Genomic DNA, 110,084 nt, shown 5'->3' with positions numbered 1-110,084 from the left:
CACTGTGCGGCGCGTTCGGGCGGCCACTTGTCGTCTTGCCGGTCCACCGCGTAATTTGCCTGCCGCATCGTCGCCACGTCCACCGCGCCCAGCAGCGGCCGGAGCGCTTCTGCCAGCGCCGCATCGTCGGCCATGCGCGGGGAGGCAAGGACGATGGCATCGTAGCTGGGCAGCGCCTCGCGCGGGTCTTCCAACACCACGAGGTTCTCCGCCGCGATGCGCCCGTCAGAGGTGTAGGCGCTGATGACGTCGGCCTCGCCGGAAATCAGCGCGTTGTACATGAAGGTGGGCGAATAGGTGCGCTGCTCGCCGAAGCGCAGGCCATAGGCATCGCGCACGGCCGCCCATTCCGGCCGTTCGAACCATTCGGGATCGCCGCCGATGGTCAGCTGCGGGGCGACGGCGGCAAGATCGGCGATGGTCTCAAGGCCATACCGCTCCGCCGTTTCCTGCGTCACCGCGAGGCCATAGGCGTTCTCGAACCCCAGCCGCCCCAGTACGGCGACGCCCGTATTCTCCCGCTCCCAATCGACGATTTCATCGTACATCGCATCGCGGCCCGGATTGTCGGACCGGCCAAGCTCGTTCGCCCAGAGGGTGCCGGTATAGTCCACCGACACGTCGATCGCGCTGCTGGCAACGGCGTTGTGCACCACGGCGGAGCCAAGCCCCTCGCGGTATTCGACGGCGAAGCCCGCATCTTCCAGCAGCGTGCCGATGGCGCGGCCAAGGATGTATTGCTCGGAAAAGCTCTTGGCCCCGATCACCACGGTCTCGCGCACCTCGCCGCGCCAGTCGACCAGCGACACCGCCGCGCCCGCGATGCCCGCCAGCGCCAGCAATGCGCCGATAATGACGAGCGCCGGGCGACGTTTCGCAAAGCCGCGCTCGACAAGGCCGAACAGCGCGTCCGCCACCAGCGCCAGCCCCGCGCTGGCGAAGCACCCGGCCAGCACCAGCACCCAGTTCTGCGTTTGCAGCCCGGCAAAGATCGGATCGCCCAGGCTGCGCTGGCCGATGGTGGTGGCAAGCGTCGCCGCGCCGATGGTCCACACGCTGGCGGTGCGAATGCCCGCCATCACGTAGGGTGCGGCAAGCGGCGCCTCGACCAGCCGCAGCTTCTGCCAGCCGGTCATGCCAAGGCCCTCGGCTGCCTCGATCAGCTCGTCGTCGAGATTGGCGAGCGCGGTGACGGCATTTCGCAGGATCGGCAGCAAGGCGTAAAGCGCCAGCGCCAGCCACGCGGGCAGGAAGCCCAGCGTCGGCAAGTCCTCGCCGAATATGCTGCGCGCGGCGAGCAGGATGGGGAAGAACAGCGCCAGCAAGGCGAGCGCGGGAATGGTCTGCACGAGGCTGGCGAATCCCAGCGCCACGCGCGCCACCGGCGGCGAGCGGCTGGCCCAGACGGCGAGCGGCAGCGCCACGGCAATTCCCAGCGCCACGGCGGCGGCGCACAGCAGGACGTGCTCCGCCAGTTGCGGGCCGAGGTCCAGGATCGCATCGAGGAGCGCGCTCACTCGCCGATGCCTTCAGAGGTTTTGGCCAGTTGCCGCGCCTGCGCCCGCGGCACGTCCACCAGCGCCTGCGCAATGTCGCCGCCAGCGCCTGCAAGCAGGGCTGCGGGCGTCTCGTCCGCCACGATCCGGCCTGAATCCATCACGAGCACGCGGGTAGCGAGCAGCAGGGCCTCGGCCATGTCGTGCGTTACCATGACGGTTGTGAGATCCAGCTCGTCGTGCAGACGGCGCACGCGTTCGCCAAGCTGGCCGCGCGTGATCGGGTCAAGCGCGCCGAACGGTTCGTCCATCAGCAACAGGTGCGATTCGCCTGCCAGCGCCCGCGCCACGCCTACGCGCTGGCGCTGGCCGCCCGAAAGTTTGGCAGGCAGGCGCGTGGCCATCGTGGGGTCCAGCTCGACGAGGTCCAGCAGTTCGGCAATGCGCGCCTCGGACAGGCGTTCGCCTTCCAGCCGCGGGGTGAGCGCAATGTTTTCGGCGACGCTCATGTGCGGGAACAGGCCGATTCCCTGGAACACGTATCCGATGCGGCGGCGAAGGGGCGCAGGCGGGCCTGCCAGTACGTCTTCCCCGTCCAGCAGCACGCGGCCGCTGGTCGGCTCCACCAGCCGGTTGATGCATTTCAGGAGCGTGGACTTGCCCGATCCGGATGCGCCCACCAGCGCCACGAATTCCCCGCGCGCGATATCGAGAGAGACGTCGCGCACCGCGTGAACATCATCGTATAGTTTGCCCACGGCGTCGAAACGCAGGAAAGCGGGCGGGGCGGGGTCCATTCAGGCGCCCATTCAGGCGGCCAGCGCGGTTTTCGCCATGGTGATGTCGGCCACCAGCCCGTCATCCCCGAAGCGGCGTTCCCACTTGCCCTGCAACTGGCCGGTGATACTCATTTCCACGAGGCGCGACCCGAAGCCGACTTCGCCGCTTTCCTTCGCGGGCGGTCCGCCGTGCTCGGTCCAGCACAGCTGGATGGCATCGCCCGCATCCTCCACCACCAGGTCGACATGGCCGGTATCGGTGGAGAGCGCGCCGTACTTGGCCGAATTGGTGGCGAGTTCGTGGAACACCAGCGCCAGCGGGGTGGCGGCGCGCTGGCCGATCGTCGCGTCGATCCCGGCCACGTGGACGCGCGGCTTGTCATCGGCGTCCGTATAGGGCGCGAACAGCGCCTCCAGCATTCCCTGCAAGCTGTCCTGCCGCACCCCGTCGCCAGGGCGCACGAATTCGTGTGCGCGGCCCAGTGCCCGAAGCACCTTGGTCAGTTCCTGCGCAAACGGCTCGTGCTCGGGCGACTTGCGCGCTTTCAGGGTGGCAAGGCCGGTGACGACGGCAAAGATGTTCTTGATCCGGTGCGAAAGCTCGTTCGCCAGCAAGTCGCGCTCTTCCAGCGCGGCGCGTACCTCGTCGATGTCGGTCAGGGTGCCGAACCAGCGCCGCAGCGCGCCCTCGTCCTCCGCCACGGGCACGGCGAGTGCGAGCACCCATTTCCACGAGCCATCGGCCCGCTTCAGGCGGAATTCGGCATCGAAGGCCTTGTTCTCTGCAAAGCTGGTCGCCCATTCGCCAAAGGCGTGATCGGCATCCTCGGGATGGATGAACGGGCGCCAGTCCTCTGCCGTCTTGGGCGGCGGGGCGCCTGTCACCTGCGTCCAGCGCTTGTTGAAATAGTCGAAATTGCCGACGTTATCGGCAGACCATGCGATCTGCGGCACACCTTCGATCATGCGCAGCAGGCGCCGCTCGCGCTCGGCGATGATCTGTTCTGCCTCTACCGCGGACCGGCGCGCTTCCAGCCGCCGCACGGCAGCCTGCGCCAGCACGGCCAGCCCTTCACGCTGGAAATCATTGAGCGGTTCGGGGTGGGGCCTCGTGTCGATCACGCACAGCGTGCCGAGCGACGCGCCTTCCTTCGACACCAGCGGATGCCCGGCGTAATAGCGGATCTCCGGGGCGCCGGTGACGAGCGGGTTTTCGGCAAAGCGCGGATCGGCTTCGGCATTGGCCACTTCGAGCAGTTCCGAACTGCCAAGGGTATAGTTGCAGAAGGCGGCTTCGCGCGGCGTACTGCTGTCCGCCAGCCCCTGTTTGGCGAGGAAACGCTGGCGCTCCTCTTCCAGCAGCGTGACGACCGAGACGGGCGCATTGCACAGCCTGGCCGCGAAATCGACGATCGCCTTCAGTTCGGGATCGCCTTCCAGCATATCCGCGTTGAAGCTCTCGACGACGCTGAGGCGACGAGCCTCGTCGATGAATTCGCTGGCCGGTTCGGGCATTGCCGATGGCTGCAAGATAGGATCGTCCAATGCCATACAAGGTCCATGTAGCTGGGCAACGGCCAGAATCCTAGCCGAGACAGCAAGTTTCCATTGCAACCTGTTTGCCAGACAGCCCCCGCTTGCTATTGGCGAAACCGACTAGAGGAGCAGACCACCCATGCGCGCCACCCCCGATTTCGATTTCGGCCTGACCGAAGAAGCCCTGATGATCCGCGAGACCGTCGCCCGCTTTGCCGACGAGCGTATCGCGCCGATGGCGGCTCAGATCGACGCGAAGGACGAATTCCCGATAGAGCTGTGGCCGGAAATGGGCGAACTGGGCCTGCACGGCATGACGGTGAGCGAGGAAGACGGCGGCACTGGCCTCGGCTACCTCGAACACACCATCGCGGTGGAGGAAGTGAGCCGCGCCAGCGCCTCTGTCGGCCTCAGCTACGGCGCGCATTCCAACCTGTGCGTCAACCAGATCGCGCGCTGGGGCAATGCGAAGCAGAAGGCGAAGTATTTGCCCGGCCTGATCTCGGGCGAGCATGTCGGCAGCCTCGCCATGAGCGAGACGGCCGCCGGGTCCGACGTCGTCTCGATGAAGCTCAAGGCCGACGCGGTTCAGGGCGGCTACCTGCTGAACGGCACCAAGTTCTGGATCACTAACGGCCACTATGCCGAGACGCTGGTGGTCTATGCCAAGACCGACCCCGAGGCCGGCAGCAAGGGCATCACGGCCTTCCTGATCGAGAAGGACATGGACGGTTTCTCCGTCGGTCAGAAGATCGAGAAGATGGGTATGAAGGGCAGCCCCACCAGCGAACTGGTGTTCGACAATTGCCACGTGCCGGAAGAGAACGTGCTGGGCGAAGTGGGCAAGGGCGCGGCCGTGCTGATGAGCGGTCTGGATTACGAGCGCGTCGTGCTGTCGGGCGTGCAGCTTGGCATCATGCAGGCCTGCCTCGACACCGTCATTCCTTACGTTCGCGAGCGCAACCAGTTCGGCAAGCGTATCGGCGATTTCCAGCTGATCCAGGCCAAGGTGGCCGACATGTACGTCGCGCTGCAATCGGCGCGCGCCTATACCTATGCCGTGGCGAAAGCCTGCGACAACGACAAGACGACCCGCTTCGACGCTGCGGGCACGATCCTGCTGGCATCGGAGAACGCCTTCCGCGTGGCGGGCGAGGCGGTGCAGGCGCTGGGCGGTGCGGGCTACACCACGGACTGGCCGGTGGAACGCTACCTGCGCGATGCGAAGCTGCTGGACATTGGCGCCGGCACGAACGAAATCAGGCGGATGCTGATCGGGAGGGAGCTGATCGGCGCGAAGTAAGGAAACAGGGGAGAGACAACTTGCTGACAACCACCGCCAAAGCCATCACCGCCGCTGCACTTCTTGTCGCCGCACCAGCCGCCGCGCAGGAAAGCGCGCGCGTTGCCGAGCTGACATTCGAAGCGCCTTCGCTTGCGGGCAACCTCGAGGGCAACCCGGTGGAACGCACGGCCTTCGTCGTCACCCCTCCCGGCTATGACGAGAACCCGGACAAGCGTTACCCGGTGGTCTACTTCCTGCACGGATACTGGATGCCCGCAGGCGCGCAGCAGGAAGGCTTCCGGCTTGACGAGGCGGTGCAGGCCGCCAGCGAGAACGGCCACGATTTCATCATGGTCATGCCCGATGGCTTCTCCAAGCTGCGCGGCGGCTTCTATTCCTCCGGCCCGACCGTGGGCGACTACGAGAATATGGTGGCCGAGGACCTGGTGAACTGGGTCGATGCCAATTACCGCACCATTGCAGAGCCCGCCGCGCGCGGCCTGGCGGGGCACTCCATGGGCGGATACGGCACCATCCGCATCGCCATGCACCAGCCCGGCATCTTCTCCAGCATCTACATGATGAGCGCCTGCTGCCTGCAACCGATGGTGCTGACGGAAGAACAGGCCCGCAACATCGAGAACATGGACGAGGACGACCTGCCGTTCGAAGAGTTCTTCGCGCTGGGTGCCATTTCCACCCTAGCCACGTGGTCGCCCGATCCCACGGACGAGGGCTTCCTGAAAGTCGATACCGGCGTGCGCGAGGACGGCACGATCGACCCGCTGGCGAACTACCGCATCGCCGCCAATTCGCCCGTCGTCCTGCTGCCACAGTTCCTGCCCGAACTGAACGGCCTTGAAGGCTTTGCAATGGACATCGGCGACGAGGACTTCCTGCTGGAACCCAACGCCCTGTTCCGCAGCGAGCTCGACCGCTTCGGCGTCGACTACGATTTCGAACTCTACGAAGGCGACCATGGCAACCGCATCCGTGAACGGCTGCGCACCGAAGTGCTGCCGTTCTTCGCCCAGCATCTCCAGTTGGAAACCGAATGACCGCACCCACCCTCACCTCCACCCTCGACACCGACAGCCCGGAGGCAAAGGCCCGCGCGGCGCACAACCGCGCGCTGGCCGAGGAGCTTCGCGCGCACGTGGCCGAGGCGGCGCTGGGTGGCTCCGAGAAGCACCGGGAGCGGCACGTCGCGCGTGGCAAGCTGCTGCCGCGCGAGCGGGTGGAGCGGCTGCTCGATCCCGGCTCGCCGTTCCTCGAGATCGGCCAGCTTGCGGCGAACGGGATGTACGGCGGCGACGTGAACGGTGCATCGATGATTGCAGGCATCGGCCGCGTGTCGGGCCGGCAGGTGATGATCGCCTGCAACGATCCCACGGTGAAGGGCGGCAGCTACTACCCGATGACTGTGAAGAAGCACCTTCGCGCGCAGGAGATTGCCGAGGCGAACCGCCTGCCGTGCATCTACCTGGTCGACAGCGGCGGGGCCAACCTGCCGTTCCAGGCGGAAGTCTTCCCCGATCGCGATCACTTCGGGCGTATCTTCTACAACCAGGCGAATATGAGCGCGAAGGGCATCCCGCAGATTGCCTGCGTGATGGGAAGCTGCACCGCGGGCGGCGCATACGTGCCCGCCATGAGCGACGAGAGCGTGATCGTGCGCGAGCAGGGGACGATCTTCCTTGCCGGGCCGCCGCTGGTGAAAGCCGCGACGGGCGAGGAAATCAGCGCCGAGGACCTTGGCGGCGGGGCGCTGCATGCCAAGAAATCCGGCGTGGTCGATCATCTCGCCGAGAACGACGAGCACGCGCTCACCATCGTGCGCGATATCGTGTCGCACCTCGGCCGCAGCGATCCGGCAAAGCTGGACGTGCAGGAACCGCGCGCGCCGAAGTTCGATGCGCAGGATCTCTACTCGATCATCCCCGAGGACGTGCGCGCGCCCTACGACGTGCACGAAGTCATCGCCCGCATCGTCGACGGCAGCGAGTTTCACGAGTTCAAGCGCGACTACGGCTCCACGCTGGTGTGCGGTTTCGCCCACGTGTGGGGGATGCCGGTGGCGATCCTTGCCAATAACGGCGTGCTGTTTTCGGAAAGCGCGCAGAAGGGCGCGCACTTCATCGAACTCGCCTGCCAGCGCGGCATTCCGCTGCTGTTCCTGCAGAACATCTCGGGCTTCATGGTCGGCGGCAAGTACGAGGCGGAAGGCATCGCCAAGCACGGCGCGAAACTGGTGACGGCGGTGGCCACGGCGCAGGTGCCCAAGATCACGGTGGTGATCGGCGGCAGCTTCGGCGCGGGCAACTACGGCATGTGCGGGCGGGCCTATTCCCCGCGCTTCCTGTTCACCTGGCCCAACGCGCGCATCTCGGTGATGGGCGGCGAACAGGCCGCGAGCGTGCTCGCCACGGTCCACCGCGATGCCGACACGTGGAGCGAGGAGGAAGCCGAGGAATTCAAGGCCCCGATCCGCCAGAAGTACGAGGACGAAGGCAATCCCTACTACGCCACCGCCCGCCTGTGGGACGACGGCGTGATCGACCCGGTGCAGACGCGCGACGTGCTGGGCCTCAGCCTCGCGGCCTGCCTAGAAGCGCCGATACCCGAGCGTCCGCAGTTCGGCGTGTTCAGGATGTGATAGAGATGGCGGAAGCAGACCAACTGATTGTCGAAATAGGGCAAAGTCCGTATGCAGTCGTAGTGGGCCTAATACTTGCGGCTATTCCAATCCTGTATTTCATATTACGGCTCTTTTTCGCGATAGCACGCGAGGTAGAAAGAACTGCCAGAATGAGCGTGCGCCGACGGCTCCAGGTGAGACGAATAAAGACTGCTTTAGGATCTAGGGTATTCTTGGATAAAAGAAGAGGTCAAGCGCAAAGTTTATTAAGGCTCATTGGCATACAGCTGTTTTTAGGAATGATATTCCTATATTGCATCTTGATCTGGTCGTTGTTTAATTTTCTAGCGGCGATGGACTTCAGGTTTGGTGAACTCAATGAAGCTCTAGTTTATGCCATAATCTTCACACTGACCTTGATTGGCATTTATTTTGTTATCTTTATTCTCAAGGTGACGGTCTCACAAATCCAACTTGCGAGAAAACTGAAGGCTCGACGAAGAATAAGTTCGATCGACGAGGAATGACCTCTTTTGATAAATTGCGGCTTTAAATGTTGAAGCATTCTCAGCCAACGCTTCTGTCGCGTATCGTCTGGCGGCTGCTGCTCTGGCTCTATCGCGGAAAGGGCTACAGGCTGGAGAACCATCCGCCCAGGCTCGACAAGTTCATCCTCGTCGGCGCGCCGCATACCTCGAACTGGGATTTCATCTACTTCGCGGGCGCGGTGCAGGAAGTGGGCATTTCCCCGCGCTTCATCGGCAAGCACACGCTGTTCAAATGGCCGATGACGCGGTTCATGTATGACATGGGCGGGATGCCGATTAACCGCTCCTCCCCGCGCGGTTACGTGGATGCGGTGGTGGACCAGGTGAATGCGGCGGACCGGATCGCGCTGGTGATCGCGCCCGAGGGATCGCGCACATCGGATGGCCGCTGGCGCAGCGGGTTCTACCATATCGCCAGCGGTGCGGGCGTGCCGATTGTGCCTGCCTGGGTGGACGAGGAAACCGGGCGCGCAGGCTTTGGCGAGGCGATCATGCCCTCGGGCGATTTTCATGCGGACCTTGCGAGGATTGCGGAGTTCTATCGCGTCAAATTGCCGGATTGCGAACGTTTCGAAGTGCTGGCCGAACAGGCGAAGGGCGAGGTGGCGACGCCCGCAAAGCCGGTGGAGCCGGACATGCTGGCCCCGCCTCCAGACCCGCCTTCCGATCAGCCGAAAGGTCCGCCCGATGCTTGATACCCTGCTGCAGAACGGCCTGGTGCTCCTCGTCTTCATGCTGGCGGCCTGGATTGCTTCGGCCATCATCGGAAAGGTCAGTTTCGTCGACGGCCTCTGGGGACTGACCATCGCAGCGCTCGCCCTGCTCAGCTTTCTCTCTGCCGAGAGCGGAGAGGCGCACCTGGTGCTGATGCTGATGGTGGTGATCTGGGGCGTCCGGCTTGGCGTGCACCTGCTGCGACGCTTCAACCGCAACGGCGAGGATGCGCGTTATCGCACGATGCTGCCATCGCCCGATGCCGGCATGGCCTATGCGGTGGCGGCTCTGAAGAAGGTGTTCCTGCTACAGGCCGCGCTCATCATGCTGGTGAGCAGCCCTGCCCAGGTGGGCATCCTTGCTGCCTGGGAGGGGCAGTACCTGCCGCTCTTGGGGTGGCCGGGCATTGCCCTTTACGCGGTGGGCCTGTTCTTCGAATGGGTGGGAGACTGGCAACTCGCCCGCTTCAAGGCGGACCCCTCGAACGAGGGCAAGGTGATGGACGAGGGGTTGTGGCGTTACACCCGCCACCCGAACTACTTCGGGGATGCCTGCGTTTGGTGGGGCATATTCATCGTCGCCCTGTCCATCGCCCCCGGCGCGGTGATCTGGACGCTGCCGGGTCCGCTGTTCCTTACCTTCACCCTGGTGAAGTGGTCGGGCGCGGGGATGACGGAGGATGCCATGCGCGACAAGTATGGTGAGGACTTCGCCCGTTACGCGGAACGGACATCGGCGTTCATTCCAGCGCCGCCGAAGCTAAAGGAACAGCATGGTGGTTAGAAGCGAGCAAGGCAGCGGCGTGAGGGGCTGGAGCGCCCGTATCGCCCGTTTTCTCGTCATCGTGCTGGCGCTTTTTACCGCGGTCAGCCTTGTGGCGGCGGATGCCTGGTGGATCAGGGTGTTCGACTTCCCCCGACTGCAGTTCGCCATGGTGCTGGCGATCGCTCTCGCCCTCCTGCTCTTCACCCGCTCGCGCCGCTTGTGGCTGTGGCTGCCGCTGGGCGTGGCCGCGCTGGCGGTGCAGTTGTGGCAGGTGGTGCCCTATTTCGGATTCATGCCGCAGCAGGCCGTGAGCGCGGATAGCTGCGAACCGGCCGACCGGCTGCATGTCGCCAGCCTCAACGTGCTCCAGTCGAACCGCGATTTCGACCGCGCCATCGCCTATGTGCGCGAAGAGAACCCGGACGTGTTCCTCGCCATGGAGAACGATGCGGCGTGGACCGATGCGCTATCCGCCGCGCTGGACGCGGACTATCCCCATTCGATGAAGATCCCGCAGCCCAACACCTATGGCATGGCGTTGTGGTCCCGCCTGCCGTTTGCCGAGGTGGAGCGGAACGAACTGGCGGGCGGGGGCACGCCCTCGATCAAGGCGCGCCTTACCCGTGCCGATGGCGGGGTGATGACGCTGTTTGCCGTCCACCCGCGCCCGCCGCGCCCCGGCCAGGACAGCGGGCAGCGCGACGCCGAACTGGTGTTGCTGGCCGATCTCGTGCGCGAATCCGGCAGGCCCACGCTGGTGGTGGGCGATTTCAACGATGTCGGCTGGTCCAGCGTCACGGAAACCTTCCAGCGGATCGGACAGCTGGTCGATCCCCGGCGCGGGCGCGGGTTCAATGCCACGTTCGATGCCACGAACCCGCTGATGCGCTGGCCTCTGGATCATGTCTTCCACACCGACGACTTCGGCGTGCTGCGGTTCGCGAAAGGACCGGACGTCGGTTCCGACCATTACCCGCTGGAAGTGGAGCTGTGCCTCTCGCCCGGCGAATTCGCCCCGCAGCAGGAGGCGCCGGACCTTACCCGTGAAGCCGTGGAGGATGCGCGCGAGGAACTGGAGGATGCATCGAAAGGCGGCGAGGGGTTCGAGGCCGACAACCTGACGGCCACGGTTCCGGACGACTGACCCGGTCTATCGATGGCCTTCATGGTTGAGGGCGTATTTCAGGCTCCAGCCGATCATCAGGCCCGAGAGCACGATGATGAGTGATGCCCAGATCCAGTGCGGCAGCAGCAGCTCCGCCTCGATCGCGCCGGTGTCCGACAGCATCACCTGCCCGCCGATCACCGCGCTTTCGGAGAACAGGTAGTCCATGTCGTTGAACATGGAGAGGGCGGCCAGCACGCCGAGGAACTGTAGCGCGAACAGTTGCAGCCCGCGCTTCCCTTTCCAGGCCAGCAGCCCGAGCGCGGCGCCGATCAGTGGCAGGACCACCACGCCCACGACGCTGCGGACCCAGATCACGGTGGAAAGCACGAGTGCGCCCGCCAGCAGGACGAGCGCGGGCTTCCAGTGCTTGCGCGCGGCGCTGGCCAGGATCAGCAAGGCGCCCATCACGCTTGGCCCCAGCGGGCCGCCCATGGCGATCAGTGCGCGCGACACCCCGCCGCCGTCCATCGCCGTGCGGGAAGAGGCATAGCCCGAGCCGTTGGCGTAGATCACCAGTTCGTCGAACGCGTTGCCCGTCAGAATGGCGGTGAGGCCGTGGCCCATTTCATGGAACCAGGTGGTGAGGATGACGAAGGGCCAGATGAGATAGTTGCCGAAAGGCAGCGCGGGCAGGAACATCACCAGCACGCCCGCCAGGATCAGGCGGCCCACCTGTTCTTCCTGGCTACCCGGCCGCACGCCTCCCCATGCCATCGCCTTACTGCGCCCCCGCCGTCGCAGGCCGGGCGACGCCGCGCTGCTGGGCCAGCACGCCCCACGCGGCAAGGAACAGGCCGGCCACCAGAGGGCCGACGACGATGCCGGACAGGCCCATGGCGGCTATCCCGCCCAGCGTGGTGACAAGGATGATCCAGTCGGGAATGCCGGTATCGCGGCCCACCAGGATCGGGCGCAGCACGTTGTCCGCCATGCCGATCACCGCGAAGCCCGATACCAGCACGACGACGCCCTGCCAGATCTCGCCCACGGCCAGCAGGTACAGCGCGACCGGGGCCCACACCACGGCAGGGCCGATGGCCGGAACCAGCGAAAACAACGCGGTCAGGAGGCCCAGCAGGACGATGTTGGGCACGCCCGCAATCCAGTAGGTGAGCGAGCCCAGCGCGCCCTGCACCAGGCCGACCACGACCGAGCCCTTGATCGTCGCGCGCACGATGGCGAGGAAACGCTCGGCAAGTTCGTATGCCACGTCGCTCGCCAGCGGCAGGTGGGCGATCACCTGTCGGCCAACGTCCCTGCCGTCACGCAACAGGAAATAGGCGACGTAAAGGCCGATGCCGAAAGCGAGCACGAAGCCCAGTGCGCTGCCGGTGATGGCCACCGCCTGCTGCGCGATCAGGCCGGAGCTTTCCAACGCCAGGTCCTGTGCACGTTGCTGCACCATTTCCGGCGTGCCGAAACCCGACGCGTCGAGGTTCTGGCGGATGGCCTCGGGCAGGGCGGCATGCACCGTTTCGAAAAGCGCTGCGAGGTCTATTCGTCCCTCGCGAAAGGCGATGACCACCGCCGTTGCCTGTTCCACTACCACGGCGCCTATGAAGAAGGCAGGGATGATGATGGCGACGGTAATCACCAGCAGGGTGGCTATGGCCGCGCGGTTGCTGCCGCCCAGCCGCGCGCGAAACCACTGGTACATCGGCTGGAACATGATCGCCGCCAGCGTCGCCCACAAAAGCGGGGCGACGAAGGGCCAGACGATGTAGAGCAGCACCAGCGAGACCAGCGCGAGGAAGACGAGGAAACCGCCGTTCTCCACCGCTCCCGACTTGTGCTGCCCGCTCATCGACGCGCCCTAGATGTCGAGGTTGGCGACGTTCAGGGCGTTGTCCTGGATGAACTCGCGGCGCGGTTCCACCACGTCGCCCATCAGGCGGGTGAAGATTTCGTCCGTCACGTCGGCGTCCTCCACCTTCACCTGCAACAGTTCGCGGTTTTCCGGGTCCAGCGTGGTCTCCCACAACTGCTCGGCGTTCATTTCGCCAAGACCCTTGTAGCGGCTGACCGAAAGGCCCTTGCGCCCGGCGGTCAGCACCGCATCGAGCAATTGCGAGGGACGGGTGATGGCCGTGTCGGGATCGAAGGCCGGGGTATCCGCATCGGTTTCCTCTGCGTTCTCGTCCACCGGTTGCGGCTCCGCGCTGCCGGCCTTCACGAGGCGGGCGGGCTTGGCATAGGTATCTGCCTGCGCCACGCCGCGCGTGTGCAGCTTGCGCGCCTCCGCGCTGTCGAGGAACTTCTCCTCGATCAGGTGAACGTCGGTCACGCCCCGCCACAGCCGGTCGAAGCGCACGTCGCCGGTCTCGGTGGTGCGCGCCGACCATTCTGCCTCGGGATCGCTCAGCTGGATCTGGCCCGCGGCATGGACAAGCCGTTCGTCTCGCTGGGCGGGGGTCAGGCCCGGCTCCAGCGCGCCGGCCATGGCCATCGCCTCGATCACGAAGCTTTCGTACTTGCGCGGGGCGAAGGCGAGCAGGTTTTTCAGTTGCAGCGCCTTGTCGACCAGATCGGCTAGGTCCGCGCCCGAACGGGCGCCTTCGTGCGTTTCCAGCACCCGGTCCTGCAGGCCCGCTTCGACCAGGTAGCGGTCCAGCGCGCCCTGGTCCTTCAGGTAGACCTCGCTCTTGCCCTTGGCGACCTTGAACAGCGGCGGCTGGGCGATGAACAGGTGCCCGGCCTTGATGATCTCGGGCATCTGGCGATGGAAGAAAGTCAGCAGCAGCGTGCGGATGTGCGCGCCGTCGACGTCGGCGTCGGTCATGATCACGATCTTGTGATAGCGCAGCTTCTCGAGATTGAACTCGTCACGCAGGCCCGTGCCCATCGCCTGGATCAGCGTGCCGACTTCCTTGGACGAGATGATCCGGTCGAACCGGGCGCGCTCCACGTTCAGGATCTTGCCCTTCAGCGGCAGGATCGCCTGGTACTTGGAATCGCGCCCGCTCTTGGCACTACCGCCTGCCGAATCACCCTCGACCAGGAAGATTTCGGACTTGGCCGGATCGCGCTCCCGGCAGTCGGACAGCTTGCCGGGCAGGCTGGCGACGCTCATGGCCCCCTTGCGGCTCATTTCGCGGGCCTTGCGCGCGGCTTCACGCGCGGCTGCGGCATCGATGATCTTCTGGACGATGGCCTTCGCCTCGTTCGGGTTCTCCTCCAGCCACTCGCCCATCTTCTCGCCCATCAGGGATTCGAGCGGCTGGCGCACTTCGGAGCTGACCAGCTTGTCCTTCGTCTGCGAACCGAACTTGGGATCGGGCAGCTTGACGGAAACGATGGCGGTAAGCCCTTCGCGCATGTCCTCGCCCGAAAGCGAGACCTTGGCGTTCTTCAAGAGGCCCGCGGCATTGGCGTAGTTGTTGAGCGTGCGGGTGAGGGCTGCACGGAAGGCGGCGAGGTGGGTGCCGCCGTCGCGCTGCGGGATGTTGTTGGTGAAGCACAGCACGTTCTCGTAGTAGGAATCGTTCCATTCCAGCGCCACGTCGATGCCGATGCCGTCCTTCTCCGCGGAAACCGAGATGGGCTCGGGCACCAGCGGGGCCTTGTTCCGGTCCAGCCACTTCACGAAAGCCGCGATGCCGCCTTCGTAGAACAGGTCGTGCTCCTCCACTTCCTCGTGACGGCGATCGCGCAGCAGGATGCGCACGCCGGAATTGAGGAAGGCGAGTTCGCGGTAGCGGTGCTCCAGCTTGTCGAAATCGAACTCGGTAACGTTCTTGAACGTCTCCTCGCTGGCCTTGAAAGTGACGCGGGTGCCCTTCTTCAGGCCGTCGTCGTCGCCATTGCTTTCCACCGGCGGCGCGTCGCCCACGACGCGCAGCGATTCGACGGCATCGCCGTGCTCGAACCGCATCCAGTGTTCCTTGCCATTGCGCCACACGCGCAACTCCAGCCATTCGGAAAGCGCGTTCACCACGGAAACGCCCACGCCGTGCAGGCCGCCCGAGACCTTGTAGGCGTTGTCGTCGCTGGTGTTCTCGAACTTCCCGCCCGCGTGCAGCTGCGTCATGATGACTTCTGCCGCCGACACGCCTTCTTCCTTGTGAATGTCCACCGGAATGCCGCGGCCGTTGTCTTCCACCGACACGCTGCCATCAGGGTTCAGCTCGATCAGCACGAGGTCGCAATGCCCGGCCAGTGCCTCGTCGATGGCGTTATCGGATACCTCGAAAACCATGTGGTGCAGGCCCGAACCGTCGTCGGTGTCGCCGATGTACATGCCGGGCCGCTTGCGCACGGCATCCAGCCCCTTCAGCACCTTGATGCTGTCGGAACTGTATTCGCCGTTCTGGCGCTTCTTTTCGGGAGTGGTTTCGGGTGTGTTTTCGGGCGTATTTTCCATGCCGATCATATAGGCACTGCGTACCCCGTTCGGAAGGCTGGAGGGCCTGTGCACGGCGCTTTTCCACGCCTTATCGGGTTAACGCCCGGAATCGGCTTTTCCGCCGGTCCTTCCCCCGGTCGCCAGATACAAGAATGGCCACCCCCGCGAAGGGGTGGCCATATGTCAGCCCGAAGACAGGGGGGAGGGGGAGAGGAAGCCTCCGGGCCTAAGGGAACTGTTGCGTATCGCTCTTAGAGAATGCCCATCAGCAGGGTCGTGCTGACGGTGATCGCTGCGAGCGATGCAAGGATATTCGGTGCGAACTGGCGCATTGTTACATCGTCCTGTTTTCGTGAGTGTCTGGCGGCGCGACTCCGCAAGGTCCCGCCGCCGGCGCAAGCGCAAATGGCGACTTGTCGAATATATTGCAAATGCGAAATATTCGACAAGTGTTGCATATTTTTCAAATCAGCACACGAAGGATCGGACGATCGGTTGGGGCCCCTCAGCGCGCGGCGAGGCGGGTGCTGTTTTCGCTGCCGGAAGCCAGTTCGGCACGCAGTTCGGCGATGCATTCGCGATACATCATCTGCATCTTCACGGCCTGGAGGGGCGGGCGGGCGCAGGCCTGCTCGATGGCGCGTTCGACAAGGGCTTCCTGCGTAGGGGCGCTCGTCTCGCGCTCCTGTTCGGCGCTCGGCGCGTCGCCAATGACGAACACGAAAGCGGACTGGGCATAGGCCGGGGTCGCGGCCATGATCGCGAGGCAGAAGGCAGAAGTGAGAAGTTTTTTCATCGGGTGAACTCCTTGGGCTAGGTGAGACTACGCTCAGGCTATCCTCGACTTCCGCCGGCATGTGTGCAGTTGCAGCATAAATTGTGCAAGTGCGAAAAGATCGACGCCTCGTGCGCTTTTCGCAACGTTGAAGGCTTCGCATACAAGAAGCCGGGGTTCCTCGACGGGAAACCCGCCCCCTCGTGCTGGACACGGCGACAGCCTTTGGGCAGAGCGCTGCCATGCAGGCAGATCTCATCCCCGATTCCATCCTCATCGTCGATTTCGGCAGCCAGGTAACGCAGTTGATCGCGCGCCGCGTGCGCGAAGCCGGCGTCTATTCCGAAATCGCTCCGTTCTCCTTGGCCGAAGAGGCGTTCAACCGGATGAACCCCAAGGGCATCATCCTGTCGGGCAGTCCCGCCAGCGTGTACGAGGAAGGATCCCCTCGCGCGCCGCAGGTGCTGTTCGATTCCGGCCTGCCGATCCTCGGCATCTGCTACGGCCAGCAGGTGATGACCACGCAACTGGGCGGCGAAGTGCGCCCCGGCCACGAAACCGGAGACGGCGGCGAATTCGGGCGCGCCTTCCTCACCGTGACCGAGGAATGCGCGCTGTTCGACGGCCTCTGGAAAGTGGGCGAGCGGCACCAGGTGTGGATGAGCCACGGCGACAAGGTGACGCGCTTTGCCGACGGGTTCGAGATCGTCGCCACTTCCGATGGCGCGCCCTTCGCCGTCATCGCGGACGAGAAGCGCAAGTATTACGGCACGCAGTTCCACCCCGAAGTCTATCACACACCCGACGGCGCGCGCCTGCTGGCGAACTTCGTGCGGCACGTGTGCGGGCTGGCGGGTGACTGGACCATGGCCGCCTACCGCGAGACGAAGATCGCCGAAATCCGTGAACAGGTGGGCGATGGCAAAGTGATCTGCGGCCTGTCCGGCGGCGTCGATAGTTCCGTCGCCGCGATCCTGATCCACGAGGCCATCGGCGACCAGTTGACCTGCGTCTTCGTCGACCACGGCCTGCTGCGCCTTAACGAGCGGCAGCAGGTGGAGACCATGTTCCGCGACCACTACAACATTCCGCTGGTGGTGGTGGATGCGGAAGAACGCTTCATGGCGGGCCTCGCAGGCGTCACCGACCCCGAAAAGAAGCGCAAGTTCATCGGCGCGGAATTCATCAACGTGTTCGAGGCCGAGGCACAGAAGATCGGCGGGGCCGATTTCCTGGCGCAGGGCACGCTCTATCCCGACGTGATCGAGAGCGTCAGTTTCACCGGCGGGCCGAGCGTGACGATCAAGAGCCACCACAACGTGGGCGGTCTGCCCGAACGCATGAACATGAAGTTGGTGGAACCCTTACGCGAACTGTTCAAGGACGAGGTGCGCGAACTGGGCCGCGAACTGGGCCTGCCAGACATGTTCGTGGGCCGCCATCCGTTCCCCGGACCCGGCCTTGCCATCCGCATACCCGGCGAAGTGACCAAGGAGCGCTGCGACATCCTGCGCAAGGCCGACGCCATCTACCTCGAGGAAATCCGCAACGCGGGCCTCTACGACGCAATCTGGCAGGCCTTTGCCGTGTTGCTGCCGGTGAAGACCGTGGGCGTGATGGGCGACGGGCGAACCTACGACAGTGTCTGCGGCCTTCGCGCCGTGACCAGCACCGACGGTATGACGGCGGACGTCTATCCCTTCGATGCAGGCTTCCTGACGGGCGTTGCCACGCGTATCGTGAACGAAGTGCAGGGCATCAACCGGGTGGTTTACGACTATACCTCGAAGCCGCCGGGGACCATTGAGTGGGAGTGACCTGACACTCCCACCAGTCAGGGAGGGACTGATGGGGCAGTACCGGAAGCGGATCGTTGTAGCCGGGATCGGCGTGGAATTGCTCTACGCGCTCTACGTCTATTTTCTCAGCACCACGGACCTTGTCGGCTACAAGCCGGAGGGACTGGCCGTCGCTTTCATCCTGTTCGCCCTCGGCGGCTTCTGGGCCGCGCGACCGGCGCAGGCGCAGCGCCTTGTCATCGGTGTTGCCGTGGGGATCGTCGGCACGCTGTTCTACTACGCGATCTCGATGCCCACCCTGCTCGCAGGCGAGATGGAGTTCCCGCTGATGGCATGGGTGAACCACGGCCTGAAACTGGCCGGCGGGGCGACGGGCGCGTTGCTGGCGGGGCGATTCGCCACCGCGCGCGCCTGACCGCGATACGGAATCTGGACCGGGCTAAAGAAACGCTACCTCGCAAGGCGGGAAACCGCTTCCGACCTTGGCGGTTCAATCGTCAAACCCCCATTGCGAAGGATCCCCCCGAATGTCCCTGCATGACCCCAAGCCCGATAATTCCGCGTTGCTCGACAGCATCGAAGTGGGCGACATCGTCGCCGCCAACCGCGTGTTCATGGCGCCGCTCACCCGCGCCCGGTCCGAGAAGGACGGACACCTGCAAACGCCGTTGCACGCGCTCTACTATGCGCAGCGCGCCGGCGCGGGGCTGATCGTTTCCGAAGCGACGCAGATCAGCCAGCAGGGGCAGGGCTATGCCTGGACGCCCGGCATCTACACCGAGGAGCAGGCCGATAGCTGGAAGCTGGTGACCGATGCCGTGCACAACGCCGGCGGACGCATCTTCGCGCAGTTGTGGCACGTGGGCGCGGTGAGCCACCCGGTTTTCCAGCCCGACGGCGGTGCGCCCGTTTCCTCCAGCGAATGGACGCCCGAAGGCGATGCCTTCGTGGGCGACTATCACCCCGATGGCCCGATGGTGCCGCACCAGCAGGCCCGCGCCTTGCGCGAGGGCGAGATCCCCGCGCTGCTCGATGACTATCGCAACGCCGCGCGCATGGCCGTGCGTGCCGGGTTCGACGGCGTGGAACTGCACGCCGCCAATGGCTACCTGATCGACCAGTTCCTGCGCAGCGGCGTGAACCAGCGCACGGACAGGTACGGCGGCAGCCTGGAAAACCGCGCGCGCCTGCTAGGCGAAGTGGTGGACGCGCTCACCGAAGTCCTGCCCGCAAACCGCGTGGGCGTGCGCCTGACGCCGATCGGCGGCGCGGGCGGCAGCGCCGATGCCCATCCCGAGGAAACCTACCCCGCCGCTGCCGCCGTGCTGGCCGGGCGCGGCCTCGCCTACCTGCACGTGGTGCGCGCGACCGACCACGGCGGCGCGGACGGTGAACGGTCCGAAGGTGACAAGATCGTGCAGGCCATGGGCGATGCCTTCGACAGCACCTTCGTGGTGAACGGCAACCTCTCGCCCGAGGATGCCGTGAAGTGGATCAACGAAGGCTGGGCCGATGCGGTGGCCTTCGGTCGCCTGTTCATCGCCAACCCGGACCTGCCCGCCCGCATCGCCGAAGGTGGACCCTACAACGAGGCCGATGGCGACACCTTCTACGGCGGCGGCGCTCATGGCTATGTCGACTACCCCAGCCTCATCCAGGTCGACGATCCGCTGAAACTGAAGTGATGGCGAAGGGGCCGCGCACGTGCGTGGCCCCTTCCCCTCAACGGCCGCGCGCGCGGCCGAAATTCGCCAGCAGCGCGAGCGCAGGCAGCACCAGCACGATAAGCCCGGTCAGGCTGTTGAGACCCGGCACGACCTGCCAGAAGAACCACGCCGCGCCGATCAGGGGCAGGGCCGCGATCAGGCAGGCCTTGCGGCTCGCGCGCGAGAGCGGGATCACGAACAGGCTTTCGTAATTCTCGCCCGGTTGCGCGCTTTCGCCATCGGCCAAAGCACGCAAGGCCAGCACGCCGCGATAGGCGGGCAGGTAGGCCAGCATCAGGACGACGTTCAGCGCCAGGACGGCAGGCGCGAGCAGCGACAGCAGCACGCCGCCATCGATGAGCGCGGCAACAAAGGCACCGCACACGTTCACCGCCACCATCGCCGCCAGCGCGAAGGGCACGGCACGGTTCAGGAGCAGCGCGATGCCGCCTGCAAGCTGGATGAACTTCGCCACCGCCAGCAGCCCGCTGGCATCGAGCTGGCCCATCAGCCGCGTCGCCATAGCGCCCTGCCACTGCGCCGTGCGCACCCACGGTAGCAGGTCCGGCAGGAAATAGGCGAGCGCGGTGGGCACCGTGATCGCGCCCAGCGCAATGCGCAGCATGTCGACAGGGCGGATCATCCGCGCGCCTCCCGCTGCTCGGAAAGAGCGGGCGGCCAGCGCGGCTCCGCATGGTCTGCCCACATGGGGGCGTAGCAGCGGCGATAGGCGTAGAGCAGGAACGTGTTGCACCCCAGGATCGCCCAGCCGAAGATCGCCGAGACGCTCCACCAGCCCTGCAGTTCGGTGTCCCAGTACCAGACCGTGAAGCTGACCGGCAGCACCATCACCAGCGCCAGCGGCACACGCCAGCCCAGCAGCAGCATCAGTCCCGCCACCAGTTCCACGGCCTTCACCAGCGTGAACAGGCCGGAATCGAGAAGGGCGGTGAACACCCCGTCGCTCAGCGGATTGGCGCCGCCCGGCTGCGGGTAGAGGGGGATGAAATGGTTGAGCCCCGCAGGCACCATCCACGCGGCATAGATCAGCCGCACCCACCAGACCGCGTATCGCATCGCCATTACGCGAACTCCCCTGCCATGACGCCGCGCCCGCGCAGCACCGCGGGGTTGGTCTCCTTCAGTCCCAGCGAAACCAGCGCCGATGCGCCGGCGAGGGCGATCATGATGACCATCGGCAGGGCGAGGCCGGAGGCATCGGCCAGCCACCCGGCCACCAGCGGGGCGAAGACGCCGCCCGTCAGTTCCCCGATGCAGACCACCAGCCCCATCGCCGTGGCGGCCAGCCCGCGGCCCAGCGATTCGCCGGGGATCACGCCCATGAACAGCGGGAACACGCCCATGCCGATCCAGCCGACGAACAGCGCGGCGGTGAACAGCGGCAGCGGTCCATCCAGCCACAGCATCACCATCGGGCTGCTCGCCATCAGCACGGAAAAACCGATCAGTGGCGGACGGCGGCCGATGCGATCCGAAATCCATGTCACCAGCACGCCGCCGATGGCTGGGCACAGGCCGAGTGCCGCCATGATCATCGCCATCGTTCCCGGCTCCAGCGCGCGCGGGCCGACGAGGTAGAGCGGGTAGAAGATCGAGCCGACCACCACCCAGCCCACCAGCAGGCAGGAAATCAGCGAGCACAGCCAGATGTTGCGTTCTTTCAGCAGGGCGAGGCCAAGGGTGGCGGGCCGGGCATCGCTCTCGGACGCAGGCTTCGGCTCGTCGATGAAGCGCCAGATCAGCACGGCGAGGATCAGTCCCGGCACGCCTGCCATCAGGAAGGCGAAGCGCCAGCTGTTTTCCTCCGCCATCCACACCAGCACGACGGGCGCGATGGCCGTGCCCAGTATCGCGCCGAACACGTTCTGCACGATGCCCGCGTTGAGGCCGCGCCGCCGCTCCGCGCTGGCGGCGATGATGATGGCAAGGCAGATCGGCAGGAACGGCCCCTCCGCCGCGCCCATCACCATGCGCGCGGCGAGAAGTTGCCAGAAGCCTTGCGACAGGCCCGAGAGGATCGAGCACAGCGAGAACACCACCATGGCCACCAGCAGGAAGGGTTTTCGCCGCCCCAGCCGGTCGCTCAACAGGCCGAACACCAGCGCGCCCAGTGCCCACGTTGCCGACAGGCCGGAGCCCAGCGCGCTTACTTGGAAATTGCTGAGGCCAAGCTCCTCGATCACGAAGGGCGAGACGAAGCTCAGCGCCATGCGGTCGAAGTATGCAAAGCCGTATGCAAGGCCGAGCAGCAGCACGACGCGCAGTTCGTAACCCCTGTTGGTGTTCATTGATTTCCCTCTCCCGGCGGCAAGGATTGACGCTGTCTCGCGCGCCCGTCAAGCAAGGGCGATGGAGCTTCCCCTCGGCCCCGATCCCCGCTGCGAAAGGCTGGCGCGCATCCACGCCGCGCTGATCGGCGCCTTCGGACACATCGAGCGGGTGGACGAGAGGCGCCGCGATCCTGTCTGGACGCTGGTGCAGGGCGTGATCGGGGCGCAGACGAAGACAGCTGTCTCCAACGCCTCCACCGATGCCCTGCTGGCGCGGTTCGGTTCGTGGGAAGCGGTTGCGCGCGCCGAAGCGGGCGATTTGCAAGCGCTGCTGAGAAACCAGACCTTCCCCTCGGTTGCGACAGAGCGGCTGAAGGCGTGCCTGCTCGCGATCATGGAGGAGCGCGGCGCGGTCGACATGCGCCACCTTTCCAACCTGCCGGACGAGGAAGCGATGGCGTGGCTGGAAGCGCTGCCCGGCGTCGGGCGCAAGATCGCGGCAGGGGTAATGAACACCAGCATGTTCGCGCGCCGCCAGCTGGTGATCGACGGCCACCATCGCCGGGTGATGCAGCGCGCGGGGCTGGTGCCGCCGAGGGCCGATACCGCTCGCACCTACGCCGCGCTGATGCCGATACTGCCCGAGGAATGGAACGCCGCCGACATCGACGAGCATCACCTACTGGTGAAGCGGCTGGGGCAGGTCCACTGTCGCCCTGCGCGCCCGCAGTGCGAGGCATGCCCGATCCGTGCCCGCTGCGATACCGGAACCGGCAAGGTGCCGGTGCGCTGACTCGCCATGCGAGCAATGATCCACACGATCGTCGCCGATTTCGGCTGGATTCACCGCGCCCTGGGCCTGATCGGGAACTTCGCCTTCCTTGCCGGCAGCGTGCTGTTCCTGCCGCAGTTCGAGCAATGGAAGACCATCGGCGTGTGGCTGTTCATCGTCGGGGCTGCGCTGATGCTGGTGGGCGCCCTGGGCGAATTCCTCGTGCGGCTGCCGGCGATCCAGAAGGAAGCGGGCGATGATTGACGAAAGCGGGGTGGAGGAAGTCTACCGCCGCCTATCCGAAGCCATGCCGGGGCGCACGAAGGGTGCCAAGGGCCCCAAGGGCCAGCCCGATGCCTTTCGCTCGTGCATCTCGTGCATGCTTTCCGCCCAGTCGCTGGACCGCAACACCGCCGCCGCGACCAGGGCGCTGTTCGCGCTGGCGACTACGCCGGAGGACATGCTGGCCCTGAGCGACGAGCAGGTGGCCCGCGCGATCAAGCCGTGCGGTCTCTACAACGTGAAGGCGCGTAACATCCGCAAGTTCTGCGAGACCCTGCTGGCCCTGCACGGCGGCGTGGTGCCCGACACCCGCGAGGGGCTGCTGTCGCTGCCGGGCATCGGGCGCAAGTGCGCGGATATCGTGCTGAGCTTCACCTTCGGGAAGGACGTGATCGCGGTGGATACCCACGTCCACCGCGTGTGCAACCGCATCGGTCTGACCGAGGCCAAAACGGCGGACAGGACCGCGCAGCAACTGGAAGAACGCTCGCCCGAGTGGGCCATGCGCGACGGGCATTTCTGGCTGATCCAGTTCGGCAAGCAGGTGTGCAAGGCGCGTACGCCCAGGTGCGCAACGTGCCCGGTTAACGACCTGTGCGAGTTCTACGGCGGGGTGGCTGGTCGCGAGGCGAGCTAGACCACTTCCTCCAGCCGTCCGCTCTTGCAATCGTAGATGAAGCCGCGCACCGGCAGATCGTCCGGCACCATGGGGCTGGTTTTCACTCGCAGCACATCGTCGCGCACGCTTTGCGCCAGATCGGTGAAGGTCAGCCACGCCACCTGGTCGCCCTCCGTCGTGCCCGGCCCCGCTCCGGTGTCGCGCCAGCCGTTTTCGTCGATGGTGGCCGTGTCCAGGCTCTGCCGCAGCAGCCCGCGCATGATGTCGTCGGTGAAGGTCTCCATGCCGCAATCGGTATGATGCACGATGAAGAATTCCTGCGTGCCCAACAGCTTGTGACTGATCACCAGCGAGCGGATGGCATCATCGCTGGCGCGGCCACCGGCGTTGCGGATCACATGGGCATCGCCTTCGGCAAGCCCGGCGAACTTGGCCGGGTCGAGCCGCGCGTCCATGCAGGTGAGCACGGCAAACCCGCGCGCGGGCGGCATGGCGAGATTGGCCTTGTCACCGAATTCGGCAGCATAGGCGGCGTTTGCTTGCAGGATCTTGTCGAGGTTTTCGCTCATCTGTGTCTCTCCCCATTCTGGCACGACGCACGATAGCGGCTTGGCGAGGAGCGGGCCAGAAGGGCTTTCTACCCTACCATGCGAACCCCGCCTCTATGGCGCGCCGTTCCGCAGGCGTGCTGGTGCGCCCCAGCACTTCGTTGCGATGCGGATAGCGTCCGAAGCGGGCGATCATGCGGTAATGCGAACGCGCGAAGGAAAGGTTCGCGCCGCCGTTGATCTGCGCGAACAGGCGCAGGCTGAGCAGGTGGTCGGCAATATCCTCGCTGTGCATAAGCGGCATGGCGAGGAACTGGCGTTGCTGTCTTGCCAGCAGCGGCAGGTATCCGCGCTGCAATGCACCGTAAGTGATCGCCCGCGCCAGCGGATCGGTGGCGAACGCTTCCGGCGTGCCACGATAGACGTTGCGCGGCACCTGGTCGAACAGCAGCACGGCGGCCAGCGCGGTCTGCGGGTGGTGCAGGAAGCTGGCAGGCGCACAAACGAAAAGCGCCTCCAGCCAGTGCCGGAAGCGCTTTTCTATTTCCGCGTCTGTCTTATCGGAGCCGCCCCACCAGTCAGCGGGGGTCAACTCGTGAAACCAGAAGTGCAGGAGGTCGGCGGCCCATTGCCGTGGGGCAAGGGCCACGCCGGGATCAGCCTTCGGCTTCGTCTTCGATGCGCGTGTAAGGCACGAAATCGTCGATGAACAGCACGCCGCTGAACATGCCGGAGGTGCGATCGATCGTGCGCATCACATCGGTGCGGCACAGGCGCGAGCCATAGCGTTCGATCACCGGCACGTCCCACCGATCGAGGTTCTGCGGGTTCTGCGCACGGGCAACCCACAGCGTGTCGCCGCGTTCGTAGACGAGGCCGACATTCTCTTCGACGCGCAGGCGGTTGCTGTTGAAGAGGTTGATGCAGCTCTGCGGTTCACCGGCGGTGCGGCCTTCGACGAGTTCTGCGAACGCCTGCTCTGCCCGTTCTTCACGGTCCTGCGCGGCGGCGGGAAGGGCTAGCGCCATCGCGGCGGCGGCAACGGAAATGGTAAAGGTTTTCAACATGGTATCTCTCCTGATGCCAAGCGTGATAGACCTTGTATCCTTAACCGGCGCTGACCGCCTTTTGTTCTGGTTTTGGTGCCGCTTAGATTCGCTTTGCGGATCAGGCGGCGGCCCCGGAAATGGAAGCATCGGGCACGTTGCCGTCGTCCATCGGGCCACCCTTCAGGATGAAGCGCCGGTCGCAGTAGCCGCAATCGACATAGCCCTTCTCGTCGATCTGCATGTAGACGCGCGGATGGCCGAGGCTGGCGGGCAGGTAGTTCTCGCCGCCGCGGATGTCTCCGGCGCCGTCACACCAGACGCGGGGCGTATCGACGATGGTGGTTTCAGGTACGTGATCCATGGCCCATGCTCCTATCGCTTTACGAGCCCCTCGAAAAGCCCCTAAGAGCGCGCCTTATGAGCGAAGCAGCAATCGAAATCCGCGACCTGGTGAAAGAATATGCCGGCAGCAAGGGCACCGGGCCCAAGCTGGCGCTCAAGGGCGTCAGCTTCGACGTTCCGCAGGGCAGCGTGTTCGGGCTGCTGGGGCCGAACGGGGCGGGCAAGTCTACCCTCATCAACATCATGGCGGGGCTGGTGAACAAGACCGGCGGCAGCGTGAAGATCTGGGGTCACGATATCGACCGCGACCACCGCAACGCGAAGCTGAACATCGGCATCGTGCCGCAGGAAATCGTGTTCGACCCGTTTTTCACCCCGTTCGAGGTGCTGGAAAATCAGGGCGGATTCTACGGCATATCCAAGGCGCTGCGCCGGTCCGAGGAACTGCTGAAGGCCGTGCGGCTGGAAGACAAGCGCGATGCCTATGCCCGCACCCTTTCGGGCGGGATGAAGCGGCGGCTGCTGATCGCCAAGGCCATGGTCCATTCGCCGCCGATCCTGGTGCTGGACGAACCGACCGCGGGCGTGGACGTGGAACTGCGCAAGCAGCTGTGGGAGCTGGTGGGCGAGCTCAATGCCGAGGGCGTGACGGTGGTGCTGACCACGCACTACCTCGAAGAGGCGGAGGAGCTGTGCGAGCAGATCGCCATCATCAACCACGGCGAACTGATCGCCAACAAGCCGACCCGCGAACTGGTGGGCATGATGGGCGAGAAGATCGTGGCCGTCACCGTGGACAAGGACATCGCCCAGCTTCCCGCCGATCCGCGCTTCCACAAGTGCGAGGCGGTGGGCGAGAGACTGATGGAAATCACCTTCGACAAGAGCGAGATGACCGCTGGCCAGGTGCTGGCCAAGGTGCAGGAGCAGGGCTTCGCGATCGAGGATGTCTCGACGCGGGAGGCTGATCTCGAAGACGTGTTCGTGCAGCTTACGGGCGAAGCCGACCGGGGCAAGGCCAACGAAGCCGAGGCTTGATCCCGGCGCGCCGATATCAGTCCGTTACATGGTCCGCGCGCCATGTTCCCTTTGCCATCCGGCGGATGGGCTTGCGGCAGTGGGCACAACGGCTGACGAAATTGAGGCCGTCCCAGTTCGCGCGGCGACCGGGGGGACGGTGACGATTGAATAGGCACGCGATGCGAAACAAAGGCTTGCCCCCTCTGAAATCGTGATGTTCGTACGACCGTCTATTGTGCGACGCAGCATTTCATGGGTATTTTCCCTTAGCAAGTGCAAAATAGCCCTGCCTCGCGGCGGACACGGTGCCTGCGGCCTTGCAGGCGCAAGGGCGAGCGGGCAAAGCTTGGCGCGATGACAACACCTTCGACCGATTACGACGTCCTCGTCATAGGTTCGGGCGCTGCCGGGCTGACGGCGGCGCTGACCTTGGCAACCCGGCTGCGCGTGCTGGTGCTGGCCAAGGGCAAGCTCACCAGCGGCTCCACCGCCTGGGCGCAAGGGGGGATCGCCGCCGTGCTGGATGCGGGCGACACCTTCGAGGATCATATCCGCGATACGATGGTGGCGGGCGCCGGCCTGAACGACCGGGAGACCGTGGAATTCGTGATCGAGGGCGCGCCCGCAGCGATCGATCGGCTGTGCGAGCTTGGCGTGCCGTTCAACCGCGAGAGCGGGGACCTGCACCTCACGCGCGAGGGTGGCCACTCGCATCGCCGGATCGTGCACGTGAACGATGCCACCGGCTGGGCGGTGCAGGCCGCGTTGCTGAAAGCGGCGGAGGAAAACCCGAACATAACCCTGCTGCCCGATCATTCCTGCGTGGACCTGATCACCGGGCGGCACGAAGCGAAGTATTCGGGCAGTGGCCGGGTGTGGGGCGCCTATGCGCTCGACACCACGACCGGCAAGGTGGAGGCTTTCACCGCCCGCGCCACGGTGCTGGCGGCCGGCGGGGCGGGGCGTGTCTACCAGTTCTCCACCGCACCGCGCGGGGCGACGGGAGACGGCATCGCCATGGCCTGGCGCGCAGGCGCGCGCGTCTCCAACATGGAGATGATGCAGTTCCACCCCACCTGCCTCTACAATCTCGAGGTCAAGAACTTCCTCGTGACAGAGGCCGTGCGGGGCGAGGGCGGGCACCTGCTGCATCCCGAAACCGGGCACCGCTTCATGGTCGATTACGATGCGGAGCGCATGGAACTGGCCCCGCGCGACGTGGTGGCCCGCGCCATCGACGACCAGATCAAGCGTTACGGCCTCGACTACGTGCATCTCGACATCAGCCACCAGCCCGCTGAATTCGTGCGCGAGCATTTCCCCACCATCCACGAAAAGCTGCTGGGGCTGGGAATCGACATGACGAAGGAGCCGATCCCCGTCGTGCCTGCACAGCATTACACCTGCGGCGGCGTGGTGATCGACCTTGCTGGACGCACCGACCTGCCGGGCCTGTGGGCTGCGGGCGAAGTGACGGAAAGCGGCCTGCACGGGGCCAACCGCCTCGCCTCGAATTCGCTGCTGGAATGCTTTGTCTTCGGCGATGCCGCCGCGCGCGATATCCTCGCCTGCTGGGACAAGCTGGATGCCGCCCCCGAAATCCGTGCCTGGGACGATACCCGCGTGACGGATTCTGACGAGGAAGTGGTCATCAAGCAGAACTGGACCGAAATCCGGCGCATGATGTGGAACTACGTCGGCATCGTGCGCACCACCAAGCGGCTGGAACGGGCCAAGCACCGCATCGACCTGCTGGCGAGCGAGATCGACGACTACTACGGCCATTTCCGCGTGACGACGGACCTGATCGAACTGAGGAACCTGCACCAGTGCGCCGACCTGATCGTGCAGAGCGCGCTGAGGCGGCACGAGAGCCGCGGCCTGCATTACACGCTCGATTATCCAGAGCTGGACGAGGTGCCTAGCGATACCGTGCTGGTGCCCTAAGGACGAGGAAAGCCATGCCCGAGATCACCGCCAACGGCATCACCATCCATTACGACGAGTACGGCCCCGCCGATGCGGAGCCGGTGCTGCTGATCATGGGGCTGGGCGCGCAGATGATCCTGTGGCCGATGGAACTGGTGGAGGCGCTGGCAGGACACGGCTTCCGGGTGATCCGGCACGACAACCGCGACATCGGCCTCAGCCACAAGTTCGACGGGGCGAAGGCGCCCGGCGTGGTGCGCCACGCCCTGATGCGCCGCATCGGCCTGCGGCCCCGCGTGCCCTACACGCTGGCCGATATGGCGGAGGACAGTGCCGGGGTGCTGGACGGACTGGGCATCGAAAGCGCGCACGTGGTGGGCGGCAGCATGGGCGGCATGATCGCCCAGCATCTCGCCGCGCGGCATCCGGAAAAGGTCCGCTCGCTCACCTCGATCTTCTCGACCACCGGCAATCCCAAACTGCCGAAGTCTCGGCGCGAGGCGATCAAGGCGCTGACGCAGCGGCCTGCCTCGCTCGACGAGGATGTGCTGGTGGAGCACGGCAAGTCCGTGGCCCGCACCATCGGCTCTCCCGGTTTCCCCGCTCCCGAAGAGCGGCTGGAGGCGCGCACCCGCGCACTGGTGCAGCGCAGCGTCTACCTGCAGGGGCCGGTGCGGCAGATGGCGGCGATCATCGCCGATGGCGATCGTTCGAACATGCTCGGCCGGATCGAGGCACCCACGCTGGTGCTGCACGGGGAGGATGATCCGCTCATCCCCGTGGCCCACGGCCACGCGACTGCCGCGGCGATCCCCAATGCGAGGATCAGGACCATTCCCGGCTGGGGACACGATGTTCCGCTGGAACTGGTGGAGCGGCTGGCCGAAGAAATCGCCCGGCACGCGCGGGCGGCGACTGCCGCAGCGTCATAGTACGCGCGCAAGCGCGGGGAAGTCTTGACGCATCAGGACACAATGTATCATTCTGTCTCGTGAACAGAGACAGGAGATTTGAGGCCATGACTGGATCCATCGTCGTTGCAACCGACTTTTCGGCCCGCGCCGATCGCGCGGTGGATCGTGCGCTGATGCTCGGCAAGGAGCTGGGCCGCGATGTCGAACTGGTTCACGCGATCGAATATGCGCCGGGCAACAAGCTGGACACCGCCGCGCTGGATGAACGCATGCGCGCTGTCCTGCCGGAAACCGATGTGCCAGTGACCTTCAGCTACCCCGAAGGGTCCGTGCCCGCTGCCATTGCAGGCCATGCGGAGGATGTGGACGCGGCGATGATCGTGCTCGGCGTGGCGCGCTTCAATTCGGTTGGCGACTACTTCCTGGGGACGGCCGTGGACCGCGTGATCAGGGGCACCGGCAAGCCCGTAGTGGTGGTCAAGAAACGCCCGCATCGCGGCTATGGCAAGATCCTGGTGGCCACGGACTTCTCCGACCCTTCACGCGAGGCGATAGACTGGGTCGCTTCGGTTTTCCCGGATGCGGAACTGCACCTGCTGCATGCCTTCTACGTACCGTTCGAGGCGTGGAACAAGGCCAAGTACGTGGCCGACGAGATCGAGAGCGAGGCGCGTGAGAAACTCGCCGCCATGTGCGATGACTTGCCGCAGGACGTGCAGTCTCGCATCAAGACCCACCTCGTGCGCGGCAACCTGTGTGCCGCCGTCAACCAGGTGACAGGCGAGGAGGGCATCGATCTCGTCGCCGTGGGATCGCAGGGCGAAAGCGGGTTTCGCCACGCGACGATCGGCAGCCAGGCAAGCGCCGTGCTGGAAAACGCCGATGCCGATACGCTCGTGATCGGGCCGCGCGTCGCCTGAGCGGTGGCCCTGTCGGTCTTCCCCTGTCAGTCCGGCCCTTCCACGCCTTCCACGATTACGAGCGAACCGTCGGTTGAGCTGTCGGTGCGCAGGTGGCGCACTGCCTGGTACTCGGGCGAATCGTAGAATGCCCTGGCCGCCGCGACGGTGGGGAATTTCACCACCACGCTCTGGTGCGGGGCATCGCCTTCCATGACCTGGCTGCCCGTATCCACCACCACGGCCTCGCCCCCGCGGGCCGCGAGGATGGGCATGACCGCTTCCACGTATTTCCCGATCCCTTCGTTGTCGGTGACCTTGTAATGGGCGATGACATATCCCGGCATTTTTTGTTCTCCCTTCACGGCTCACATGCCCCGCGAAAGCGCGGCGTGTCCACCGTTCCGGCCCGTTTCGTTCATCTGCCAGACTGCCTTTTTTCCGCCTTTTTTGAAACCAACCGGCCCCGCGCCCGTTGGTGGGGCAATCGAAAGAGGAAACGGCGTTCGTCGCCGGGAAGGAAATGTAATGAAAAAGCTTATTCTCATCGCCACCGCTCCCGCTCTCGCACTTGCCGCCTGCGGCGAGGACAGCGCCGTGGAAGAACGTGGCGACATGCTGGAAGAGCAGGCCGACGCCATTGAAAACGTGGGCGACGATCGTGCCGGCCAGCTGGAAGAAATGGCCGACGAAGCGCCGACCGACGCGCAGGAAGACATGCTCAACGAACGCGCCGAGGAAATCGACGACATCGGTGACAATGCTGCCGACGCGATCAACGAGCGCGCCGACGAAATGGAATAATCCTCGCTTCACGCGAATCCGACCGATGGTCGGTTGCAGGAAGGCCCTCGCAGCGATGCGGGGGCCTTTCGCGTTCGCAGGCTATTCCATCATCAGGATGATGAAGAACGACAGCCCCGTTCCGGCCAGGAACAGTGCCCAGCTCCAGTAGAGGCGGAAATCGAGGCCCATGTCCTCGTATTGCACGTCGAATGGGAAGACGTGCAGCACACCGCCGCTCGTCCCGCCCGATCCCATGAACAGGGCGACGATCAGGGTGAGGAAGATACCGAATGGAATCGCTTTGAAGAAGGCGATCATCGTGTGTGCTCCGCTTGCCTTTCCTGTGACCGTCTTTCCCGCTGACGGTGCCAATCAAGACCGGCCTTATCGGCACATGGTTATCATCGGGTTATCACGGAGGCTGCGGAGTGGCGAAGACTCGCGCGGCCGGACCGCCGGGGCATGTTGCCGGGACGCAAAATTGCGCGGCCTGATTCGATTGATTCACGCAGTCGCACCGCGGCACCTTTTTTTCCGCAGTTTGGTTTTTCCTCTTGCGCTGCGCGGGAGTCGAGGACCATCCACGCGTCGCGCCGTATTGCCTGTGCCAGACACCGGCTCGCAAACCCCGGCTGCGCGGTAAATCGCACTTAACCCTCTTGCGCCCGAGTCCCGTGTGATTCACAACTGGTGGTGGTCGACTTGCCGGGTGGACCTACTAGACCTAGATATGGGGCGGCGCGACAACGATCGCGCAAATAGTCCCGAATCGCTCTGGAAGGCTCGCGCGGCAGGCTCGAAACAGGCGGCGGGGGATAAATAAATTCCCGCCGATGCATGGGCGGAGAGTCACTGGCAGCCTGCCGGTCTCGATTCGCAGATCATGCGGATATCATGCGGAGGAACCGGGGGATCCGGATACCCTCCACGACAGACGGGGACTTGGGCGAAATGGAATTTCGGAACACTGACGAGACGGCAATGGGGCTCGACGAACAGACTGCGGGCGACACCGAAACCAAGCCGGCCACGAAACCCAAGTCTGGCAATACGAATACAACGGGAGCAAAAGGCTCCGACGAGAAAGCGGTAAGCATGGAAAAGACGGACCTGGGCAGCGAAGAGCTGGTGAGTGAAGCGGCTGCGGAAGCGCTGGCCGAAGCCGCCAAGGCTGCGCTCAAACCTCAGAGCGATTCGAAAACGGTCAACCCGCGCCGCTTCAAGATCAAGACCGATCCGGCGCGCGACGCGAACCTCACCGATTTCGGCAAGGAAACGCTGAACGACCGCTACCTGCTGCCGAACGAGACCTATCAGGACCTGTTCGCCCGCGTGGCCGATGCCTATGCAGACGATCAGGAACACGCGCAGCGTCTGTACGACTACATTTCCAACCTCTGGTTCATGCCCGCAACGCCCGTTCTCTCGAACGGCGGCACCGGGCGCGGCCTGCCGATCTCGTGCTACCTGAACTCGGTGTCCGACAGCCTCGACGGCATCGTCGGCACCTGGAACGAGAACGTGTGGCTCGCTTCCAAGGGCGGCGGCATCGGCACCTACTGGGGCAACGTGCGCGGCATTGGCGAGCCTGTCGGCCTCAACGGCAAGACCAGCGGCATCATTCCCTTCGTGCGCGTGATGGACAGCCTGACGCTGGCGATCTCGCAGGGCTCGCTGCGCCGCGGCTCGGCCGCCTGCTACATCGACGTGCACCACCCGGAAATCGAGGAGTTCCTCGAAATCCGCAAGCCCTCGGGCGACTTCAATCGCAAGGCGCTGAACCTGCACCACGGCGTGCTGCTGACCGACGAGTTCATGGAAGCCGTGCGCGCTGGCGAGAAGTTCCAGCTCAAGTCCCCCAAGGACGGCTCGGTGCGCGGCGAAGTGGATGCCCGCTCGCTGTTCCAGAAGCTGGTCGAGACCCGCCTTGCAACAGGTGAGCCCTACATCGTGTTCTCCGACACGGTGAACCGCATGATGCCAAAGCACCACCGCGACCTGGGCCTGAAGGTTTCCACCTCCAACCTGTGCTCCGAAATCACCCTGCCGACCGGCGTCGACCACCTCGGCAACGATCGCACGGCGGTGTGCTGCCTGTCCTCGCTCAACCTCGAAAAGTGGGACGAGTGGAACGGCGACAAGACTTTCATCGAGGACGTGATGCGTTTCCTCGACAACGTGCTGCAGGACTATATCGACCGCGCGCCCGAGGAAATGGCCCGCGCCAAATACTCGGCCATGCGCGAACGCAGCGTCGGCATGGGCGTGATGGGCTTCCACTCCTTCCTGCAAAGCAAGAACATCGGCTTCGAGTCCCCGATGGCGAAGGTGTGGAACCTCAAGATGTTCAAGCACATCAACGCCAAGGCGAACGAGGCGAGCATGATGCTGGCCAAGGAACGCGGGCCGTGCCCCGACGCCGAGGAAATGGGCGCGATGGAGCGTTTCAGCTGCAAGATGGCGATCGCGCCGACCGCGTCGATCTCCATCATCTGCGGCGGCACCAGTGCCTGCATCGAGCCGATCCCGGCGAACATCTACACTCACAAGACGCTTTCGGGCAGCTTCGTGGTGAAGAACCCGTACCTGGAAAAGCTGCTCGACAAGAAGAGCAAGAACTCCACCGCGATCTGGAACTCGATCCTGGAAAAGGGCGGCTCCGTCCAGCACCTCGACTTCCTGACGGCGGAAGAAAAGGCCGCGTTCAAGACCAGCTTCGAGATCGACCAGCGCTGGCTGCTCGAATTCGCTGCCGACCGCGCGCCCTTCATCGACCAGGCGCAGTCGCTGAACCTGTTCATCCCGGCCGATGTCGACAAGTGGGACCTTGCCATGCTGCACTTCCAGGCGTGGGAGAAAGGCATCAAGTCGCTCTACTACCTGCGTTCGAAGAGCGTGCAGCGCGCCGGTTTCGCCGGCGGCGTGGAAGCGGACAACACCGCCGAACCCTCGAAGTACGAACTGCCGACGACCGACTACGACGAGTGTCTGGCTTGTCAGTGATTTACGCGCCCAATTAGTTATCCACACCCCTGTGGAAACAATGGGGATAAGTGACGGCCGAATCCTCGACTCGAAAAGCAGTAGAAGGCAGATTGGTTTTTGACATGAAAAGGGGGCCGAGTCGTTACCTCGGCCCCCGGATCATACCACCACGATCTGCAATCGCCGGTGGGCATGAGCTTTTTCAGCACGAGGACAATCGTCCCATTTGCTCTGTAGGTCAAGGCGATTGCGTTAACCTGAGAAAGGCAACGCAATGAATGTTTTCGCTATAAGTTTTTCGATCAAATTCGATACTACCTACGACGAGCGATACGACAGCTTGATGTCCGCAATTCGTATGTGTGATCGCTTGTGGGATGAGACGACATCGTTCTGTCTCGTCGGCACAAATGAAACGCTCGGCATGCTAGAGCATCGGCTCTATATGACCCAATTCTCGCCACACCGAGACAAGCTGCTTATTATGGATGTCGGCTTCGACCGGGCTGTTGCCCGCGGCAACATTTCATATCCCGCCACGCTCAAAGGGCTAATGCCTAATTGTGACGTGAAGCAAGCGAACGCGTTGGCCGGATACTAAATCAGCGGCGAAGGGGCCGGCCGATCAGATCGTTCGGCCCCACCGCACTATCAGCTGGGGGAGAAGAACAAGGTTATGCATATTGCCAGATACGCGGCACTTGCCCTCCTCCTCACCCTCTCCGCCTGCGCCAGCCAGGTCGACGCGGGCGTGGTGCGCGATGGCGGGGCGCCCGGCTTCTGGTGGGGGCTGTGGCACGGCTTCGTCTTCCCCTTCGCTTGGGTCGGCTCGCTGTTCTCGGACGACATCGCCGTCTACGCCGTGCCCAATTCGGGCGGGTGGTACGATTTCGGCTTCTTCCTCGGCATCACGGTGCTGGGTGGTGGCAGTGTCTTCGGCTCGAAGAAACGCCGGTAATTCCTCTTCCTTTTTGCGGGCGGCGGGATAGTCTGCGTTCCCGAACAGGGGTTCTTCGGGGAATACATGACACACCATTTCGCGGCGGCGCGCGCCGGGCTGAAGCTGGCGGCGGCGATGCTGGCCACGTCTGTCATTGTTGGGCCGGTTCTGGCGCAGGACGTCGCGGAGGCCGCAGCGCCCCCTCCCGCTGACGCTTCGCTGTCAGAGCGTATCCAGCACTGGGCCGATGCCGACCGCGAGGGCGACCCGGCGGCGACGCTGGCCGCGCTGATGGCGCTTCAGGCAGAGGTGGAGACCGATACCGCTGCCGTTTCCGCCCGCCAGCGGGGCGAACTGCTCGCGATGATCGGCACCACGCACTACGCGCTGCAACAGCTGGACGAGGCCGCGACCTGGTTCGACCGTGCTGCCGAGGTCTATGCCGAGGACGGCAGTGCGCCCGAAACGGTGGCCGAGATGGCGATCAACCGCGCCGTGCTGATGCGCCGCGCGAACCGGCTGGCCGAGGCCGAGGAGGCCGCGCGCCTCGCGCTCTCCATCCGGCAGGGGCTTTACGACCAGCCGCACGAGGAAGTCGCCTCCGCGCTCGGCATGCTCGGCAACGTGCTCTATTCCTCGGGCCGCTACGAGGAATCGCTCGACCTGATGCGTCTTGCGCTGGACGAACAGCGGGCCGCCGGGCCGGACGACGCGCTGGAAATCATCAAGCGGCTCGACAGTCTCGCCTCGCTGCTGAACGAGACGGGCCGCGATACCGAGGCCGTGCGCGTGGCGCGCGAGGCGGAGGCGCTGGCCCGCGCGAACCTTGGCCGCGACCATGCGTGGTACGGCTATGTCCTCAACACGCTGGGCCAGGCGCTGCTGGACCTGACGCTGTACGGCGAGGCGATCCCGGTGATCCGCGAAACGCTGGATGTGCGCCGGGCGCAGCTGGGCGACGAGCATCCCTATACCGCGGCCTCGCAGATGGTCCTCGCCGTGGCGCTGGAGGAAACGGGGCGCCTGCAGGAAGCGAGCGTCCTGTCGGGCGCGGCGACGGCGATACTGGAGCGGCACCGCGACCTGATGGACCCGAACACGCTCGCCGGGTTCCTGCGCAGGCGCGCGCGGCTGGCGGCATCGCTTGGCGAATGGGACCTCTACGCACAGCGCATCGCCGATGCGCAGCCGGTGCTGGAGGACATGCTCGATCCGCGCAGCCCTGCCCTGGCGAACTTCCATATCGAGCATGCCTACCAGCTATACCGGCGCGGCGAGGCAGAGCAGGCGCGCGCGCTGGCGGAACGCTGGGTGCCGATCGTGGTGGAACGGCTGATCCCTGCCAACAACGACCGTATCTTCGGCGAGATGCTGCTCGCCCGCCTGCGCCAGCGCGATGGCGATGCGGCGGCAGGCGGCGACGCGCTGTGGCAGGCGCTGGACCCGGTTGCAGCAGAGCTGGTCGGCAAGCTTTCCGACGTGCGCGCGGCCGACCGCGACATTGCGCGGCAGGCGAGCGCCAATTCCCCCGCCATGCTGCTGTACCTCGAAACCGCGCTCGCCGCCGGGGACGAGGACCGCGCCTTCGGCGCCTTGCAGATCCTCACGCTATCGGAACTCGCGCTGACGCAGCGCCGCGCCACCGATGAGCGCAGCGGCGAAGCAAGCGATGCCTTCGCGCTGCACCGCCGGCTTGTCGACACCAACCGCCGCCTGCGACTAGTGGAGCGGCGCATTGCGCTGGGGCTGTCGGAAGACCAGGTCGAGGAAGCGGCAGAGGCGCTCGATGCCCAGCGCGACAGGCTGGACAGGGAAGCGGAGGAACTGCTGGCGCGGCTGGTTGCGCATCATCCCGATTTCATCGCCCGGATCCGCCCGCAGCCGGTATCGCTCGAACGGCTGCGCCTGTCGCTGGAGGAGGGCGAGGTGGTCATCATCCCGGTCGAGACGAAATCCGGTAGCTGGGTGACCCAGGTGGATAGCGGCGGCATGACCTGGAGCGCGGTGGACGGTGAAAGCCTGCGCGCCAACGTGGCAGCGCTTCGCGAGGCCGTCGCCCCGGCCAGCGAGCTCGATGCCTTCCCCGCCGATGCCGCCCACGCGCTTTTCGGGCAACTCTTCCCGCAAGGGGTCTCGGGTTACGATCGGGTTTATCTCTACGGCGGACAGTCGCTCGCCAGCCTGCCGCTGGCGATACTCCTGACGGGGCAGGCCGGGGATGACCTCGCTTCCGCGCCTTGGCTGGTGCGCGAGGCTGCCTCGCAGGTGATCGGCAATCTCGCCGTGTTCGCCGAGGGTCGGGGGCAATCTCGCCCGCTCGGCAGCGACGTGTCGACCTTCGCCGGGATCGGCGGTGCCGAGCTACCCGGAGTGAGCGGCGGCGAAGTCCGGCTTGCGGGCCTGTTCCGTTCGGGACGGCCTGCGGCAGACAGCATCGCCGACCTGCCGCCCCTTTTGACCGCCGATGCCGAGCTTCTGGCCTTGGCCGATGCCCTGCCCGGCGACGATGTGCTGCTGGTGGGCAGCGATGCGGCGGAGGAGAACTTCAAGCGCGCCGACCTGTCGAAAGCGCGCGTGATCGCCTTTGCCACCCACGGCCTCGTTGCCGGGGAACTGCGCAACCTGTGGGAGCCTGCCTTGCTGCTCGGCACGCGGGGCAAGGACAGCGGCGAGGACGGCCTGCTGGGGGCGAGCGAGATCGCGCAACTGAAGCTGGATGCGGACTGGGTAATCCTGTCCGCCTGCAACACCGCATCGGGTGCCGACGGCGGCGCGCCTGTCTATTCCGGCCTCGCCACCGCCTTTGCCCAGGCAGGCGCGCGCAGCCTGATGCTGAGCCACTGGCGCGTGCGCGACGATGCCGCCGCAGTGCTCAGCGTCGATACCGTGCGCGGCGCGGCGCAGGGCCTTTCGCGGGCAGAGGCGCTGCGTCAGGCGCAGCTTGCCCTGATGGCGCGCACAGACATCCCGGATGCCGCCCATCCGGCGATCTGGGCACCGTTCGTGATACTTGAAAACTAGAACAGCGGCAGACGCGCCACCTCTTCATCGGAGAGGTGGAGACCGAAGCGGTCTGCCAGGCAGCGGCCATAATCCCGCGGTGTCTCCAGCGTGATGCGCTGCGTTTCCTCGCGCTTACGCCACACCGTCAGTTGCCGGTCGACCAGGCTGGCGAAGCCATCGGGCAGGCACAGGCTGGCAACGCAGGCATTGGTGAAACGCGAAGTGGGATGGGTGGCCGACCAGTGGTTGCCCAACGCCATGTCGGCATCGGCCACCTGCGCGGTGTCGAAAGCGAACTGCGGTTCCCACGCATCGTCGCTCCCGGCCCGGCCATCGGTGGCGAGCCTTGGTCCCATGCGCTCCAGGAGCCAGCTTCCCGGCAGGTCCCCCTCGTTGCCGATGCGCGTCAGGCGGTGCTGTACGCCATCGCCCGTCGTGGTCTGCACGCCGCCCTCCAATGGCATCGGCGGTGCGTAGGAGCCGCCGAATCCCGCGTCCGCAATCCACTGCTCGTCGCCGAATTCCACCAGCACAAGGCAATGGGTGCGCGGCGTGAGCTCGGGTGGATTGCCTAGCAGCACGCGCGCGAGCAGCAGGCGTACGTCGAAGCTGAGGCTGGCCAGCACGTCTGTCAGCAGGCGATTGTGTTCGAAACAGTATCCGCCGCGCCGCCGCGTCACCAGCTTGGCGAAAGCGGAGTCGCTGTCGCAGGCGATGCCGCGGCCGAGGGGAATGTCGAGGTTCTCGAAGGGAATCGACCGGCGATGCGCGGCCTGCAAGGCCGCCAGCCCTGCGGGATCGCGAACAGGCGGCTCCTCGAGGCCGATGCGCGCCAGGTAGGCGTCGATCTGGTCGGGCTGCATCATGCCCTTTCCCATAAGCCAGGTTGCCGAAGGCGACAATTTGCGACTTGAGGCAAATCGGGGCTTGCGCGCATAACAAAGGCAGTTAGGAATTGTTGCAAATGAGTTGCAACAGCATCTGAGGGACTTTTCATGCGCAGGTGGCACCGCTGGCTTTCGGTATTCTTCGCGATCGTGATGATCTGGGTCGCGATCACCGGCCTGCTGCATTACGTGGTCGTGTGGTGGCCGACGGGAGAGCCGACCGCCGAGCAGATCGCTGCCGTCGCCCCTCCGCCCGGCTTCGTCTGCCCCGAGGGATGGCGTTGCATCGCCCCTTCGCCAGAAGCGACGAACAACCCGCTGCGCCCCTACCTCGGCCTATTCCACCACCTCCACGCGGGCAGCGAAGGCGGCATCTGGGGCGAGATCATCGTGATGCTCTCCGGCCTCGCGCTGGTGTTCTTCACGGTCTCGGGCATGTGGGTTTACTACCAGATGTGGCGCAACCGTAAGGCCAAGGGCCTGAAAAAAGGTCTTTTCTGGAAATAGTCTGCCGATAATCGGCACGCAATTGGTTGGCGCGCGGTAAGGCGATGCTAACCAATTGCAGCTTATAACCGCGCCTATGAAAGGGCACCGCCAGAACAACCGCTTCCCGACCCATCACGGGTATGGCGAAATCCGCGTGTCGCGGTACTTCGTGCTGTACCTTTCACAGATCGCGTGGGTTGCGCTAGGGTTTTACCTCTATTCGGGCGCCTACTGGCCCAGCACCTGCCAGCCGACCGACCTGTTCCAGGCCTACGCCTGCTCGATGCGCCTGCCTGAGGATGGCGGCGGCTGGCGCGAAGCGGCGCTGCTCACATGGCTGTGGGCAACGCCGATTCTCATCATGCTGGAAGTGTCGCGCCGCGTGGGCAAGTCCAAGGACTGAACCCTCAGTCCTTTTTGTCCAGCTTTTCCTCGCGTTCTTCCGAAGCACCGCCGTATCCGCGCTCGGTCACGTCGGGCGCGTCGGCCATTTCCTCGCCGTCCTGCGCGCCGTAACCAAGTCCCTTGTCGGACTGCTGTTCGGCCTGCTGGCGGCGCTGGTCGCGGTCGCCGCGGTGCGTCTGGTTTTCCATCTGCGCGCCGGTCTGCTTCTGCTGTGCCATTGCACCGGCCTCTGGCGTAGCTTGCGGGGGCTGGTTCTCGCGCGGGGGGCGGGTGCCTGCGTAGCGGTCGTTTCCTGTCTGCTGGTTCATCGTTGGTCCTTCGTCGTATCTGTCGGGGAGGGCGGGAGCGGCGGCCTAGCCGCTGGTGCGTTCGGCCGGATCGTATTGCGAGCGGCGGGAGGGATCGTCGCGATCGTCCTCGCGCGCTTTCTCCTTCTCGGCCTTTTCGCGGGCCAGCGCCTCGCGGCGGACCTCGTCCTCCTTGGGGCCGGTGCGTTCGATGTCTCCCGGCTCGTGGCCTTCCTTCAGCGTGACATTGCGGGAATCGCGGGGTTCGTATTCGCCCATCGGGGCCTCCTGATGAAAAATGCTTTCATCCAACCAACCCGCGCGCCGCCCCCGATGTTCCGCGCTTCATCGCCCCGTGGCACCCTCGGGGCGCATGCGAAGATGAACGGCCGTGCCGGATTTATCCACGACACAAAGTCCACTCTTGCTATCGAATCGGGTTAATGATTCCCTATGTAGGTAACTCGCACGCTAGCCCGGAGATACCAGATGTCGTTGCTCGAAGCCCGCAAGACCTACAAGCCCTTTGAATATCCCTGGGCCTACGAGTTCTGGAAGCGCCAGCAGCAGGTCCACTGGATGCCCGAGGAAGTTCCCCTGGGCGAGGACTGCCGCGACTGGGCGCAGAACCTGACGGAGCACGAGCGCAACCTGCTCACGCAGATCTTCCGCTTCTTCACCCAGGCCGACGTGGAAGTGCAGGATTGCTACCACGAGAAATACGGCCGCGTGTTCAAGCCCACGGAAGTGAAGATGATGCTGGCCGCGTTCAGCAACATGGAAACGGTGCACATCGCCGCCTATTCCCACCTGCTCGACACCATCGGCATGCCCGAAAGCGAATACGGCATGTTCCTCGAATACGAGGAGATGAAGGCCAAGCACGATTACCTGCAGGAATTCGGCGTCGACAATGACGAGGACATTGCCCGCACGCTGGCCATGTTCGGCGGCTTTACCGAAGGCCTCCAGCTGTTCGCCAGCTTCGCCATGCTGATGAACTTCCCGCGCTTCAACAAGATGAAGGGCATGGGGCAGATCGTCAGCTGGTCCGTGCGCGACGAAAGCTTGCACTGCGAAGGCATCACCCGCCTGTTCCACGCCTTCTGCGCGGAGCGGGACTGCCTGACCAAGTCCGTGAAGGAAGACATCATGGACATGTGCCAGAAGACGGTGCGCCTCGAGGATGCCTTCATCGACCTCGCGTTCGAGCAGGGTCCGGTCACGGGCATGACGGCGAAGGAAATCAAGAAGTACATCCGCTACATCGCCGACTGGCGCCTGTCGCAGCTGGGCCTGCCCGCCATCTACATGGTGGACGACCACCCGCTGCCCTGGCTCGCCCCGCTGCTGAACGGCGTGGAGCACGCCAACTTCTTCGAAACCCGCGCGACCGAATATTCCAAGGGCGCGACCAAGGGCAACTGGCAGGACGTGTGGTCCAGCTTCGACAAGCGCCAGAAAGCCAAGGCCGCGAACGAGGAAGAGGCCGAGGACCTGGGTCCCGACATGTTCGGTGAGACGAGCGGCGGTGCCGGGAGCGTTGCGGCGGAGTGAGCCGTGACTGACTTCAGAGAGAATTGGCCTGAGATGCGCATGAAGCATCTCGAGTTGGTCCAGAACGCGATTACTCGCATGGGCTCCAACAGCGCCAATCTCAAAGGCTACTGCATGGGTGTTGTCGCGGCCCTGATTGCGCTGGCAGGTGCGATTGATAAACCGAAAGTTCTGTTTCTAGGATTGCCTATCGTTCTGGCTTTCTCGATCTTGGATGCCGCGTACTTGTCATTAGAGAAAGGTTTCCGAAACCACTACGACACGCTGAGGGTTGAGCCCTTAGATCGGCCCCCTAATTTCGAAGTAACCGCTACGGGTGAGGGCAATTTCCTGAAGGCTTATAAGAGCTGGTCTGTTTGGGCCTTCTATCTAGGATCTGCTGCTATCTTGGTACTTGTTGGGCTAGTTCTATGACGTCTGGCGTACCTAGAGCCCCCAGCTTGCTGATTCAGCCGTATTCGCAAGTCGCCAAGCGGCGTAAAGTGTTTTTCAGCTTCCATTACGAACGTGATGCTTGGTCTGTTAGCCAAATCCGAAATTCTTGGGTGGTCAAGCCAAAGCATGAAGCACAGCCATTTCTTGATAAGGCCAAGTGGGAAGAGATTAAAAGGCGAGGCGATGCAGCAATTCGGGCGTGGATAAATGCACAACTGAGTGGAACTTCCGTAACAGTTGTCTTGATAGGATCCTAAACGTTGCAGAGACGCTGGGTGAAGTACGAAATTGATCGGACGCTTCAGCAAGGTAAAGGCTTGCTCGGGATAACTATGGAGGGCATGCGGCAATCGAACGGTATGCTAGATAATTGGAGCCGGTATGTACCCTACGGTCCATTCACATTCCCCAACAACAGTGCTCCCGTCTACAGCTGGCTTCACGATAATGGCCGAACAAATATATCAAGTTGGATAGAGGCAGCAGCGCGCCGCGTCGGACGTTGAGAAGCGCAGTGCAGTCTTCATATTCGCACCTCACAAACTTGACCCACCTCAAAGCCCGCTCCCTGCACTCGCGCTAGAATCCTTCTCACACCACAGGAAGGACCAACGCGAATGTCGCAGCATACCCCGAACGAACTCACCGCCATCTTCAAGCGTGACGCAGACCTGCTCACGCGGCTGAAGACGCAAAATGCGCACTACGCGCGGCTGGCCGAGGAGTATCACGAGGTGAACCGCGCCGTGCACCGGCACGAGAGCGAGGCGGAGGTCGTGAGTGACGATCATGCCGAGGAGCTGAAGAAGCGGCGGCTTGCCTTGCTCGATGAAATCACGACAATCGTGGAGCGTGCCCGCAGCGCCGATGCGCCGGGCGCGGCGGCCTGATCGAGGAGACACACGTCATGCGTAACACCACAACCCTTCGCTCCATCCTCCCCGCGACCCTCGCCCTGGGCGCGGCGCTGGCGCTGGCAGCCTGCGGCGGCGCGGAGGAAGAGGACGTCGAATACGAAGTCGGCGCCGAAGTCCTCTCCGGCGGCGAGATGATTACCCGCGATCCGGAAGACCCTGCAGTCCCTGTCGATATTCCCGATGTCGAAATGACCAACGCCTCCGAGGAAGAGATCGAGGCCGCGCAGGCGGAAGCCGCCACCGAATAACGCCGCAGGGCAACTCGGCCGAAAACTTTGCCGAACAACAGGGGGCGGCGGGCCGGAAACCGCACTTTCCGGCCCGCCTGCAACATCCTCCGGCCCGAAAATCGGCCAAAAAATTCCGATTCTGCTTGAAACCTTTCGCGATGATACACATTATCATCATTGCGGACCGGGCCCCTCTGGCGCGCGCTCTCATTTGGCGCACGTGATGTCGGACCGCATCGGACAGCCGGTGCGTGTTTGACGGGGCCTCTTCCCCAATCCTCACAAACCACCCGGCAAAGACGATACCGGCCGTCCGATCCTAGCAACTCTCTTTTCGAAGGAGACGAAGGATGACGGCCCGTTTCTACAAACTCACAGAGCTTCACGAGAAGCTGGACGAAGCCGTGCGGCGCGAGATCAACCGCCGCGCGCCGGACCAGTTCAAGGTCATGGCGCTGAAACGCCGCAAGCTGCGCGTGCGCGACCTGCTTGCCCGACTCACCCCCACAGGCCGCCAGGGCATCCCGAACACCTGAGCGACCTCGCGAGAGGCGGGCGGGCAGACCCCTTCCTCAACCCGGCCCCCGCACCCCGAAGCGGGGGAACCCTGCCCGCCTCTCGCACCTTATTTTACAAGTAGCGGAGAACGAGCCCGACATGATTGCCAGAGCCATAGCCAAGCCGGTCAAGGAAGTGATCGCCCCTGCCATGCGCGATTTCCTGCAGCAGGAAAGCGCGGGCGGCATCACCCTGATCGTCGCCGCTGCATTGGCGCTGGTGATCGCCAACTCGCCGTTTGCCGCGAGCTATTTCGGCCTGCTGGACGTGCCCGTGGTGGCGGGCATCGGCAGCGGCGTGATCGACAAGCCCCTGCTGCTGTGGATCAACGACGGCCTGATGGCGGTGTTCTTCTTCCTCGTCGGCCTGGAAGTGAAGCGGGAGGCGCTGGTGGGCCAGCTCAACAGCTGGAACAAGGCCTCGCTCCCGCTGATGGCGGCCATTGGCGGCATGGCGCTGCCAGCCGCGATCTACATCGGCATCAACATGGGCACGCCGGAGAACCTCGGCGGCTGGGCCATCCCTGCTGCCACCGACATTGCCTTTGCGCTGGGCATCCTCACCCTGCTCGGCCCGCGCGTGCCGGTGGCGCTGAAGGCGCTGCTGCTGGCGATCGCGGTGATCGACGATATCGGCGCCATCACCATCATCGCGCTGTTCTATACCGCAGAAACGAACGTGAACATGCTGATCGGTGCCGCCGTCACGCTGGCGGTACTGGCGATGTTCGGGCGCGGGCGCGTGGCCTCCTCCGTCCCCTACGTGCTGCTGGGCGTGGTGCTGTGGGTCTTCGTGCTGAAGTCAGGCGTCCATGCCACGCTGGCAGGTGTCGCCGCCGCCATGTGCGTGCCGATTACCGGCCGCGGCGGAGAGGCTCCGCTGGAGCGGATGGAGCACGCGCTGCACCCTTACGTCGCATTCCTGGTGATCCCGATTTTCGGCTTCGCCAATGCCGGTGTCTCGCTTTCGGGCGTGGGGCTGGACACGCTGTTCTCGCCGCTGCCGCTGGGCATTGCCGCAGGGCTGGTGATCGGCAAGCAACTGGGCATCGTCGGCTTTGCCTGGGCGGCGGTGAAAGCCGGGTTCGCCACCCTGCCCGCAGGGGTGAGCTGGCGCCAGATTCACGCGCTCTCGCTGCTCGCCGCCATCGGCTTCACCATGAGCCTGTTCATCGGCAACCTCGCCTTCGCCGACCCGGTGCAGGTGGACGCGGTGAAGATCGGCGTGCTCTCGGGTTCGCTGGTGGCCGCGGTGGCAGGCTACCTGATGCTGCGCGCGACCCTGCCGGAGCCGGTGGAGGCCGAGCCGCAGGCTGCCTCGTAGCCAGGTATGCGCCTTAGCTGCGGGGATGGGCGCGGCGGTCCTTGCCGCTGCGCCGTTCGCCCTTGCGGCGATCGAGAAAGTCAATTGGCACCTGCTGTTTGCGGCGATCCTCGCCCGAACGGCGACCCCAGACTTCCGGCGTGTTTTCCTCGGCGGACATGCCCGCTTCCCGACCTGCGACCGGGACGGCCCCCGGACAATTGCGTAGCAGAGTGGCAGCAAAGCCTTCGCAATTCGTTAAACGTTCACAGGCTGCCTCGGCGTGATTTCGGAACATTGCCCCCTCTGGCCTTGTTGAACCTGCGTAACACGCGGAGACAAACGACATGGAAGAACCCAAGAGCAACAAGAACCTGTGGTATCTCGTGATCGCCCTGCTGGCGGTGGTGATCATCATCTTCGTCCTCAACCCGACGCGCGGCGAGGACGAAGCGCAGATGGAAGCCGCGGTTGAGCAGGCCGAGATCGACCGTGACGACACGCTGCAGGACTACCCCGTCGAGGCAGAACCCTACGGCGAAGAAGGCGAAGTCGAACTGGAAATCCCCGAAGGCGAGGAAACCGGCGACCTCAACCCGCAGAGCGACGCCGTCAGCGTCGAGTAAGGTGACTTAGTCACACCAGTCGCGCGCGAACTCGCTGCGCCGTGCCAGCCCGCGCTCGGTCATGGTGTCGGCCAGCATTTCGCCGCCGCGCCTTATCGCGCGCAATTCGCGGCCGTACTGGTCGCGCGGTGGCTCTGCGCCGCCCTCCATATCGAAAGCGCCAAGATTGAGCCAAGCGGCCAGTTCGTCCCGCGCAACGCGGGCCAGCTGGCGCTCCGCCTCGCATGCGCCATCGAGTTCCGGGGCATCGTATCCGGTCAGGCGGATGCGCCTGTCGCCCAGACGCAGGGTGTCGCCATCCACCACGCAGGCGAATGACGAGCCTTGGCCGCAGACGGTGAACTGTCGCTCCATCGGCTGCCATTCTCCCGCGCCCACATCGACTTGCCGCTCCGCGGCCCACAGGCCCAGCAGCACGGCGGCGTAGACGGCCCAGCGTCAGCGTCGCCACGCCGCACGCCAGCGGCGGCGACGCTGCCAGGCAGCATCGAAGCGCGGAGCCTTGGCCAGTGGATCAATCCTCCAGCGGGTAGGGCGCAATCGGCTGGAGCAGCTTGAAATCTTCCTCCAGCGGCGCGTGCCCGAGTTCGGGCCAGTCGAGATCTTCCTCCGGCACGCGGGTATCGGGCAGGCGGTCCAGCAGGTCGCGGATCAGGGTCAGGCGACCGTGCTTCTGGTCGTTGTAATCCACGACGGTCCACGGCGCGTGCTCTGTATGCGTGGCGACGAACATTGCCTCGCGCGCGGCGGAGTATTCGGCGAATTTCGTGCGGCTCGCCACGTCGATGGGCGAGAGCTTCCAGCGTTTCAGCGGGTCTTCCAGCCGCTCCGCGAAGCGTTCCTCCTGCGATTGCTGGCTGGCGGAGAGCCAGTACTTGAACAGGCGGATACCGTCGTCCACCAGCAGCTTCTCGAACGTCGGCACTTCGCGCAGGAACTTCTCCACCTGTGCATCGCTCGCGAAACCCATCACCTTTTCCACGCCCGCGCGGTTGTACCAGCTCCGGTCGAACAGCACGATCTCGCCCGCAGCGGGCAGGTGCGGAACGTAGCGCTGGAAATACCACTGCGTGCGCTCGACATCGCTGGGCTTGGGCAGGGCGACCACGCGGCACTGGCGCGGGTTGATGCGCTGGCTGATCGCCTTGATCGTGCCGCCCTTGCCGGCTGTGTCGCGCCCCTCGAACAGCACGCAGATCCGCTCTCCCGTCGCCTTGGCCCAGCGCGCCATGGCGACGAGTTCGTGTTCCAGCGGCTCCAGCAGCTCTTCGTATTCCTTGCGTTTCATGGGTCCGGGTTGTTCCACCAAGCCGCCCTGCCCGCAAGTCGGTATCGGTCAGGCGGCTATTGGCGGGAGAGGCGCACGCGGCTAAGCGTTTCGCCGACATGACCGACACAACGAACGACAGGATGCTGGCGAAGGCCGAGACGCTGATAGAGGCGCTGCCCTATTTCCAGCGGTACGCGGGGCGCAGCTTCGTGGTGAAATACGGCGGCCACGCCATGGGCGATCCCGAGGCGGCGCAGGACTTTGCCGAGGATATCGTGCTGCTGAAGGCGGTGGGCATAAACCCCGTGGTGGTGCACGGCGGCGGCCCGCAGATCGGCGCCATGCTGAAGAAGCTGGGCGTGGAAAGCCAGTTCGTGGACGGTCTGCGCGTCACCGACAGGGAAACCGCGAAGGTCGCCGAAATGGTGCTGTCGGGCGCGATCAACAAAGAACTGGTCGGCTGGATCACGCAGGCCGGCGGCAAGGCCATCGGCATTTCCGGCAAGGACGGCAAGATGGTGGTGGCCGAGAAGGTGAAGCGCACCGTGAAGGACCCGGACAGCCAGATCGAGCAGGCGGTGGACCTTGGCTTCGTGGGCGAACCGAAAGAGGTCGATACCACCATCCTCGAAACCGCCAGCAAGGCGGGCATGATTCCGATCATCGCCCCCATCGCAACCGACGATGCGGGCCATACCTACAACATCAACGCCGATACCATGGCGGGCGCCATCGCTTCTGCCCTGGGCGCGGCGCGGCTGTTCCTGCTGACGGACGTTGCGGGCGTGCTGGACAAGGACGGCAAGCTGATGACCGACCTGAAGCCCGCCGACATTTCCCGGATGCGCGAGGATGGCACCATCAGCGGCGGCATGATCCCCAAGCTGGAAACCTGCGTCCACGCCGTGGAAGGCGGGTGCGAGGCGGCCGTGGTGCTGGACGGGCGGGTGCCCCATGCGATGCTGCTGGAGTTCTTCACCAGCCGCGGCGCGGGCACGCTGATCAGCGCCTGAGAGCGTTGTATCCTTGATCGCCGCTTGACGCGTATTACCTCGACGATACACTTTCCTGAAACGCTTATACTGCGGAGAATTTCGTGCTCGCCCTGATCCAGATTTTGTCGATGATTGCCCAGGCCATCGTGTTCCTGGTGATCATCCAGTTCATCATCGGGCTGCTGTTCTCCTTCAACGTGATCAGCCCCCGCAACGATTTCCTCGTGCAGGTCTATAACTCGATCAATTCGCTGCTTGATCCGCTGCTCAAGCCGATCCGGCGCTTCCTGCCCGATACCGGTGCGATCGATTTCTCGCCGCTGGTGCTGATCCTGGCGCTGAACGCGGTGATATATATCCTCGCCGACATTGCCATTTAAGCCGGGCGGCCAGACCCTTTGACAAACCGTCGGGGCAAGAGCAGGGCGCGAATATGATTTCACGCGCTACCATTGCGATGGCCCTCGTGGTTGCCCTGTCCGCGTGCACCAGCGCGCGCGAGCAGCAGATCAATCGGCAGCGGTCTGCCGCCACGCAGTTCCTCGAGCGGCAGGGCAGCGTGGGCGATCCCGGTCGCGTCGCCGCCGCCGACTTCGCCTTTGCCAAGATGGCGCGCGAGGAAGGCCAGTGGACCGCGTTCCGCGCCTATGCCGCAGACGACGCGGTGATCCACGGGCAGAACGGACTTGTCCCCGCGCAGCCGTGGCTCGCCGATCAAGACGATCCCGAAGAAGCGGTTGCCTGGGGGCCGAACGCGGTCTGGTCCAGCTGCGACGGCACGCTGGCGGCGACCTTTGGCCGCTTCATCGAGCCGGGCGGTATGGTCGGCAGCTATGTCTCGATCTGGGAACTGCAACGCGACAACGGCTACAAGTTTACATACGACCTCGGCGTGCCCGACGATCCGCAGCCTGTGCCGGAGCCCGAACAGGACATTCCCGAAGGCGCGATCGTGGTGCCCGGCCTCACGGCTGTGGAGGGCCGCATTGCCGATTGCGCCGAGGCCGTCCCGCTCTCGCCCGACGTACCGGTGCCCGCGGGCGCATCTGCAGACACCACGCGCGCGGACGATGGCACACTGGAATGGACCTGGCTGCACGGCGCGGACGGCACCCGCACCGTCGTGGTGAACTGGCTGCGCGATGGCGAGTGGCAGGAGGCTGTCAGGCTTGTGGCGCCGGCCAATTCACAGGCAGGCGCGTAAGCCGTGGAACAGCTTTTCCTCTCTGCCTTCATCACCCTGTTCGTGGTGATCGACCCGCCCGGCTGCGCGCCGATCTATGCCGGGCTCACCAAGGGCGCGACGCCGGCGGAACGCCGGATCATGGCGATTCGCGCCTCCGTCATTGCCTTCGTCATCCTGCTGGTTTTCGCCCTGTTCGGGCAGGACCTGCTCTCCGCGCTGCATATCGAACTCGACAGCTTCCGCATCGCGGGCGGGCTGATGCTGTTCTGGATCGCGTGGGAAATGGTGTTCGAGAAACGCACCCAGCGCCGCGAGGAACGCGCCGAACGCGCCGCGCGGGAGCACGTGGAGGATGTGTCCGTCTTCCCCATGGCCATGCCCATGCTGGCAGGGCCGGGCGCCATCGCCGCGATCATGCTGCTGATGAACGAGGCCGTGGGACTGGAGCAGTCGCTGGTGGTGATGGGCGCGCTGGTCTCGGTGCTGCTGATCACCATGATCGCCCTGATCGCGGCAGGTCCGCTGATAAAGCTGCTTGGCGAACGCGTGGAAGCGGTCATCACCCGCCTGCTGGGCGTGCTGCTGGCGGCACTGGCGGCGCAATACGTGATCGACGGGCTGCGAGGTAGTTTCGGCGTGTGAGTGAGGACAAATCCGGGCCTCCCCTCCCGCAAGCGGGAGGGGCCGGGGGTGGGCAGGAGCGCAAGTTCAAGCGGCGCAATACCGAGCGTGCGAAGAGACTTCGCCAAGAAGCAACACCTGCCGAAAGGCACCTATGGCGCTATCTGTCACGCGGCCAGATCGGCGCAAGGTTCTCCCGGCAAATGCCCGTCGGCCCTTACTTTGCAGATTTTCTCTGCCGGTCACATCGCCTGATTGTAGAGGTCGATGGCTTTTCTCACGATGTGCTACCGGAGCGCGACCTTATCCGGGATCGGCATTTGGCCGACCTAGGATATCGCGTTTTGCATTTTTCGAATGAACAGGTGATGCGGGAGATCGAGGGTGTCGTCCGGGCGATAGAACTCGCGCTTGCCAAGGCCCACCCCTAGCCCCTCCCGCCTGCGGGAGGGGAACCTGTCGCGCTTGAGACGGCGCGCGTCGTATACCGCGACGATAACGAGGATTGGTAACCGCCGGTCCGCGACTAGCGGACCGCAAGGTCGACTGGCCGCCCGCAGGCGCCGCGTAGCGAAGCGGAGCGAATAGCGTCGAGGATGACCGCGCGGAGGCGCGGTCGTAACTACTGAAGAGTCACATGCTCGTCATCGGGGTCGCCCCGGCCGAAGAATTCCATCAACTGCACCAAGAGGTCGCAGCGTTCGCGCAGGTTTCGCGCTTCGAGCAGGCCCTGCTTCGCTGCCGCGTCGAACGGGGCGATCTGGGATACGCCATTGATCAGCGCCACGTCATCCAGCCGGGCGACCGAATCCCAGTCGATGGCATAGCCCTGGCTGTCGGCGAACTTGCGCGCCTCGTGCTCGAAACTCGCGCGTTCGCCCAGCGTCAGATATTCCTCGGCCGGCTCCTCGATCAGTTCGGCCTCGACCTGCCGGAACGGCGTCGTCACCTCCAGTTCGCGCAGCACGCGGAAGCGGGCGATACCGGTCAGGACGATGTTGTAGCGCCCATCCTCGCTCGTCTCCACATCCTCGATCTTGCCCACGCAGCCGACTTCGTAAAGCGGCGCGCTTTCCATCGAATCCTGCGGCTGGATCATGCCGATCCGCCGGTCGCGCGCCAGGGCATCGCCCACCATGGCGCGGTATCGCGGCTCGAAAATGTGCAGCGGCAGTTGCAGCTGCGGGAACAGGATCGCGCCGGTCAGGGGAAAGATGGAGAGCTTGGTCGTCATCCGAACAGGATCAGCGACAGCTTGCGGCGCTGGGCGAAAACCCACGGGTCTTCCATTCCCACGGCCTCGAACATCTTGAGCAGCTTTTCCTTGGCCTCGGCGTTGCCTTCCTCGCCGCCCCCCTGGATGGCGCGCAGCAGCACTTCGGCGGCCTCGTCGCGCTCTCCGGCGGCGAAAGCGGCCTCGGCAAAGGCGATCTGCGCATCGGTATCGGCAGGGCGTTCAGCCGCCGCCTTGCGCAGGTCATCGAGCTCGCCGGTGTCCACCTGCGTGCCCGCCAGTTCGAGTGCCGAATAGGCCTGCTGCACCAGCGCATCGTCCTTCATCTCCTGCGGCAGCGCATCGTAGGCCTGCTGCGCCGCTTCGGTCTGCCCGGCGGCAACCAGCGCGCGAATCAGGCCCGATTGCACTTCCGGCTTGTCCGGCGCCATCTGCGCCAGTTGCATGAAGACGGACGCGGCGCGCTCTGCATCGCCATCGGCCAGCACCTGCTCGCCCATGCCGACAAGCTGGTCGATATCGGGCGTCTGCTGGCCCTGTTCGCCGCCTTGCCCGTCAGCGGCTCCTGCCTGCACCGGCACCTGCTGCAGGATCTGGTCGAGCGCCTGCTTTAGCTGCGATTCGGTGCGCGCAGAGGTCAGGTCCGCCACCGGCTGGCCCTGGAATATGGCATAGACCGTGGGGATCGACTGCACCTGGAACTGGCTGGCGATGAACTTCTGCTTGTCGACGTTGATCTTGGCGAGGATCACGCCCTTGTCGGCATATTCCGCGGCGACCTTTTCCAGCACCGGGGTCAGCGCCTTGCACGGCCCGCACCACTCGGCCCAGAAATCGAGGATGACCAGCTTGGTCTGGCTGGGATCGACCACTTCCTTGCGGAATCGTTCGACTGCCTTCTGCTCTTCGATGCTGAGGCCCATGCTTGCCAAGTGTCTGCTCCTGCTGTTCGTAAAAGTGTGATGCCACAATGTGGCGTTTGTGTGCCCAATGTGAAGGGCAAAGAGAGTGGCGTGCAAGGTTTCTGATTGCGCTGCAATTTTGCTCTTGCGGGGTGTGAGACTCGCTGCTAACTGCGCCGCTCCCCACCCGGACACGAGCCGGGTATGGCGCCAGTGAGCGGGCGTAGCTCAGGGGTAGAGCACAACCTTGCCAAGGTTGGGGTCGAGGGTTCGAATCCCTTCGCCCGCTCCAAATTTCCTCATATTTTCAATTAGATGCGAGGCCTTGACGGCTTCGCATCTTGGATACGAGCCTGTTTGAGGGCTTTTGGTATCCAATTCGTACCCACACGAAATCGAACTCGCGACGGTCATCGACGACGCTTTTCACGTTGAAGGCAATTGGTCGTTTGGAACGGCGCGGTTTGATCCACGCCCGTGACAGAGGTTTTCGCCATATCCGAGTCGTCGCGTCTCACGCCTTTGGAGAGTAAGAGGGCTGCGGCTGTCGCCGTGACGGTTCGAGCGTCGGGAGAGAGGCTCCCGGCCGGGCCGTCGCGGAGATATGTCATGACGCAAGTTCAAGTTCTCGACGCGAGCCCCGTCAGGAGCAGCGGCTACAAGGTGGATGTGAGCCGCGGCCAGCGGATCGGGCGGGTCTCGTCCGAGTGGTTCAGTCGTCCGGCAGACCAGCGCTATCTGTCGCTGACCGAGCTGATGGCGGCGGTGAAGGGCCGCGCCGAACGCAGCCGGACGCGGACGGTGGAGAGTGCGGCGATCCGGGTTGAAGCCCACCGCGACGATCCCGAACGGCTGGCGCTCGTCCTGCCTGATTCGGACAAGCCGCTGGCGCCGACCCATTGGAGCTTCGGCCAGCTTGCGAGTCTCGTCGGCGCGCCGGCGGCGTATATGCGCCAGCTTCCCGCACCGCTTGCAGCGATTAACCTGCAGTACGGCCTCACCAATCACCGCGCCGAGCAGGTGAAGACGTTGGAGACCGAGGATGGCCGTACCGAGCTGCGCGCTGTCACCGGACCCGACTATGGTCGCATCTACGATCATGAGCTGGTCGCCGCCGTGCAGCGCATCGCCGGCAACGGCACGGGCGATACGCGTTGGAAAGTGCCGGGCGTGCTCGACTGGTCGACCGGTGTCTACAATCCGATGGTGGACATCACGTCCGATACGACCACGCTCTATGCGTCCGACCGCGATGTCTTCCTCTTCCTCGTCGACGACAGAAACCCGATCGAGGCGGGGAAGTTGCCCGATGGATCGCCCGACCTGTTCTTCCGCGGCTTCTATTGCTGGAACAGCGAGGTGGGCGCCAAGACGCTCGGCATCGCCAGCTTCTACCTGCGCGCCGTTTGCCAGAACCGAAACCTGTGGGGCGTTGAGGACTTTCAGGAGATCAGCATCCGGCATTCTAAATACGCCGCTAACCGTTTCGCGCATGAGGCGGCGCCAGCGCTGACCCGGTTTGCCGACTCTTCGCCGCAGCCGTTCCTGAACGGCATTCGGCAGGCCCGCGAACGCATCGTTGCTCGCAATGACGACGATCGTACCGAGTTCCTGCGCAAGCGCGGCTTCGGCAAGGCGGAGACAGCGAAGATCGTCGAGACCGTCCTCGCTGAGGAAGGTCGGCCGCCCGAGTCCGTGTTCGACTTCGTACAGGGCATCACCGCTTACGCACGGAGCAAACCCCAGCAGGACGCGCGGCTCGATCTCGAGACGCGCGCCAAGAAGCTGCTCGACCGGGTCGCGGCGTAGCGCGCCCCCTCCCTTTCATTCCCGTACGCGGCGTCGCTCTCTTCAGAGGAAGAGGGCGGCGCTGCGCTTCGTGACGGGTTTGAAGGCAGGAGAGAGGCTCCCGGCCGACCCGTCATGGAGAAGACCCATGACCAAGTCAGTCAAGACCATCGCGCTCAGCCCCTCGCGGGACATTCCGTTCGACAAGTTGGTGTTGAGTCAGGCCAATGTCCGCCACGTCAAGGCGGGCGTCTCGATCGAGGAGCTCGCCGAGGATATCGCCCGGCGTACGCTGCTCGCGAGCATCACCGTGCGCGCCGTTACCGATGCCGACGGAAACGAGACCGGCATGTTCGAGGTGCCGGCGGGCGGGCGCCGCTACCGCGCGCTCGAACTGCTGGTGAAGCAGAAGCGACTGCCGAAGACCGCGCCGGTGCCCTGCGTCGTGCGCGAGGGCGGATATGCAGAGGAGGACAGCCTCGCCGAGAACATCCAGCGCGCGCCTCTTCATCCGCTCGACCAGTTCCGCGCCTTCCAGGCACTGCGCGAGGAGGGCATGAGCGAGGAGGAGATCGCCGCGGCGTTCTTCGTTTCGGCCAATATCGTCAAGCAGCGGCTGAAGCTCGCGAGCGTCGGCGAAGCCCTGCTCGACGCCTTTGCCGCCGATGAGATGACGCTCGACCAGTTGATGGCGTTCACCGTCAGTCCCGACCACGAGCGCCAGCAGCAGGTCTGGGAAGCGGTCCAGAACAGCTACAACGACCAGCCCTACCAGATCCGTCGCATGCTGACCGAGCATTCGGTTCGGGCGTCGGACAAGCGCGCGCTGTTCGTCGGCGTCGATGCCTATGTCGAAGCAGGCGGCGCCATCATGCGCGACCTGTTCGAGAGCGACGATGGCGGCTGGCTCGAGGATGTCGGGCTCGTCGAGATGCTCGTCACCGAGAAGCTCAACGAGGAATCCGAAGCCATCCGCGCCGAGGGCTGGAAGTGGATCGAGGTCGGCCTCGATTTTCCTTACGGCCATACCTACGGGCTGCGCCGTATTTCGGGCGAGCAGCCGGAGCTGACCGAGGAGGAGCAGGCGACGCGCGATGCGCTCCAGGCCGAGCTCGACCAGCTCGAAGCCGAATATGCCGATGCGCCCGAACTGCCCGACGAGGTCGACGAGCGCTTGGGCGAGATCGAGACCGCCATTGATGCGATCGACGACCGGCCCGTGCGTTACGACGAGGACGACATCGCTCGCGCGGGCGTGTTCGTCAGCGTCGATCATGGCGGGCGGTTGCGCGTGGATCGTGGCTATGTGCGTCCGGAGGACGAGGAGAAGGTCGAGCCGGATGACGGCGAGACCGACGGTACATCGCCTGCGACCGCATCCACATCCCGCACTCCGGACACCGGGTGCACCGTGGATAGCGACGACGATGATGACACGCTGCGCCCGATCCCCGACCGGCTCGTCACAGAGCTGACCGCGCATCGCACGGTCGCGCTCCGTCTGACGGTCGGCGGCAGCTACGGCACGGCCTTCTGCGCCTGCCTGCACGCTCTGGCGCTTAAGCTGTTCTACAGCTACGCGCCCGACAGCTGTCTCGAACTCGACGCCAAATGCGTGTTCTTCGGATCGCAAGCGCCGGGTCTTGGCGAAACGCCTTACGCCACGGCGCTCACCGAACGGCATGAGGCGTTTGCAGGCGCGCTGCCCGACGACAGCGAGCAGCTGTGGGATGCGATCCTGACCATGCCGGTCAAGCTCAGGAACGCGCTGTTCGCGCATTGCGTGGCGATGACAGTCAACGCCACGATCGAGACCTATAATCGCAGGCCGCGTGCGCTTGCCCATGCCGAACGGCTGGCGACCGATATCGGTCTCGATGTGGCCGATGCGGGCTGGACGACCACCGCCGAGAACTATCTCGGCAAGGTCACCAAGGCGCGGATCGTCGCGGCAGTGCGTGAGGCGAAGGGCGATGAAGCCGCCGATGGCCTCGAAGGCATGAAGAAGGACGCCCAGGCTGAACGCGCCGAGCAGCTGATCGCTGGCACCGGCTGGCTGCCGGAGCCGCTGCGCACCGCGCCGGTCGATGCCGAGTCGGAGGATACCCGCAAGGAGACGGCCACCGACGCAGAAAGCGAAGCGCAATCGGCGAAAGAAGACGGCGCAAGGTACATGGCGGACGACGAGACGATCGACGACAATGAGCAAGTCGACGGCGAGACCCCCATCGCTGTCACCGCCGAGTAGGTTCCCGCTCCCCGGACCTGCTCACTTCGAGGGTCCGCCGATCCCCGGCGGACCCTCTTTCTGTCTCAAGGAGGATGCGATGCACCAGGCATCCGACCTCGCGCGCCAGCTCGCCCGCAACGCCGAGAGCGTCTGCCGACACTACTTGCCGGAGGGTCACCGCCAAGGACGCTATTGGCTCGTCGGCGATGTCGAAGGCACGCCGGGCCGCAGCATGTTCGTGCGGTTGACTGGTCCGGAGAGCGGCAAGGGCGCGGCCGGCAAATGGACCGATGCGGCCACCGGCGAGCATGGCGACTTGCTCGACCTTATCGCCGCGAACAGGCGGCTCGGCTCGCTCGCCGAAACGCTCGAAGAGGCGCGGCACTTCCTGTCGCTGCCTGCTCCCGATCCTCGCGAAACCACGCACCGATCATCGGCACCCACCGGCTCGCCCGAGGCCGCACGGTGGCTGTGGGCGATCTCGCGGCCGATCCACGGCACGCTCGCCGAGACCTATCTAAGCGAGCGTGGTATTACCGATTTGCGCAATTGCGGTTGTCTACGCTTCCATCCCAACTGTTGGTATCGTGCCGATCGGGACGATTTGCCTAATACCCCTGACGCGTTCCCGGCCCTGATCGCATCGGTGCGCGATAACAATGGCACGCTCACAGGCTTGCACCGCACATGGCTTACTCCGCACGGCAACGGCAAAGCACCCCTCGCCACACCGCGACGCGCGATGGGCGAACTGCTCGGACATGGCGTGCGGTTCGGGCCATCGGGCACAACGATGATTGCTGGCGAAGGCATCGAGACGATGCTGTCGCTGCGCCAGATCATGCCTGCCATCCCGATGATCGCCGCTTTGTCTGCTGCACATCTTGCGGCGCTTCAATTCCCGCGCATGCTGCGCCGGCTCTATATTGCTCGCGACAATGATGCAGCCGGTCGAACGGCGCACGATGACCTTGCATCCCGGGCGCAAGACGCCGGGATCGAAGCGCTCCCGCTCGACGCAGAAATTGGCGATTTCAATGACGACCTTCGCCAGTTCGGGACGGACGCTATGCGGGCCGATGTCCGGGTGAAGCTCATCCTGGAAGATGCCGAACACGTCATCGGCTGATGACCGGAAAGCGGAATGGTGTGCCGCGTGCTGATCATGGTGAACTCCGTCTCCTGTTAGAGCCACGCCTTGGCCTTCCAGAGCGGGCGAGCGAACCGGAGCCGGCCCGGTCCGGCAACGGCTACGCGCGACTTTCTTCCCCGCCCGGCTACGCCGCGCTCCTCGCGAGACAAGAAAGCCGCGCACCGCCGTCCTCCGCTGACGCTGCGGCCCCAAGGGGTGCAGGCCCGTTCCGCCCCCGCTCCCTGTTCGCCCGTGAAGGCCGCGAGAGGCGCGGTCTTCGAAAACGGAGCAAGTGCCATGACCGATCGCGACAACCCGCACGACCAATCGCAAACCGCGCACATTCTCGACGAATTGCAGCTCTACGGCTTTCGGCGCTACGAGGATGAGCCGGATCCCAGGCCGCTGCCCGAGGGCGAGCGCGTCGCAGGCGCCATCGCCGACATCTTCGATGCGCTGATCGGTACGCTCGCCGAAACCCGGCTCGAGCCCGATCTCGACGACCTGCTCTGGTCCTCCGTCAACCTGTTCCACCGTTCCGCCGAACGCGTCGAGCGCGAGCTCGACGACAACGAACAGGCGCAGCGGCGCTCGCAGCGCGAACAGGATGGTTCCGAAGTCGCCTCGGTCGAACTGGAAAATCTGCTGGCGCAAGGATTGACGCTGATCGAACGGCGTGACGCACACGAACTGATGCGCGATATCGCATCCGATCTTTATCGCACTCACACCGGATCGGCGTGGCGACCGCGTCACGGTAGCTTGGCCAACCGCCGTGCGCTGACCGCAGCGGTCATTGACAGCCGCGACTTCATTGCCGCCCGCCGCCGTGCCGAAACCGCAGTGATGGTGCCTCCCGGCACCAAGATCGCATTCACCGGCGGCAAGGAGTGCAACGATACCGATGCGATCTTCTCCGCGCTGGACCGGGTGTACGCCAAGCATCCCGATATGGTGTTGCTCCACGGCGGGGCACCGTCCGGTGCCGAGCGCATTGCCGCGTGCTGGGCCGACAATCGCAAGGTCTGCCAGGTCGCGTTCAAGCCCGACTGGAACCGCCACGGCAAGGCGGCGCCGTTCCGGCGCAACGATACGATACTGGAAGTGCTGCCGGTCGGTGTCGTGGTGTTTCCCGGCACCGGCATTCAGGACAACCTCGCTGACAAGGCGAGGAAGCTCGGCATCCCGCTGTTCGACTTCAGAAAGCGCGGCGCATGAGCGTCGCCTACGTTGAATGCCGTTTGGTCAGTCGGCGCCGAGCACGACCGTAAATCCTTCGAACTCGGGATGGCCGAGATAAAGCGCGCTGTTATCGCCGGCCTGGGCATGCGCCTTGCGGAACGCGTCCGACCGCGTCCAGGCGCTGAACGCTTCTTCGGACTCCCACATGCTGTGCGAGGCATAAAGCGTGTGATCCTCATGCTCGGGACCGCGCGCCAGCTTGAAATCCTTGAACCCCGGTACGCCGTCGAGATGGCTGTCGCGGTCCGACCACACCTTTTCGAAGGCGGCTTCCTGACCCTTCACAATCTTGAACCTGTTCATGGCGATATACACGGTGTCATTCCTTTCTCGGGTGAACTGCTGATGTTGCCGCGATGGAAAGCTGGCCTGCTCTCCGTATCATGCCGCGGGCACAGCCCCGCTCTCCTTGGCTTACTCCTAGCCTCTGCATGGCCTTGTGACGATCAACCCGCAGGGGGTCCGCTAAGCGAAGCTTGCGGCCTCCAGCTGCGCTTCCGGTGATCGCGGCCCCGCGACGGCCGCCCGTGCACCTGTCGAGTGGGAAGGTTCTCGCTCCGAAGACAGGAGCAGATCATGTCGCTTCCCACCGCCCAGAAATTCGCGTGGAGCCTCGCCCAGACGCTGATGACCTGTGTTGTTCTGATCTACACCGGTGATGGCTATTCGGTGCTGACCGAAGCCGATTACGACGGCGATCCCGGTTTGATCGTGCATGTCTACGATCCGTTCTGAAATCTTCAGCAACGGGGCCACCTGCGGACTGTCTGACTCAGAGCGACCGAATTGGCGAAGCTAACATTCAGGCAAACCATGGGCTCTGACTGCAGTCGCTGACATTCCGGACATTCGCAGGCCAATCTCCGCTGCCAGATAGCCGTCGTTCGTTCAGCTATCCCAACGACGACCGCAATGTGAGGCGCTAGCAGCGCTCTACCGACCGAGAGCGGCGCATCGTTCAACGGCAGCCGATAACGCGGGAGTGACTTTCCTGGGAACTTTTGCGACGGTCAGTCCGGGCACGGACAACAGCATTCGGCACCGGCTGCAAGGGGGGATTGGCGTTGCTGACATTCGAGCAGGCAATCGCGGATTCAGAACAGTTCTCGAAGCGGCACCTGCTGCTGGGCAACGGCTTCAGTATCGCGTGCCGGGCCGACATCTTCCACTATGGCTCCCTCTACGATCAGGCCGATTTCTCCGATGCCCCCGAGGTGGAGGCGGTATTTGCGGCACTTGGTAGCAAGGACTTTGAAGCGGTCATCCGTACACTGGAGAGCGCCGCCACCATCCTGCCGGCCTATGTCGCCGACGGAAGCGCGGCACCGGCCAAGATGCTCGAGCACGCCGCGATGCTGAAAGAAATCCTGGTTCAGACGATCGCTGGCAATCACCCGCATGTCCCGTCCGACATTCCGGATACGAAGTTCCGTGCCTGTCGACAATTCCTGTCGCATTTCCTTTCTGGAGAGAAGGCGGGCTGCGTCTTCACGCTGAACTACGACCTTCTCCTATACTGGACCTTGATGCACGAGGATCTGCAGTTTGGTGATCCGATCGAACTTGCGAAGAATGACGGATTCGGGAACGACGAGGAAGAACCGGACGCGGAATATGTTGTGTGGCAAGGGGAGACAAACGCGCACGGTGCCAGCGTCATGTTCCTGCACGGCGGACTGCACCTGTTCGATTCCGGCAAGGACCTACTCAAATACACCTGGGTCAGGAAGGGCGTTCCGCTGATAGAGCAAGCCCGCGCGGCGCTCGCCGGAAACAAGTTTCCGCTGTTCGTGGCTGAAGGGACTAGCGCACAGAAAAAGGCCAAGATCAGGCATAACGCTTATCTCTACCAAGGCCTCAAGCAACTCACCAGCAACGTGGTCCAAGGCAAGCACTGCTGGTTCGTTTTCGGGCATTCACTCGCAGCGAACGACGACCATATTCTCACCCGCATCGGCCGAGGCAGGTTCAAAAAACTCTATGTCGGCCTCTACGGCGATCCCCTCGAGGCGTGGAACGAGGAAATCATAGGGCGCGCCAGGTGGCTATCGAACCTCCGCCACGAAAAGTGGCCGCTGGAGGTCGCATTCTACCAAGCCGAGACCGCGCAAGTTTGGGGCTAGCCGCCACACTGCTGTCAAGTAGTGCGGCCAAATTCCACTCAAACATAGAGTTATTCCGCGAGCTCAGATTAGCATTCGCAAGAGGGAAGGCTTGCGAAACAATGGCTGGAACATTGAGAGTACCGCTGAGCACGGTAGGCAGAAGCGGGGCGAGCAGGCAATCAACTGATACACAGCCCGCCACCTTGACATGTTAAGGTCTGCGCCCTCATATGAGGTCACGAATCTTAACAAGGTGGTGGCATGACGGTCCTCGCGGAAGAATTTCAAACAGCTCCTCGGCTCGCTGAGTTGGGGATGACTGCTGCCGACCTGCTAGACATCGTAAGGGTAGCCGTCGGCGCTCGCCGCAACGCCGTCATGTTTCACCCTGCAAGCGCTCCAGGCCTGTTTTCCTGGCTTGAGGGCACCGGACAAATGCGCCGCGTGTTTCTGGCCAAGGAAAGCTGGGAACTGAGCCGCCGTGACAACATCGAATCTGTCTACAACCCTCAGCTCGGCATCAAGATCATCTTCCAGAACGCCGAACGCGCCGGCGATCCGATTTTCGAACCGCTGGCGGCGAACCGCAAGGGCGCTGCGTCCGCGCGCGCCGTCGACCTCGGCCAGATCGAAATGTTTCCAGAGCACCGGATCGAGAAGGAGCGGACCGCTGCGGAGTTGAACGCAACCGTGTGGATCCTTTTCGTCGAAGCCGAAGGCCAAAGAGTGCGGGCAGAGTTCTCGTGCCCTAAGGCGATCAGCGACGAGCAGTACGCAGGCTTCCACGAACGCATTCTTCTGGTACAGGACGGCGAATGGGATAAGCCCGACCCGCAGTCGGTCGACGGTGAGCCGCCTGCTGACTATGAGGTTACCGTCACCCGCAAGGGCTGACCAATGATATGTTCAACGCCCAGCGACTGATCCTTGCCCGCAAGCGGCGCAAGTTTACCGCCCGCGCGCTTGCGAATGCTATAGGCGCTTCGCCGATTACGATTTCGCGCCTCGAGAATGCCGCAAACGAGCCTGAGGCGGATACTATCGACGCCCTCGCGCGAGCCCTCGGCTTTCCGAAGGAGTTTTTCTTCGATGGAGAGCTCGACGAACTGCCCAAGCACGCCGCGAGCTTCCGGAGTCTGTCGTCGATGACGGCTAAAGAGCGCGACGCCGCGCTCTCGGCGGGCGCCATTGCCTATCTGTTTCACGACTGGGTGGCCGAACGGTTCAACCTGCCGTCGGCAGATATTCCCCTCATGAGTGAGAACGGATCGCCCGAAGAAGCCGCGCAAATCGTGCGCGCTAGCTGGGGCCTGGGGCAGCAACCGATCTCGAACATGGTCAAGCTGCTCGAATCCAAGGGTCTGCGGGTGTTCTCGCTGAGCGAGGACACGAATTCGGTCGATGCTTTCTCCTGCTGGCGCGGGGAACAGCCCTTTGCATTCCTGAACACATTTAAGTCGACTGAGCGCAGTCGTTTTGACGCGGCACACGAGCTCGGTCACCTTGTCATGCACCGGCATGGTGCTCCCCAGGACAGCAAGCAGGCGGAGAGCGAGGCCGACAGATTCGCTTCGGAATTCCTCATGCCGGCCGATGATGTCCGCAGCCGAATTCGACATGTGACGAGCGTCGAGGACTTGATACGCCTGAAGGTGCGCTGGGGCGTGTCGGTTGCAGCGCTGAACTACCGTTTGAACAAACTCGGAATGGTCAGCGAATGGCAAAACCGGAGCCTCAATATCGAGATTTCGCGCCGGGGGTACCGCAAGGACGAGCCCGAGGGTTTGCCGCGGGAACGATCCTCGCTTTGGCCACAAGTTTTCACATCGCTTTGGCAGGAGCGCCTGACGAGGGAGAGCATCGCAGCACAGCTGCATGTCCCCTCCTCAGAACTCGACCAGCTCCTGGTGCATTTGAACGATGGCCTCTCGCCTACGGGCACAGACAAGCTAAGCCTTCGCGCCGTCACATAGAAGGCAACCCGGTTTAACCGGAATTACGATCAGCGGGCCTGACCGCTGTCCACCCCTTTTTCTCCGTAAATGGGAGGCCTCGCCGCCCGCGCCGCGCAACCTCATCCGACTGCCCCTTTTCCAGCGCTCGGAGCGATAATTTCGACACAATCATCGCTAGTAAACCTCGCAGGGTCTTTCGCGACAGGAGGTAAACCGGGGCCGGTGACCTGCTTGCCAGCATCTTCCGTCTTCGCAACCGACTGGTTTAGGTCGAATAGGAAGGAGAGCGGATCGTCTGACTTCTTCATGCCGTAGGCAGTGCGTACTGCCTGATCCAGCTTGGCGTGTGCATCCTTGAGAGGGGATGCGCCAGGAAGTTCCAATGTCCGATAGAGCGCTCTGTATGTTAGTCCGTGCTTCTTCATCAGCGATTGCCTCAAGATGCGAAGCTCCCGCGAAGCATCGGCAACCTTCTGAACGGCGTTCAGCGTTGGATTCTGGGGCCAGGGAAAGGAGGTGAAGATTGTTTCATTAGTATAGCGAAAGTCTCGCTTGATTGTCGAACATCTCGCCACAAACCAATGCCAGTGCGTATCGGACTGCAAGATGCCGAACGAATAGTCATCTTCGAATGCAAAGACAGTGAGAGCTGAATCGGGCCGGATCTTGTTGCTCAGAAAAACAAACAGCGGCCGTTTGGTGTGACGAACGCAGACCGCATAGCGCGAAAGCGAAACTACTGCATTAAGCATGTCATTTCGTCGGCGCTTTATCTGCCACCAAGTCTTTAGCCGATTCTGGTGCTCGCCGTTCTCTAATCCAGTGGTTTCGAACTCTTTTGCCGCGTTTTCTTCCCACTTAGGCAGCACTCGCTCCTTGACGAGCGCGAGCGCAGCTTTGTGTTGTGATGCCTCAAAGATTGTCAAAGTATCAAAGTCGAGAAGGAATTCCGGTTGCTCTGCGTATTTTCCGGAGAGCAGTGAATTTCCAATAAGATAGGGAAACGCGATTTCGTGCAGGTTTGGATCGGACTGTGAAAGATTGAGTAGTTCGGCTCCATCAACTCGGAAGCCTACGTGGCCAGGCTGCTGCCCTTCAAAGCAAAGCTTGGTATCTGTTACGGCTTTCAGCTCACGTGCTTTTGAGACATCAGCACCAGACGTGAGGGCGCTAGTTATGACCTCGACCTCTTCCCGTTTCCAATCAGAATCCCGTCGATCGCCCAATTGCTCCTGGAGTATACATTTGCCGACGTGAGGCCCTTTGATCCAGTTTACGATCGAAACGTTTACAGCAGCTTCGCCCGACCAAACTTGCGAAGCGACAGCATCGGTGATCGTGCCGCCACTGGACACGACATAATCGAGTCCGCCTTCCCTCGAATAATTTTGCCGGATAGTGTTGGTGCCAACAAGGCCAGCTCTACCTGCGAACGGGCGTTCGTCGGAATTGGGGGGAAGGTGATCGTGGGCCTTCCTGAACCAGTACACGCAATAATCGGCACGCCCAGGAACATCCGGATACGCAGCTCGAATGGTATCAACATAACCGCGACCGTGTTCGATGGTCAGCTTGCGTGCATCTAAGTAAGGTGGGTTGCCGACAACTACGTCGGTTTCCGGCCAGTTGGCGAATAAGGCGTCAGCACACTGAAAGTTCGCGTCTAGGTTATCGAGCGGCAATGCTTCATCAGCATTAAGCGGTAGCTCCATCTGCTCGCGCTCGAACACATCGATAGATTCGTCCAGGGCTAGCTTTTTGGCCAGCATCAGCGTGACCTTAGCAAGTTCCACGCCGAACGAGTCTCTGTCGATGCCGAAAAATTGGCGAGGACTGATGAGTGTCAAGGACTTGGATTGTTCTCGAAAATTTTTCTCGCTGACGGTCTGTTTCAACTTTGCCATCAGCGCAATTTCGACGCGGACCAGCTCTCGGTATGAAAGATAGAGGAAGTTTCCACTGCCGCAGGCTGGGTCTAATACCTTGAAGGACATCAGCGCAGAACGGAGCGCAAGCAGCTCTTTCATTGTCGAGGCCTGTTCGATGCGCTCTCGCCAAGGGCGCACGATCGTGGGCATGACGATACGCAGTATGTCAGCTTCTGATGTAAAATGCGCGCCGTATGCATGGCGCTCCTCGGCGTCCATACTCTGTTGGAAGATCGTACCGAAGATCGCAGGATTGACTTTGGACCAATCCTTCGTTGCGGCCCCTTCCTCACCGGCAACGAGTTCGAGTTCGTCCAGTTGCAGGTCGACGGGAGTAACGGTCTTGAATATCCCGCCATTGAAATAGGGCACCTTCTGAAAACGCCCTCCATCGGCAGGTGCCTTATTGTTCATTTGGCGAAACAGGGCACCAAACTGGTCGTAAGCGCTTTGCCCCTTGTGCAAACAGTCGTGAGCGAGGTTGTAAACGATACTGGCCGGCAACAGGCCGATATCCTCAGCGAACATGGCGACGACGGTTTGCAGCACGAAGCGCTGCGCCTGCGAACGGTCCACATCACGCTTGATGAGCGAGTTGAAGAGTTGCGCCACTTTGTCAGCGGCATCGCGGGACACGGCCTCGAGATCGTTACCGAAAACGGGATCAGGGTCTTCGGGAAACAGAAAATTGAGCGCGGGATAACGTCGTGGAAGGTCAGTGAGCGCAACGATATCGACGGGCTCATCAATTTGCTTGTCAAAATCATAGATGCGGAACTCATCGAAATTGCATAGCACGACGTAGCGCGGCCTATTTGGAACGGCATGAATCCAGTAGTCGAACGCCTGCTGGTAGTGATGAAAGAGGTTTTCGCCACGCCTCTTCATCTCCAATAGAAGACGCGGCTTCCAGATCAGATCGGCGAAGCTGGTCCCCTTGCTCGATTTTTTCTTGATACGAAATTCAAGCTCGGCGCCGGCCTCTTTATAGCCCTTGTGACCAAACGCCTGAAAAAGCCGGTCGCAGAAGACCTGCGCCTCTCCCTTTTCGTCGCCTTTGAGAAGTTTGGCGTAGTCCAGGAATGCCTGAAGATTGTCAGTCACTTCGCTCATTGCCCGGTCTCGTCATTCCTTTTTTTCGCTAGCAGTTTGGCCGTGTCGTTGGCAGACCCGTGAGCCATAACGTATTCACGCATGAATTCTCGCAGCACCTGCGCTGCGGGTCTGTCTTCTGCATGGCAGATTTGCAGAAACTCGTCCCGCAACTGCCTCTGCACCCTGATCCGAAGCCCTACGTCTTTCATGGCCAAAGTGTAGCCGCTGGATACACATCCAACCAGCGAAAACTGTGACGATGTTCTCAAATGATGACGCACATCCAATTCGTGCAGGCTTTCGCTATGGCCTGCTTGATCATGCGAACCCGATCAAGGGCAGCGCCCACCTAATGCCCGCCACAAGGGCGCTTGGCTGACATGGCAAAAGGGTGGCTTCCAACGACAGCTTTTATGGAGTCGTGCCCCAAGAGCTGCCGTTCCGGACTGTCCAACTTTGCAGCCAAACCACGATGAAGGTGCCGATGCTCGGTTTGGGCTTCCACGATATCGTCCAGAACGCAAAAACGCCGTACGCTGACCGATTTTACTCGCATGATTTCTCGGCCCGACGCCTGTAATCCGGTCGCCATTTCCCACGTCCGCCAGCACGCCACTGACTGCGATCTCTTCACGGGTCTGATCTGCCCGGGCACGGCTGCGCCTCGGTCGTCTAACCGCAACGGCGGATCGGCAACTTTCTTCCCCTGACCTTCGGTCATTCCTCGCGATTCAAGAAAGCCGCCTTCCGCCATCCTCCGCTGCGCTTCGGCCCTACGCCCACCCCAGAAAGTAGTACTTTCTGGGGACCCCGACCTGGGTGCGGCGACGCCCATCCCGGCCTTTCGATCACCCGTCGAGACCGCAAGTCCGCGGCTCGCAAAGACGGAAAGGAATTGAACATGGCTACCATCGGAACCTTCAAGAAGGCGGGCGAAGAATTCTCCGGCGAGATCGTCACCCTCTCAGTCCAGGCGAAGAACGTCCGGATCATCCCCGAAGTAACGCGCGCCAGCGAGAACGCCCCTTCACACCGGGTGTTCGCCGGCAAGGCGGAGATCGGCGCTGCCTGGGAGAAGCGCTCGAACGAAGGCCGCGACTATCTCGGCCTCAAGCTCGACGATCCGAGCTTCACCGCCCCCATCTACGCCAACCTCTTCGACGACGAAGGCAGCGAGAGCTACTCGCTCATCTGGTCCCGCCCGAACGGTCGCCGCAACGGTGACTGAGCCGAACCGACACCCCGCCCGGGTACGCCCGGGCGGGGCTGTTCGTCATTTTTCTATTGCGCCTTACGCACCTTCATCGCGTTTTGGGCGCTTCAATAGATCGGCGGCTTCCACACTGAGTTCGCGTGCGAGGCGATCGACCACATCGATCCCGGCGGCATACACGCAGCGTTCGAGTGAGCTGATATAGGTCCGGTCGATGTCGGCCCGGTGGGCAAGTTCCTCCTGCGACAGACCCGCCGCCTTGCGATAACGCTTCAGATTGCCAGCCAAGACCTCGCGGATATCCATGCAGCCGAGAGGCCACGCTTGTGGAGTATTCCGCCACGGAGTATTCTCTACAACGACTCGGCGGCAGCGGCGGTGGGCTCTCCGAACAACCGCATCAACAGATCGCTATTGATCGCGTAGGGCCATGCGATTGCGCAAGAAAGGGCGGCGCTTTACTGCGCGCCTTGCATGCAGCGATGCAGTAGTTGCGCATAGTCCAGCACGGTATTTGCTCTATTGTGGTTAACACATTTTGTGCGAGCGGGGCGCGCTATGACCAAATGCAGATTTGACGATCAGGCGCCCGATGCACCGGTTCTGACGCCGTACGACGATGACCACCTGACCGACTATCTCCGTCTGCTCGATGCCGAGGATGATGGGACCGACTGGCGCGAGACTGTCGTCGTTCTCTTCGAGATCGATCCGACCTCCGAACCTGCGCGGGCTGAACGAATGCATGCCAGCCATCTCGCCCGTGCGCGGTGGATGACCGAGGTTGGATATGCGCAACTTCTGGGCCACCAAGGCACGCTAAAGCGTTAACTTTTTGTCCGAATTTGGGCAAATGACCGGTCCGTCCGCGCATCGCTTGGTGCGGACTCGGCGCTGTCCGCTCGCATCCATGAAGCCCACGCTGCGGTTCCAAGATCGCATCAAAGGCGGTCAGGAGGATGCCATGCCGAGATCATCGAAGCGACGTGAGGCAAACAAGTCCCCGGCGCGCGGTCGCGCAGAACTCGCAGCCGAGTTTCTGAAGCGCAATCGACAATACCGATCCGAGCACGCGCGGATGCGACAACGCATCGCGCGCGGCGCCGTCGCCGAGGAAGCCGCCGAGGCGGCCTTCGCCCGGCGATGGGGGTTGTCCTTTCGCTTATGCGCCGGATGACCTCGACAGGACGATTGTCTGGCGTCCTGAGCTGACCGCGGTCACCGTCATCCTGGATACAGCGCCGGAAGGGTTCGACGCTGCAATTGGCGTCGAGCCGCGTTCGCTCGGCGCGCTGCTTGTCGACGATGCAGGCATCGACGGACGCCATGTCGTCGTTGCCGACGACGCCGGTGATCACTGGCTGTGGCTGCGCGATCCCGCACCCGACAAACCTCTCGCTGCGATCGTTCCGCTTGACAAGGATTTCGTCACACGAATGACGAGCCTGCTGCGCTTCTACCGTCGCCTGTTCGACAAGGAACCGGGCCCGCCGCCGCGCGGATGGCCGCTCAGCGCCTATCGGCTTGCGCGCCTCGATCTGATGCTGCGCGCGCTCGATTTGCGCGAGGCGGGCGCGACCTATCGCGAGATCGCGGTGGCGCTGGGGCGCGATGACGATGCGAAATTGCCCGCCACCGAGTGGAAATCGTCTGCCGGACGCTCCTTCGTCATCCGGCTCGTGCGGGACGCCACGGCCATAATGAACGGCGATTATCGCAAGCTGTTGCGCATCCGCTGATTCTGGCGGGGGTGGTCACATCGGCGCCATCGCAGATCTTCATACTCCATCGCGCCGCTCGCGATCCGCCACAAACGCCTCCTGCCGCCCGTGACCGCAGGAGTATGACCTTGGCCGATACGACGAACAATCTTCCCCCGCGCTATCTGCGGACGCCCGAAGCCGCGCGCTTTCTCGGCCTGTCCGGCCGGACGCTCGAAAAGCACCGCTATTTCGGAACCGGCCCTGCTTATCGCCGGATCGGCGGGCGGGTGATCTATTCGGTCGACGATCTTCAAGCCTGGGCTGATCTCGGCATCAAGCATTCGACCAGCGATCCCGGCCAGGACGATCTCCTGCCGCGCGAAGGCTCGGCATTCGCCCGGAGCCGCAAATGACGCGCGCGCCGGTGAGCCTCCGAACGCTCGATCCGGACGGTCTGACGCATGTCGAACTGACCTGGATCGAGAAGCGGATCGAGCACTGGATCCGCTTCGGCCGCGTGGCCAAGGATCAGATTATCGATCGCCGTCGGCGTATCGTCAGCTTCCGTCCTGGTGCGATCTTCGCGTTCGTCCGCTGGGCGGCCAACGATTACGGAACGATCATGTCGCGCATCGATGTGGTGCGTGCGGTTGCCGCGAACGAGCCGTTCACGACGCTGCCGTTTGTTCGTCCCGGTGGCGAGATTCTGCTCTCTATCCAGGGCTGGCCGAAGGTTTCGAAGGTGCTCGCCGCCATCGATACAACCGATGCGGCGGGCGTCGATCCGTGCGACGCCGCGCCCGATCACTGGCGCCATGTTCACAACCGGATCACCGCCGGACAGGAGCCGCGACCTTACACGCTGGAGCGCCACCGTGCCTGGCTCAAGCGGCGGAAGACCGGAGGATGACCCGCCGGTTCTACATACGTGCGACGGCGATCGCCGCATCGCTGTTCGCTGCCGGCTATACCGCCATTGCGATCACCGATCCGCTGCCGCGCGTCATCTGGAACGCCAGCGCCAGCGTTCCGATCGGGTTCTATCGCGTCACGCCGGATAGCGATCCGCCAGTTGGTTCGCTGGTCGCGGTCGCGCCGCCCGAGCAGCTCGCGCGCTGGATGACAGAGCGTGGTTATCTCGGCGAGAACGTACCGCTTCTGAAGCATGTCGTCGCCAAGTCCGGCGCGCGTATATGCCGTATCGGCGACATCGTCAGCATCGATGCGCGCCCGGTTGCAATCGCACTTTCCAGCGACAGGCTCGGACGTCCACTGCCTGTCTGGCAGGGCTGCCGCACGCTTCGCGATGACGAAATTTTCCTCCTCAATCCTGCGCATCCCGACAGTCTCGACGGCCGCTATTTTGGTCCGTTGGATGCGTCCGCCGTGCTCGGTCGTGCACGCCCGATCTCCAGCCGCGACGCCTCCGGCATGCCGATCGGACGGCGCTCCAACACCCCCTGATTTCGCAACCGATCCAATCCACGAAAGGACATTCCCATGCAGATCGGCAACTTCATCCGCACCGACAATGGTTATGAAGGCATGATCGAGACGGCAACCCTCGATCTTCGTATCTCCATCGTTCCGGCCGAACGGAACGATGCCGACAAAGCACCCGACTGGCGCGTCCATCGCGGTTCCGATGCCGAAGGTCCAGAGATCGGCGCGGGCTGGAACGAGACCGGCGAGCGTGCGGGCGATTATGTCTCGCTGCGCATCGACGATCCCGCCTTCGCGCAACCCTTGCGTGCCGCGCTGTTCCGCAACGAGGTCGACGAGAGTTCCTGGGTGCTGCGCTGGACCCGGCCGCAACCGCGCCGCGGCCAGGACTGAGCTTGTGCACTCGCGCCATCTATTCCCTGCCATCCTGCTGCTCGTTGGCTTCACGTCGCCCAGCATTGTCCGGGCGCAGGATATGCCTGCGAACCGCGAGTCGGCGAGCCATCCCTATGCGGGCCACGTCGCCGAAGGCGCCCATCGCTTCGGCATCCCGGCAGCGTGGATATGGGCGGTGATGCGCGTCGAGTCCGGCGGCAGGCGTACCGCCATATCGCACGCCGGTGCGATGGGCCTGATGCAAATCATGCCCGGCACCTGGGCACAGCTGCGCGTACGCCATCGCCTCGGGTCCGATCCGTTCGACCCGCGTGATAACATCATGGCGGGCGCAGCGTATTTGCGGTCGATGTACGACCGCTATGGCAATGTGACCGCGATGCTGGCGGCCTATAACGCGGGGCCGGGTCGCTACGATCAGTACCTATCGCGCGAACGTCCGCTTCCCGCCGAGACGCGCGCATACCTTAGAAGGCTAGCGTCGATATCGGGCTCTTCGGGCGCCGCGCAGGTAGTGACGGCGCCGCCTGTCGATCCGCATGTCTGGCGCCGCGCCGGACTGTTCGTTCGCACTGCGAGCACCGCCGGACTGTCTCCCACGCCGCCGCCGACCGGCATGGTCGCTGCATCTGACGGTGCTCGCGATATGCAGTCTGAGCGTGCGCAAACCGTGCACGATGACGCGTCGGCGCTGCAATCACCCGCGCCGACGGACGCGCTGTTCGTCCCTCGCGCCGGCACGGGCCGACCGCAATGATCCCGGCTGTCTGCGTCATCATATCTCCACCTGTTCAGAAGGGAGGAGGAGCTGGAAAACGGGGTGGGAGACGATTGCAAGATACAAGGCGCACCCCGTTTCGCCGAAAAGTCTATGGATTTCCGTGGCTTAACATGAGGGCGTCGGTCGACGAGCGTGCCGCTCGGAAGGAAAAGGCCAGCAAAAACAATGCAATTCATGGCACCATAGGCGATTTTTGGCGGAAAGCGGTTCGGCTATGAGCGAGGACCACGACTTCCGCATCCGGCCGGGCAAGGCGAGGCGCAGCAAGGCGGGAGCGCGCAATACGCGAGGCCTGGTCGCCGAGGTGCTGCGCGTCGCCGCACTCCATGGTGGAGCGAAGCGTGCGGGCTGGGGCGGACTGCGCCGACGCGGCCAGTCGAACTTCGGCCAAGGGCGCACGGCCTTCGCGCGCAGCCGTCTGTTCGGCTCGGGCCGGCGCGTGCTGGTGAAAGCGCTGCCTGTCCGCCACCGCATCGGCGGGCGGCGCATGGCGCCGCTGTCCGCGCACGTCTCCTATTTGAAGCGTGAAGGCGTCACCCGCGATGGCTCGCCAGCGCGCATGTTCGATGCCGAGTCTGATCGGGCGGACACGTCCGCTTTCGCCGAGCGCTGCAAGGATGATCGGCATCACTTTCGGATCATCGTCTCGCCCGAGGACGCAGCCGAGCTGACCGACTTGCGTGAATACACTCGCGATCTCGTGCGCCAGATGGAGACGGACCTCGACACTCGGCTCGAATGGATCGCGGTCGATCATTGGAACACCGACAATCCGCACGTCCATCTGCTGTTGCGCGGCGTCAACGAGCATGGCGCCGATCTCGTCATCGCCCGCGACTATATCGGCCAAGGGCTGCGCTCGCGCGCCGAGGAGCTGGCCTTCGCCGAGCTGGGACCGAAGCCCGAGCACGAAGTCCAGCGCGCCCTCGATCGCGATTTGACGGCCGAACGCTGGACCCGCCTCGATACCGAGATCGGCCGCGCTGCCGACGAACTTGGCGTGATCGATCTGCGTCCCGAACGTCCCGGTCCGGACGATCCGCGCCTCCGCCGGCTGATGATCGGTCGCTTGCAATATCTGGAGACGATGGGTCTCGCCGCCGAAAGCGAGCCCGGCGACTGGGCCGTTGCAGAGGGTGCACAAACCAAGCTGCGCGAGTTGGGCGCGCGTGGCGACATCATCCGCACGATTGGCGCGGCGCTGAAAGATCACGGGCAGGATCGACCGCTCGACAGCTATGCCGTCGTGATCGGCGCGCCCGAGAAACCGATCGCCGGAAGGCTGATCGACAAGGGATTGCAAGACGAGTTGACCGGCACAGCCTATGCCGTGATCGACGGAACCGACGGCCGCACGCATCATGTCCGCATGCCGGGCATCGAGGCGCTGGAGCACAGCCCGGCGCTCGGCGGCATCGTAGAGCTGCGCGCGATCGCAAGGCGGGACGGCAAGGGGGCGATGCCATTCCTCGCTACACGTTCCGATCTCGATCTTAAGAGCCAAGTCAAAGCAGAGGGTGCGAGCTGGCTCGACCATCGGCTCATCGAGCGCGGCAAGGATGTAGCGGACACCGGCTTTGGTGCCGAGGTGCGCCGCGCCATGGATGCGCGCACCGACCATCTCGTGAGCGAAGGGCTGGCTCGGCGCTTCGGCGAGAGAACCGTGTTCGAGCGCGGGATGCTCGACACGCTACGCAAGCGCGAGATCGATAAGGTCGGCGCGAAACTCGCCAGCGAGACCGGTTTGACCCACCGCAGAACGGAGCCCGGCGAAAAGATCGCGGGCGTCGTGCGCCAGCGCCTAGCGCTCGCCTCGGGTCGCTTCGCCATGATCGATGACGGCCTCGGCTTCCGCCTTGTGCCCTGGTCGAACGGCCTCGAACGCCAGCTTGGCCAGCAGGTGTCGGGCGTCGTCCGGAGCGGCGGCGGCCTCGATCTCATGCTCGGCCGCAAGCGCGGCCTCGGCCGGTAACCCGGGAAGAGGAGATGGCCATGTCCGCCACGAAAATCCTGTGGGGCCAGATCATCATTGTTTTCCTGATCGTGCTTGCCGCCGTGTGGGGCGCGACGCAATGGACCGCCGCCGCGCTCGCATATCAGTCCGAACTCGGGCCACCGTGGTTCATGCTCGGCGATTGGCGCGTCTATCCGCCTCCAGCCTTCTTCTGGTGGTGGTTCTCGTTCGACGCCTACGCACCCGAAATCTTCAAGACCGGCGCATTTATCGCCGCATCGGGCGGGTTCGCCTCGATCGCCGTCGCCATCGGCATGTCGGTCTGGCGCGCGCGCGAACTCAAGAACGCCGAGACCTACGGCTCGGCGCGCTGGGCGACCGAACGAGAGGTTCGCGTCGCTGGGTTACTCGGCAATAACGGCGTGGTGTTGGGCAAGCTGAGCCGCGACTATCTCCGCCACGACGGCCCCGAGCATGTGCTGTGCTTCGCACCGACCCGGAGCGGCAAGGGTGTGGGACTCGTAATACCGTCCCTTCTGACCTGGCCGGGCTCGGCGATCGTGCACGACATCAAGGGCGAGAACTGGCAGCTCACCGCAGGCTTCCGCTCGCGCCACGGCCGGGTGCTGCTGTTCGATCCGACCAATGCCGCCTCGGCAGCCTACAATCCGCTGCTGGAGGTGCGGCGAGGCCAATGGGAGGTGCGCGACGTGCAGAACGTCGCGGACGTGCTGGTCGATCCCGAAGGCAGTCTCGAGCGCCGGAACCACTGGGAGAAGACATCTCACTCGCTGCTGGTCGGCGCGATCCTCCATGTCCTTTATGCGGAAGCAGACAAGACGCTCGCCGGGGTGGCGTCCTTCCTTTCCGACCCCTCGCGCACGATCGAGCAGACGCTGGCCGCGATGATGGCGACGCCGCACTTGGGGCAGGCTGGCGTGCATCCCGTCGTCGCCAGCGCGGCGCGCGAGCTCTTAAACAAGTCGGACAACGAGCGTTCGGGCGTGCTCAGCACGGCCATGTCCTTCCTTGGCCTCTACCGCGATCCCGTCGTTGCGCAGGTCACGCGCGCCTGCCAGTGGCGCATAGCGGATCTGGTCGAGGGCGAGCGGCCGGCGACGCTCTATCTGGTTGTGCCGCCCAGCGACATCTCGCGCACCAAGCCGCTGATCCGCCTTATCCTCAATCAGATCGGGCGCCGACTGACCGAGGAGCTGACCCCGAAGCAGAGCCGCCATCGCGTACTGCTGATGCTCGACGAGTTTCCGGCGCTAGGCCGGCTCGACTTCTTCGAGAGCGCACTGGCGTTCATGGCGGGCTACGGCCTCAAGGCATTCCTGATCGCTCAATCGCTCAACCAGATCGAGAAGGCTTACGGGCCGAACAACGCGATCCTCGATAACTGCCATGTGCGGGTGAGCTTCGCCACCAACGACGAGCGGACCGCCAAGCGGGTGTCGGACGCGCTCGGCACTGCAACCGAGATGCGGGCGATGAAGAATTATGCCGGGCATCGCCTCTCGCCGTGGCTGGGGCATTTGATGGTGTCGCGGCAGGAGACCGGGCGCCAATTGCTGACCCCCGGCGAGGTCATGCAGTTGCCGCCGGACGACGAGATCGTGATGGTCGCGGGCGTCCATCCGATCCGGGCGAAGAAGGCGCGCTATTTCAAGGATCGAAGGTTCGCGGAGCGGATTATCGACGCGCCGACGCCATCGGTAGCACCGATCCGGCCTGACGACTGGACCGGACGAACGGCCGCAGCTGAGCTGAAGCAGGTCGCGCGCATCGGTGGTGATGCCGAAGATACCGCCAATGGCGGATTACGCCGCGAACCCGAGCTGCCCGAACATGTCGATGTCGCGAAGGAGAAGGACGCCTCGCCCGCAGAAGAGTTTGCGATCGTCGAAGACGATCCCGACGAGGTGGCGCGTGCCTCGGCATTACGCCGACGTGCGCAAGGACTGGCACGCCAAGCCTCACTCAATCCGAACGACGGCATCGATCTTTAGGAGTTGACGATGCGAACCCGGCTCAATGTGTATTTTCCACCCGAACTCGCCAAACAGGTCAGCGAACTGGCAATCCGCAAGCGCATCTCGCGTTCGGCCATCATCGAGGCGGCGGTCACGTCCTATATGTCACCCGACGGCTCCGACCGGCTCGAAGCTGCGTTTGCGCGCCGGATGGACCGGCTTTCGCGCCAGGTGCAGCGGCTCGAACGGAACACCGGTCTCACCACCGAGGCGCTCACGCTGTTCGTCCGGTTCTGGCTCTCCGTGACGCCGCCATTGCCCGAAGAGGATCAGGCGGCCGCGCAGGTGAAAGGCCGCAAGCGCTATGAGGGTTTTGTCGAAACGCTCGGTCGGCGCTACGCGAGCGGCAAAAGCTTGATGGACGAAATCCCTGAGGATGTTTGGCCGCGTTCGTCTCCTGATCCGGAACAGGTCTACCCGAAATCAGAATGACCATTAGCTTGATCGTACCGGGTGCGGGCATGACCGACCATGTCGCGGTGTTCGTCGGCCCACCGTGCAAGAGGAGCTAACTGTGCCACGAGCGAACGCCCGAGATCGGTCAGCTCGTAATCGACTCGCGGCGGGATGGAGGGCGTCACCTCGCGAGTGACGTAACCGTCGCGTTCGAGCTTGCGCAAGGTCTGCGTCAGCATCCGCTGCGAGACGTCCGGCACCAGCCGCTTGATCTGCGAGAACCGCTGCCGATCTGCCTTCAGACCGGCTAGGATCAGGATCGTCCACTTGTCGGCAATCCCCTTCAGAACATGGCGAACGGGACAGATCTCCGGATCGTATTCGCCCCGGTAGATGCCGTCGAGGTAATCGTCCGGCCAAGCGCGATCGGTTCCCTCCGGGGAACTAAGGCGAGAAATAGTGCCGTCTCCCATAGTCTTGCTCCGCGGCTACAGTCCGGTCTCACATTGTAACCAAGTCTCGGCTCGGAACCAAGGAGATCGTCATGAAAGCTGCCATTATCACTCGGTTCGGGTTGCCCTCCGTGTTCCAGACAGTCGCCCTGCCTCGCCCAAAGCCTGGCGCGGGCGAGCTTCTGATCCGGGTCGAGGCGGCTGGGCTGAACCGTCTCGACCACTACACCCGTGAGGGTGGCGTGAACCCGAACCTTACCTTTCCGCACGTTCTGGGCTCCGACGCCGTCGGAATTGTGGAGGAAATGGGAGACGACGTCTCTGGCTTCTCCATCGGCGATCGTGTCATCCCGATGCCTGGCTATCCCACCGACCCGACCGACCTGGGTGCAGAAGTTTTGAGCACGTCGCGGTCGTACGCGATCCGCGGCCTCGCGGAGAACGGCAGCTATGCTGAATACATGACCGCACCCGCGCGCTGGTCGGTCAAAGCACCCAATGAACTGTCGTCAGTCGACCTGGCGACGCTGCCGATGGCCCTTGTCACTGCGGTGCGAGCAGTCAAGGTCGTAGGCGGCGTGCGCGCGGGTGACACAGTTCTGATCCAGGCGGGCGCCTCGGGTACGGGCTCGTTCATGGTGCAGGTTGCGCGCGCCCTCGGCGCTCGCGTCGCTGCGACGGTTCGATCGGACTCCAAGCGCGCCTTCGTCGAGGAACTCGGCGCGGAACTCGTCGTCGGCATGGAGGATGGCGCGCTCGACAGGGTGCGCGAATGGTCGGGAGGAGGCGTCGACGTGGCCGTGGACAACCTGGGCGGTGCAAGCCTTGCTCGCTCCGTTGACGCAACGCGGCCACTCGGCCTGACGGTTCTAATGGGCAACGTGCTAGGGCTGGAATCAGTTCTGCGCGTCCGCGACGTGTTCTTTCCACAGAAGCGGATCGCCGGCACGCTCATGGGGGGTGTCGCGGATCTGGAGTGGGGGATTGAGGAGGTTCGCGCGGGGCGCATCCGCCCGACGCTCGATCGGACCTTCACGCTCGACGAGGCGGAAGCAGCCCACACGCGACTGGCGGCGGGCGACGCTGTAGGCAATATCGTCTTCGCGGTGTCCTGAGCCGTGGCCGGTGTATCGCTCCCTGAGCCGCCCGCACCTGTGGGCGCCTACGCGCCGGTCGTCATCCGTCGCGGTATCGGCTTCGTCTCGGGGCACTTTCCTTTTCGAGATAACGTGCTTGCGTTCCGTGGCCGGGTGGGTGCTGAGTTGTGCGTGCGGAATGGAGAGGAGGCCTGCCGGATCACGGCGCTTAACGTGCTTGCGCACATCGCTGCGGTAACGCGACAATTCGCCGACCTTGGCGGACTGCTGCGGCTGGACGGTTACGTGGCGAGCGCGGAAGGTTTCTACGCGCAGGCGGCAATCCTCGATCACGCATCGCACCTGTTTGTCGAAGCTCTCGGGACGAAGGGAGAGCACGCCCGCACGGCATTCGCGGTCCCGCGCCTGCCGCTAGACGCGCCTATTGAGTTGAGCGTCACGTTCGCTTTGGCAGCCAACTAAAGAACTGCGCCCAATATCGAATAGCCTTAGCTTTGCTCTTCCGCGCCGACGAGCGCACCGACCAGAACATCGAATCGTAGCGTTGTCGCGCAATCAAACGTGACGGAACCAGTCACGTAGGCTTAGCCGCCGGCAAGCAAATCCGCCGACGACATCCAATCTGCCGCCTCCTCTACTACGCCGTCAAACACCTGTTGCGGAACAGGCATTTCTGCGTCTCTTGATGTGCTCCTGACGCCGGGCGGCGGTTCGCCCGGTCCATTCCAGGGGCCAGTCCTTGACCGTTCACCCGATCCGATCCGAAGCGAAATCACGCGGCGCACGGATGCTGCGCACGGCGCTCGGGCCGTCGATCGCGGCTTGGCTCGACGATCCGGCCGTCATCGAGGTGATGCTGAACCCGGACGGCCGACTGTGGCTCGATCGGCTCGGCGAGGGCATCAGCGACACCGGCGAGTTGCTGTCAGCCGCCGATGGCGAACGCATCGTCCGCCTGGTCGCGCACCATGTCGGCGTCGAAGTTCATGCCCGTAGCCCGCGCGTCTCGGCCGAGCTGCCGGAAGGAGGCGAGCGGTTCGAGGGACTGTTGCCGCCCATCGTCGCCGCGCCCGCTTTCGCGATCCGCAAGCCCGCCGTCGCCGTGTTCACGCTCGACGACTATACGGCGGCCGGGATCATGTCGGGGTGCCACGCCGAGGCGTTGCGGCATGGCGTCGAGGCGCGCGCCAACATCCTCGTCGCCGGCGGCACCGGCAGCGGCAAGACCACGCTGGTCAACGCGCTGCTGGCCGAAGTCGCCAAGACCACCGACCGCATTGTCTTGATCGAAGACACGCGCGAGCTGCAGTGCGCCGCGCCCAACCTCGTGGCCATGCGGACCAAGGATGGCGTCGTCTCGCTGTCCGATCTCGTGCGGTCCAGCCTGCGGCTGCGGCCCGACCGCATCCCGATCGGCGAGGTGCGCGGCGCGGAGGCGCTCGACCTTCTCAAGGCCTGGGGCACCGGCCATCCCGGCGGCATCGGCACGATCCATGCCGGGACCGCGCTTGGAGCGCTCCGCCGCATGGAGCAGCTCATTCAGGAAGCCGTCGTGACGGTCCCGCGCGCGCTGCTCGCCGAGACCATCGATCTCGTCGCCGTGCTCGTCCGCGACGGACACGGCCGACGTCTCGCCGAACTGGCCCGAGTCGAAGGGCTCGACCCCGCCACCGGCGATTACCTTCTCATCCCGCCTTCTCACCCCCAGCCAGGAGTCCTGTCATGATTCATGCCATACGGCACGGCGCACGTCGCGCCATGCCTGCCGCCTTCGCCAGCCTGATCGCGCTGACCATATCCGGTCCAGCCCATGCGGGCGGATCGTCGATGCCGTGGGAAGCGCCGCTCCAGGCGATCCTCGAAAGCATCGAGGGGCCGGTGGCCAAGATCATTGCCGTGATGATCATCATCATAACCGGCTTGACCCTTGCGTTCGGCGACACGTCGGGCGGCGCCCGGCGGCTGATCCAGATCGTGTTCGGTCTCTCGATCGCGTTCGCGGCCAGTTCCTTCTTCCTCAGCTTCTTCAGCTTCGGCGGCGGAGCGCTGGTCTGATGCACACCGCCGAGCCGATCCCCGGCTACTTCGCGCCGGTTCACCGGGCGCTGACCGAGCCGATCCTGCTCGGCGGCGCTCCGCGCTCGCTCGCCATCGTCAACGGCACGCTGGCGGGCGCGATCGGCCTTGGCCTGCGGCTCTGGATCGCCGGCCTGGTCATCTGGGCGATTGGCCATGCGCTCTCGGTCTGGGCCGCGCGCCGCGATCCGCAATTCGTGGACGTCGCCCGGCGCCACCTCCGTTACCCGGCATGGATTCGGCCATGATGAGCTTGCGCGAATACCGCAGGCAAGCCGAAACCCTTGCCGACTTCCTGCCCTGGGCCGCGCTGGTCGGGGAAGGCGTCGTCCTCAACAAGGACGGCTCGTTCCAGCGCACCGCACGCTTCCGCGGCCCCGATCTCGACAGCGCCACACCGGCCGAGCTGGTGGCGACAACCGCGCGGCTGAACAATTCGCTGCGTCGCCTGGGCTCGGCCTGGGCGATCTTCGTCGAGGCGCAGCGCACGCCTGCGCTCGACTATCCCGACGCCGAGTTCCCCGATCCCGTTTCGGCGCTGGTTGATATGGAGCGACGCGAACAGTTCCGCGAAGAAGGCGCTCACTTCGAGAGCGCCTACTATTTGACTCTGCTGTGGATGCCGCCAGCGGAGGAAGCCGCGCGTGCAGAGGGCTGGCTCTACGAGGGCCGGGCCACAAAGGGCGTCGATCCGCGCGAGCTGCTCAAGAGCTTCGCCGACCGCAGCGACCGCGTGTTGAACCTGGTCGAAGGGTTCATGCCCGAGGTTCGCTGGCTCGATGACGCCGAGACGCTGACCTATTTGCACAGCACGATCTCCACCCGCCGCCAGCGCGTCCGCGTTCCCGAAACCCCGATGCATCTCGACGCGCTGCTGGCCGATGAGCCGCTGACCGGCGGGCTCGAACCGCGCCTGGGCGAGCATCATCTCCGCACGCTCACCATCACCGGCTTTCCCAGCGTCACCTTTCCGGGCCTGCTCGACGAGCTGAACCGTCTCGCCTTCGAGTATCGCTGGTCCACCCGTGCGATCATGCTCGACAAGTCCGACGCGACCAAGCTTCTCACCCGCATCCGCCGCCAGTGGTTCGCCAAGCGCAAGTCGGTCGCCGCCATCCTGAAGGAGGTGATGACCAACGAGGCATCGACGCTGCTCGACAGCGACGCCTCGAACAAGGCCGCCGATGCCGACACCGCCCTGCAGGAGCTGGGCGCCGACTATGCCGGCATGGCCTACGTCACCGCCACGGTGACAGTATCGGACCGCGATCCGGCCATCGCCGCCGAGAAGCTGCGGCTGGTCGAGAAGGTTATCCAAGGCCGCGATTTTACTTGTCTTGCCGAGAGAATGAACGCGATCGAGGCATGGCTGGGGAGTCTGCCCGGCCATACCTACGCCAACGTCCGCCAGCCCCCGATTTCCACCATCAATCTCGCCCACCTGATCCCCCTGTCAGCGGTATGGGCGGGGCCGGAACGGGACGAGCATTTTGGACAACCCCCCTTGCTCTATGGTAAGACCGAAGGCTCGACCCCGTTCCGGTTTTCCCTTCACGTCGGCGATGTCGGCCACACGTTGATCGTCGGCCCGACCGGCGCCGGCAAGTCGGTCCTGCTCGCGCTCATGGCGATGCAGTTCCGCCGCTACGAGAACGCCCAGGTCTTCGCGTTCGACTTCGGCGGCAGCATACGCGCGGCCGCGCTCGGCATGGGCGGCGACTGGCAGGATTTGGGCGGAATGCTCGCCGAGGAGGCTGGCGATGGCGTCCAGCTTCAGCCGCTCGCCCGTATCGACGACCCCGCCGAGCGGGCATGGGCGGCGGAATGGCTGGCGGCGATCCTGGCGTCCGAAGGAGTCGCGGTCGATCCGCAGGCTAAGGAGCATATTTGGTCCGCGCTGACATCGCTCGCCACCGCGCCGGCTGCCGAGCGCACGCTGACCGGCCTGGCCGTGCTGTTGCAGAGCCAGCAGCTCAAACAAGCTATTGCCCCCTATTGCATCGGCGGGCTGTGGGGCCGGTTGCTCGATGCCGAGGTCGAACGGCTCGGTGAAGCATGGGTCCAGGCGTTCGAGACTGAGGGGCTGGTCGGCGCCGGCTCGGCCGCCGCCGTGCTCTCCTACCTGTTCCATCGGATCGAAGGCCGACTGGATGGCTCGCCCACGCTCATCATCATCGACGAGGGCTGGCTGGTGCTCGACAGTCCCGCCTTCGCCGCGCAGCTCCGCGAATGGCTGAAGACGCTGAGGAAGAAAAACGCCAGCGTGGTGTTCGCGACGCAGAGCCTCGCCGATATCGAGACCAGCAGCATCGCGCCGGCCATAATCGAAAGCTGTCCGACGCGCATCTTCCTCCCCAACGAGCGCGCCGCCGAACCGCAGATCGCGGCCATCTACGAGCGGTTCGGACTCAATGCGCGCCAGATAGAGATACTGAGCCGGGCGACGCCGAAGCGCGATTATTACTGCCAGTCGCGGCGCGGCAACCGATTGTTCGAGTTGGGACTGGGCGAGGTCGCGCTCGCCTTCGCCGCAGCCTCGTCCAAGACCGATCAACTCAAGATCGCCGAACTGATCGAATCCCACGGCCAGTCCGCGTTCGCCGCCGAATGGCTGCGGCATCGCGGGGCTTCCTGGGCGATCGACCTTCTTCCCGCACCCGAACCGCAATCGCTGGCGCGCGAGCGGGAAAACGCTCGCCAGCAATCCCCGAAGGAGACAAACTCATGAACCGACCCAAGTTGCGCCGCGCCTTGATGGCCGGCGTCCTCGCCGCCACCAGCATGCTTGGCGTTGTCGCCATGAATACGCCCGCCCACGCGCAGATGATCGTCAAGGATCCGACCAATTACGCGCAGAACGTGATCCAGGCCGCACGTGCGCTCGAACAGATCAACAACCAAATCCAGAGCCTCCAGAACGAAGCGGCCTCGCTTTTGAACGAAGCGCGCAACCTCACCTCGCTGCCCTTGAACCAGCTGCAGGAGTTGCAAGGACAGTTTCAGCGCACGCAGCAATTGCTCGGTGAGGCGCAGCGGCTCGCCTATGACGTCCAGTCGATCGACCGGGCCTTCGCGCAGAACTATCGCGGCACCAATCTGAGCGGCAGCGACCGTCAACTCGTCGCCGATGCGCAGAGCCGCTGGCAGACGAGCGTCGCGGCCCTTGAGGACGCACTGAAGGTCCAGGCGGGCGTCGTCGGCAATCTCGATGGGTCGCGGGGCACCCTCGAACGGTTGGTGACCGCCAGCCAGTCGGCGACCGGCGCGCTGCAAGCGGCGCAAGCAGGCAACCAGCTCGTCGCGCTCCAGTCGCAGCAGCTCGCCGACTTGACCGCGCTGATGGCGGCGCAAGGCCGCGCGCAGGCGCTCGACATGGCCGAGCGCGCCGCCGCGAAGGCGCAGGCGCGCGAGCAGCTCCGCCGCTTCCTTACGCCCGGCACCGGTTACCGGCCGGGCAATGCGCGCATGTTCCGCGACTGAGCCGAAAGATGGACCATAAGCTCCTCGCGCGCATCGGCGCCATTATCTTCGTCGCCATCGCGGTCACCATGACCGCGATCGAGATGAGCCGCGCGCCCGAACAGCCGCGCGAGGAGCCGGTCTCCGAGATCGAACGTGCCGGTACCGACCCGCTGCTCGCCGAACTGCGCCGCTGTCAAGGCCTCGGGGCTACCGGCGCGGAAGACCGCGACTGTCTCGCTGCCTGGGCCGAGAACCGCCGGCGCTTCTTCGATGGCAGCGCGCGCACCATTGCGCCTGCCGACCCAGCACCGGTCGAGGAGAACTGAGATGGGCGGCACCGGCGTCGTCGATCGCTTTCTGGACGTCTTCACCCGCTATATCGACAGCGGGTTCGGCCTGCTGGGCGGCGAGGTCGCGTTCATCGCCACCACGCTGATCGTCATCGACGTGACCCTCGCCGCGCTGTTCTGGACCTGGGGCGCGGACGACGACATCCTCGCGCGCCTGATCAAGAAGACGCTGTTCGTCGGCGTCTTCGCCTATATCATTTCCAACTGGAACGCGCTCGCACGCATCGTCTTCGAAAGCTTCGCGGGGCTCGGCCTGAAAGCGTCCGGTACCGGCTTCACCGCCGCCGAGCTGCTTCAGCCCGGCCGCGTAGCCCAGGTCGGCCTCGAAGCCGGACAACCCATCCTCGAATCCATCTCCGACCTCATGGGCTATGTCGCCTTCTTCGAGAACTTCATCCAGATCGCCGTGCTGCTGATCGCCTGGCTGTTCGTGATCCTCGCCTTCTTCATCCTTGCGATCCAGCTTTTCATCACCCTGATCGAGTTCAAGCTCGCGACGCTCGCTGGGTTCGTGCTCATCCCGTTCGGCCTGTTCGGCAAGACCGCCTTCATGGCCGAGCGCGTGCTGGGTCTCGTCGTCTCTTCGGGCATCAAGGTGCTGGTGCTCGCGGTCATCGTCGGCATCGGCTCGACTTTGTTCGAGGAGTTCCGCGCCGGCTTCGGCGGCGCGCAGCCGACCATCGAGGACGCGATGACCATCGTGCTCGCCTCGCTCTGCCTGCTCGGGCTCGGCATCTTCGGCCCGTCGATCGCCAACGGCATCGTCTCGGGCGGCCCGGCTCTCGGCGCGGGCGCGGCGGCAGGCACGGCCCTTGCCGCAGGCGGTGTGATCGCCGGCGGTGCGGCGGCGGCAACGCTCGGCACCGGCGCGGCGCTCGGAGCGGCTGCGGGAGCCGCGAAGGGAGGCGCGTTCGCCGCCGGCGGGACGCGCAGCGCCTACGCGCTCGGTTCGGCCGGAAAGAGTGGCGGGGCGGCGGTGGCGAGCGGAGCCGCCGGTGTCGGCAAGGCCGCTGTGGGTGCCGCCATGTCTCCGCTGCGCAAGGCCGCCGCTTCGATGAAGGACAGCTACCGTTCGGGCGGGCGTGCGGGTGCGACCGGCGCGGGGGCAACGATCTCGGGCGGCGCGCCCGCAGCCGCATCTGCTGCTGGAGGTCAGCCCGCCTGGGCCGCCGCGATGAAGCGGCGCCAGACCATGTCCCACGGCGCGAGTGTCGCCGCCCACACGCTGCGCTCCGGCGATGGCGGCGGCGGCGGCGCGTCGGTCGATGTCAGAGAGAAGGATTGATGCAAATGTTCAGGCGACCCACCATCCGCTACGGCCAGACGCCCGAGCCGGTCACGCCCTATCAACGCGCCGCGCAGGCTTGGGACGACCGCATCGGCTCGGCGCGCGTGCAGGCCAGGAACTGGCGGCTCGCTTTCTTCGGCACGCTGGCGCTGTCGGGCGCGCTTACCGGCGGCCTTGTCTGGCAGTCCGCGCGCGGCCACATCGTGCCCTGGGTGGTCGAAGTCGATGCGCTTGGCGAGGCGCAGGCGGTCGCGCCCGCCGAAGTCGGCTACAGCCCGACCGATCCCCAGATCGCGTTTCATCTGGCGCGCTTCATCGAGCAGGTGCGCAGCGTTCCCGCCGATCCTGTCATCGTCCGCCAGAACTGGCTTCGCGCCTACGACTTCACCACCGATCGCGGCGCGCTTGCCTTGAACGATTACGCGCGCGCCAACGACCCCTTCGCCGATATCGGCCGGATGCAGGTGGCGGTCGACGTCTCCAGCGTCATCCGCGCCTCGCCGGGCAGCTTCCGCGTCGCCTGGACCGAGCGCCGCTATCAGGAAGGGCAACTTGCCGCCACCGAGCGGTGGTCGGCGATCCTCACCATCGTGGTGCAGCCCCCGCGCACCCCCGACGCCCTGCGCAAGAACCCGCTCGGCATATTCGTGCATTCCCTCAACTGGTCGAAGGAGCTGTCGCAATGACGCGTCCACCTTTCTCCCGAGCCGCTGCGGCGGCTTTGCTCGCCTCCGCTGCTGCGCTTGCCGGCTGCGCTACCACGTCCGCCGAGCCGCCGGACATCGCCTATGACGAACCGCCGAGCGAAATCCTGGCGACACTCGCAACCGAAGCGCCGCGCGCGGTCGAGGTGGTAGCGATCCCCGAGCCGCTGCCATTGCCCGGCCAATTGAAGCCGGTGACGCCATCCGCGCCGGTGCCCGAATCCGCCGATCCGCGCCGTCGCATCGGCGATGCCAATGACGCGGCGCGCATGCAGCCGGTTCGCGACGGCTTCCTCAACGCCATCCAGCACTACCCTTGGGTGCCGGGCGCGCTCTATCAGGTCTATACCGCGCCGGGGCAGGTGACCGACATCGCGCTTCAGGAGGGCGAGCAGCTTGTCGGGCCAGGGCCGGTCGCGGCCGGTGACACCGTGCGCTGGATCATCGGCGATACGGTGAGCGGCACCGGTGCGACCGCTCGCGTACACATCCTGGTCAAGCCCACCCGGCCGGATCTGTCGACCAACCTCGTCGTCAACACCGACCGGCGGACCTATCATCTGGAACTGCGCGCCACGCCTTCGACCTATATGGCGTCGGTCTCCTGGACCTATCCGCAGGACGAGCTGATCGCGCTGCGTGCCACCAACGCCGCCGCTGCATCCGCCGCGCCGATCGCGACCGGCGTGGACGTGTCCGCGCTCGATTTCCGCTACCGGATCGAAGGCGATCGCGTGCCCTGGAAGCCGCTCCGCGCGTTCGACGACGGGCGGCAGGTGTTCATCGAGTTCCCCGCCGGGATAGCGCAGGGCGAGATGCCGCCGCTGTTCGTGACCGGCGCGGCCGGCGATGCCGAACTGGTCAATTATCGGGTCCGCGGCCGCTACATGGTGGTCGATCGCCTGTTCGCCGTCGCCGAACTGCGGCTCGGTGATCGGCGCAGCGAGCGGCGCGTGCGCATCGTCCGCGACGGCGCGGAGACGCGCCGGGAGCGGCGGCGATGAGCGACGATACGCACGCGCCTGACGCCGAACCGGTCGCTCCGCCGGCGACGTCGCAGACGGTGCCTCCCGATCCGCGCCCGTTCCAACTCCGCGGCGATCCGCCGCGGGTCATGCGCCTGTCGCGCAAGGTGCTCGCGGTCGTGGGTGTCGTCGCCGGACTCGGCATCGGCGGGTCGCTGATCTACGCGCTCCTGCCCGCCGAGGAGCGCGCTTCGGAAGAGCTCTACAACACCGAGAGCCGATCGCAGTCCGAGGCGGTCACCTCAGGGCCGCGCGACTATGCTGATGTCCCGCAGCTTGGCCCGCCGCTGCCCGGCGATCTTGGCGGACCGATCGTCTCGGCGCAGCAGCGCGGCGAGGACGTGCCGCTGCCGCCGGTCGGCACCCAGGCTACGCCGCCCGATCCGCGTGCCCAGGCCCAGGAAGCGGCACGCCAGCGCGCCGCGCAGGAGCGCGACGCCGCGCGCACCAGCAACGTGTTCCTTGGCGGCAGCTCCGCCACCGCTGGAGCAGTACCGGCACCGTCCTTTTCGCTGAATGAGTCCGTGCAGCCGCCGCAGCAGCCCACAGATTCTGGAGGCGAGCAAGCCGCCAAGCTTGCGTTTCTGGAACGGACGTCCGGTCGGCGCACGGTCAGCGTGGAGCGCGTGACCGCGCCGGCTTCGCCCTACATCGTGCAGGCCGGCAGCATCATTCCGGCCGCGCTCATCACCGGGATCCGTTCCGATCTTCCCGGCCAGATCACCGCGCAGGTGACGGCGAACGTCTATGACAGTCCGACCGGCCGTATCCTGCTCGTTCCGCAGGGCGCGCGGCTGATCGGTGAATATGACAGCGAGATCGCCGCCGGGCAGACCCGCGTGCTGCTCGCCTGGAACCGGCTTATCATGCCGGGTGGCCTTTCGATCATTCTCGAGCGCCAACTCGCCGCCGACGCAGCCGGCTTTGCTGGGCTGCAGGACCGCGTCGACCAGCGCCGGGGCAATCTGCTCAGGGCCGCGGCCGTCTCGACGCTGCTCGGCGTCGGCGCCGAATTGGGCGCGGACGGGGAGGACGATCTCGTCCGCGCACTGCGTCGCGGTCCGCAAAGTACGATCAACCAGGCCGGCCAGCGGATCGTCGATCGGCAGCTCAATGTACAACCAACGCTCACCATCAGGCCCGGCCATCCGCTTCGGGTGATCCTGACCCGCGATCTGATCCTCGAACCCGTCGGAGGAAATCGATGACCAAACTCAAACTCGGCCCGCTGGTCGACGACAAGCCGGTCAAGCTTAGCGTCGAGCTTCCGGCTGCGGTGCATCGCGATCTTGTCGCCTATGCCGACGCGCTTGCGGCTGAAACCGGCGGCGATGCCGTCGCGCCGGAGAAACTGGTCGCGCCGATGCTGGCGCGGTTCATGACAACCGATCGCGGGTTCGCCAAGGCGCGGCGCAAGGCCAGCGGCTGACAGCTATCAGAAGCTCATTCGCCAAGAAACCGCCTGCGGCGTTCCTCTGCGTCGTTCTTGATCAATGCCTCTTCGGCATCGGCACATTCCGTGCCGCGCACCGAGCCGTCGCGGCAGTCTACGACGACCTGCCGCGCTTCTGCCACGTGCTCAACGAAATTCTGGACGCCGCGCGGCTCATTTGACCCTGACCCGGAAACTGGCGACGGAACCGACGGGGCGGCGGGAAGAGCGATGATCGGACGTAAGTACGAATCCCGCGCGGAACCCGATCTCCAGTACGACGAGCATGATGATCCCAGCCTTGCTTTGCGTCATGGCCGTTCTCTTGGAGACTATATCCTTTCTGTGGTCGCCGCGATCTCGAACGACAGTGCGTAGCGACTGCGCACGAAAGCGAGGAACCGCTTGAGGGCAGGGTTGGGGTTGTCTTCCCGCCAATATCCCGAATATGCGATCAGCGCCGGACCTTGCTCGCCATGCACCGGGCGATAGGTGACATCGGGATAGAGGGCGCCGGTCGTGCCCGCGCAGGAAACCGAAAGCATTCGGGTCTCTCCAAGAAAGCTGAGGATCGTCTCGCGACTGACCGGACGGAGCTGAATGTCCGGACGCGCGCCCGACTGCCAAAGTCTACCGATCAGCATGTCGCGGATGTCCGGGCCGGGATCGGCGGTCGGCAGCATAAAGCGCTGCCCACGCAGATCAGTCCAGTTGACAGTGTCACGCTCATAGAGTGCGTGACCCTTCGACATCGCAGCGACGACGTGCTCGCTCCAGAACGAGGCGTGCCGACAATCATCGCGGGCGATCTCGCCCATCAAGATGGCTATATCGATCTCGCCGCTGTCGAGACCCGCGAAAAGTGCACTGCGGTCCGATTCGACGCCGTTGATTTTAAGGTCAGGGTTCTCGCGTTGCGCGGCGACCAGCGTAGCACGAAGGTTTCCAGCAGAGACGGAGTTGTTGAACCCGACAACGAAACCTCCTGCACGGCCACTGCCCGCCGCGCGCGTGTTGGCGATCATCCGGTCCGCATTGGCGACCATAGGTCGGGCGCTGCGCAGAAATCGCAACCCGGCGGTCGTTGGAGCTACACCCGAGTGTGACCTCAAGAATAGCTGAGCGCCGACCGATCGTTCGAGCTTCATAACTGAGCGACTGAGCGTTGATTGTTCAACATCAAGGGCGCGGGCGGCGCGATAAAAGCTGCCGTGATCCGCTGCAGCGATTGCATATCTTAGTTGACGAATGTCGAATGCCAATTACGAGCCCCGGATGTTGACGGTACAATCATCACTTTCCTGATTTCGAGCTGGCGGACTGTGCGCCAAAGAACCACGCGTACAGAACGGGCACCGCGCCCAATGTGATTGCCAGAGCAAACACCAAACCAAACGCGATAGCGCTGGCCAAGCCGTAGAAAAGCACGTCCTGTCCGATGATGAGCGGTAGGAGTCCGACGATCGTGGTGATCGTCGTCATCAGGATTGGTCGGAACCGGCGCATGCCGGCCTGGACCACCGCTTCGGCTACTTGCTCAACGTCAGCATCGTCGCGCGTTTTGCCTTCATCGTGTGCACGTTTCTCCGCTTCACTGCGCTCGATCTCGCAGCGGTCGACGAGAACGATGGCATTGTTGATGATAATGCCAAACAGAGCGAACAGGCCGAGGATCACCATGAAGCCGAAATCGGCCTGCATGATATGAAGCCCGGCTGCCGCACCGATCACGCCCAGAGGAACGACTAGGAGAACGACACCGGCCTGTCGGAACGCACCGAACTGGATCACCAGCATGATGACGATCAGCCCCATCATCAGGGGCAGATTGGCGAGCAGCGCGCTGGTGCCTTCCGAGCTCTCGGCGATAATGCCGTCCCATTCTATATGATGACCCGGCGGCAGCATCGCCTCGAGCTCGTCGAGCTTGTCCTGCACCATCGGAACCATGTCCTGCGGGGTGACCGAGGTAGGACGCGCTTCGACCGTGAGCGTCTTGATCAGGTTCTCGCTCTGGATGCGTCCCCGTTGCGGGACAAGCGAAGCCATCGCTACTTCACCCAACTGTACGACCGCTCCTTCCGCCCCGACAAGCGTCACCGCTTCCAGTCGGGCCGGATCGGTGCGCTCGATTTCGGGAGCACGAATGACGATCGGCGCGAGATCATCGCCGTCGCGATAGACGCCTACGGATTGCCCCGAGAAATAGGTCGTGAGCGCACGCGAGACGTCGGCCGAGGTCACGCCCGCCGCACGCGCGGCCGCTTGGTCGACCTCGACCCTGTATTGCATGGACGGTTCTTCCCAATCGGAGAAGATGTCGATCGTCCCTTCGACCTCGCGCAGGATGCCCGCGAGCTTGTCGCCCGTTTCAAGCAGGACATCGGGGTCCGGGCCGCGAACCTGCACCTGGATCACGTTGGGATCGCTCGGCCCGAGGAACATCCCCGCGATCCGCATCCGAGTGTCGGGAAAGGCCACGGCCATGTCCTGCCGCAATTGCTCGACACCGGCATCGCGCACCTCCGCGTCCTTCGCGTTGATGACGAGGAAACCCCTATTGGGGGCTGGGTCCGATGGTGCGAGCGACAGCACGAAGCGCGGTCCCCCAAACCCTGAATAGGAAGCCACGCTGTCGAAGTCTGGATAGCGCTCGTCATCGTCAATGAACTCGGAGATCGCCTGAACCTTTTCGTCCATCGCAACGCTCGAGGTTCCTACGGGCATGTCGGCATAGACGAGTATCTGCGCACGGTCGGACGAGGGGAAGAATTGTTGCGGAACCAGCTGCAGCGATGCCGCTGCGATAGCAAACAGCGCGGCCATGCCGCCAAGATAGAGCTTGCGATGCGCGAGCGCCCAGCGAAGAAGCTTCTCGTAGCGCGCCGATCCCCAGTCGAACGTTTCGTCAACCTTGGCCCTGATCTTGCCCTTCTGTTGCTCCTCGGGTGGCCTGGCGAACCAATAGCACAGGGTGGGGATCACCGTGACCGCGATCAGCCAAGAGCTCGACAGAGCGATCAGGATGACGAGCGAAATGTTGCGCGTGTATTCACCCGATTCCTGCTGCGCGAGCATGAGCGGCAGGAACACAAGGATAATGGTGAGTGTCGACGCGAGGAGCGGCCCGGCGAGTTCTCCGCCCGTCTGACCGATAGCCTTGCGCCGGTCGATGCCTTCGGCGAGGCGCTGTTCGAAATCCTCCGCGATCACAATGCCGTTATCGACCAGCAGGCCGAGCGCGATAACGATGGTTGCAAGGCTCATACGCTCTAGCTTGATGCCGTACATGCCCATGATTGCGAGTGTGATCAGCACGACCGCAGGAACCACTGCGCCGATTACGAGCCCCGTGCGAAGGCCAAGGAAGAGGATCATGGTCGCAAGCACGATGGCGAGCGTCTGGAGGACGTTGAAGCTAACGCCGTAGACAGCGTTCTTCACCTGCTCGGCCTGCCAGGTCATGGTTTCAAGCGTTATGCCCGCGGGCAGCGACTGGCGCACGTCGTCGATCGTTTCCTGCGCGCGATCGGCGTAGTTGATCACGCTTTGCGCCTCGTCCATCGAGATGGCGAAGACGATGGCAGGATCACCGTTGAAATAGGCGCGCTGCAACGGAGGATCGATAGATCGTTTGCTGACCTGCGCGTAATCGCCGAGCCGGATGGTCCCTGCCGGGCCGAGGTCGAGATAAAGGTTTCTGACGTCTTCAAGTGTTTCGAAGGCGCCCGACGGTTCGATCGACAATCGGCGGCTTTCGGTCTCGATTGCGCCACCGGGCGCCACGACGTTCTGCTGTGCGAGCGCCGCAGCGACCGCATCGAGCGGAACGCCGAGTTGGGCGAGCACCGCATTGCTCATCTCGATATAGACCCGCTCCTGCGGTCGACCCAGGATGTCGACGCGCTTGGTGCCGGGAATGGTGTAGAGCTGGTCGCGCACATGCTCCGCAAGATCGCCCAGCTCGTCCATCGGGAAATCGGCAGATTGCAACGCCAGCGTAATGACCGCGACATCGCCGAACTCGTCGTTGATGATTGGCGCCATCGTACCTTCGGGGAACTGGCCCACAGTCTCCTCGACCTTTTCGTCCAGTTCGTCCCACGCCTGATCAAGATCGTCGGTGGCGAAGGCGACTTCGGCATGGATAATCGATTGTCCCTCCATTGAAGTGGCACGCACTTCGTCGACCTCGGGCATCGTCTTGATAGCTTCGGCGAGCGGGGTGGTGATGAGGGTCTCGACCCGTGTCGCGTCCATCCCCGGATGCGCGGTAACGACCACGGCTTCGCGGATAGTGATCGTGGGGTCCTCGCGCGCGGGAAGCGTGAAATAGCTCGCGACGCCGTAGATCATCGCGAGCACGACGATGAGTAAAACCGCCGCGCGGTAGCGGAAGCCGAGTTCCGAAAGATTGCTCACGATGCGAACCGCCGCGCGCCGGCGCCGATCAGACTGACGCGCTCACCGGTTTGCAGAAAGGCTGCTCCCTTGCTGACGACGACGTCGCCGCTCTTCAGCCCGCTCGTTACCGTAACGCGGTTCTCGCTCGCCGCTTCGAACCGGATGGTGCGCGCGGAAACTTTATCGGTTTGCGTGTCGACGACCCATACCTCTCCGCGATCGGGACCGGTGGGCATGATGGCGGTCAGCGGTATCGCGTAAGTGGCGGACTGTGGCCGCGGTTCTTCGTTACCGGCGTCGCGAGACAGGCGAACCTCGGCCACCTCGCCGGGCTCGATCGTCCCTTCACCGGCCATCACCCGTGCGACGATTTCGAAGGCGCCCGGCCCGCTGCCGCGGCTGGAAATCTCGGTGATGGTCGCCGCAAGAGCTGGCACGTCGCGTCCCGGTCGGAGCACCTCGACCGATTGACCGGTGGCAAGCTGATCGCGCAGCGTTCCGGGGACGCTGAAGACCACTTCGGTTCCGAAACCGTCGAGCTCGAGCACCGGCTGGCCGGGGGAGACCTGGGTGCCCGGCTCGACGATCCTGCGCGCCACACGACCCGAAAAGGGGGCGCGCAATCGGGTATCGGAAAGCGTCTCGCGCGCCGAGCCAGCCTGCGCCTGCCCGGCATCTAGAAGGGCCTCGAGACTGTTTACCTCGGCATCGGCGGTCTCCAGCCGCGTCTCGGAGGTTGCACCCTCGGCAAAGAGCGCGCGCTGTCGCTCCGCTTCCTGTCGGGCGCGCGCAAGCCGCGCGCGGGTTTCGACGACCTGCGCGTCGGCAGACGCGGCATTGAAGCGATAGGTCGCGGAATCGAGTGTCGCGACCACCGCGCCGCGTCCGACCCGATCGCCGATCTCGGCGCGTACGGAGGTGAGGGTCCCACCGACTTCGAAGCTGAGTGACGCGCGCTGTTCGGCGCGTACGCGCGCCGGGAAGGTCACTTGATCGTCGGATGTGGTTTCCGAAGCGCCGACTTCGACCCAGGCGACAGGTCTGGGCTCGGGCGGTTTTTCCGTTTCGGAACAGCCAGCCAGCAAGAAGGCTGACCCAAAAAGGGCGAGGGTATGTTTCACGATGGGTCTCCCGATGGTGCGGCCTGCCAGCCGCCGCCGAGTGCGGCGTACAGCCCCGCCATGGCAAGACTCGCCTGGCGATAGGCAATCGCTCGGCCGCGTTCCGCATTCCGCAGACCCCGCTCAGCCTCTTGCAAGCGAAGCTGGTCGATCGCGCCGTACTGGAACTGGATGCGGGCGAGGCGGTAATTTTCTGCCGAAAGGGTCGCGGCGCGCTCGCTCAGTGCAAGTGCCTCACGTCCCAGGTCGTAGCGGGCGATGGCCGTCTCGGTTTCCTCGAGCGCGGTTAGAATGCTTTGCTCGTAAGCAAGCGCAGCCCGGCGCGCTTCCAACTGAGCGAGATCGATTTCCGCGCGGATTCGACCGCCTTCGAAGACGCGCCACGACAAAAACGGCACGATGGAATAGCTGGTGCTGTCGCCATCGAAGAGCGTATCTAGCGCGATCGATGAGAAGCCCCCTGCCGCGTTGAGGCGCAGCTGCGGGAAAAGCTCGGCCCTCGCGACGCCAATCTCGGCGGTCTCGGCCGCCAGTTCGCGTTCAGCGCGCGCGATATCGGGGCGCCTTCGGAGCAGATCGGCGCGCAGGCCGACAGGCACGTCGAGCAGCGCGACCTCGTTCCGATCCTCGGTCGCGAGCGCGATCTCTCGTTCCGGCAACCCGCCGATCAGCGGCCCGAGAGCCAGGGCAGCAGCCCTTATCTCGACATCGAGGCGCGGAAGCTCGGCTTCGATGCGGGCGAGCTCGCTTTCAACGAGCAGCAGGTCGGCACGCGATATTTCGCCCTCGCGAAGCTGAATATTCGAGAGCGCCAGCAGTTCGCGCTGCGCCGCGATGCTGGCGAGAAGCGCGCCGCGCTCGGATTGGTATCCGATCAGGGCAAGATAGGTCGAAGCCGTCTCGATGGCCACGGCGAGCCGTGCACCGTTGGCGGCTGCAATCGCGCCTTCGATGCGCGCATCGCCCGCTTCCAGAGCGCGGCGCGTTTGGCCCCATAGGTCGATCTGCCAGGCGAGCGACCCCCCGACATCGTAGATTTCAAGTTCTCGCTGAAAGCCGGGGATCTGTGCAAAACCCGGATTGGCGTTGAGGCTTTGCTGCAGCGCGGTGACGGAGGCATCGGCTCCGACCGATGGAAGCGCGGAAGCCCTGATTTGCGCGCGTCGCGCCCGCGCTTCCTCGACCCGAAGGAGTGCCTGTCGGATCGTCAGATTGTCCTGCAGCGAAGCTTCGACCAGCCGAGTGAGCACCGGATCGCCCAGATTGCGCCACCAGGCGATGAATTCCGCTTCGGCGACCGGTACGCTTTCCCGATCGATCCAGTCGGTCGCTGTCGCCTCGATAGGAGGCCGCTCGTAATCAGGACCGACCGTGGCGCAGCCTGCCAGACCCGCCGAAAAAACGGCGGCTATCCATCGGCGATGGTGGCCTGGTCGCATTGTGAGTCTGATCATAATGGGCTGGCCTGCTAGGCGATTCGCTCTGAACCGTCTAGTACAATCTAGAACGAATTTGCTAAGTCAGTCGCTTGTTCTTGAAGGATTTCAGCAGCCGCTCCTGCGCGAAAGTCGCGTTAAGGCGCTGAGAAGATACGAAATATGTCGAATAACTTAGCGAGAGATCAATAGGTATATCGATTCCGAACGCCAAGCAGAAAAGCTACCCAAAAGTTCATCATGAACCTTCGGGTTGGCTTTCTGAAACCGAATCGCCTATGGCCACTTTCAGATCGGAACGAAGTGGAGCAGATGAACAAGATCACGCAGACGAAGAAGCGGGCGGCTATTCTCGCCGGGGCTCAGCGCGTGTTCGGACGCGAGGGGTTCGAGGGTACCAGCATGGATGCAGTGGCGCGCGAGGCGAAAGTCGCCAAGCCGACGCTCTACAATCACTTTCGCGACAAGAACGCACTTTACGTTGCGGTGGTCGAGCATTCCTTGACCCGGGTGCGCAGCGAGATCGTACCACCGGAATTGCGTGACATGACCGCGACCGAAGGTCTCAAGGTCATCACCACGCGCCTCGCACGCATGTTCGGGCGTGACGACGACGTGCTGCGTCTGTGCCGCATCTGCATCGGCGGCTTCGACCGCTTTCCGCTCGCTACTTCGACCTTCATGTATAACGGCCCCCAACGCGGCAACCGCGAAGTAGCGAGCATGATCGCGCTATGGGCCGGGCGGGGCGAGCTAGCGTGCGACGATCATGAACTTGCCGCCCAGCAATTGGGTGAACTTTGCAAGGTCGGGATTTTCGATCCGCGCTTGTACGGCTCGCGCGAGAAGGCGTCGATCGACGAATGTCACCGGATTGCTGCGGCCGCGTATCAGACCTTCATGGCGCGATATGGCAAATAGGAGCATGCGACGCAGGCCTGGTATCGCCTCGCGGATACCAAGACGGACATCGCCGAGAGCGATGCTTTTGATCGTCCTTTCTGCCGCGCTCGGTGCCTGCGCAACTCTGCCCGAGCGCGAAGACGTTTCCTCGGCGGCGCGGATGGGTGGACAACTCGTTGATTTCACCGGCACGCGGTTCGATACAGAGGCATCAACCGAGATTATCCGGCCATGGCATGATCGCTGGATGGCGGAGAGGCGAGCCTCGGGTGACGACGAACCGATCGACCTGCTGGCCATCTCCAGCGGGTCGGACAAAGGAGCCTTCTCGGCAGGCTTCCTTACGGGCTGGAGCAAACGCGGCGACCGGCCCGACTTCGATCTCGTCATCGGGGTCAGCACCGGCGCGCTTATCGCGCCTTTTGCTTTTCTAGGTCCAAGCGAGGACGACGCTTTGCGCCGCCTCTACACGACAATCGACGCGGACGACATCTACCGTCAGCGTGCGATCTCCGGGCTGCTCGGTGGACCAGCTTTTGCAACCAGCCGTCCCTTGCTCGAAATGATCGAGCGCGAGGTTTCGCCCGAACTTGTCGAGCGGATCGCAGAGGAACACCGGAAGGGTCGCCGCCTTCTGGTAACTACGACCAATCTTGACACGCAGCGCGGCACGATCTGGGATCTGGGTTCTATCGCCGTCTCGCCGATGCCCAACCGCGAGCATCTTATCGAGAGTCTCCTTCTAGCCTCCTCGAGCGTCCCTGCGCTGATGCCGCCCGTAATGATCGATGTCGAGGCGGACGGGCAGCCCTTCCGCGAAATGCATGTTGACGGCGGCACCGCAGGAAGCTTCCTCGCGATACCGCCCAGCATCCTGTGGGGACAGGCCGAGCTCCGTGAGCGAGCGGATGTGACTAACGGCTCCTTCACCATTCTGTATAATGGCCGCCTTGCGCCGCAGGTCGAAGGCGTCGAGCCAACGGCTTTTTCGATCCTGCGCCGCTCGATCGAAACCATGATCGCCCATGCCGATAGGAACATCCTACGGTCCTATCGCGAATTCGCCGTCCATCATGGCGTAACGCTTGCGGTCTACCAGATCGGTGACGATTTCGATGATGACGCCTTCCCAGACGAGCAGTTCGATTCCGCATTCATGCAGGCCCTGTTCGCCCATGGCGAAGAGCAGGGACGTCAGTGATGATGTAGGGGCCTGCCGGCCTCCTACGGCGTTGGCCGTCGGGTTGCGAAGGCCAGCAAAAAGCATCTGTCAATGCCAGCGGACGCTGCATCTGAATGCTAATTTTTGTTCTCTCGGGCCTGCTGGTAGTTGCATTGAACTGCGCGAAACAGGTCACCTTCATGGGCGCGGCTATCGCTTTGCTCAACCGGTTGGTCGCGGATCGCGTCAAACCGACAACGCTCCAATTCATGGTCGCGGTCGTTCTAACTGCATTCTGGCTGATGCTTGGGTTGGTTTGCTCAGTCTGCCTTTGGGCGTCACGTCAGTCTGGAGAAGTAGGGCCGACGCACCCATGAAGCATCTAGCTAAACCGGACATCATCGCAACTCCGCTTGAAGGCGTTACCAGTTGCGGTTGGGTTCTGACAGACAGCGGTCTGGGTCTCAACCCGCGCAGACCGGATCGCAACTCTGTCGAAGAAGTCAGCCGATATCTCGCGAGGTTGCCTGGTTTTGACGTCGAACCGCTACAGCGTACTTGGCTGATGGTAAGTGTGATGGTTCTAAGCCTGAGAGGCTGAATGAAGAACTCCAGAAATCAACGTGTTAGGCGGCCCGATCGAGTCCTCTTCTGGTCGGATCTGCCGCTAGGCATCGACCAGCTACGTCACAAGGCAAGGACAGAACTGTAGCGAACGAACGACGCTTCGCCTCCGACAGACTGCGTCATTCGCCATCCAACAAAGTCGCGATTTCCGTGGAGACTCGCTCCACAGCGGACTCTACAGCTTGATCGAGATGCACATAACGTCCGGTCACGGACCCAGCAGAATGTCCAAGCATCGCCGCGATCGTCAGTTCGGAATACCCAAACTCGCCAGCGATACTTCCGAATGTATGCCGCAGTGTGTGCGGCGTCACGTCAGCCCAGCCCAAGCGCTGACAGATACGACCAAGGACCCCGCTCGCGGCGACGAAATGCGATTGGCCTCCATCCGAAGGGAAGATGAACGGCTCATCACCCAAGGGCGGCTGAGCCTTCAGCAACTCTAGCGCTGGACTACCAATCAGCCTGATCTGCGCGCCCGTCTTCGTATCACCAAAGGCAATATATCCCTCATCGAATAACCAATTGCGCTCGACACTCTGCGCCTCGTTGAGGCGTAGCCCGGTAAGGGCAAGCAGTCGAATAATGGCCAAACCGACCGGATGTTCGAAATCGGCAACATCTCGCATCGCGTGACCAAGTTTGCGTATTTCTTCGCGGCTCAGCCTCCTGGTCTTTTTCTGATCCGGGAATTTGCGCACCCCAACGGCGGGATTGGAATCGATCAAGCCGGCGCGCCGGGCATGCGCAAAGATGCTGTGGAGCATAGAAATCGATCTTGCCGCCACGCCCTTGCCGCCTTGCGTGGTTCCACCCCGACCTTCTCCTCGGGGCCGCGCGGTTTTTCCCACGGCAATATCGTTTTGCATGGCCTCGATATCGGGAAGTCGAAGAGCTGCAACTTTCCTCCGACCGAGAAGTGGGCGTACATGCGACTCTATTCTACTTCGATCCATTGCGAGCGTTGAGGCTTTGATCGGCGTCCGCTTGCGACCGAGAATTCGGCCTGCCTCTGCTTCGCACAAATACCAATCACACACTTGGCCGACAGTTGCGCCATCGCGAATAGCCCGCTTCTCATCTGCAGGATCCGTTCCGCGCGCGACTTCACCGAGTTTGATGCGGGCCTCGGAGCGTGCTTCTTCCAAAGTCATAACACCGTATCGACCAAGGACGAGACGGCGCTTCCTCTGTTCCGAGTTTCGATACTGAAGCACGAACGACTTTGTCCCTCCTGCCTCGACCTTGATACCAAACCCGCGAAGTTCCTTGTCCCAAAGAAAGATCGGCTTGCCGGAAGCAGGCTTTGCGTCGTCAATCATCCTCTTTGTTAAACGTCCCGATGTCGCCATGTGACCTTCCAAACCTCAACCAAAACCTTCGAAGGTTCGTATCCAATCACCATACTCCCGCATCCAATTAGTATCCAGATTCAATCGAGCCGACGGCGGTGGGCGGCGGAAGAAAAGTAGGAAGGCCTCGCTCAATTATCTGCTTTGCCTATGGAAATCGTATATGCGCGTAAAGCGCGGCGGTCGCTGGCGGCTTGCCCCATAATTTTGCCAAGGTTGGGGTCGGGCGTTCGAATCGCCTCGCCCGCTCCATTTTCCTCCCGGAAACCTGTCAGACGAGAACCGACGCGCGAACGATTCGCGCGCCGAACTTCTCACTTAATTTTCGTAATTCTCCAGCTCGTCACCCTGCACGTTTACCACGTGCACGAGGTTCGTCGCGCCTGCCTGGCCGAAGGGGACGCCGGCCAGCATGGCGAGGCGCGCGCCTTCCTGGGCGAAGCCGTGGCGCAGGGCCATGCGCTTGCCCTTGGCGATCATCTCCTCGAAGCTGCCGATGTCCTTGGTTGCCACTGGGTGGCCGCCCCACAGCAGGGCGACGCGGCGGGCAACCGCCATCGACGGGGTCAGCACCATCAGCGGCACCGCGGGGCGTTCGCGCGCCACGCGCCGGGCGCTGCTGCCGGAAAATGTGAAGACGGCGATCGCGCTGATGTTCACGGTGTCGGCGATGGTCATGCAGGCGTGGCTGAGGGCATCGGCCAGCGTGGGATCGGGCGGGGTGTCGAGCATGCGAACGCGCTGCTTGTAACCCTCGTCCTGCTCCACCTGCCTGCCAATCGAATCCATCATCAGCACGGCTTCCTCGGGCCAGTCGCCCGCGGCAGTCTCCGCGCTCAGCATCACCGCGTCGGCCCCGTCGTAGACCGCGTTGGCCACATCCGACACTTCGGCGCGGGTGGGGGCGGGGCTCTCGATCATCGATTCGAGCATCTGCGTCGCCACGATTACCGGCTTGCCCTTCAGGCGCGTGGCGTTGACGATCTTCTTCTGTAGCGGCGGGACTTCCTGCGGCTCCAGCTCCACGCCAAGGTCGCCGCGCGCCACCATGATGCCGTCTGCCAGGTCGATGATCTCGTCGAGGCGGCGAATCGCCTGCGGTTTCTCGATCTTGGCGCACAGCGCGCCGCGCCGCTCGCCATTGGGGCCGGTCATCAGCTTGCGCGCTTCGGCAAGGTCGTCCGGACGCTGCACGAAAGAGAGGCCGATCCAGTCGACGCCGTGCTCCATGGCGAAAGCGAGGTCGCGCTTGTCCTTGTCCGTCAGCGCGGGAATGGGGATTTCCGCGTCGGGCACGTTCACGCCCTTGCGGTCCGAAATAACGCCGCCGACTTCGGCCTTGCACACGATCTCGCCATTGCTGACGCTTTTCACCCGCAGGCGGATCTTGCCATCGTTCACCAGCAGGCGCTGGCCTTCCTCCACCACGTGGAAGATTTCCGGGTGCGGCAGTTCCACGCGGTTCTCGTCGCCCGGCTCGCCCACACGGTCGAAGGTGAAGGTGCCGCCGTGCGGGATCGTGGCGCGCCCGTCCTTGAAGGTGCCGACGCGCAATTTCGGACCCTGCAAGTCTGCCAGGATGGCGATGGGCCGGTAGAATTCCTTCTCCAGCTTGCGGATGTTGGCGATGGTGCGGGCGTGCACCTCGTGTTCGCCGTGGCTCATGTTCACGCGGAAGGCATCGGCGCCTGCCTGGAACAGCCTTCGCAGCATGTCGATGTCGTTACAGGCAGGGCCGGTCGTGGCGAGAATCTTGACCTTGCGGCTGCGGGGGCCAAGTTTGCGGGTATCGACGTTTTCCATGGCCCCCGCCTATGACAGGGCCACATGACAAGACAAGGATATATGATGAGCGAGCCCACCGACCCCCTCGACATGCTGCCCGACGACGTGGCCGCCGCCGCTTTCCGCCGCCTGGTGCGCCACCTGCGCCACCGCCACGATGCGCAGAACATCGACCTGATGGGCCTGTCCGGCTTCTGCCGCAATTGCCTGGCGGACTGGATCCGCGATGCCGGCTACGACGGCAGCAAGGAACAGGCGCGCGAACTGATTCACGGCATGCCGATGGAGGAGTGGAAGGCCACCCGCCAGACCGAGGCCACGCCCGAACAGCTGGAGCGGATGAAGGCCAGCGTCGCGAAGAACGAGGGCGGCGCGCACTAATTTTCCACTTTCGCACAAATCGGTCCACAGGCCCGCTTGCGCCGCCGCGCGGCTGCGCTAACCAGCGGCCCGAACGATTCTCAAGACTACCACCGGAGCAATACCCCCATGGCCGAAGCCACCGACGACCGCCTGCGCCTGCTGATCGAGCGTATCGAACGCCTCGAGGAAGAGAAGAAGGGCATCGCCGACGACATTCGTGACGTGTACGCCGAAGCCAAGGCCGTGGGTTACGACGTGAAGATCATGCGCCAGATCGTGCGCCTGCGGAAGATGGACGCGAACGACCGCAGCGAGCAGGAAATGATCCTCGATACCTACAAGGCCGCGCTCGGCATGGCATAAGCCGGGTTGGCCGGAGCCAGTCGGGCGACGGCGCGCGGAACGGCGCGGCAGGGGCAGTCGTTGATCCTGTAAATCAAGCATTTGCAGGACGACGACCATGACCGACACTCTCCAGAAGACCGAGCCCCTCAAGAGAACCGACAGGGCCACCTTCATCGCGCCCATTCCCGAGGAACCGGCCATGCCGGGCCACGAAAGCGCGCTGGATCGCAAGCCCGAATGGCAGCCGCGCTATCCCGGCTCGGGCCGGATGAAAGGCAAGGTCGCGATCATCACCGGCGGTGACAGCGGCATCGGCCGCGCCACCGCCGTGCTGTTCGCACGGGAGGGTGCGAATATCGCGATCTCCTACCTCGAGGAACACGACGACGCACAGAAGACCCGCGAACTGTGCGAGGCGGAGGGCGCGGAAGTGCTCCTGTCCGCAGGCGACGTGGGCGACCTGAAATACGCGCGCGGCTTCGTGGAGGCCGTGATCGAGCGGTTCGGCCAGATCGACAGCCTGATCCAGATCGCGGGCGAGCAGCACCCCGATTACGACATCGCCGATATCACGCCCGAACAGATCCAGCGCACGTTCCAGTCCAACATCTATTCGATGTTCTACATGGCGCAGGCCGTGCGCCCGCACCTGAAGCGGGGGGCGACGATCGTGAACTGTACCAGCATCACCATGTATCAGGGCGCGCCGATCCTGCTCGACTACTCGGCCACCAAGGGCGCGATCACGGCCTTCACCCGTTCGCTGAGCGGTCAGCTGATCGAGGATGGTATCCGCGTCAACGGCGTGGCGCCCGGCCCGATCTGGACCCCGCTCAACCCTTGCGGCGGAATGCCGGAAGAAGAAATGGACGACTGGGGCACCGACACCCCGATGGGCCGCGCGGGCGAGCCGAACGAAGTTGCGCCGGCCTTCCTGTTCCTGGCCTGCGAGGATTCGTCCTATATGTCGGGCCAGGTGCTGCATCCCAACGGCGGCACCGTTGTCGGCGGCTGAGACGACAGACATTGTTGAAGGATGGGCGGGGCTGGGCTAGGCCCCGCTTTCATTTTCAGCCCCTTTAGAAGAACCGACATGGCAGGCCATTCCAAATTCAAGAACATCATGCACCGCAAGGGTGCGCAGGATAAGAAGCGTTCCAACCTGTTTTCCAAGCTTAGCCGCGAAATCACCGTGGCGGCCAAGATGGGCACGCCCGATCCGGACATGAATCCGCGCCTGCGCCTGGCTGTGAACACCGCCAAGGCGCAGTCCATGCCCAAGGACAACATCCAGCGCGCCATCGACAAGGCCAGCGCGGCAGACGGCGAGAATTACGAGGAAGTGCGCTACGAGGGCTATGGCCCCGGCGGCAGCGCGATCATCGTGGAAACGCTGACCGACAACCGCAACCGCACCGCCACCGCCGTGCGCACGGCATTTTCCAAGCACGGCGGTAATCTGGGCACCGAGGGCAGCGTGGTCCACGGGTTCGAGCGCCTTGGCCTGATCGTCTATCCCGCCGATGCCGGCGACGAGGAGACGGTACTGGAAGCCGCGCTTGAAGCGGGCGCGGAAGACATCGCCTCCACCGCAGACGGCCACGAAATCTGGACTGCCGCGGACGACCTGCACCAGGTCGCCAGCGATCTGGAAAAGTCGCTGGGCGAAGCCGAAACCGTGAAGCTGGCCTGGAAGCCCAACCTCACCGTCGACATGGACGAGAAGAACGCCGCCACCCTGCTCAAGCTGATCGACGTGCTGGACGACGATGACGACGTGCAGACCGTGTGGGGCAACTACGACATTTCCGACGAGGTGATGGAGAAGGTGGGAAGCTGAGCCTCTCATGCTGATTCCCTCATGCTGATTTTAGGCCTCGATCCCTCGCTTAGCTGCACCGGCTGGGGCGTGATCCGGGCAGAGGGAAGCCGTATTACACACGTGGCCAATGGCCAGATCGCGACCTCTGCGAAAGCGGCCATGCCGGACCGCCTGACCATGCTGCACGCCGGGATTGCGGAGGTCATAGCCCGCCACCGGCCCGACCGTGCGGCAGCGGAGGAAGTCTTCGCCAACAAGAACCCGCAATCGACGTTGAAGCTGGCGCAGGCGCGCGGCGCGGTGCTGGCGGCCTGCGGCGCGTCGGGCCTCGACGTGCGTGAGCACGCGGCGCGGCTGGTGAAGAAGGCGGTCGTCGGCACCGGCGGTGCGGAAAAGGCGCAGGTGCAGGCCATGCTCAAGGTTCTGCTGCCCGGCGCGGCGGTGGAAGGGGCGGACGCCGCCGATGCGCTGGCGGTCGCCATTGCCGACGCCAATCTCGGCTAAACGCTCCGCCGACAAGTCGTTTCGGAACAAGAACTTGGCGGCTTCGTAGATAGGCTTGACCGGCACGTGGGAGGCGTGGCGCCAACGCGAACACGGAGCATTCCCATGCGCAAGAAATTCCTGCCCGCCCTCATCGTGGGCACCCTTTCCCTCAGTGCCTGCCAGGCAGGCGTGGGCGGCAATCCGCTCGGCGGCCTCTTCGGCAGCATCCTTGGCGGCAACGGCTACAACGAGCGGAACCTCAGCGATTTCGAGCGCGCGGCCGTGAATGCCTGCGGGCAGGAAGCCGACCGCTACACCCGCGACCGCGTGCGCGTGGACCGGGTGGACCAGGTGACGCGCGACAGCGTGCGCGTGGACGGCAGTATCGAAACGAACGACCGCAGCCGCGACGAATTCACCTGCACCTTCGCCAGCAACGGGCGCATCGCCGACTTCCGCGTCCTCTGAGGATTTGCGGGGAGATTTGACAGCGCGTGCGACCGGAGTAATCCGGCGGCATGTACCTGGTCGTCTTCCGCAATCGCAAGCGTGCCGATATCGACCGGGCGGCCTACGAAGCGCAGGCGGCGGACATGGAAGCGCTCGCCGCGCGGCAGCCGGGCTACCTCTCGTTCAAGAGCTATGCCGCCGATGATGGCGAAGTCGTCGCCCTGTCCGAATGGCAGGACGAGGCATCGGCCCGCGCATGGGGCCGCGTGGCCGAGCACCGCCTTGCCATGAGCGCTGGCCGCAGCCGCTGGTATGCCGAATACACGATGTTCGGATGTGATCGCCCGCGCACCCACCGCTTTCCCTGACCTGTCCTACACTCCCCGGTGTGGGGCAGGCCGCCTGGCATGGCCGCAAATGTCGCAAATCTGCCCAACGTCCGCGCTATCGGGGGAAGCCTGAAAGGCCGTGCTGACAGGGCGGACATTTTGCCTCTAGGACAGTGTTCCATGTGTTCCAGGTTAGTAGGAAAAGGCTCCCTTGCATGACGGTTGAATTCTACGGCATCCCCAACTGCGACACGGTGAAGAAAGCGCGCAAGTGGCTGGACGCGAAGGGGATCGGATACACCTTCCACGACTACAAGAAGGAAGGGGCCGACGCGGCCAAGGTCTCCAAGTGGATCGACGCGAAAGGTGTCGACACCGTGCTCAACCGGCGCGGGACCACGTGGCGCAAGCTGCCTGACGAGGAGAAGGCGAAGGCCGACGATGCCGCTGGCGCTGCGGGCTTGCTGGTGGAGAAACCCAGCATGATCAAGCGCCCGGTGGTGGAGCACGATGGCGGTCTGCTTGTCGGCTTCAACGAAAGCGAATGGGAAGCCGCCCTGTGCTGACAAGAGCTGTGCTGACACGGTCATGCTAGGGCGACTGCAACGCAACTGGCGCCGGGCCTTTCGCGAATCGCTGGAGTCGGCGCTGGCGGCGGGCATCGCCTGGTGGATCGGCCTGCAGGTCTTCGGCGCGGAGCATACGCCGCTGTTCGCCGCCGTCGCTGCGGTTGTCAGCCTCGCGCCCGGCCTGCCCAGCCACTCGCGCCAGGCACTGGGACTCTTGCTGGGCGTGGTGGTGGGCATCGTGGTCGGCGAAGCGGCCCTTGCGGCTAGCGGGGAAGTGCAGCCGCCGATGATGGCACTGGCGGTGTTCGCGGCGATCATGCTCGCCATCGCGTTCGATGTGCAGCCCATCATCGGCATCCAGGCGGGCGTCTCTGCCGTGATCGTGCTGGTGGAGGGGCAGGGCGAGAACAGTTACGCCCGCGTGATCGATGCGCTGATCGGCGGCGGCGTGGCGCTTGCCTTCAGCCAGGTGCTGCTGACGCCCGATCCTTTCGCCATCATGCGTAAGGAGGGGGGCAAGCTGGTGCGCGCGGCGGACGCTTTGCGCGATGCGCTGTGCCGGTGCCGCGATAGTGAGTGCGGGCGCGACGAGGTGGAAAGCGCGCTGCGCGATATGGATCGGGCCGCGATGACGCTGGACGAGCAGCTGGAATACGTCGGCCGGATCGCGCAGCGCACTTTTCGCGGGCGCATGCACAAGGCGCGGATCGAGGCGCGCACGGAGCAGTGGCGGGAATGCTCGAAGCGACTGCGCCTCTCTTTGAGCGACGTCACCCATACCATGCTGGCGCGCGAAGGCGGCCGGGATGACGGTTCCAAACTGGACGAGGCCGCGCGCTGGGTCGAAGCGGGACAATCGCTTTCGCAGGGCAAAGGCGACAAGTTCCGCTCGGTCGAAGAGGCGGAGGAAAAGGGAGTTCGCGAATGACAAGCAGGAATGTCACCGCTTTCGTGCTGGTCTTTACGGCCCTGATAAGCTGCCTCGCCCCGACAACAAGCGCGGCACAGGAGGACGCAATGCTGATCATCGCCCATCGCGGCGCGAGCGGGGAACGGCCCGAGCATACGCTGGCGGCCTACGAACGCGCCGTCGACCAGGGGGCCGACTACATCGAGCCGGACCTCGTCGCGACGAAGGACGGCGTGCTGGTGGCGCGGCACGAGAACGAGATTTCGGGCACGACCGACGTGGGCCAGCGCCCCGAATTCGCTGCCCGCCTCACCACCCGCGTGATCGACGGCGAGGAAGTGACCGGCTGGTTCACCGAGGACTTCACGCTCGCCGAACTGCGCACCCTGCGCGCACGGGAGCGGTTGCCGGACCTGAGGCCGCAGAACACGCACTACGACGGGCTTTACCAGGTGCCGACGCTGGAGGAGATCATCCGGCTGGTGCGCGCCAAGGAGGCGGAGACGGGCCGCACGATCGGCCTCTATCCCGAGATCAAGCACCCCGGCTATTTCAGCAGCATCGGCCACGACCTTGCCGCCATGCTGGTCGAGCAGTTGCACGCGGCAGGCTACGAGGGGGCGAATGCTCCTGTGTTCATCCAGAGCTTCGAGGTTGCACCCTTGCAGCGGCTGGACGGCCTGACCGACCTGCGGCTGGTGCAGCTTCTCAGCGCCGAGGGTGGACCTGCTGACGATCCGGCGATGAGCTACGCCGACATGGTGACGCCGGACGGACTTGCCCAGATCGCCGCCCATGCGGATGGAATAGGCGTGGCCATTCCGCTGTTGCTCAAGGCAGACGGCACATCCACCGGTCTTGTCGAGCGTGCGCATGACGCGGGCCTGCTCGTGCACGCCTGGACGTTGCGAAAGGAGAATGCCTTTCTCCCAGAACCCCTGCAGCTTCCCGGCAATGAGGCCGCGCCCGGCAATCTCGCGGGGCTGGCACTGATGCTAGGAGCGATTGGGACCGACGGCGTGTTCACTGATGATCCTGCGATCGTCCGGGCTGTCTTCCCGGATGATGGAGCCGAAAACCTGTTGGGCACGATCATGACGACCGATGTGGACCGCTAATCGCGTTTCCGCGCCGTGACGATGTAGTTGAGCGAGAGATCATCCGACAGGTGCAGGCCCTTGCCTACGGAGAACGCGATGCCTTTTGGCTCTCCCATGGCCATGCCTGCCACCTCCAGCAGCGCTTCGAACTCTTCGGGAGTGACAAAGTCCTCCCAGTGATGCGTCCCCTTGGGGACCGCGCCCAGTGCCTCCGCCGCGCCCACGAGGAGCGTTCGGCTCTTCAGCGTGCGGTTGGGAGTGGAAAGCACCATCAGCCCATCGGGTGCCAGATGCGCGGCGAGCTGGGCGATGAAAGCCTGCTTGTCCTCGACATGCTCGACCACTTCCATGCTGGTGACGAGATCGAAATGGCCGAGACCCAGCGTGCCGAGTTCGCCGTGGCGATAATCGATAGGCAGGCCCGCTCCCGCCGCATGACTGGTGGCCGCGGCGATATTCTCTTCCGCCGCATCCACGCCAGTCACTTCCGCGCCCAGCCTTGCCAGCGGTTCGCACAGCAGGCCCGCGCCGCAGCCCACGTCCAGCGCGCGCTTGCCCGCCAGCGGCTTCGCGGTCTCCACGTCGCCGCCCCAGTGCATGTCGACAGCCTCGCGGATGAAACCCAGCCGAACCGGGTTCAGCTTGTGCAGCATTGCCGAGGAACCGGCGGGATTCCACCAGTCGGCAGCCAGCTTGCCGAAGTGTTCGGCCTCTTCGGGACGAATGGTTGCATTCGATACAGTTGCGTCAGCCATGCTTGCTCCCTAACAGCGCGCACGAACAAGAACCAGTATAACGCATGAAGGACGTATCTTGGCCCGCATCGTGATGAAATTCGGAGGCACGTCTGTTGCCGGGACCGAGCGCATTCGCCGCGTCGCCAATATCGTGCGCGCGCAGGCTGCGGGCGGTAACGAAGTGGCCGTGGTCGTGTCCGCGATGGCGGGCGAGACGGACCGGCTGGTGAATTTCTGCCGCGAAGCCAATCCCTTGTACGATCCGGCCGAATACGACGTCGTCGTTGCCAGCGGGGAGCAGGTGACCAGTGGCCTCCTGGCGCTCACGCTGCAGGCGATGGGCTGCAAGGCGCGCAGCTGGCTCGGCTGGCAATTGCCGGTAAAGACCTTCTCCGCCCACGCCAATGCCCGCGTCGACGAAATCGACGCGCCGCGCCTGCGCGAATCGATGGCGGCGGGAGAGATCGCCGTGATCCCCGGTTTCCAGGGCGTGTCCGAGGAAGGCCGCATCACAACCATGGGCCGCGGCGGGTCCGACACCTCTGCCGTGGCCATTGCCGCTGCCGTCGATGCCGACCGCTGCGACATCTATACAGACGTCGACGGGGTCTACACCACCGACCCGCGCATCGTCGCGCGGGCGCGCAAGATCCCTTACGTCTCCTACGAGGAGATGCTGGAGCTGGCCTCCGTCGGCGCCAAGGTGCTGCAGACCCGCTCCGTCAGCCTCGCCATGAAACACAACGTGCGCGTGCAGGTGCTCTCGTCCTTCGTGGACGATGGCGCGCCGCCTGCCGATACCCTGCCCGGCACGATGATCGTCTCCGAAGACGAGATGCAGAAGATCCTGGAGGAATCGAATATGGAACGCCAGTCCGTTACCGGCATCGCCCATGACAAGAACGAGGCCCGCGTGGTCCTCACCCGCGTGCCGGACAAGCCGGGCGCGGTGGCCGATATCTTCACGCCGCTGGGCGAGGCCGGCATCAACGTCGACATGATCATCCAGAACGTGGGCCGCGACAAGGGCGAGACCGACGTGACCTTCACCGTGCCGCAGGCCGAACTCGCCCGCGCGCAGGCGCTGCTGGAGGACAAGAAGGAAACGCTGGGCTTCAATCGCATCATCACAGACAGCAAGGTCGCCAAGATCAGCGTCGTGGGCATGGGCATGAAGAGCCACACCGGCGTTGCCGCCACCATGTTCAAGGCGCTGGCCGACCGCGGGATCAACGTGCAGGCGATCTCCACCTCGGAGATCAAGGTGTCCGTGCTGATCGACGAGGACGAGACCGAGCTGGCCGTGCGCGTGCTGCACACCGCCTATGGCCTCGATGCGAAGGACGAAGCCGCTTAAGCGGACTGCGACTTACAGGATCGTCAGCGCGATACAGGTGGCGAGGCCGACGGCCACGTTCATCGGCAGCCCGACCCGCAGGAAATCGACGAAGCGATAGTTCGCCGCGCCGTAGACCAGCGTGTTCGTCTGGTAGCCGATGGGCGTTGCAAAGCTCGCGCTGGCGCCGAACATCACCGCTATCACCAGCGGGCGCGGATCGACGCCCAGCGACTGCGCAAGGCCGATGGCGAGCGGCGTGAGGATGACCGCGACGGCATTGTTGGTGACCACCTCCGTCAGCAGCGAGGTAACGGCGTAGAGGGCCAGCAGCAGGACGAAGGGGGAGGCGGCGGCGAACAGTGGGCCGAGCGCGTTCACCATCATCTCGACCGTGCCTGCATTCTCCAGCCCCTTGCCGAAGGCGAGCATCCCGAAAATCAGCACGAGCGTGTTGCCGTCGATTGAACTCCACGCCTCTTCCGGCTCGATGCAGCGGGTCAGCAGCACAAGCGCGACCCCGGCGATGGCAAGCCCCTGGATCGGCCACCCTAGCACGGCGGCAAGCAGGACGACACCGGCGAGAACGGCCAGCGCAATGGGCGCCTTGCTGCGCCGGAACGCACGCGCGGGTGCCTCGCTGACGTCGGCAAGGTGAACATTGTCCTGCAACGCGCGCGCCCCGTCGCTGCCGACGGCCAGCAGCAATCGGTCGCCCACCCGGCAGCGCACTTCGGCCAGTTCCGGCCCCGCGATATGGCGAGGGCGCGACAGGCCGAGCACGCGCAGGTGCAATTGCGACAGCATCGGGATTTCGGCTAGACGCCTGCCGATAACGGGATGGCCGGGACTGATGACGGTCTGGATCAGCCGCAGGTCCGCAGGTCGCTCAGGCCCGGCCGTGATAAGCTCTCCGCCAAGCCCGGTCAGGCCGGTGCGGAAGTCGAAATGTTCGGCCAGCGAGGCAAGCTCTGCCGGACTCGCGGCGACGACCAGCTGGTCGCCCGCGCCCAGCACGTGCGCCTCGACGTTCTTGCGCTCGATCCGGGTGCCGATCTTGATGCCGATCACCCGCACGCCGGGGCGGCGCGCAATGCCGGTGTCGCCGATCCGCCGACCGATCAGCGAACTGCGCGCTTCCATCACGAGGTGGGAAAGGAACATGTCGCTCTCCGCCTCCTGGTCGGTGCTGCGCGGTGCGCGGTCGGGAAGCAGCCACGGACCCAGGAGGACAAGCACGGCCACGCCCGTGGCCGCCGCGACAAGGCCGACGCCGGTGATCTCGAAGATATGGAATGGCTCCAGCCCCGCATCACGGGCGACCCCGTCGACCAGCAGGTTGGTGGAGGTGCCGATCAGCGTCAGCGTGCCGCCGAGGATGGAGAGATAGGACAGCGGGATCAGCAGCCGCGTTGCCGCCGTGCCCAGCACGGTCGCGATGCGCTTCACGATAGGGATCATCACGATCACGACAGGCGTGTTGTTCATGAAGGCCGAGGCGAAGATCGTGCCCGCGCCGATCTCCGCCACGGCGAGCTTCGGCTGGCGGCGGGTGCGGCGGATGACCCAGCCCGATACCGCCTCCAGCACGCCGGTTCGCAGCAGCGCACCCGAAAGCACGAACATCGCGGCGATGGTGATCGGCGCGGCGTTGGAGAATACGCCGAGCAGTTCGTCGGTCGAAAGGAAGCCCAGCACCAGCATCGCGACCCCGGCAACGGTGGCCAGGATAA

119 protein-coding genes, 1 tRNA gene and 2 pseudogenes (2 of these 122 cut by a window edge) are annotated in these 110,084 nt (G+C 64.1%); 84 read left to right on the top strand and 38 right to left on the bottom strand.

The genetic code is table 11. From position 1 onward, the window contains the following. The 3 genes in view from ABFX23_RS09865 to ABFX23_RS09855 are tightly spaced (at most 12 nt apart) and all read right to left on the bottom strand, a layout consistent with a single transcriptional unit that may run on beyond the window. On the bottom strand, positions 1–1,517 hold the 5' portion of the coding sequence (locus tag ABFX23_RS09865) for an ABC transporter permease/substrate-binding protein (protein ID WP_346032894.1). Its footprint begins 25 nt before the window's first position; only the first 1,517 of its 1,542 coding nucleotides appear in the window; the start codon lies at positions 1,515–1,517; its stop codon lies off the left edge, out of view. Next, positions 1,514–2,293, bottom strand: a complete 780-nt coding sequence (locus ABFX23_RS09860; protein WP_346032893.1) for an ATP-binding cassette domain-containing protein — start codon at positions 2,291–2,293, stop codon at positions 1,514–1,516. The genes ABFX23_RS09865 and ABFX23_RS09860 overlap by 4 nt, the downstream gene beginning before the upstream one ends. Before the next feature lie 12 nt (positions 2,294–2,305). Next, positions 2,306–3,820, bottom strand: coding sequence for a sensor histidine kinase (locus tag ABFX23_RS09855; protein ID WP_346032892.1), 1,515 nt, complete (start codon positions 3,818–3,820; stop codon positions 2,306–2,308). Between the two features lie 130 nt (positions 3,821–3,950). On the opposite strand from ABFX23_RS09855, the gene ABFX23_RS09850 reads away from it, so the two are divergent. Genes ABFX23_RS09850 through ABFX23_RS09820 form a run of 7 tightly spaced genes read left to right on the top strand, consistent with a single transcriptional unit; the run spans position 3,951 to position 10,905 of the window. Next, positions 3,951–5,114 carry an isovaleryl-CoA dehydrogenase gene (locus ABFX23_RS09850; RefSeq protein ID WP_346032891.1) on the top strand — a complete coding sequence of 388 codons (1,164 nt, stop codon included), beginning with the start codon at positions 3,951–3,953 and terminating at the stop codon, positions 5,112–5,114. 20 nt (positions 5,115–5,134) lie between these two features. Continuing rightward, on the top strand, positions 5,135–6,154 hold the full coding sequence (locus ABFX23_RS09845) for an alpha/beta hydrolase (RefSeq protein WP_346032890.1): 1,020 nt from the start codon (positions 5,135–5,137) through the stop codon (positions 6,152–6,154). Then, on the top strand, positions 6,151–7,752 hold the full coding sequence (locus ABFX23_RS09840) for a carboxyl transferase domain-containing protein (protein WP_346032889.1): 1,602 nt from the start codon (positions 6,151–6,153) through the stop codon (positions 7,750–7,752). The genes ABFX23_RS09845 and ABFX23_RS09840 overlap by 4 nt, the downstream gene beginning before the upstream one ends. 5 nt (positions 7,753–7,757) lie before the next feature. Next, positions 7,758–8,261, top strand: a complete 504-nt coding sequence (locus ABFX23_RS09835; protein WP_346032888.1) for a hypothetical protein — start codon at positions 7,758–7,760, stop codon at positions 8,259–8,261. A gap of 26 nt (positions 8,262–8,287) precedes the next feature. Then, a complete protein-coding gene (locus ABFX23_RS09830) occupies positions 8,288–8,977 on the top strand; it encodes a 1-acyl-sn-glycerol-3-phosphate acyltransferase (protein WP_346032887.1) in 690 nt (229 codons plus the stop codon). Continuing rightward, positions 8,970–9,779 carry a DUF1295 domain-containing protein gene (locus ABFX23_RS09825; RefSeq protein ID WP_346032886.1) on the top strand — a complete coding sequence of 270 codons (810 nt, stop codon included), beginning with the start codon at positions 8,970–8,972 and terminating at the stop codon, positions 9,777–9,779. The genes ABFX23_RS09830 and ABFX23_RS09825 overlap by 8 nt, the downstream gene beginning before the upstream one ends. Continuing rightward, entirely contained in the window at positions 9,769–10,905 is a 1,137-nt protein-coding gene (locus tag ABFX23_RS09820) for an endonuclease/exonuclease/phosphatase family protein (RefSeq protein WP_346032885.1), read from the top strand. The genes ABFX23_RS09825 and ABFX23_RS09820 overlap by 11 nt, the downstream gene beginning before the upstream one ends. Positions 10,906–10,911: 6 nt before the next feature. On the opposite strand, the gene ABFX23_RS09815 is transcribed toward ABFX23_RS09820, so the two are convergent. The 4 genes from ABFX23_RS09815 to ABFX23_RS09800 all read right to left on the bottom strand — a co-directional run bounded on the left by ABFX23_RS09815 (position 10,912) and on the right by ABFX23_RS09800 (position 16,067). Beyond that, positions 10,912–11,643, bottom strand: a complete 732-nt coding sequence (locus tag ABFX23_RS09815) for a M50 family metallopeptidase (RefSeq protein ID WP_346032884.1) — start codon at positions 11,641–11,643, stop codon at positions 10,912–10,914. Positions 11,644–11,647: 4 nt separating this feature from the next. Continuing rightward, the gene (locus ABFX23_RS09810; protein WP_346032883.1) at positions 11,648–12,733 is read right to left on the bottom strand and encodes an AI-2E family transporter; all 1,086 of its coding nucleotides are present in this window, start codon (positions 12,731–12,733) and stop codon (positions 11,648–11,650) included. Between the two features lie 9 nt (positions 12,734–12,742). After that, on the bottom strand, positions 12,743–15,289 hold the full coding sequence (gene gyrB / locus ABFX23_RS09805; protein ID WP_346032882.1) for a DNA topoisomerase (ATP-hydrolyzing) subunit B: 2,547 nt from the start codon (positions 15,287–15,289) through the stop codon (positions 12,743–12,745). Between the two features lie 487 nt (positions 15,290–15,776). Continuing rightward, positions 15,777–16,067: a hypothetical protein gene (locus ABFX23_RS09800; protein ID WP_346032881.1), complete on the bottom strand. Its 291-nt coding sequence runs from the start codon at positions 16,065–16,067 to the stop codon at positions 15,777–15,779. Positions 16,068–16,288: 221 nt separating this feature from the next. Here ABFX23_RS09800 and guaA point away from each other — a divergent pair, with 221 nt between their 5' ends. The 3 genes from guaA (at position 16,289) to ABFX23_RS09785 (ending at position 19,530) form a co-directional block, all read left to right on the top strand. After that, positions 16,289–17,863, top strand: coding sequence for a glutamine-hydrolyzing GMP synthase (gene guaA / locus ABFX23_RS09795; RefSeq protein WP_346032880.1), 1,575 nt, complete (start codon positions 16,289–16,291; stop codon positions 17,861–17,863). A gap of 31 nt (positions 17,864–17,894) precedes the next feature. Next, the gene (locus tag ABFX23_RS09790) at positions 17,895–18,260 is read left to right on the top strand and encodes a hypothetical protein (RefSeq protein ID WP_346032879.1); all 366 of its coding nucleotides are present in this window, start codon (positions 17,895–17,897) and stop codon (positions 18,258–18,260) included. Positions 18,261–18,372: 112 nt separating this feature from the next. Further along, entirely contained in the window at positions 18,373–19,530 is a 1,158-nt protein-coding gene (locus ABFX23_RS09785; protein WP_346032878.1) for an alkene reductase, read from the top strand. A gap of 37 nt (positions 19,531–19,567) precedes the next feature. Here ABFX23_RS09785 and ABFX23_RS09780 read toward each other — a convergent pair whose 3' ends face one another. From ABFX23_RS09780 to ABFX23_RS09770, 3 genes are read right to left on the bottom strand one after another with little or no spacing between them, the layout of a single operon-like run. Beyond that, positions 19,568–20,194: a hypothetical protein gene (locus tag ABFX23_RS09780; RefSeq protein WP_346032877.1), complete on the bottom strand. Its 627-nt coding sequence runs from the start codon at positions 20,192–20,194 to the stop codon at positions 19,568–19,570. Further along, complete coding sequence (locus tag ABFX23_RS09775; protein WP_346032876.1) at positions 20,191–20,634, bottom strand: hypothetical protein; 444 nt, start codon at positions 20,632–20,634, stop codon at positions 20,191–20,193. The genes ABFX23_RS09780 and ABFX23_RS09775 overlap by 4 nt, the downstream gene beginning before the upstream one ends. Beyond that, complete coding sequence (locus ABFX23_RS09770; protein ID WP_346032875.1) at positions 20,634–21,860, bottom strand: MFS transporter; 1,227 nt, start codon at positions 21,858–21,860, stop codon at positions 20,634–20,636. Before ABFX23_RS09770 ends, ABFX23_RS09775 begins: the two co-directional genes overlap by 1 nt. A 61-nt stretch (positions 21,861–21,921) precedes the next feature. Here ABFX23_RS09770 and ABFX23_RS09765 point away from each other — a divergent pair, with 61 nt between their 5' ends. Genes ABFX23_RS09765 through ABFX23_RS09755 form a run of 3 tightly spaced genes read left to right on the top strand, consistent with a single transcriptional unit; the run spans position 21,922 to position 23,533 of the window. Beyond that, positions 21,922–22,635 carry an endonuclease III domain-containing protein gene (locus ABFX23_RS09765; RefSeq protein WP_346032874.1) on the top strand — a complete coding sequence of 238 codons (714 nt, stop codon included), beginning with the start codon at positions 21,922–21,924 and terminating at the stop codon, positions 22,633–22,635. Positions 22,636–22,650: 15 nt separating this feature from the next. Further along, positions 22,651–22,878: a YrhK family protein gene (locus tag ABFX23_RS09760; RefSeq protein WP_346032873.1), complete on the top strand. Its 228-nt coding sequence runs from the start codon at positions 22,651–22,653 to the stop codon at positions 22,876–22,878. Continuing rightward, positions 22,871–23,533, top strand: coding sequence for an endonuclease III domain-containing protein (locus tag ABFX23_RS09755; RefSeq protein WP_346032872.1), 663 nt, complete (start codon positions 22,871–22,873; stop codon positions 23,531–23,533). The genes ABFX23_RS09760 and ABFX23_RS09755 overlap by 8 nt, the downstream gene beginning before the upstream one ends. On the opposite strand, the gene ABFX23_RS09750 is transcribed toward ABFX23_RS09755, so the two are convergent. From ABFX23_RS09750 to ABFX23_RS09735, 4 genes are all read right to left on the bottom strand, one after another. After that, the gene (locus ABFX23_RS09750) at positions 23,530–24,084 is read right to left on the bottom strand and encodes a beta-class carbonic anhydrase (RefSeq protein ID WP_346032871.1); all 555 of its coding nucleotides are present in this window, start codon (positions 24,082–24,084) and stop codon (positions 23,530–23,532) included. The two genes, ABFX23_RS09755 and ABFX23_RS09750, sit on opposite strands and share 4 nt — an antisense overlap. A gap of 73 nt (positions 24,085–24,157) precedes the next feature. Continuing rightward, positions 24,158–24,712, bottom strand: coding sequence for a DUF924 family protein (locus ABFX23_RS09745; protein WP_346032870.1), 555 nt, complete (start codon positions 24,710–24,712; stop codon positions 24,158–24,160). A gap of 7 nt (positions 24,713–24,719) precedes the next feature. Continuing rightward, entirely contained in the window at positions 24,720–25,130 is a 411-nt protein-coding gene (locus ABFX23_RS09740) for a hypothetical protein (protein ID WP_346032869.1), read from the bottom strand. Positions 25,131–25,230: 100 nt separating this feature from the next. Further along, on the bottom strand, positions 25,231–25,473 hold the full coding sequence (locus ABFX23_RS09735) for a zinc-finger domain-containing protein (RefSeq protein WP_346032868.1): 243 nt from the start codon (positions 25,471–25,473) through the stop codon (positions 25,231–25,233). Positions 25,474–25,529: 56 nt separating this feature from the next. Between ABFX23_RS09735 and ABFX23_RS09730 the strand changes: the two genes are divergently transcribed. From ABFX23_RS09730 to ABFX23_RS09715, 4 genes are all read left to right on the top strand, one after another. Then, entirely contained in the window at positions 25,530–26,492 is a 963-nt protein-coding gene (locus ABFX23_RS09730; RefSeq protein WP_346032867.1) for an ABC transporter ATP-binding protein, read from the top strand. Between the two features lie 336 nt (positions 26,493–26,828). Next, a complete protein-coding gene (gene nadB / locus ABFX23_RS09725) occupies positions 26,829–28,421 on the top strand; it encodes an L-aspartate oxidase (RefSeq protein WP_346032866.1) in 1,593 nt (530 codons plus the stop codon). A 14-nt stretch (positions 28,422–28,435) separates the two neighbouring features. After that, positions 28,436–29,335 carry an alpha/beta fold hydrolase gene (locus ABFX23_RS09720; protein WP_346032865.1) on the top strand — a complete coding sequence of 300 codons (900 nt, stop codon included), beginning with the start codon at positions 28,436–28,438 and terminating at the stop codon, positions 29,333–29,335. A gap of 86 nt (positions 29,336–29,421) precedes the next feature. Further along, positions 29,422–30,237 (top strand): universal stress protein, encoded by an 816-nt coding sequence (locus tag ABFX23_RS09715; RefSeq protein ID WP_346032864.1) that lies wholly within the window; start codon positions 29,422–29,424, stop codon positions 30,235–30,237. 26 nt (positions 30,238–30,263) lie between these two features. On the opposite strand, the gene ABFX23_RS09710 is transcribed toward ABFX23_RS09715, so the two are convergent. Next, complete coding sequence (locus ABFX23_RS09710; protein WP_346032863.1) at positions 30,264–30,563, bottom strand: DUF1330 domain-containing protein; 300 nt, start codon at positions 30,561–30,563, stop codon at positions 30,264–30,266. A 181-nt stretch (positions 30,564–30,744) separates the two neighbouring features. On the opposite strand from ABFX23_RS09710, the gene ABFX23_RS09705 reads away from it, so the two are divergent. After that, entirely contained in the window at positions 30,745–31,020 is a 276-nt protein-coding gene (locus ABFX23_RS09705) for a hypothetical protein (RefSeq protein ID WP_346032862.1), read from the top strand. 81 nt (positions 31,021–31,101) lie between these two features. Here the strand turns inward: ABFX23_RS09705 and ABFX23_RS09700 are convergent, their stop codons facing one another. Further along, positions 31,102–31,320 carry a hypothetical protein gene (locus tag ABFX23_RS09700; RefSeq protein ID WP_346032861.1) on the bottom strand — a complete coding sequence of 73 codons (219 nt, stop codon included), beginning with the start codon at positions 31,318–31,320 and terminating at the stop codon, positions 31,102–31,104. 633 nt (positions 31,321–31,953) lie between these two features. Between ABFX23_RS09700 and ABFX23_RS09695 the strand changes: the two genes are divergently transcribed. From ABFX23_RS09695 to ABFX23_RS09680, 4 genes are all read left to right on the top strand, one after another. Next, positions 31,954–34,005 carry a ribonucleoside-diphosphate reductase subunit alpha gene (locus ABFX23_RS09695; protein WP_346032860.1) on the top strand — a complete coding sequence of 684 codons (2,052 nt, stop codon included), beginning with the start codon at positions 31,954–31,956 and terminating at the stop codon, positions 34,003–34,005. 256 nt (positions 34,006–34,261) lie between these two features. Next, positions 34,262–34,588, top strand: a complete 327-nt coding sequence (locus ABFX23_RS09690; protein ID WP_346032859.1) for a hypothetical protein — start codon at positions 34,262–34,264, stop codon at positions 34,586–34,588. A gap of 75 nt (positions 34,589–34,663) precedes the next feature. Then, positions 34,664–34,945 carry a hypothetical protein gene (locus tag ABFX23_RS09685; protein ID WP_346032858.1) on the top strand — a complete coding sequence of 94 codons (282 nt, stop codon included), beginning with the start codon at positions 34,664–34,666 and terminating at the stop codon, positions 34,943–34,945. A 66-nt stretch (positions 34,946–35,011) separates the two neighbouring features. Continuing rightward, complete coding sequence (locus ABFX23_RS09680; protein ID WP_346032857.1) at positions 35,012–37,948, top strand: CHAT domain-containing protein; 2,937 nt, start codon at positions 35,012–35,014, stop codon at positions 37,946–37,948. Here ABFX23_RS09680 and ABFX23_RS09675 read toward each other — a convergent pair. After that, on the bottom strand, positions 37,945–38,796 hold the full coding sequence (locus tag ABFX23_RS09675) for an arylamine N-acetyltransferase family protein (protein ID WP_346032856.1): 852 nt from the start codon (positions 38,794–38,796) through the stop codon (positions 37,945–37,947). The genes ABFX23_RS09680 and ABFX23_RS09675 overlap by 4 nt on opposite strands. A gap of 129 nt (positions 38,797–38,925) precedes the next feature. On the opposite strand from ABFX23_RS09675, the gene ABFX23_RS09670 reads away from it, so the two are divergent. Both ABFX23_RS09670 and ABFX23_RS09665 read left to right on the top strand, forming a co-directional pair. After that, on the top strand, positions 38,926–39,324 hold the full coding sequence (locus tag ABFX23_RS09670) for a PepSY domain-containing protein (protein WP_346032855.1): 399 nt from the start codon (positions 38,926–38,928) through the stop codon (positions 39,322–39,324). Between the two features lie 76 nt (positions 39,325–39,400). Then, complete coding sequence (locus ABFX23_RS09665; RefSeq protein ID WP_346032854.1) at positions 39,401–39,709, top strand: hypothetical protein; 309 nt, start codon at positions 39,401–39,403, stop codon at positions 39,707–39,709. A gap of 4 nt (positions 39,710–39,713) precedes the next feature. Here ABFX23_RS09665 and ABFX23_RS09660 read toward each other — a convergent pair whose 3' ends face one another. Both ABFX23_RS09660 and ABFX23_RS09655 read right to left on the bottom strand, forming a co-directional pair. Then, positions 39,714–40,019 (bottom strand): hypothetical protein, encoded by a 306-nt coding sequence (locus tag ABFX23_RS09660; RefSeq protein WP_346032853.1) that lies wholly within the window; start codon positions 40,017–40,019, stop codon positions 39,714–39,716. Between the two features lie 45 nt (positions 40,020–40,064). Next, the gene (locus tag ABFX23_RS09655) at positions 40,065–40,277 is read right to left on the bottom strand and encodes a hypothetical protein (RefSeq protein WP_346032852.1); all 213 of its coding nucleotides are present in this window, start codon (positions 40,275–40,277) and stop codon (positions 40,065–40,067) included. 210 nt (positions 40,278–40,487) lie between these two features. On the opposite strand from ABFX23_RS09655, the gene ABFX23_RS09650 reads away from it, so the two are divergent. From ABFX23_RS09650 to nhaA, 7 genes and pseudogenes are all read left to right on the top strand, one after another. Then, on the top strand, positions 40,488–41,555 hold the full coding sequence (locus ABFX23_RS09650) for a ribonucleotide-diphosphate reductase subunit beta (RefSeq protein ID WP_120077324.1): 1,068 nt from the start codon (positions 40,488–40,490) through the stop codon (positions 41,553–41,555). A gap of 3 nt (positions 41,556–41,558) precedes the next feature. Then, positions 41,559–41,969, top strand: coding sequence for a hypothetical protein (locus tag ABFX23_RS09645; RefSeq protein ID WP_346032851.1), 411 nt, complete (start codon positions 41,559–41,561; stop codon positions 41,967–41,969). After that, a pseudogene (locus ABFX23_RS09640) lies at positions 41,966–42,496 on the top strand (TIR domain-containing protein). The gene ABFX23_RS09645 and the pseudogene ABFX23_RS09640 overlap by 4 nt, the downstream one beginning before the upstream one ends. Before the next feature lie 111 nt (positions 42,497–42,607). After that, positions 42,608–42,880, top strand: coding sequence for an HP1242/YdcH family protein (locus tag ABFX23_RS09635; RefSeq protein ID WP_346032850.1), 273 nt, complete (start codon positions 42,608–42,610; stop codon positions 42,878–42,880). Between the two features lie 17 nt (positions 42,881–42,897). Further along, on the top strand, positions 42,898–43,155 hold the full coding sequence (locus ABFX23_RS09630) for a hypothetical protein (protein WP_346032849.1): 258 nt from the start codon (positions 42,898–42,900) through the stop codon (positions 43,153–43,155). A 332-nt stretch (positions 43,156–43,487) separates the two neighbouring features. Then, on the top strand, positions 43,488–43,673 hold the full coding sequence (locus ABFX23_RS09625; protein WP_346032848.1) for a DUF465 domain-containing protein: 186 nt from the start codon (positions 43,488–43,490) through the stop codon (positions 43,671–43,673). 121 nt (positions 43,674–43,794) lie between these two features. Continuing rightward, positions 43,795–45,018, top strand: a complete 1,224-nt coding sequence (gene nhaA / locus ABFX23_RS09620; RefSeq protein ID WP_346032847.1) for a Na+/H+ antiporter NhaA — start codon at positions 43,795–43,797, stop codon at positions 45,016–45,018. Between the two features lie 13 nt (positions 45,019–45,031). Here the strand turns inward: nhaA and ABFX23_RS09615 are convergent, their stop codons facing one another. Continuing rightward, positions 45,032–45,178 carry a hypothetical protein gene (locus ABFX23_RS09615; RefSeq protein ID WP_346032846.1) on the bottom strand — a complete coding sequence of 49 codons (147 nt, stop codon included), beginning with the start codon at positions 45,176–45,178 and terminating at the stop codon, positions 45,032–45,034. 166 nt (positions 45,179–45,344) lie between these two features. Here ABFX23_RS09615 and ABFX23_RS09610 point away from each other — a divergent pair, with 166 nt between their 5' ends. Beyond that, positions 45,345–45,623: a hypothetical protein gene (locus ABFX23_RS09610; RefSeq protein WP_346032845.1), complete on the top strand. Its 279-nt coding sequence runs from the start codon at positions 45,345–45,347 to the stop codon at positions 45,621–45,623. Positions 45,624–45,629: 6 nt separating this feature from the next. Here the strand turns inward: ABFX23_RS09610 and ABFX23_RS09605 are convergent, their stop codons facing one another. Both ABFX23_RS09605 and ppk2 read right to left on the bottom strand, forming a co-directional pair. Beyond that, positions 45,630–46,040, bottom strand: a complete 411-nt coding sequence (locus ABFX23_RS09605) for a thermonuclease family protein (RefSeq protein ID WP_346032844.1) — start codon at positions 46,038–46,040, stop codon at positions 45,630–45,632. A gap of 97 nt (positions 46,041–46,137) precedes the next feature. Continuing rightward, positions 46,138–46,911 (bottom strand): polyphosphate kinase 2, encoded by a 774-nt coding sequence (gene ppk2 / locus ABFX23_RS09600; RefSeq protein WP_346032843.1) that lies wholly within the window; start codon positions 46,909–46,911, stop codon positions 46,138–46,140. Positions 46,912–47,009: 98 nt separating this feature from the next. Here ppk2 and argB point away from each other — a divergent pair, with 98 nt between their 5' ends. From argB to ABFX23_RS09575, 5 genes are all read left to right on the top strand, one after another. Further along, positions 47,010–47,906 (top strand): acetylglutamate kinase, encoded by an 897-nt coding sequence (gene argB / locus ABFX23_RS09595; protein WP_346032842.1) that lies wholly within the window; start codon positions 47,010–47,012, stop codon positions 47,904–47,906. An 83-nt stretch (positions 47,907–47,989) separates the two neighbouring features. Then, positions 47,990–48,268 carry a YggT family protein gene (locus ABFX23_RS09590; RefSeq protein WP_346032841.1) on the top strand — a complete coding sequence of 93 codons (279 nt, stop codon included), beginning with the start codon at positions 47,990–47,992 and terminating at the stop codon, positions 48,266–48,268. 53 nt (positions 48,269–48,321) lie between these two features. Next, complete coding sequence (locus ABFX23_RS09585; protein ID WP_346032840.1) at positions 48,322–49,092, top strand: hypothetical protein; 771 nt, start codon at positions 48,322–48,324, stop codon at positions 49,090–49,092. Between the two features lie 3 nt (positions 49,093–49,095). Further along, complete coding sequence (locus ABFX23_RS09580) at positions 49,096–49,716, top strand: MarC family protein (RefSeq protein WP_120077314.1); 621 nt, start codon at positions 49,096–49,098, stop codon at positions 49,714–49,716. Continuing rightward, positions 49,713–50,126: an endonuclease domain-containing protein gene (locus tag ABFX23_RS09575; RefSeq protein WP_346032839.1), complete on the top strand. Its 414-nt coding sequence runs from the start codon at positions 49,713–49,715 to the stop codon at positions 50,124–50,126. Before ABFX23_RS09580 ends, ABFX23_RS09575 begins: the two co-directional genes overlap by 4 nt. A 191-nt stretch (positions 50,127–50,317) precedes the next feature. Here the strand turns inward: ABFX23_RS09575 and ABFX23_RS09570 are convergent, their stop codons facing one another. Together ABFX23_RS09570 and ABFX23_RS09565 are read right to left on the bottom strand one after the other, a co-directional pair. Then, on the bottom strand, positions 50,318–50,929 hold the full coding sequence (locus ABFX23_RS09570) for an LON peptidase substrate-binding domain-containing protein (RefSeq protein WP_346032838.1): 612 nt from the start codon (positions 50,927–50,929) through the stop codon (positions 50,318–50,320). After that, complete coding sequence (locus ABFX23_RS09565; RefSeq protein ID WP_346033042.1) at positions 50,926–51,852, bottom strand: tetratricopeptide repeat protein; 927 nt, start codon at positions 51,850–51,852, stop codon at positions 50,926–50,928. The genes ABFX23_RS09570 and ABFX23_RS09565 overlap by 4 nt, the downstream gene beginning before the upstream one ends. Before the next feature lie 196 nt (positions 51,853–52,048). On the opposite strand from ABFX23_RS09565, the gene ABFX23_RS09560 reads away from it, so the two are divergent. From ABFX23_RS09560 to ABFX23_RS09540, 5 genes are all read left to right on the top strand, one after another. Continuing rightward, a tRNA-Gly gene (locus ABFX23_RS09560) sits at positions 52,049–52,123 on the top strand. Positions 52,124–52,440: 317 nt separating this feature from the next. Further along, the gene (locus tag ABFX23_RS09555) at positions 52,441–53,640 is read left to right on the top strand and encodes a DUF932 domain-containing protein (protein ID WP_156841773.1); all 1,200 of its coding nucleotides are present in this window, start codon (positions 52,441–52,443) and stop codon (positions 53,638–53,640) included. A 127-nt stretch (positions 53,641–53,767) separates the two neighbouring features. Then, positions 53,768–55,867, top strand: coding sequence for a ParB/RepB/Spo0J family partition protein (locus ABFX23_RS09550; protein WP_346032837.1), 2,100 nt, complete (start codon positions 53,768–53,770; stop codon positions 55,865–55,867). Positions 55,868–55,946: 79 nt separating this feature from the next. Further along, entirely contained in the window at positions 55,947–56,978 is a 1,032-nt protein-coding gene (locus ABFX23_RS09545) for a DUF7146 domain-containing protein (protein WP_346033041.1), read from the top strand. A 300-nt stretch (positions 56,979–57,278) separates the two neighbouring features. Further along, positions 57,279–58,199, top strand: a complete 921-nt coding sequence (locus tag ABFX23_RS09540; RefSeq protein WP_346032836.1) for a DUF2493 domain-containing protein — start codon at positions 57,279–57,281, stop codon at positions 58,197–58,199. 27 nt (positions 58,200–58,226) lie between these two features. On the opposite strand, the gene hmuQ is transcribed toward ABFX23_RS09540, so the two are convergent. Beyond that, positions 58,227–58,538 carry a heme-degrading protein HmuQ gene (gene hmuQ / locus ABFX23_RS09535; protein ID WP_156841765.1) on the bottom strand — a complete coding sequence of 104 codons (312 nt, stop codon included), beginning with the start codon at positions 58,536–58,538 and terminating at the stop codon, positions 58,227–58,229. A 261-nt stretch (positions 58,539–58,799) separates the two neighbouring features. Here hmuQ and ABFX23_RS09530 point away from each other — a divergent pair, with 261 nt between their 5' ends. The 4 genes from ABFX23_RS09530 to ABFX23_RS09515 all read left to right on the top strand — a co-directional run bounded on the left by ABFX23_RS09530 (position 58,800) and on the right by ABFX23_RS09515 (position 62,301). Beyond that, on the top strand, positions 58,800–58,958 hold the full coding sequence (locus tag ABFX23_RS09530; RefSeq protein ID WP_198045936.1) for a hypothetical protein: 159 nt from the start codon (positions 58,800–58,802) through the stop codon (positions 58,956–58,958). A gap of 329 nt (positions 58,959–59,287) precedes the next feature. Continuing rightward, positions 59,288–60,346: a DUF4917 family protein gene (locus tag ABFX23_RS09525; protein WP_346032835.1), complete on the top strand. Its 1,059-nt coding sequence runs from the start codon at positions 59,288–59,290 to the stop codon at positions 60,344–60,346. Positions 60,347–60,589: 243 nt separating this feature from the next. Then, entirely contained in the window at positions 60,590–61,222 is a 633-nt protein-coding gene (locus ABFX23_RS09520; RefSeq protein ID WP_346032834.1) for a hypothetical protein, read from the top strand. An 8-nt stretch (positions 61,223–61,230) separates the two neighbouring features. Further along, a complete protein-coding gene (locus ABFX23_RS09515; protein WP_346032833.1) occupies positions 61,231–62,301 on the top strand; it encodes a helix-turn-helix domain-containing protein in 1,071 nt (356 codons plus the stop codon). Positions 62,302–62,402: 101 nt separating this feature from the next. Here ABFX23_RS09515 and ABFX23_RS09510 read toward each other — a convergent pair whose 3' ends face one another. After that, positions 62,403–65,324, bottom strand: a complete 2,922-nt coding sequence (locus tag ABFX23_RS09510) for a DNA methyltransferase (protein WP_346032832.1) — start codon at positions 65,322–65,324, stop codon at positions 62,403–62,405. Between the two features lie 883 nt (positions 65,325–66,207). On the opposite strand from ABFX23_RS09510, the gene ABFX23_RS09505 reads away from it, so the two are divergent. Continuing rightward, entirely contained in the window at positions 66,208–66,534 is a 327-nt protein-coding gene (locus ABFX23_RS09505; protein ID WP_156842569.1) for a DUF736 domain-containing protein, read from the top strand. Between the two features lie 63 nt (positions 66,535–66,597). Here the strand turns inward: ABFX23_RS09505 and ABFX23_RS09500 are convergent, their stop codons facing one another. Then, a complete protein-coding gene (locus ABFX23_RS09500) occupies positions 66,598–66,825 on the bottom strand; it encodes a helix-turn-helix domain-containing protein (RefSeq protein WP_156842570.1) in 228 nt (75 codons plus the stop codon). Between the two features lie 252 nt (positions 66,826–67,077). On the opposite strand from ABFX23_RS09500, the gene ABFX23_RS09495 reads away from it, so the two are divergent. From ABFX23_RS09495 to ABFX23_RS09445, 11 genes are all read left to right on the top strand, one after another. After that, positions 67,078–67,350, top strand: a complete 273-nt coding sequence (locus tag ABFX23_RS09495) for a DNA -binding domain-containing protein (protein ID WP_156842571.1) — start codon at positions 67,078–67,080, stop codon at positions 67,348–67,350. 79 nt (positions 67,351–67,429) lie between these two features. Next, positions 67,430–67,696 (top strand): transcriptional regulator domain-containing protein, encoded by a 267-nt coding sequence (locus ABFX23_RS09490; RefSeq protein WP_346032831.1) that lies wholly within the window; start codon positions 67,430–67,432, stop codon positions 67,694–67,696. A 13-nt stretch (positions 67,697–67,709) separates the two neighbouring features. Further along, positions 67,710–68,258, top strand: coding sequence for a DUF2285 domain-containing protein (locus ABFX23_RS09485; protein WP_346033040.1), 549 nt, complete (start codon positions 67,710–67,712; stop codon positions 68,256–68,258). A gap of 104 nt (positions 68,259–68,362) precedes the next feature. Then, the gene (locus tag ABFX23_RS09480) at positions 68,363–68,635 is read left to right on the top strand and encodes a helix-turn-helix transcriptional regulator (protein WP_156842572.1); all 273 of its coding nucleotides are present in this window, start codon (positions 68,363–68,365) and stop codon (positions 68,633–68,635) included. Beyond that, positions 68,632–69,132 carry a DUF2840 domain-containing protein gene (locus ABFX23_RS09475; RefSeq protein WP_156842573.1) on the top strand — a complete coding sequence of 167 codons (501 nt, stop codon included), beginning with the start codon at positions 68,632–68,634 and terminating at the stop codon, positions 69,130–69,132. Before ABFX23_RS09480 ends, ABFX23_RS09475 begins: the two co-directional genes overlap by 4 nt. Continuing rightward, complete coding sequence (locus ABFX23_RS09470) at positions 69,129–69,686, top strand: S26 family signal peptidase (protein ID WP_346032829.1); 558 nt, start codon at positions 69,129–69,131, stop codon at positions 69,684–69,686. The genes ABFX23_RS09475 and ABFX23_RS09470 overlap by 4 nt, the downstream gene beginning before the upstream one ends. Positions 69,687–69,722: 36 nt before the next feature. Next, entirely contained in the window at positions 69,723–70,058 is a 336-nt protein-coding gene (locus ABFX23_RS09465; protein WP_156842575.1) for a DUF736 domain-containing protein, read from the top strand. A 4-nt stretch (positions 70,059–70,062) separates the two neighbouring features. Next, on the top strand, positions 70,063–70,818 hold the full coding sequence (locus ABFX23_RS09460; RefSeq protein ID WP_428831654.1) for a lytic transglycosylase domain-containing protein: 756 nt from the start codon (positions 70,063–70,065) through the stop codon (positions 70,816–70,818). Between the two features lie 238 nt (positions 70,819–71,056). Next, the gene (locus tag ABFX23_RS09455) at positions 71,057–72,814 is read left to right on the top strand and encodes a relaxase/mobilization nuclease domain-containing protein (protein WP_346032828.1); all 1,758 of its coding nucleotides are present in this window, start codon (positions 71,057–71,059) and stop codon (positions 72,812–72,814) included. A gap of 20 nt (positions 72,815–72,834) precedes the next feature. Continuing rightward, positions 72,835–74,808: a conjugal transfer protein TraG gene (locus tag ABFX23_RS09450; protein ID WP_156842578.1), complete on the top strand. Its 1,974-nt coding sequence runs from the start codon at positions 72,835–72,837 to the stop codon at positions 74,806–74,808. A 9-nt stretch (positions 74,809–74,817) separates the two neighbouring features. Then, entirely contained in the window at positions 74,818–75,264 is a 447-nt protein-coding gene (locus ABFX23_RS09445) for a ribbon-helix-helix domain-containing protein (RefSeq protein ID WP_156842579.1), read from the top strand. Here the strand turns inward: ABFX23_RS09445 and ABFX23_RS09440 are convergent. Beyond that, positions 75,246–75,701: a winged helix-turn-helix transcriptional regulator gene (locus ABFX23_RS09440; RefSeq protein ID WP_346032827.1), complete on the bottom strand. Its 456-nt coding sequence runs from the start codon at positions 75,699–75,701 to the stop codon at positions 75,246–75,248. The two genes, ABFX23_RS09445 and ABFX23_RS09440, sit on opposite strands and share 19 nt — an antisense overlap. A gap of 71 nt (positions 75,702–75,772) precedes the next feature. On the opposite strand from ABFX23_RS09440, the gene ABFX23_RS09435 reads away from it, so the two are divergent. The 13 genes from ABFX23_RS09435 (at position 75,773) to ABFX23_RS09375 (ending at position 87,111) form a co-directional block, all read left to right on the top strand. Then, positions 75,773–76,795, top strand: coding sequence for a quinone oxidoreductase family protein (locus ABFX23_RS09435; protein WP_346032826.1), 1,023 nt, complete (start codon positions 75,773–75,775; stop codon positions 76,793–76,795). A 3-nt stretch (positions 76,796–76,798) separates the two neighbouring features. Then, a complete protein-coding gene (locus ABFX23_RS09430) occupies positions 76,799–77,239 on the top strand; it encodes a RidA family protein (RefSeq protein WP_156842582.1) in 441 nt (146 codons plus the stop codon). A gap of 277 nt (positions 77,240–77,516) precedes the next feature. Further along, positions 77,517–78,503: a P-type conjugative transfer ATPase TrbB gene (gene trbB / locus ABFX23_RS09425; RefSeq protein ID WP_156842583.1), complete on the top strand. Its 987-nt coding sequence runs from the start codon at positions 77,517–77,519 to the stop codon at positions 78,501–78,503. Continuing rightward, the gene (locus ABFX23_RS09420) at positions 78,500–78,832 is read left to right on the top strand and encodes a TrbC/VirB2 family type IV secretion system protein (RefSeq protein ID WP_156842584.1); all 333 of its coding nucleotides are present in this window, start codon (positions 78,500–78,502) and stop codon (positions 78,830–78,832) included. Before trbB ends, ABFX23_RS09420 begins: the two co-directional genes overlap by 4 nt. After that, positions 78,832–79,101 carry a VirB3 family type IV secretion system protein gene (locus ABFX23_RS09415; RefSeq protein WP_156842585.1) on the top strand — a complete coding sequence of 90 codons (270 nt, stop codon included), beginning with the start codon at positions 78,832–78,834 and terminating at the stop codon, positions 79,099–79,101. Before ABFX23_RS09420 ends, ABFX23_RS09415 begins: the two co-directional genes overlap by 1 nt. Next, entirely contained in the window at positions 79,098–81,581 is a 2,484-nt protein-coding gene (gene trbE / locus ABFX23_RS09410) for a conjugal transfer protein TrbE (RefSeq protein WP_156842586.1), read from the top strand. Before ABFX23_RS09415 ends, trbE begins: the two co-directional genes overlap by 4 nt. Beyond that, positions 81,578–82,333, top strand: a complete 756-nt coding sequence (trbJ, locus tag ABFX23_RS09405; RefSeq protein ID WP_156842587.1) for a P-type conjugative transfer protein TrbJ — start codon at positions 81,578–81,580, stop codon at positions 82,331–82,333. The genes trbE and trbJ overlap by 4 nt, the downstream gene beginning before the upstream one ends. An 8-nt stretch (positions 82,334–82,341) precedes the next feature. Then, positions 82,342–82,641: a putative entry exclusion protein TrbK-alt gene (trbK-alt, locus tag ABFX23_RS09400; RefSeq protein ID WP_156842588.1), complete on the top strand. Its 300-nt coding sequence runs from the start codon at positions 82,342–82,344 to the stop codon at positions 82,639–82,641. A gap of 1 nt (position 82,642) precedes the next feature. Then, complete coding sequence (gene trbL, locus ABFX23_RS09395) at positions 82,643–83,950, top strand: P-type conjugative transfer protein TrbL (RefSeq protein ID WP_346032825.1); 1,308 nt, start codon at positions 82,643–82,645, stop codon at positions 83,948–83,950. A gap of 5 nt (positions 83,951–83,955) precedes the next feature. Continuing rightward, the gene (gene trbF, locus ABFX23_RS09390) at positions 83,956–84,639 is read left to right on the top strand and encodes a conjugal transfer protein TrbF (RefSeq protein ID WP_156842590.1); all 684 of its coding nucleotides are present in this window, start codon (positions 83,956–83,958) and stop codon (positions 84,637–84,639) included. Next, on the top strand, positions 84,636–85,661 hold the full coding sequence (gene trbG / locus ABFX23_RS09385; protein ID WP_156842591.1) for a P-type conjugative transfer protein TrbG: 1,026 nt from the start codon (positions 84,636–84,638) through the stop codon (positions 85,659–85,661). The genes trbF and trbG overlap by 4 nt, the downstream gene beginning before the upstream one ends. Then, a complete protein-coding gene (locus ABFX23_RS09380; protein WP_156842592.1) occupies positions 85,658–86,890 on the top strand; it encodes a TraB/TrbI/VirB10 family type IV secretion system protein in 1,233 nt (410 codons plus the stop codon). Before trbG ends, ABFX23_RS09380 begins: the two co-directional genes overlap by 4 nt. Beyond that, positions 86,887–87,111, top strand: a complete 225-nt coding sequence (locus ABFX23_RS09375) for a DUF2274 domain-containing protein (protein WP_156842593.1) — start codon at positions 86,887–86,889, stop codon at positions 87,109–87,111. Before ABFX23_RS09380 ends, ABFX23_RS09375 begins: the two co-directional genes overlap by 4 nt. A gap of 14 nt (positions 87,112–87,125) precedes the next feature. Here ABFX23_RS09375 and ABFX23_RS09370 read toward each other — a convergent pair whose 3' ends face one another. From ABFX23_RS09370 to ABFX23_RS09350, 6 genes and pseudogenes are all read right to left on the bottom strand, one after another. Next, positions 87,126–87,257, bottom strand: a complete 132-nt coding sequence (locus tag ABFX23_RS09370; protein ID WP_006833867.1) for a hypothetical protein — start codon at positions 87,255–87,257, stop codon at positions 87,126–87,128. A 189-nt stretch (positions 87,258–87,446) separates the two neighbouring features. Next, on the bottom strand, positions 87,447–88,160 hold the full coding sequence (locus ABFX23_RS09365) for a LysR family substrate-binding domain-containing protein (RefSeq protein ID WP_006833869.1): 714 nt from the start codon (positions 88,158–88,160) through the stop codon (positions 87,447–87,449). A gap of 39 nt (positions 88,161–88,199) precedes the next feature. Continuing rightward, positions 88,200–88,376, bottom strand: a pseudogene (locus ABFX23_RS17755) (helix-turn-helix domain-containing protein); the annotation flags it as partial. 31 nt (positions 88,377–88,407) lie between these two features. Further along, positions 88,408–91,536 carry an efflux RND transporter permease subunit gene (locus ABFX23_RS09360; protein WP_346032824.1) on the bottom strand — a complete coding sequence of 1,043 codons (3,129 nt, stop codon included), beginning with the start codon at positions 91,534–91,536 and terminating at the stop codon, positions 88,408–88,410. Further along, positions 91,533–92,639 carry an efflux RND transporter periplasmic adaptor subunit gene (locus ABFX23_RS09355; protein WP_346032823.1) on the bottom strand — a complete coding sequence of 369 codons (1,107 nt, stop codon included), beginning with the start codon at positions 92,637–92,639 and terminating at the stop codon, positions 91,533–91,535. Before ABFX23_RS09355 ends, ABFX23_RS09360 begins: the two co-directional genes overlap by 4 nt. Beyond that, positions 92,636–94,093 (bottom strand): efflux transporter outer membrane subunit, encoded by a 1,458-nt coding sequence (locus tag ABFX23_RS09350; RefSeq protein ID WP_066842334.1) that lies wholly within the window; start codon positions 94,091–94,093, stop codon positions 92,636–92,638. Before ABFX23_RS09350 ends, ABFX23_RS09355 begins: the two co-directional genes overlap by 4 nt. Positions 94,094–94,387: 294 nt before the next feature. Here ABFX23_RS09350 and ABFX23_RS09345 point away from each other — a divergent pair, with 294 nt between their 5' ends. Then, positions 94,388–94,996 (top strand): TetR/AcrR family transcriptional regulator, encoded by a 609-nt coding sequence (locus ABFX23_RS09345; RefSeq protein WP_346033038.1) that lies wholly within the window; start codon positions 94,388–94,390, stop codon positions 94,994–94,996. Between the two features lie 61 nt (positions 94,997–95,057). Then, positions 95,058–96,179: a patatin-like phospholipase family protein gene (locus ABFX23_RS09340; protein ID WP_346032822.1), complete on the top strand. Its 1,122-nt coding sequence runs from the start codon at positions 95,058–95,060 to the stop codon at positions 96,177–96,179. Between the two features lie 707 nt (positions 96,180–96,886). On the opposite strand, the gene ABFX23_RS09335 is transcribed toward ABFX23_RS09340, so the two are convergent. Continuing rightward, positions 96,887–98,089, bottom strand: coding sequence for a tyrosine-type recombinase/integrase (locus tag ABFX23_RS09335; protein WP_232332987.1), 1,203 nt, complete (start codon positions 98,087–98,089; stop codon positions 96,887–96,889). A gap of 348 nt (positions 98,090–98,437) precedes the next feature. Further along, on the bottom strand, positions 98,438–99,922 hold the full coding sequence (gene pyk, locus ABFX23_RS09330; RefSeq protein ID WP_346032821.1) for a pyruvate kinase: 1,485 nt from the start codon (positions 99,920–99,922) through the stop codon (positions 98,438–98,440). Between the two features lie 45 nt (positions 99,923–99,967). Here pyk and ABFX23_RS09325 point away from each other — a divergent pair, with 45 nt between their 5' ends. The 10 genes from ABFX23_RS09325 (at position 99,968) to ABFX23_RS09280 (ending at position 106,296) form a co-directional block, all read left to right on the top strand. Continuing rightward, positions 99,968–100,285, top strand: coding sequence for a DUF1244 domain-containing protein (locus ABFX23_RS09325; protein ID WP_120077310.1), 318 nt, complete (start codon positions 99,968–99,970; stop codon positions 100,283–100,285). A gap of 108 nt (positions 100,286–100,393) precedes the next feature. After that, a complete protein-coding gene (locus tag ABFX23_RS09320; protein ID WP_119587879.1) occupies positions 100,394–100,630 on the top strand; it encodes a DUF2312 domain-containing protein in 237 nt (78 codons plus the stop codon). A gap of 181 nt (positions 100,631–100,811) precedes the next feature. After that, positions 100,812–101,627, top strand: coding sequence for an SDR family oxidoreductase (locus ABFX23_RS09315; RefSeq protein ID WP_346033037.1), 816 nt, complete (start codon positions 100,812–100,814; stop codon positions 101,625–101,627). A gap of 78 nt (positions 101,628–101,705) precedes the next feature. After that, the gene (locus ABFX23_RS09310; protein ID WP_346032820.1) at positions 101,706–102,452 is read left to right on the top strand and encodes a YebC/PmpR family DNA-binding transcriptional regulator; all 747 of its coding nucleotides are present in this window, start codon (positions 101,706–101,708) and stop codon (positions 102,450–102,452) included. A 21-nt stretch (positions 102,453–102,473) separates the two neighbouring features. Continuing rightward, positions 102,474–102,938, top strand: a complete 465-nt coding sequence (ruvC, locus tag ABFX23_RS09305; protein ID WP_346032819.1) for a crossover junction endodeoxyribonuclease RuvC — start codon at positions 102,474–102,476, stop codon at positions 102,936–102,938. 105 nt (positions 102,939–103,043) lie between these two features. Next, a complete protein-coding gene (locus ABFX23_RS09300) occupies positions 103,044–103,388 on the top strand; it encodes a hypothetical protein (protein WP_346032818.1) in 345 nt (114 codons plus the stop codon). 50 nt (positions 103,389–103,438) lie between these two features. Next, positions 103,439–103,738 (top strand): antibiotic biosynthesis monooxygenase family protein, encoded by a 300-nt coding sequence (locus ABFX23_RS09295; RefSeq protein ID WP_346032817.1) that lies wholly within the window; start codon positions 103,439–103,441, stop codon positions 103,736–103,738. Between the two features lie 176 nt (positions 103,739–103,914). Continuing rightward, entirely contained in the window at positions 103,915–104,265 is a 351-nt protein-coding gene (locus tag ABFX23_RS09290) for an ArsC family reductase (RefSeq protein ID WP_346032816.1), read from the top strand. A 22-nt stretch (positions 104,266–104,287) separates the two neighbouring features. Then, a complete protein-coding gene (locus ABFX23_RS09285) occupies positions 104,288–105,196 on the top strand; it encodes an FUSC family protein (RefSeq protein WP_346032815.1) in 909 nt (302 codons plus the stop codon). Next, entirely contained in the window at positions 105,193–106,296 is a 1,104-nt protein-coding gene (locus ABFX23_RS09280; protein ID WP_428831653.1) for a glycerophosphodiester phosphodiesterase, read from the top strand. The genes ABFX23_RS09285 and ABFX23_RS09280 overlap by 4 nt, the downstream gene beginning before the upstream one ends. On the opposite strand, the gene ubiG is transcribed toward ABFX23_RS09280, so the two are convergent. Then, a complete protein-coding gene (ubiG, locus tag ABFX23_RS09275; RefSeq protein WP_346032814.1) occupies positions 106,293–107,033 on the bottom strand; it encodes a bifunctional 2-polyprenyl-6-hydroxyphenol methylase/3-demethylubiquinol 3-O-methyltransferase UbiG in 741 nt (246 codons plus the stop codon). The two genes, ABFX23_RS09280 and ubiG, sit on opposite strands and share 4 nt — an antisense overlap. A 58-nt stretch (positions 107,034–107,091) precedes the next feature. Here ubiG and ABFX23_RS09270 point away from each other — a divergent pair, with 58 nt between their 5' ends. Then, a complete protein-coding gene (locus ABFX23_RS09270) occupies positions 107,092–108,372 on the top strand; it encodes an aspartate kinase (protein ID WP_346032813.1) in 1,281 nt (426 codons plus the stop codon). 12 nt (positions 108,373–108,384) lie between these two features. Here ABFX23_RS09270 and ABFX23_RS09265 read toward each other — a convergent pair whose 3' ends face one another. Next, positions 108,385–110,084 carry the 3' portion of an SLC13 family permease gene (locus ABFX23_RS09265; protein ID WP_346032812.1) on the bottom strand. Its footprint extends 106 nt past the window's final position, so the window shows 1,700 of its 1,806 coding nt (coding positions 107–1,806); its start codon lies beyond the right edge, outside the window; its stop codon occupies positions 108,385–108,387.

It is taken from the genome of Erythrobacter westpacificensis, from assembly GCF_039542285.1.
GTDB classification, from domain to species: Bacteria; Pseudomonadota; Alphaproteobacteria; order Sphingomonadales; family Sphingomonadaceae; genus Alteraurantiacibacter; species Alteraurantiacibacter westpacificensis.
Note: the sequence above shows the minus strand (reverse complement) of the source record. Positions and strands in the feature narration are given on the sequence as shown.

Bases quoted from the DNA above. Each gene is read 5' to 3' on its own strand.
- ABFX23_RS09625 (WP_346032848.1), top strand. From the start codon at position 43,488: ATGACGGCCCGTTTCTACAAACTCACAGAGCTTCACGAGAAGCTGGAC.
- ABFX23_RS09720 (WP_346032865.1), top strand. From the start codon at position 28,436: ATGCCCGAGATCACCGCCAACGGCATCACCATCCATTACGACGAGTAC.
- ABFX23_RS09285 (WP_346032815.1), top strand. From the start codon at position 104,288: ATGCTAGGGCGACTGCAACGCAACTGGCGCCGGGCCTTTCGCGAATCG.
- ABFX23_RS09445 (WP_156842579.1), top strand. From the start codon at position 74,818: ATGCGAACCCGGCTCAATGTGTATTTTCCACCCGAACTCGCCAAACAG.
- ABFX23_RS09420 (WP_156842584.1), top strand. From the start codon at position 78,500: ATGATTCATGCCATACGGCACGGCGCACGTCGCGCCATGCCTGCCGCC.
- ABFX23_RS09710 (WP_346032863.1), bottom strand. From the start codon at position 30,563: ATGCCGGGATATGTCATCGCCCATTACAAGGTCACCGACAACGAAGGG.
- ABFX23_RS09320 (WP_119587879.1), top strand. From the start codon at position 100,394: ATGGCCGAAGCCACCGACGACCGCCTGCGCCTGCTGATCGAGCGTATC.
- ABFX23_RS09825 (WP_346032886.1), top strand. From the start codon at position 8,970: ATGCTTGATACCCTGCTGCAGAACGGCCTGGTGCTCCTCGTCTTCATG.
- gyrB (WP_346032882.1), bottom strand. From the start codon at position 15,289: ATGGAAAATACGCCCGAAAACACACCCGAAACCACTCCCGAAAAGAAG.
- ABFX23_RS09780 (WP_346032877.1), bottom strand. From the start codon at position 20,194: ATGATCCGCCCTGTCGACATGCTGCGCATTGCGCTGGGCGCGATCACG.
- ABFX23_RS09520 (WP_346032834.1), top strand. From the start codon at position 60,590: ATGACGGTCCTCGCGGAAGAATTTCAAACAGCTCCTCGGCTCGCTGAG.
- trbL (WP_346032825.1), top strand. From the start codon at position 82,643: ATGGGCGGCACCGGCGTCGTCGATCGCTTTCTGGACGTCTTCACCCGC.
- ABFX23_RS09635 (WP_346032850.1), top strand. From the start codon at position 42,608: ATGTCGCAGCATACCCCGAACGAACTCACCGCCATCTTCAAGCGTGAC.
- ABFX23_RS09860 (WP_346032893.1), bottom strand. From the start codon at position 2,293: ATGGACCCCGCCCCGCCCGCTTTCCTGCGTTTCGACGCCGTGGGCAAA.
- ABFX23_RS09670 (WP_346032855.1), top strand. From the start codon at position 38,926: ATGCGCAGGTGGCACCGCTGGCTTTCGGTATTCTTCGCGATCGTGATG.
- ABFX23_RS09680 (WP_346032857.1), top strand. From the start codon at position 35,012: ATGACACACCATTTCGCGGCGGCGCGCGCCGGGCTGAAGCTGGCGGCG.
- ABFX23_RS09760 (WP_346032873.1), top strand. From the start codon at position 22,651: ATGATCCACACGATCGTCGCCGATTTCGGCTGGATTCACCGCGCCCTG.
- ABFX23_RS09300 (WP_346032818.1), top strand. From the start codon at position 103,044: ATGCGCAAGAAATTCCTGCCCGCCCTCATCGTGGGCACCCTTTCCCTC.
- ABFX23_RS09375 (WP_156842593.1), top strand. From the start codon at position 86,887: ATGACCAAACTCAAACTCGGCCCGCTGGTCGACGACAAGCCGGTCAAG.
- ABFX23_RS09475 (WP_156842573.1), top strand. From the start codon at position 68,632: ATGACGCGCGCGCCGGTGAGCCTCCGAACGCTCGATCCGGACGGTCTG.
- ABFX23_RS09705 (WP_346032862.1), top strand. From the start codon at position 30,745: ATGAAAAAGCTTATTCTCATCGCCACCGCTCCCGCTCTCGCACTTGCC.
- ubiG (WP_346032814.1), bottom strand. From the start codon at position 107,033: ATGGCTGACGCAACTGTATCGAATGCAACCATTCGTCCCGAAGAGGCC.
- ABFX23_RS09350 (WP_066842334.1), bottom strand. From the start codon at position 94,093: ATGATCAGACTCACAATGCGACCAGGCCACCATCGCCGATGGATAGCC.
- ABFX23_RS09610 (WP_346032845.1), top strand. From the start codon at position 45,345: ATGGAAGAACCCAAGAGCAACAAGAACCTGTGGTATCTCGTGATCGCC.
- ABFX23_RS09765 (WP_346032874.1), top strand. From the start codon at position 21,922: ATGGAGCTTCCCCTCGGCCCCGATCCCCGCTGCGAAAGGCTGGCGCGC.
- ABFX23_RS09810 (WP_346032883.1), bottom strand. From the start codon at position 12,733: ATGAGCGGGCAGCACAAGTCGGGAGCGGTGGAGAACGGCGGTTTCCTC.
- ABFX23_RS09695 (WP_346032860.1), top strand. From the start codon at position 31,954: ATGGAATTTCGGAACACTGACGAGACGGCAATGGGGCTCGACGAACAG.
- ABFX23_RS09280 (WP_428831653.1), top strand. From the start codon at position 105,193: ATGACAAGCAGGAATGTCACCGCTTTCGTGCTGGTCTTTACGGCCCTG.
- ABFX23_RS09740 (WP_346032869.1), bottom strand. From the start codon at position 25,130: ATGTTGAAAACCTTTACCATTTCCGTTGCCGCCGCCGCGATGGCGCTA.
- ABFX23_RS09665 (WP_346032854.1), top strand. From the start codon at position 39,401: ATGAAAGGGCACCGCCAGAACAACCGCTTCCCGACCCATCACGGGTAT.
- ABFX23_RS09775 (WP_346032876.1), bottom strand. From the start codon at position 20,634: ATGGCGATGCGATACGCGGTCTGGTGGGTGCGGCTGATCTATGCCGCG.
- ppk2 (WP_346032843.1), bottom strand. From the start codon at position 46,911: ATGAAACGCAAGGAATACGAAGAGCTGCTGGAGCCGCTGGAACACGAA.
- trbJ (WP_156842587.1), top strand. From the start codon at position 81,578: ATGAACCGACCCAAGTTGCGCCGCGCCTTGATGGCCGGCGTCCTCGCC.
- ABFX23_RS09840 (WP_346032889.1), top strand. From the start codon at position 6,151: ATGACCGCACCCACCCTCACCTCCACCCTCGACACCGACAGCCCGGAG.
- pyk (WP_346032821.1), bottom strand. From the start codon at position 99,922: ATGGAAAACGTCGATACCCGCAAACTTGGCCCCCGCAGCCGCAAGGTC.
- ABFX23_RS09800 (WP_346032881.1), bottom strand. From the start codon at position 16,067: ATGAAAAAACTTCTCACTTCTGCCTTCTGCCTCGCGATCATGGCCGCG.
- ABFX23_RS09380 (WP_156842592.1), top strand. From the start codon at position 85,658: ATGAGCGACGATACGCACGCGCCTGACGCCGAACCGGTCGCTCCGCCG.
- ABFX23_RS09785 (WP_346032878.1), top strand. From the start codon at position 18,373: ATGTCCCTGCATGACCCCAAGCCCGATAATTCCGCGTTGCTCGACAGC.
- ABFX23_RS09550 (WP_346032837.1), top strand. From the start codon at position 53,768: ATGACCAAGTCAGTCAAGACCATCGCGCTCAGCCCCTCGCGGGACATT.
- ABFX23_RS09515 (WP_346032833.1), top strand. From the start codon at position 61,231: ATGTTCAACGCCCAGCGACTGATCCTTGCCCGCAAGCGGCGCAAGTTT.
- ABFX23_RS09730 (WP_346032867.1), top strand. From the start codon at position 25,530: ATGAGCGAAGCAGCAATCGAAATCCGCGACCTGGTGAAAGAATATGCC.
- argB (WP_346032842.1), top strand. From the start codon at position 47,010: ATGACCGACACAACGAACGACAGGATGCTGGCGAAGGCCGAGACGCTG.
- ABFX23_RS09495 (WP_156842571.1), top strand. From the start codon at position 67,078: ATGACCAAATGCAGATTTGACGATCAGGCGCCCGATGCACCGGTTCTG.
- ABFX23_RS09510 (WP_346032832.1), bottom strand. From the start codon at position 65,324: ATGAGCGAAGTGACTGACAATCTTCAGGCATTCCTGGACTACGCCAAA.
- ABFX23_RS09820 (WP_346032885.1), top strand. From the start codon at position 9,769: ATGGTGGTTAGAAGCGAGCAAGGCAGCGGCGTGAGGGGCTGGAGCGCC.
- ABFX23_RS09435 (WP_346032826.1), top strand. From the start codon at position 75,773: ATGAAAGCTGCCATTATCACTCGGTTCGGGTTGCCCTCCGTGTTCCAG.
- ABFX23_RS09290 (WP_346032816.1), top strand. From the start codon at position 103,915: ATGACGGTTGAATTCTACGGCATCCCCAACTGCGACACGGTGAAGAAA.
- ABFX23_RS09310 (WP_346032820.1), top strand. From the start codon at position 101,706: ATGGCAGGCCATTCCAAATTCAAGAACATCATGCACCGCAAGGGTGCG.
- ABFX23_RS09490 (WP_346032831.1), top strand. From the start codon at position 67,430: ATGAAGCCCACGCTGCGGTTCCAAGATCGCATCAAAGGCGGTCAGGAG.
- ABFX23_RS09315 (WP_346033037.1), top strand. From the start codon at position 100,812: ATGCCGGGCCACGAAAGCGCGCTGGATCGCAAGCCCGAATGGCAGCCG.
- nadB (WP_346032866.1), top strand. From the start codon at position 26,829: ATGACAACACCTTCGACCGATTACGACGTCCTCGTCATAGGTTCGGGC.
- ABFX23_RS09700 (WP_346032861.1), bottom strand. From the start codon at position 31,320: ATGATCGCCTTCTTCAAAGCGATTCCATTCGGTATCTTCCTCACCCTG.
- ABFX23_RS09340 (WP_346032822.1), top strand. From the start codon at position 95,058: ATGCTTTTGATCGTCCTTTCTGCCGCGCTCGGTGCCTGCGCAACTCTG.
- ABFX23_RS09585 (WP_346032840.1), top strand. From the start codon at position 48,322: ATGATTTCACGCGCTACCATTGCGATGGCCCTCGTGGTTGCCCTGTCC.
- trbE (WP_156842586.1), top strand. From the start codon at position 79,098: ATGATGAGCTTGCGCGAATACCGCAGGCAAGCCGAAACCCTTGCCGAC.
- ABFX23_RS09835 (WP_346032888.1), top strand. From the start codon at position 7,758: ATGGCGGAAGCAGACCAACTGATTGTCGAAATAGGGCAAAGTCCGTAT.
- ruvC (WP_346032819.1), top strand. From the start codon at position 102,474: ATGCTGATTTTAGGCCTCGATCCCTCGCTTAGCTGCACCGGCTGGGGC.
- trbK-alt (WP_156842588.1), top strand. From the start codon at position 82,342: ATGGACCATAAGCTCCTCGCGCGCATCGGCGCCATTATCTTCGTCGCC.
- trbG (WP_156842591.1), top strand. From the start codon at position 84,636: ATGACGCGTCCACCTTTCTCCCGAGCCGCTGCGGCGGCTTTGCTCGCC.
- ABFX23_RS09335 (WP_232332987.1), bottom strand. From the start codon at position 98,089: ATGATTGACGACGCAAAGCCTGCTTCCGGCAAGCCGATCTTTCTTTGG.
- ABFX23_RS09540 (WP_346032836.1), top strand. From the start codon at position 57,279: ATGACCGATCGCGACAACCCGCACGACCAATCGCAAACCGCGCACATT.
- ABFX23_RS09455 (WP_346032828.1), top strand. From the start codon at position 71,057: ATGAGCGAGGACCACGACTTCCGCATCCGGCCGGGCAAGGCGAGGCGC.
- ABFX23_RS09565 (WP_346033042.1), bottom strand. From the start codon at position 51,852: ATGGGCCTCAGCATCGAAGAGCAGAAGGCAGTCGAACGATTCCGCAAG.
- ABFX23_RS09345 (WP_346033038.1), top strand. From the start codon at position 94,388: ATGAACAAGATCACGCAGACGAAGAAGCGGGCGGCTATTCTCGCCGGG.
- ABFX23_RS09470 (WP_346032829.1), top strand. From the start codon at position 69,129: ATGACCCGCCGGTTCTACATACGTGCGACGGCGATCGCCGCATCGCTG.
- ABFX23_RS09735 (WP_346032868.1), bottom strand. From the start codon at position 25,473: ATGGATCACGTACCTGAAACCACCATCGTCGATACGCCCCGCGTCTGG.
- guaA (WP_346032880.1), top strand. From the start codon at position 16,289: ATGCAGGCAGATCTCATCCCCGATTCCATCCTCATCGTCGATTTCGGC.
- ABFX23_RS09415 (WP_156842585.1), top strand. From the start codon at position 78,832: ATGCACACCGCCGAGCCGATCCCCGGCTACTTCGCGCCGGTTCACCGG.
- trbF (WP_156842590.1), top strand. From the start codon at position 83,956: ATGTTCAGGCGACCCACCATCCGCTACGGCCAGACGCCCGAGCCGGTC.
- ABFX23_RS09570 (WP_346032838.1), bottom strand. From the start codon at position 50,929: ATGACGACCAAGCTCTCCATCTTTCCCCTGACCGGCGCGATCCTGTTC.
- ABFX23_RS09830 (WP_346032887.1), top strand. From the start codon at position 8,288: ATGTTGAAGCATTCTCAGCCAACGCTTCTGTCGCGTATCGTCTGGCGG.
- ABFX23_RS09790 (WP_346032879.1), top strand. From the start codon at position 17,895: ATGGGGCAGTACCGGAAGCGGATCGTTGTAGCCGGGATCGGCGTGGAA.
- ABFX23_RS09440 (WP_346032827.1), bottom strand. From the start codon at position 75,701: ATGGGAGACGGCACTATTTCTCGCCTTAGTTCCCCGGAGGGAACCGAT.
- ABFX23_RS09555 (WP_156841773.1), top strand. From the start codon at position 52,441: ATGACGCAAGTTCAAGTTCTCGACGCGAGCCCCGTCAGGAGCAGCGGC.
- ABFX23_RS09850 (WP_346032891.1), top strand. From the start codon at position 3,951: ATGCGCGCCACCCCCGATTTCGATTTCGGCCTGACCGAAGAAGCCCTG.
- ABFX23_RS09465 (WP_156842575.1), top strand. From the start codon at position 69,723: ATGCAGATCGGCAACTTCATCCGCACCGACAATGGTTATGAAGGCATG.
- ABFX23_RS09770 (WP_346032875.1), bottom strand. From the start codon at position 21,860: ATGAACACCAACAGGGGTTACGAACTGCGCGTCGTGCTGCTGCTCGGC.
- ABFX23_RS09750 (WP_346032871.1), bottom strand. From the start codon at position 24,084: ATGAGCGAAAACCTCGACAAGATCCTGCAAGCAAACGCCGCCTATGCT.
- ABFX23_RS09685 (WP_346032858.1), top strand. From the start codon at position 34,664: ATGCATATTGCCAGATACGCGGCACTTGCCCTCCTCCTCACCCTCTCC.
- ABFX23_RS09325 (WP_120077310.1), top strand. From the start codon at position 99,968: ATGAGCGAGCCCACCGACCCCCTCGACATGCTGCCCGACGACGTGGCC.
- ABFX23_RS09545 (WP_346033041.1), top strand. From the start codon at position 55,947: ATGCACCAGGCATCCGACCTCGCGCGCCAGCTCGCCCGCAACGCCGAG.
- ABFX23_RS09295 (WP_346032817.1), top strand. From the start codon at position 103,439: ATGTACCTGGTCGTCTTCCGCAATCGCAAGCGTGCCGATATCGACCGG.
- ABFX23_RS09500 (WP_156842570.1), bottom strand. From the start codon at position 66,825: ATGGATATCCGCGAGGTCTTGGCTGGCAATCTGAAGCGTTATCGCAAG.
- ABFX23_RS09365 (WP_006833869.1), bottom strand. From the start codon at position 88,160: ATGGTCGCCAATGCGGACCGGATGATCGCCAACACGCGCGCGGCGGGC.
- ABFX23_RS09660 (WP_346032853.1), bottom strand. From the start codon at position 40,019: ATGAACCAGCAGACAGGAAACGACCGCTACGCAGGCACCCGCCCCCCG.
- ABFX23_RS09755 (WP_346032872.1), top strand. From the start codon at position 22,871: ATGATTGACGAAAGCGGGGTGGAGGAAGTCTACCGCCGCCTATCCGAA.
- ABFX23_RS09480 (WP_156842572.1), top strand. From the start codon at position 68,363: ATGACCTTGGCCGATACGACGAACAATCTTCCCCCGCGCTATCTGCGG.
- ABFX23_RS09450 (WP_156842578.1), top strand. From the start codon at position 72,835: ATGTCCGCCACGAAAATCCTGTGGGGCCAGATCATCATTGTTTTCCTG.
- ABFX23_RS09815 (WP_346032884.1), bottom strand. From the start codon at position 11,643: ATGGCATGGGGAGGCGTGCGGCCGGGTAGCCAGGAAGAACAGGTGGGC.
- ABFX23_RS09650 (WP_120077324.1), top strand. From the start codon at position 40,488: ATGTCGTTGCTCGAAGCCCGCAAGACCTACAAGCCCTTTGAATATCCC.
- nhaA (WP_346032847.1), top strand. From the start codon at position 43,795: ATGATTGCCAGAGCCATAGCCAAGCCGGTCAAGGAAGTGATCGCCCCT.
- ABFX23_RS09505 (WP_156842569.1), top strand. From the start codon at position 66,208: ATGGCTACCATCGGAACCTTCAAGAAGGCGGGCGAAGAATTCTCCGGC.
- ABFX23_RS09675 (WP_346032856.1), bottom strand. From the start codon at position 38,796: ATGATGCAGCCCGACCAGATCGACGCCTACCTGGCGCGCATCGGCCTC.
- ABFX23_RS09655 (WP_346032852.1), bottom strand. From the start codon at position 40,277: ATGGGCGAATACGAACCCCGCGATTCCCGCAATGTCACGCTGAAGGAA.
- ABFX23_RS09530 (WP_198045936.1), top strand. From the start codon at position 58,800: ATGTCGCTTCCCACCGCCCAGAAATTCGCGTGGAGCCTCGCCCAGACG.
- ABFX23_RS09715 (WP_346032864.1), top strand. From the start codon at position 29,422: ATGACTGGATCCATCGTCGTTGCAACCGACTTTTCGGCCCGCGCCGAT.
- ABFX23_RS09690 (WP_346032859.1), top strand. From the start codon at position 34,262: ATGAATGTTTTCGCTATAAGTTTTTCGATCAAATTCGATACTACCTAC.
- ABFX23_RS09615 (WP_346032846.1), bottom strand. From the start codon at position 45,178: ATGTCCGCCGAGGAAAACACGCCGGAAGTCTGGGGTCGCCGTTCGGGC.
- ABFX23_RS09630 (WP_346032849.1), top strand. From the start codon at position 42,898: ATGCGTAACACCACAACCCTTCGCTCCATCCTCCCCGCGACCCTCGCC.